Raw genomic sequence first — 115343 nt, 5'->3', positions numbered from 1 at the left:
GCGGCCGGCCACCCATACGTCCACGAAGCCGATGAGGAAGTTGCAGAACATCAGCAGCGTCTGCGGCCAGGCCAGGGACCAGATGTCCCGCCAGGCGGCGGTGCGAGGCAGCGCAGGCGTGCGGACGGATTTGACCATGGAGCTCTCGTGATCGTCTTTTTTCGAAACAGGCACAACTACGAAAGCCGCACAACTGCGTCAAGGACGCCCGCCCTGTAATAGACCATGCTTCCGGACTGTGTCTTGCTCAAAACTCTTTCACTTGCAAAGCCGTCCAAAAGCGGTTATCGCCTCTTATTATGCTCAACTTAACATAAGCATGAGAAAAGCCATGAAATCTGCCGATGAGATGCCAGGAGAACTGCAACCAAGAATGCGGCTGCACCTCTGGCTGGAGGTTGAGGGCGGCATGGTGCTCGGCCTGGGCCGGGCCATGCTGCTGGCCAAGGTGCATGAACTGGGCTCGCTCAACAAGGCGGCCAAGGCCATGGGCATGTCCTATCGAGCGGCCTGGGGCAGGCTCAAGAAAACCGAGGACCTGCTGGGCCTGCCGCTGGTGGTCAGTTCCGGCGGCCGTAGCGGCTTTACCCTCACGCCGCTTGGCGAAAGCCTGGTGAAGTCCTTCCAGCGCTGGCACGCGGACGTGGAGCGCTACGCCCTGGAGACTTCCCACGGGTTATTCCCCTTCGAAGTCCGTCCCTTCGGTGGGCCGGAACCGTTCGAACCTGGCGAGCCGTCCGAACTCGATGGAGACGAAAAAGAATGAGCGAAAAAGGCAATGTCGGTCAATACACGTTCGATGAGTACCTGGACCTCATAGGCCGCTTTCACAGCTATCCGGCCCCGGGCCTCATCGTGGGTGGCTACATGGTGGAGATGGCCAAGCGGCACATGCCCGAAGGCGTGCTTTACGACGCCATCAGCGAGGCGGCCAGCTGCCTGCCGGACGCCATCCAGCTGCTCACACCCTGCACCGCCGGCAACGGCTGGCTCAAGATCGTCAACCTGGACCGCTATGCCCTGAGCCTGTTCAACAAGTTCACGGGTGAAGGGGTACGCGTGTTTCTGGATGTCGACAAGCTTGGGGGATATGACGAGATCCGCTCCTGGTACCTCAAGCTCAAATCCAAGCGAGAACAGGATTCGGACAAGCTGCGCCAGCAGATGCGTGAGGCAGGCGAGTCGGTGCTCACCATGCAGGCGGTAAAGGCGGCTCCCAGGTTCATCGGCAAGACGAGCAAGGGAGCCATTGCGGTCTGCCCCCTGTGCGGTGAAGCTTTTCCCAAGGCCCATGGGGCAATCTGTAAAGGCTGCCAGGGCGAAGCGCCATATGTGGAGACCGGCGAATCCGAGATTTTAGTCCAACCTCGCTTGGCCTCCGTGAGCGTGGAGCAGGCCGCGGGCAAGACCACCCTGCACGACATGACCCGCATCGTACCCGGCCAGAGCAAGAGCGCCGAGTTCAAGGCCGGCCAGCAACTCAGCGTGGGCGACGTGTGCCGCTTGCAGCAGATGGGCCGCATGCATGTCTACGTGCAGGGGGACGTGCAGCCCGGTCCCGAGTGGGTGCACGAGGACGAAGCAGCCGAAGCCTTTGCCGAGGTCCTTTGCCGCGAGGGTTCATTGGAGAAGAAAGGCCCGCCGCACGAGGGCAAGATCACCCTGCTGGCCGCCCAGGACGGACTGCTGGTGGTTGACGAAAATCTGCTGGAAGCCCTCAATCTCGTGCCCGACGTCATGTGCGCCACGCGCCACTGTTACTCCGTCGTGCGCCGGGGCGAAGCCGTGGCCGGTACGCGGGCCATTCCGCTCTATCTCTCCCGCCCCAACCTGCACAAGGCCCTGAGCGTGCTGAATAAAGGTCCGGTGCTGCGCGTGGCGCCCTTGCGCCGCGCCCGCGCCGGCCTGCTCATCACGGGCACCGAGGTCTTCCAGGGTATCATCCAGGACAAGTTCGCCCCCACGCTGACTCCCAAGATCGAAGCTTTGGGCGGCACGGTAGTCAAGACGCTCATACGGCCCGACGACCGCCAGGCAATCCGCGACGGCGTGAAGGAACTGCTCGGAGCCGGGGCCGATCTCATCGTAACCACCGCGGGCTTGTCCGTGGACCCGGACGACGTGACGCGCCAGGGTTTGCAAGACGCTGGAGCCACGGACATGCTCTACGGCATGCCCGTGCTGCCGGGCGCCATGACCCTGTTGGCGCGCATCGGCAACGTGCAGGTGCTCGGCGTGCCGGCCTGCGCGCTCTTCTTCAAGACCACGAGCTTCGACCTGCTCCTGCCTCGGCTGCTGGCCGACCTGCCCGTGACTCGGCGCGACCTGGCCAGGTTGGGCCACGGCGCCATGTGCAAGGAGTGCGTGGAGTGCAAATATCCGCATTGCCCCTTTGGCAAATAGCGAAAAGGCTTTTGGGGGATTTGCTCGACCGGCCACGCCTCGCGGCCGGAACAAGTCGCACAGGGCGCATTGGCTTGCCTGTTGCAGCCAAGTTTCTCTTTTGTTGGGCTGCATTTGCCAGATCCAATAATTATGGACACATGGCGCAACAGTGCTTCGGTAAGCGGCAACCTGCCCTAGCGCAAAATGACGCTCGGCTTTGTCGCGGAGTGTTGCTTCCGGCCTGCGCCCTTTACAACTCCCCTAGCCCGAGTTAAGTTCTTTTCTTTATCCGAATACCCAACCATGCAAGGAGGAACCAATACATGGCTCAGAAAAAGCACGAGCGCATGAAGGAACTGGATCGCAAGCGCAAGCGCCGCAAGGAACGCCTCAAGCAGCGCATCCACGAAGCAAAGGCCGCGGCCAAGTCCTAAGATCTTTGACTTCTTTTCCTTAAGTTTTATTTCACCCTCCTGTGGTGATGGTTCAGGCCGGCCGAAGCCTCGCTTTTTCCGGCCAATGCTTTTTCGTCAGGAGTTCAAGCATGCCCATTTACGAATACCGCTGCACCGACTGTGAGCAAATCTTCGAGGAATGGCAGACGGATTACAAGGAACGCGAGTTGATCTGCCCGGTTTGCGGCAGCAAGGCTAGGCGCCTCATCTCCAATACGTCCTTTGTCCTCAAGGGGTCCGGCTGGTACACCACCGACTACTGCCGGCCTTCCCCCAGCAACAGCAAAGGACCTAGCTCAACAAGCGATGGACCCAAGGCTGGCGGCGACGCATCCACGCCTGCCTCGGGCGGCGGCTCCGAATCCACTGCGACGGGAACCAGCGGGACAACCAGCGGTTCCTGAGCAAAAGGCAGCTTCGGCTGCCTTTTTCATGTCCGGCCTTTCATAAAACCCCATGTGAGCACAGCATGATCGAACGCTACACACGCCCTGAGATGGGTGCCCTTTGGACCCAGGAAAACAAATTTCGCGCCTGGATGGAGGTGGAGCTGGCGGTTTGCCGAGCATGGCACAAAGCCGGCGTCATTCCGAAGGAGGCCATGGCCGAGATCGAGTCTAAGACCGTCTTTCCCATCGATGAATCCTTCAGCGCCCGGGTGCTGGAAATCGAGGAGCGCACACGCCACGACGTCATAGCCTTTTTGACGGCCGTGGAAGAACGCGTGGGTCCGGTCTCGCGCTATATCCATTTAGGCTGTACGTCCTCGGACATCGTGGATACGGCCAACAGCCTGCTGCTTGCCAGAGCCGGCAGCTTGGTAGGCAACGCCCTGGACGTCCTGCTGGACGTTCTGCGCAAGCTGGCCTTGGAGCATAAGGGCCGGCTGTGCATGGGACGCACCCACGGCGTGCATGCGGAGCCCACCAGCTTCGGCCTCAAGATGCTCGGTTTCTACGCCGAGTTCGCCCGCCACCGGACGCGCCTGCAACAAGCCATGGATGACGTGCGCGTCGGCAAGCTTTCTGGCGCGGTGGGCACCTACACGGCGCTGACGCCCGACGTCGAGGAAACGGCCCTTGAGCTGCTCGGTTTAAGGGTGGATCCGGTCTCCACACAAATCGTGCAGCGCGACCGATACGCAAACTTCTTCACCACCTTGGCCCTCATGGCCGGTGGAGTTGAACGTCTGTGCGTGGAGCTGCGCCACTTGCAGCGCACCGAGGTGCGCGAAGCGGAAGAAGGCTTCGCCAAGGGCCAAAAAGGCTCCTCGGCCATGCCGCACAAGAAGAACCCCATCTCGGCCGAGAACATGAGCGGTCTGGCCCGATTGTTGCGCGGCAACGCCTTGGCCGCCATGGAGAACCAGGCCCTGTGGCACGAGCGGGACATTTCCCACTCTTCCGTGGAGCGGGTCATAATGCCCGATTCGACCATCCTGGCGCATTATCTGCTATCCCGTCTTGCAGGGCTGCTGCGCAACCTGCGCATCATACCCGAGAACATGGAACGGAATTTGAAAAGCTCTCAACAACTCTTTTTTTCGCAACGCGTGCTCACGGCTCTGGTGGAGTCTGGGCTCCAGCGTCAAGAAGCCTATGAGATGGTCCAGCGGATAGCCATGCTCTGTTGGGAAGAACGCCGCGACTTTCCCGAAGCAGTGCGCGCCGACTCTGCTATTGTCGGCAGACTGGGCGCAGACAGACTGGACGAGGTCTTCGATATGGGCTTCTACCTGCGTCACGAGGACGTAGTATATACGAGGGTGCTTGAATAATGGACCTGTCGCTAAAGAAACGCTTGGCTCGACTCCTTATGGAGAAGTCCTATGTAGCCGGTGAGGTTGTTTTGACTTCCGGGCGCAAGAGTGATTACTACTTCGACTGCAAACAAACAGCTCTGCATCCGGAAGGTTCCTGGCTCATCGGTAAACTTTTTCTGGATATGGTCGATGATCCATCCATACATGGTGTCGGCGGAATGACGCTCGGCGCGGATCCCCTGATCTCGGCCGTGACCGTCGTCTCCTATCTGGAAGGTAGGCCTTTGCCCGGTTTTATCGTGCGCAAGGCTTCCAAGGGGCACGGCACCAACCAGTATCTGGAAGGCCTCAAGAACTTCCAGCCTGGCGACCGGGTGGCCATGTTGGAAGACGTGGTTACGACCGGCGGAACATTGATTAAGGCAATTGAGCGCGTGCGCGACGCCGGCCTTACGGTCGCCACGGTGCTTTGTGTCCTGGACAGAGAGGAAGGCGGCCGTGACAACTTGGCCGCCGCGGGCCATACGCTCAAGCCCATCTTCACCCGAAGGGAATTGCTTGAATTAGCCCGTTAGGGCCCGGATACGCCGGTCCCCTATTACCCCGGGATGGCCACAACCCGTAGCGGTCCCATGGGCACAGTTGGTCATGCCCGTGTCGAGCTTGACGAATAAACACTGTAGGTGGTTTGGCCTTGACTCGTTGCCCCAAGCCCAGTTTGGCTCCATGCCCCAGGCATGGCTCACGTTATCCAGCGACTCCCTGCTTGCCTGGAGGCACACGTCCGTCCCGCGCTCGCGAGGCGCGAGCCCCAGTTCACCTGCAAGTCGGATTCTGGATCTTGTTCCTGCTGGTCACAGTCACGGCCTATCCATCGGCTGCGGACGCTCGGAACTCGGTTGACGAGCAAGGACCTGTAATTGCCGATGCCTTGCCCTTGAACGATTCGGCCACGGCTCAAAATTCCATGCCTTCGGAACCAGCGACTGTCAGCGAACCCGAGGCAGGCTTCGATGCCGGCGCTCAGGCCGGCATCGAAGCAGGCACAGCGCCGGTACCCACGCCGGAAGCGGCCCTCGTGCCCGAAGGCGATCCCAAGGCAGCCATGAGCATGGCCCCACCTGCGCAGACGATCGGCGACACTTGGCATCTTACCATTCCCGAACATGAGAATTCCCCCGTCCGCTTCCTGGCCATCGACAAGGCCAGCCAGACCTTTTTTCTCATGGAACGGCGCAGCCCCCTGCGCAAGGCCGTCGAACTGCCTTGCGCCACGGGCCAAGTGGCTGGAGACAAGTACCGCGAGGGTGATCTGCGCACGCCCGAGGGAGTCTACTTCATCCAACGCAAGCTTACCACCGGCCTGGATTATCAGCTCTATGGAGACATCGCTTACACCTTGAACTTCCCCAATCCCGTGGATCGCATCGAGGGCAAGACAGGGTACGGCATCTGGATTCACGGCCGCGGCGGCAAGATCGTGCCCATGGAGACGCGGGGCTGCGTGGCCCTAAACACTCCCGACCTGCATGGTCTAAGCAGCACCCTTGGCCGTGGCACGCCTGTGATCATCGCCCAGAAGATAGCCTGGCCGCCGGACGGGCAGTCCCACTCGGGCGAGGCCAACGCCATTATCGCCATGGTGCGCGAGTGGGCCAAGGCTTGGCAGAACAAGAGCGATACATTTTTCTCCTTCTACGCCCCGCGGAAATACAGCCGCTCGGGCGGGGAATCGTTCGAGGCCTTCAAAGCCAACAAGGAACGCCTGTTCGCACGCATGCCCTGGATCCAGGTCGTGCTCGACGACATCACGGCCCTTCCGGGCCCGGACTACTGGGTGACCGCCTTCGACCAGGTTTACCGCGCGCCAGGCATCACATCCGCAGTGCGCAAGCGCCTGTATTGGCAAAAGGACCCAAAGGGCGTCTGGCGGATCGTTGGTCAGGAGTACGATCAGCCTCCGTCTGACCTGGAACAGCGCTATATGGCCCACGTCACCAAATCTGTATCCGAAGCTTTGTCCTTGTGGCAGGCAGCCTGGGAACGAGCGGATCTGGATGGCTACGCGGCGCTGTACCTGCCCGGTGCGCATCAGCAGGGCCGCAACGGCCTCAAGGCCGTCATGGAACACAAACAAACCTTATGGGCCGACAATCCCCCCACGCGCGTTGAGCTGTCCAACCGACGCATCGCCCTGCATCCCAAAGGCATCGAAGTTGCTTTCCGCCAAGTTTACGAAAGCTCCAACGGATATACGGATACCGGAACCAAGACCCTCATCCTCGAACCACACGGCGAGCAATGGCTCATTTCCGCCGAATACTGGAGAAAGGGCAACTGATGGCAAGCTCCAAGTACAGTCTGCTGCTCATGCGCGACGATAGCCAAGTCCGGCGTTTCAGGCTCAGCAAAATATGGCTCAAGGCCTTCATTTACGCTGAAATCTTCCTTGTGACTCTGGCTTTGGCTGGGTTCTTCACGGGCTATCGCTTCTGGCTGGAAAGCCATAAGCTGCGCGTGGACAACCGTAACCTGCAGATTACGCTCACCGAGGCAAGGGTAAAATTGGAGCGGCTTGAAAATGTCGAGCAGATCCTCCAATCCAACGACCCCGATGAACTGCACGCTCTTATCGGCTCCGTTTCGGTGGAGACCGAGTCGCCTCAGATCCCAAGCAATATCGACCTCAACGAAATCTTCACCCATGTGGACCTGCAGCAGGCGAACGTGGATAACTTCCAGGCCCGACTACAGGGCGACAAGCTTCAGGTACGCTTCGACCTGAACAACCTCGTGGCGGACTCGACGCTCTCGGGCGTAGTGCATCTCGCCATCATCACACGCACGGGGCAACTCGTGCAGCCCACGATCACTACCGAGGACCTGAACTTCAGCATCCAGCGTTTCAAACGCGTGCGAACGGTCTTCGGCATACCCTCCGGCATCAAGGGCAACGACCTGTTCGGCATCCGCCTCAATATCCGTCGTAGCGATAACGGAACAATGGTATTCAGTGAAACTTTCCCGCTCAGCCAGATCCTTTCCTAGCCAGGCAAGCGTAACTAGGTCGCTTGCCCAGGAACAGGCGGGGGTTATGCCTTTCCCTTGCTCCGTCCGCCTGGTCCAATGGCTGACAAGGTACGTCCGCTGGCCACGCGCAGTGTATCGGCAGGTCACCAGTGCACTACTGGTCCTGGCGGCCCTGCTGGTCGTTGCGCGGCCCGCAACCGGAGCCGAGTTCACCATCTTTCAAGGCACGCAGTACCCTCTGCGCGTGTATATCCTGGAAGGCGCGAAGCCCGGCCCCACGGTCATGGTCCAAGGCGGCATCCAGGGCGACGAGATCGCGGGCTTTCTCACTGCCCAGCAGCTCACCCACGCCAAGCTGGACAATGGGCGGCTCATCATCATCCCCAGGGCCAACGTGCCGTCCATCCACAAGCGCCAGCGGCAGATCAACGTTGACCTCAACCGCCGCTTCGATCGCGATTACAACGAATTCTATGAAGACCATCTGGCCCGGGCCATCCGCTTCTTCCTGGCTCAGGCCGACGCCTTCATCCACCTGCACGAGGGCTCCGGTTTCTATAACCCGGTATGGGTGGACAATCTGCGCAATCCCCGGCGCTACGGACAGTCGATCATCATCGACACGCCTGTTTTCGAGAACAGGATTTTTCTGGCCAATTACGTCAACTCCGTACTCGACAGGCTCAACCAGCCCATCACCACGGCCGACTTCCGCTTTCGGCTGTTTTCCACGGATACCTTCAGGCCCGACTCGCCCCATGCCGAGCAGCTCAAATCATTGACCTGCTATGCGCTGAAAAACCGGTCCATTCCTGCCTTCGCCATTGAGGTGAGCAAGGATATCGTGCAGGTCGAATGGAAGGTCAGCCAGCAACTGCGCGCCACAGTGCTCCTCCTGGAGCAGTTCGGACTGCACCTGCAGGTAGCTGATCAGGATACGCTCATCGAGCAAGCGCGTATCGTAGCGCCGGTCTTACGCGTTGGAGCGCAGTCGGTGGGATCAACCAGACCGGCACCTCTGAAACTATTGTCTTACGAGCCGCTTGCCCTCACGGCCGAGGACCTTGGACTCACGAACGCGCAAGTCAAAGCCGGCGCGGCCGGCGCCGTTGGCGTCTTCGCCTCGGATCGGCCAGAGATCAACCTCCTGGAAACTCCGCGCCTGCCCTTAATACCTTTTAGATCCCTGGAGGTCCGCGCAGACGGGACTACCCTGACCAGCATCCCCGTGGAGTGGGCCGGCACATGGCCAAAGGCGGAGCCCGGCCAAACGCCCTGGTTCGTCTGTTGGCACAACGGGAGCCTGCGCATTATACCTGCGGGGAGAACGCTTGAGGCTGTCGTCGGCGACCAACTCGTGCTTGAGGGAATTCACGGCGGCAAGGATGAAGTGCTCAACCTCAAGGGCTTCATAGCCAACCGCACGCTCAATGACGGTCAGGACAGCGGGCCCGAGATCATCCTCGATCCAAGCATGTTCCTACAGCATTGGCTGGTGCCCACGGACAAGCCCGATGAGTGGCTCTGCCGCGTGGCGCGAGAGACTCCCAGCCAGTCTCGGGACGAATTCTTCATTCGCATCGTGCCGCGCAGGCTCAAGGCCTTGGTGCTTCAGGCCGAGGACGGCCGACGGATCGTCCTTGACTGGCGGGCAGGCGAAGCGACGCTGCTGGCGTCCGGCCGCTACACCTTGGCCGAGGCCTGGAGCAATGGAGCACGGGACAAGCTGCTGGCTCTGGCCGGTCAGACGCCCCTGCCCTGGGGAGATTCATTTGAACTCAAGAGCGGCGAGCGCCTGGAACTTTCCCTGCGCCAGATGACCACCTTCTCGCCCATCTCGTCCATGACGCTCATTAGCGAGACTCCGGCGCAAAGCAAAGCTCCAGCGCAATCTGAAATGCTTGGCGATAACAGTTAAAGGACGTTTGCGCGGGTGCCGAGGAGCTTTTACCCTCCCGGCCCTCTCGCCTGGGACTTCCGGATAAGGCGAGCCCCTCGCGAGTCATGCAATCGCTATCGGACTTCTAGAGCAGATTGCTTTTAAGACGCCCGCTCCGGCGTTGACGGCGCAAGTGAATTGCGCCTACGCCGAAGCTAGCGGCAAGCCATGCCGACGCATGGCTCGCAGAGCATTTTCAAAAGCAAAATGCTCTAAACTGAATGGCCTGAGAGACAAGCCTCTGTTTATCTACCTCTACTCTATACGTTGTAATATCTTCTGTACCACTCCACGAACTTGGCGATGCCGGTTCTGATATCCGTAGTGGGGCGGAAGCCAACGGCTTTGGCCAGGTCATCCACATCTGCATAGGTTGCCTGCACATCGCCTGGCTGCATGTCCACGTAATTGCGCAGAGCCGGCTTGCCGATGGCCTCTTCCATGGCCGTGATATACTCTTCCAGCTCAATGCTGTTGTTGTTTCCGATATTAAAGATGCGATACGGCGCAGGGCTTGTGCCGGGATCGGGGCGCTGGCCATCCCACGCGAGATTTGGCTCGGGAATCGCATCCATGACCCTGACCACACCCTCGACGATGTCGTCTATGTAAGTAAAATCGCGGCGCATTTTGCCATGATTGAAGACCTGGATGGGCTTGCCTTCGAAAATGGCCTTAACGAACAGGAAATGCGACATGTCAGGCCTGCCCCATGGACCATATACGGTGAAGAAACGCAGGCCCGTGGTCGGCAACCGGTAGAGATGGCTGTAGCAGTGGGCCATCAGCTCGTTGGCCTTTTTGGTGGCGGCGTATAGGCTTATGGGATGGTCCACGTTGTCATGCACGCTGAAGGGCATGCGCGTGTTCAAGCCGTATACGGAGCTGGATGAGGCATAGACCAGATGCTTGACGCCCGAGTGACGGCAGCCTTCAAGGATATTGCCGAAACCCACGAGGTTGGAATCCACATACGATTCAGGATGCTCAATGCTGTAGCGAACCCCGGGCTGCGCGGCCAGATTGATGGCGTAATCGAAGCGCTGCTCGGCGAACAGCCGGGCCGTGGCCTCGCGCTCCTTGATATCCAGGGGCAGGAAGGTGAAGCCCTTGAGAGGCAGGAGCTTGGCAAGACGATCCTTCTTGAGCTGCACCGAGTAATAGGGCGTCAGGTTGTCCAGGCCGACAACCTCGTGTCCCTGGGCCAGGAGCTTTTCACAAACATGAGAGCCGATGAAACCGGCGGCGCCAGTTACAAGCACGGTCATGGCATTCCTCTGGATGGTCGAGTTGCTGGACTGCCGCAGGCGATTCCGTCGCGGCCGGCGGAAGGCTATGTCACACCGAATGCTCACCCGTGGCGGGCCATTCACACGGACTTTCACCAAGCTGCCAGCCCGAATTCCTACAGGAGGTCGAGGCAATGCTCAAGCCGAGGACGCGAATCAAAACCCGCCTATCCTTGGGAAAATGCGCGGACGCGGAACGGACTGCATCGACAACTTGGCCGGGGCGGTGGATTTCTTCCGCTTCTAAACCATTTACGGCCTGGCCGAGGATCAGATATCATTTGGCGGTGGGTGACGCATGCCCTGCCCGCGCGCAAACGGTCAGGGCCATCCTTTTCCGTCCCGGCAGCAGTCCCGGCGGAACCGAACGCGGCGCAAGCCCGCGATCAAAATACTTGAGCAGGAGAAGGAATGAAGCCGATCAACAAGGAAGTCTTTCGCGCTTATGACATCCGAGGCATCGTGGACAGGGATTTCGACCTCGACTGGGTCGAGACCTTGGGCCGGGCCTGCGGCACCTGGTTTCACAGCCATGGCTGGACCAAGGCAGTTGTAGGCCACGATTGCCGCCACTCCTCTCCCGGCTACCAGGAGCGCCTGGCCAAGGGTCTTGCCTCCTGCGGCCTAGACGTGCTTCTGCTGGATCTCGTGCCTACCCCGGCCTTCTACTTCGCGGCCAAGACCCTGGGCTACCAGGCCGGAGTCATGGTCACGGCCAGCCACAATCCGCCGGAATTCAACGGCTTCAAGGTCTGGGCCGGCGAGACAACCGCCCATACCGAGCAGGTGCAGGCGATCTACGAAACCATGGCCTCCGGCGTTTTCGTCCAGGGTTCGGGCACAATAACCCCCCGGGGCATTGTGCCAACCTACCTCGATGCACTGGCCTCTCAGGCCCGCGTGCAGCGGCCCGTAAAGGTCGTGGTGGATGGCGGCAACGGCACGGGCGGACTCATAACCGCCGAACTGCTGCGCCGGGTCGGTTGCGAGGTGATCGAGCTGTACTGCGAACCGGACGGGAACTTTCCTAACCACCATCCCGATCCGGTTGTGGAAAAATACATGCATGCTCTGCAGGCCAAGGTCCTCGAAACAGGCGCGGCCTGCGGCATCGGGCTGGACGGCGACGACGACCGCATCGGCGTGGTGGACGAAAAAGGCCGGCTCATGTTCGGGGACCAGCTCCTGGCAATCTACGCCCGCCACATGCTGCGCGACTACCCCGGTTCCACGGTCATCGGCGAGGTCAAATGCTCGCACCTCATGTATCGCGAAATCGAGGATCTTGGCGGCGTTCCGCTCATGTGGAAGACCGGCCATTCGCTCATCAAGGCCAAGATGAAGGAAACCGGCGCGCGCCTGGCAGGCGAAATGAGCGGGCACATGTTCTTCGCCGACCGCTACCATGGCTATGACGACGCCACCTATGCGGCGCTGCGTCTCGTGGAGATTCTTTCCGAAGGCGGCGCGCCGCTTTCGGAGAGGCTCGCGCACTGGCCGCGCACCTACAGTACGCCGGAAATCCGCGTGGACTGCCCCGAGGAAATCAAGTTCGCCATCGTCGCCAAGGCCCAGGAGCATTTCAGGCGCACGCGCGAGATCATCGACGTGGACGGCGCGCGCATTCTCTTCCCCGACGGCTGGGGGCTCGTGCGCGCTTCCAACACCCAAGCAGTGCTCGTCCTGCGCTTCGAGGCCGAGAGCGCCGAGCGTCTGGCCGCACTCAGGCAAGAGGTGGAAGACCAGATCCAGGCCTGGATTCAGGAGGCCCTGGAATCGGTAAAACCCGTCACCTCTGAAGCCTGATCGGACAACCGCAAACGCGGCAAGCATCTGCACGCACATGCCGCCGGGCGCCATGCCCGTCAGCCGCCTCATGCCCGGGAATAATCCGAAAAGATCCGAAAAATCACGCGGGCAGCTTGTTCAACCAAGCTGCCCGCTTTGCATGCAAGGATCACGGATCTACTGAGCCCCAGCCAATTCGGCCTAACGTCGCTTGGCAGGCTACTTGATAGTCATCAGTCCGAAACGCGTCAGCAGGGATCTGTCCCTGACGCCCGGCGCGGCAACGATGTGGTAGGCCGTATACTGTTCCTCGTAGAGCGTGGTCCCTGGCATGCCGTCCACGGGCACGATCACGTCGAAGCCGCGAATGGCCGCGCCCACGGCCGTGTGCAGCACAGCGCCATTCGCCGCCGTGCCCGTGACGACCACGGTCTTTACGCCTTTCTCGCGCAATATTTTCTCCAGGTCCGTGCCCACGAACTTGTCCACGCTGGCCTGCACAACGGGCTCGTCCGGTCTGGGTTTCACGGGCGACAGGATGGTCTCGGGCGTGCCTCGCCGGGTGAGGGAATAGACCACGGGCATCTTCGCGGCGCGCGCCTTTGCAAGAAAGGCCGCTATGCCCGGTACGGCCTTGAGGCAGCGCGGGCGACTCGACTCGTTGCAGGTCAGCTCCTCGATGTCCAGAACGAGATAGGCCGTGGTCTTGGGATCCAGTTCCACTGGCTTCAGCTCAGGCGGGCGGGGAACAGTGCACGTGTTCCACAACTCGATGACCGAACGCTCCAGGCCGGTGTCGGCGCTCTGGGCGTCCGCGAGCGAAACGGAGGACATCAGTGCCAGGGCCGTGACAACAATCAGCGCAGGCAGAAGCAGGCGGTAATGAGTCATGAAACGTCTCCTTGCAGGATGAAACCGTCCGAGATTCGCCGATAAGTATGGCAGAAGCTCAAGCCATTTGAAAGCCTGCACTCTTTTAGGCCGGCCTCCCCCGCAATGAACCATCGCAGAGCCTTGTCGCGCGCCACCGCCACCACTTGGTTGCGCTGGAAGCTTACTTACGCATATACTCCCGCGGCAACGCCGCATCACAGCACTTGAAATAGGACTGGAAGCATGCCCGAACTGATGACCTTCGAAGCCCTGCTGGCCCTGCTTACGCTCACGAGCCTTGAGATCGTGCTCGGCATCGACAACATCGTGTTCATCGTGGTCATTACGGGCCGCATGGATCCACGACACAGGGATCGCGCACGCAAATGGGGCATTGGACTGGCGATGTTCACGCGCATTTTGCTTCTGCTGGGCATAACTTGGGTAATGCGCCTGACTGCTCCACTATTCCAATTGCCGGTGCTCGAACACACCGTCACCGGCAAGGACCTGGTGCTGCTCCTGGGCGGGCTGTTCCTGCTGGCCAAGGCCACGCTGGAAATTCACGAGAAGACCACGGGCAACCCCACCGAGCACGCAGCAGCCGAAAAGGCCGCCGCGTCCATGGGCAGCGCCATCGCTCAGATCGTCGCCCTGGACGTGATCTTTTCCCTGGACTCCGTCATCACCGCCGTGGGCATGTCCAGGCACATCGAGATCATGATAGCGGCCGTGGTCATCTCCGTTGTAATCATGCTGATCTTCTCCGGTCCGGTGAGCAACTTCGTTAACAAGCATCCCACGGTGCAGATGCTGGCCTTCAGCTTCCTGCTCTTGGTGGGCGTGTTCCTGGTGGCCGAGGGCCTGGGCCGACATATCGATCGCGGCTACATCTACTTCGCCATGTTCTTTTCGCTGTTCGTGGAATTCATGAATTTGCGCATGCGCAGGATAGGCAAAGCCTGAACAGCGGCTGGGCTAAGCTGAAGGTTGAACGGGCGCAAGGCTTGCCTTGCGCCCGTAGTGAAAGAAGCTAGAGCCTACTTCTTGGTCTTGTCCAGCTTGGTGATTTTAGTGCCTTGCAGCGACAGGTCGAACATGAGTCCCTTCTGCCCCAGAACGAAAGCCACGATGGGGTCCTTGATGTTCATGGTGTTGAGCGGCTTGCCCGCACCGACCTTAATCAGGGCCACCGAGGCGTCGACGCCGACTTCCCAGCCCTTGCTCTGGCGGAACTTTTCCAGCGCCTCCTGCTGCATGAAGGCGAAGATGAGCGTGTAGACCTGGCCGCCCGCCTGGAAACCGAAGGAGGCGGAAACGGTATTGTAGTAGTCCATGGTCTTGCCGCCCATCAGCAGGGCTCCCTCGCCGTACTGGCCGCCGATGCCAAGACCGCCCTTGTAGACATCCGGAAAGACCAGCACCCCTTTGGCGCTGTCCAGGAACTCCTTGCCTCCATTGACCTCCTTGGCGAAGCGCTCCAGGGCGACTTCCACGCCCGTGTCGATCTCCTTGGCCGTTGCGGCGAGCGCCTGTCCGAACGGCATGAGTGTAATGCAGCAAATGAGCAGGAATGCGGCTGCGCTGTTGCGAATGTTTGCGAAGCTCCCTTGCTTGATCATGCTCCACCTCCGGGGTTGTGCCCGTGGCCTGCCAAAAATGGACGCAGGCCACGATGCTTCAGCATAGGAGCGGCACGCAAGGCATGGAATGAGAACAAATGGGGGATTATATCAGCAAGGGCGGAAAGGCGCGGCGGGTGCTGGGCGGCGTAGGTGTCCGCAGGGTTCGGGCCGCGCTCGCAGGCGGGGTGAATATATGGGAGAGAGGCGGCCCCCTCTCCCATTACTTGAATAGCTCTAATTGCCGGGCGCGCCGGCCTTCAGCTCGCGGACAAGCTCGGCCACGGGCTTGCCGCCCGGCGCCACGGCTCCGGGATTCAACGCGAGCAGGTCTTCCCAGGTCTGCACGGCCTTCTCACGCTGCTTCAAATCATGCAGCAGCACGACGCCCTTGTTCAGCCGGGCGATCTGATGCGCGGGATTGACCGCAATGGCCTTATCGAACTGCTCCACGGCCTTGGCCGGCTGGCCGGCGGCACGGTACATGACGCCCAGGTCCGTCAAAACGTCGGCATTTCCAGGCGCGATCTCCAAGGCCCGCTCATAGGCTCGGATGGCTTTCTCGGCCTGGTTCGTGTCGAAATACGCGTTGCCCAGCTTGATCCAGGTGTCAGCGTCACCCGGCTGTTTGGCGGCCTCCGCCTCCAGATGAGCGATGTGATCGGCCATGTCCGCCGGAACCTGCGGCCCTGCAGGAACAGACGGCCCAGCCACGGGCGATGGCGACACGAGCTCCTGACGCGTTTCGTTGCTGACCACGACACCCACGAAGAGACCGGCGGCAAACGCCAGTACGGCTATGATCCCTGCCGCGGCCTTGGAAATACCCTTTTTCTCGTCCATGCACTTATTACTCCCTACTTCGGCTTGATTATCACCACGCGCGCGCCGCCACGGCCGGCGCGGAAACTTGCCAAGGGTCGGCGAAACAGCGTATGTCCCCCCGCAGTTCAATAGCCATCAAACGCTCCCTAGGGAACAGTCATGAGCATCTTGCTGCCCAAGCGAAGTGGCCGCTCCGCCGGCACGTCCCTCGTCCGCCTGCTGGGTCTGGCCCTGGTATTCCTGTTCGTGGCCTGGGCCTTTTGGCAGAACAACGAGCGGGCCATCGAGCGCATCAAGTCCAACCAAGCCATTTCCGACGCCACGGGAACCCTGGGCGGAGAGGATTTGGAAAGCGTGCGTTCCTTCGCCAGGATTCTGGAGGAACGCTACGGGCTGAAGTTCCGGCTGCAGGTGGTGGCCGATGTGCTCAAGGTGCCTGAGCAGGATCCCCGCACGCTCTACATCGGCCTCAATCCCGAAACACGCTTGGTGGTCCTGGAGGTTCCCGGCCTGGTGGCCAATGCCTTGGGCCAGGAATTTCTGCGCTACCTGCGCGAAGCGCACTTCGAGCAATACTGGAACGGCCCCGGCTGGCCCGAGGGTCTCAAAAGCGCCCTGGCGCTGATACTGGAACGATTGGAGGCGGTCAATGGCCATGGATAACAGCGTCACGATCTTTACCGATGGCTCCTGTCTGGGCAACCCCGGCCCCGGCGGCTGGTGCGCCATCCTGACCGAGGGCGAGCACAGCAAGGAGCTTTTCGGGGGCTACAAGCTGACCACCAACAACCGCATGGAACTGCTCGCGGTCATCGAGGCCCTCACGGCCCTCAAACACCCCTGCCGCGTGGATCTGTGGACTGATTCACAATACGTGCGCAACGCCATCGAGAAGCGCTGGATCGACTCCTGGCAGCGCAACGGCTGGAAAAACTCCGAGAAGAAGCCGGTCAAGAATCAGGATCTCTGGCAGCGGTTGCTGCCCCTGCTGGCCACGCACCAAGTGCGTTTTCATTGGGTCCGGGGCCATAGCGGACACCGCGAGAACGAGCGCTGCGACCAACTGGCCAGGTCCGCAGCCCAGAAGACCGGCTTGCCGGTGGACACGGGATATCCCGGCTAAGGCCGCTTGCACGATAAGCGGGAGGGGCTTGCCCTCCCGTCTCACCACAAGGGTTATTCAAGACAAGCCTAGCCAGGATCTACGCAGCTCATCAGCAGACCTCTCTTGCCTCATGACACGGCGCGTCCCCAGCTCTTGGCCATGGGATATGAAATACCTTGAGGCCTGGGCCGGCGCCTTCCTGATTACAACCCAGCCACCTGCTTCAGGTACTCGAAATCGATGGAGCTGGATACGAGTTGCGCGCCTTGGCGGATCTTGATCACGTCGCGCAGCTTGTGCCTGGAGAGGATCGTTTCCATACGTTTGGCCACGGTGTAGGTATCCTCGCGGACCATGATTATGGGGATCTCCAGAACCTCGGAACGGGTCAGGATGATGTCGTTGGGATAAAGATTGCCCGTGAGCACGAGGCAAGGGCAATCGCCCTCCAGGGCCACGAGCTGCACGTCGGAACGGTCGCCGCCCACGATGATCGCCGAGTTCTTGTTCTTGCGGAAGTGGGTCATGAAGTTTTCGACCTGCATGGTGCCGATGAGGAAATTCTCCACCACGCGCTCGGCCTTGGAAGCTGCGGAGATGACCTTGCCCCCGAGTCGCTGGGCCAGATCGCCGACCTTTATGGCGCCCATGAGCGGATCCTTGGGGATGACGCCCAGGACCTTGACGCCCTTGCGCTCCAGGAAAGGTTTGATCATGGACTGCACCTCGTCCATGAACGTGGGCGGGATGTCGTTGAGCACAGCGCCTATCATGGCTTCGCCAAGCTCCTCTCGGAGCACGGCCAGATAGTCGTAGTTGAGCTCCTTATGGAAGCGGTCGATGACCATCGCCTTCGCTCCCAGGCGCTTGACCACGGACACGCCGTCCACGCCACAGTACTTGCCCGAGTACATGGAGCCCGAACCTGCGATGAGCATGGCGTCGCGCCCCTGGGAAAGTCGTTTGTAGTTTTCCTCGATGGGCGTCATGAGATCTTCGCAGTGGCCGCCAAAAGCTCGGATCTTGAAATCCTGGGTCACGAGCACCGGCGTGACTGCGGCGGGATCGTCATCCAGACCGAGCACATCCTGGACGAAGCGGGCGTCCTCGTCCCCGGACCGGTCACCCACGGTGATCGGCATGGCCCCCACGGGCTTCATGTAGCCCACGTTGTAGCCTTCTTTCTGCAGCTTCAGGCCAAGACCCATGACTACCATGTTCTTGCCTGAGTATCCGGCTGTGGAGCCAATATAGATGCCGGCCATCGCGTCCTCCTCGTGGAGCATTTGCTTGCATGTACCAGGACAGGGCCTCGGCTTCAACTCGCGTGATTACTGGGCCGGTCATGGCCCGGCCTGCCCCGCGCCACATTTTGACGCAGATGCTGTTTACACGGTAAGCGAATGAATTCCAAGGAGGACAAGACATGCCCATGGACATGGATCGACTCGCCGCGATCCAAGCAGAACTCGACTACCATTTCGGACAGCCGGCGTACCTGGCCCGAGCTTTGACCCACAGCTCCTATGCAAACGAGCACGAACTCGCGCTGGAGAGCAACGAGCGCCTGGAATTTCTGGGCGATGCGGTCCTGGAGCTGGCAATATCCGAGTGCCTTTTCCAACGCTTTCCCATGGCGCACGAAGGCCAGCTCACCCGCATCCGTTCCCGTCTGGTCAAGGAAAAGACCCTGGCTCAACGAGCCCGGGATCTGGGATTGGATCGCCTCATCTTGCTCGGGCGCGGCGAGGAGAGCCAGGGTGGCCGCGATCGGGATTCCGTGCTGGCCGATGCCCTGGAAGCCCTGCTCGGGGCCGTGTTCCTCGACGGAGGCTATCTGGCGGCTCGGGAGTTCGTATCAAGGACATTCCAGGATCTGTTGCCCGAGACCGCGGATCTGCCCAAGGTCAAGGATTACAAAACCAGGCTGCAGGAGATAACACAGCAACGCTTCAAGATAAGGCCGATCTATGCTCAGCTTGGCACCAGCGGCCCGGATCACGCCCGCATCTACGAAGTGGAGGTACGCCTGCCCGAGGGCGCTTCCTTCGCAGCCACGGGCGCGAGCCTTAAGAGGGCCGAGCAGAATGCCGCACGGCTGGCCATTGAGCACCTGGGCGAAGACTAGCCAAAACAGGTGGACCAAAATGAAAAGGCGCCCCGAAGGGCGCTCTTTCACGTACCGGTAAGCTGGAAAAGCTAACCGCCGATGAGCTGCATGGCCATCTTGGGCAGGGAGTTGGCCTGGGCAAGCATGGCTACGGCGGACTGGGACAGGATCTGCTGGCGCACGAACTCGGTCATCTCGGAGGCGACATCCACATCGGAGATGCGCGATTCGGAAGCCTGCAGGTTCTCGACCATGATCTGCAGGTTGGTGACCGTGTTCTCCAGGCGGTTTTGCATGGCGCCGAGGTGGGCGCGGATGTTGTCCTTGGAGGTGATCGCCGCGTTGATGGCCGTGAGGGCTTCCTGAGCTCTGGCCTGCGTGGAGATGGTGCGTCCCATTGCGCTGGCGTCAGCGCTCATGCCCATGCCCAGCATCGAGGCCGTGCAGCCGCCGATAGTGATGTAATAGTAGTCCTCTGCGGAATCGTTGCCTGTGCCGAAGTGAATCTTCAGCGGGCCAGTGGACTTAAGGCCGCTGCCATCATGGGACTGGCCTGCCGTCATTCCAGGATTCTTGGAAAGATTGCCGTTGAGCAAATAAGTGCCGTTGAAATCGGTCGCGCTGGCGATACGCGTGATTTCCGAGGCCATGGCCTGGTACTCGGAGTCGATGATCAGGCGCTGATCGGAGTTGTAGGTGCCCGTGGCGGCCTGCTGCGCCAATTCTTTCATGCGTATCAGCTTCTCGTCCACGACCTGCAGCGCGCCGTCGGCCGTCTGGATGAGGCTGATGGCATCATTGGCGTTACGCACGCCTTGGTTGTAAGACGCGATATCGGCGCGCATGAGTTCGCGGATGGCAAGGCCGGCGGCGTCGTCAGCCGCCGTGCCGACACGCAGACCCGAGGACAGGCGTCGGGTGGACGTGCTCAAGTTGCCGTATGAGGTGTTCAGATTCCTAGCCGCGTTCATGGACATAAGGTTGTGATTGATAACCAAAGACATGCTCGAAACCTCCTTGTTCTAGCAAAACCCTTCCGTGTCGTTGTCTGCATTGAGCAATGCGGGTGCCATTCGAGAAGATTCATATATTGCAATGAGTTAATTAGAAGACCGGTAGACTTTTCCGCCCTTCCTTGGTCCGTGGGCAGGACTTTCTTTCCTCTACTCGATCAGGTGCGGCCAAAAGTACCCTGCACGGCTTCCCGAAGTTGGCTGCATGAAATGTTGAGCTATTACTTTCGCTGGAAATCCAATGTCTCTGTCCTGGCTGAATCAATTTGCACAGGAAATAGGAAGAGCTTTCCTTGTCCAAAGCTTAATCAGCAACGGCATACCCCTGGACAAGCTCAATTCGTTGGCAAATTGCCATAGGCTGCTCTAGAGCAGATTGCTTTTAAGACGCCCGCTCCGGCGTTGACGGCGCAAGTGAATTGCGCCTACGCCTACGCGGCGGCAAGCCATGTCGACGCATGGCTTGCAGAGCATTTTCAAAAGCAAAATGCTCTAAACAGCTTATATCGGCGGTAATCAGGTCTGACTGACTGTTGAAAACAACCATCCTGGCCCGCACAACCCATTTTTAACCAGGCTGCTAAGGGCGGACGGGCACGATACTTTGACTTGGCCGTCGGTAGCGGCAGGCGGGGCAACGGGCGGACAGTTTTAAAAAGGAAAGGCCGCGCCCGCTTTCACGGGCGCGGCCTTTTTTGCCGCTTACGGATTCAGGTCTATCGCTTGAGGTTGATGACCTCGCCAAGCAGCGTGTCAACGGTGGTGATGACCTTGCCGTTGGCCTGGAAACCGCGCTGAGTGGTGATCATCTGCACGAACTCGTCGGCCATGTCCACGTTGGACTGCTCGATGGAGTTGGAGGCGATGGAGCCTTTGCCGCCTCGGTTAGCCTGGTTGGTGATGGCCCCGCCCGAGTCCCTCGTGTCCATGAACAGGTTGCCGCCCTCGCGCCGCAGGCCCCAGGGATTGTTGAAGTCGGCCAGGGTGATGGCGAACAGCTCCAGGATCTGGCCGTTGGAGTAGCGGCCGCTCAAGATGCCGTCGCTGTCCACGGCCACGCCCAACAGCAGTCCGGCGGCATAGCCGTCCTGAGCCTGGAAGAGCGTGGACGAGCCCTTCTCGGCGTACGACGTGGTGGCTGTGGCCTGCAGCTCGCTGCCCTGGAACTTGGGCAGGCCGGCGATGTCAGTGCCTGTGGGATTCACCAAGCCCGTATTAAAGGTAGTGGACATGGTTTGTGCGTCAGTTACCGCACTCCAGCCGGTGGCGCTCAGGTTGCCGTTGCGCAGGCCAAGGTTGAGCTCAATGAGCGATGGGTTCAGTGCGTCGGTAGCGCTGGCGTTCTCCTCGCCCAGGAAGTTGGCCGTAAAAGTCGGATAGCCACTCTGGGAGAAATCGGCCAACTCCCAGTTGGTCAGGTCCTTGAAATCTCCCGGGACCGCGGGATTGAATCCGGCCTGGAGCGTGAAGGCGGTTTGGTTCTCCAATTCGCCCGAGGAGTTGAAGGACAGGGTGCCGATCATGAGCACGCCGGCTGCGCTCGTGTCCCGAGCGTTAGTGAGGACGCCGCCGCCGTTGCTGAAGATGCGGCCGTCTTCGGTGGGCTTCGAGGTGACCATGTACTCCCAGACCTTGCGGCCGCCGGAGTTGCTCAAGGTCACCTGGTCGTAATACACGGTCAGGTCGTGAGCGTTGCCGTTGGCGTCGAAGACCTTGACGGTGGCCTGATAGCTGTACTGCGCCTCGGTGAGCGGGGTCTCCTGGGTGCCGTCCCAGACCTCGAACATGGCGAAGAACGGATCGGTCGTGCTCTCGGCCCGGCTCTTTTCACTCGAGTCGAGATTGCTGATGACCGTGACGTTGGTGGTTTCTTGAGGCGGAGATTGGAAATTGTTCAGGCGGATGTCCGTGGGGGTGCCCACGATGCGTACCGTGTTGGTATTGGTCGTGACGCCGGACACGGCTGCCGTCGGGTCGGAGCGCTCCGCGCGCCAGCCCTGGAGCACCAGCCCGTTCGGATCCACCAGGTAGCCGTCCTTGTCGAAACGGAAGTTCCCGGCGCGGGTGTAGTAGCTCGTGTCCTCGTTCTTCTTCTTGACGATGAAGAAGCCCTTGCCGCCGATTGCCAGGTCCGTGGCCTCGCCGGTAGTCTCGAAACCGCCCTGGGTATAGTCCGCGTAGATGGCGCCGATGCTCACGCCGCGGCCCACCTGGCCGATGCCGGCAGCCGTGGGGATGTCCTGGCTGATGACATCCTGGAAGAACATGCGCGCACCCTTGAAACCAATGGTGCTCACGTTGGCGATGTTGTTGCCGATGACACCCATCTTGTCGCCGTGGGCTTTAAGTCCGGTGACGCCGGAAAACATGGAAGCTGACAGGCCCATAGGTCTCCTCCTTGATGATAAAATTTATCCCGGTCGCCTTTATGCGTCCGAGTCGTCGGTATTGTTGGAATCGCCGTCGCCGACGATTTCCTTGACATTGAAGAAGCTCACGGTCCGTCCATCGCTAAGACGCAGCATGGGAATGCCGCTCTCGCCGCTCACTCCGCTGACCGTTCCGCTGACCTCGGTGTAGACCATAACCGATTCGCCTTTGGCGTTCTCGGCGGCGATGGCCATGGTGTAGGTGCCGTCGGACAATTTCGCGCCGTTGAAGTCAGTGCCGTCCCACTGGAATTCGTAGGAGCCGGCCTGGCGCGCACCGACCTTCTCCGTATCCACGAGCGCTCCGTAGGAGTCGTAGACATTGACGTACATATCCGACACCGGCTCCTCCAGTTCGTAGAAGGCCTTGGTGATGGAAGTCCCTTCCTTGCTGACCGTATTACCGAATGCTCGGATGTCCTTGCCGATGAAGCTCACCGCGCCCAGCATGTCCTGACGGCCCGCGCTGGAGTTGAGGCCCTCGATGCCCTCGTTGATCTTGTTCAACTGCTCAAGGCTCGAGAACTGGGCCAACTGGGCGGTGAAGTCCTTGTCTTCCATGGGGTTCAGCGGATCCTGGTGCTGGAGCTGAGCCATCAGGAGGTTGAGGAAGGTCGATTGGTCCAAGGCGCCGCTTTTTGACTTGGGCGTGCTCGCGTACGGATCGATGGCCGACGAGGAACCCGTGATATTGGTCAGCATACTCATGGCAAACCACTCCCTGGTTTTGCTCTTTCGTTAAGCGAAAATATCCACTGAATCGCTGCTCACGCCCCTGCCCATCCCTGCGGTCACGGGGGCTTGAGTCGTTATTCCATTTTCTGCGGTCTGCCCGCGCAGGGAGGACAGGCGCTGCATCCGGGCTCGCTCCTGGCGCTCCTGCAAGAAATTATGGCCCTCCGCGCCCGACCAGGCGTTGAACCCGTGCTGGTTGGACAGGCCGGTCTGCACCTCCAGACTGGAGACCTTGAAGCCTTGTTGCTCAAGAGTCTGCTTGAGCTGGGCCAGCTGGTCGCTCAAGGCCTTGGCCGCTTCAGGAGAGTCGGCGCGAATCACGGCCGAGAGCTCCTTATCGCGGACCTGCAGCATGACCTGCAGCGAACCAAGTTCCTCGGGAGTCAGATTGATGGTCAGTTGCTGCCCGCCGTTTCCCAGGTTCTGCAGAATGCCGCTGTTCACCTGCTGAAAGAGTTGCGCCTGGGACGGCACACTCTGGGTCGGACTCGTGGGAACCTGAAAATTGGTCTTGACCTGCGCCCCCGCATCGGCGACCGCGCTCGTTAGCGGTTGCGTCTTGGGCAGGGTCAGCTTGTCCTGGGCTCTGTTTCCCAGGTCCTTGAGATGCTCATCCCTGGCCTTGTCGCCGATCGAGTCGTCCGTCTTTTCGCCCGCCTTATCCGCATGCTTTTCGCCGAGTCCCTGGGCATGCTTGGTCTTCATGTCGTTCTTGCTGGCGTTCAGGAGCTTGTCACCGGCATCCTGGCCCATGCGGTCGGCATTGGCCTCGCCAGAGGCCTTGGTTCGGGCCTGCTGCAGCACGTCGCCCACGAGCTTCTGCATGGCATCCATGCGCTGGATATAGTCGAGGCCGTCCGTGGATTCGTTCTGCATCACGGTGAGAATACCGCGCAGACTTTCGGGCGAAGCGAGCATGCGGCCGTTGGCGCCCGTGCCCTGGTTCAGATAGCCCCGCAGGGATTCCTTGCCACGGGCGTTCAATCCCAAGGCGTCACCCAAGGCCTTGAGTTCGGCGGGCCGCAGACTGAGAGTCTTGTCGGCCGGCAGGCTCTCGAGCTGACGCTTGAGGGCCTCCAGCACCTGCCGCGAGTTGCCCGCGTCAAGGCTCTTGACCAGGCTTTCGGCCTCGGCCCCGGAAAAGCCGGCTTTCTGGAACAGGCTCTGCAGCGCGTTGACATTCTCAAGGCCGATAGCACCGCTATTGCCCAGTCGCGCCTTGCGAGCCAGTTCCGAAAGATCGCGCTGGAACTCGCGCCAAGTCACACCTTCGGAGACGCGCTGCTCCAGGCGGTCCAGATCGGATTCCGCATACCCTTGCGCGCGCAACTCCTCGCGCACGGTGGAATATTCTTCCTTGCCCACCTTGCGATCTGCCACAGCGCGGCCTGCGGGCGAATCAGCCTCGGCCCGGAGCCGCTCTTCGCTGTTGGCCCTGGCATGCCGATCAGCCTGGACGTTCAAGGACGAATCGGAAGTGGTGGTTGGATTATTGGAGGCGACATGCTGGCTCAGAAGCCCAGCAAAGGCCGAAGCGGCCTCGCTGCCCGAACTCAAGGACCAGTCCGAGCTCGTGGTTCCGGCTTCGCGTCCATATCCATCGCAGGGAAGAATTTGCATCGTTGGAACTCCTTGACCAGCATAGGATCAAAAGCCGTTCCAAGTTGCTGCACCTAATGAATACAAGGAGTTGTAAAGAAACGATTACAAAAGAGGAGGTAGTTTTTTCCCTGCCGCGGATGGAAACGGCAGGTAGGAAGGATTAGGAGTCTGCCAGGAAGATGCTCAAGACTTCCAGCATCTCCAGGGACTCGCGCTTGGCGCGGAGGCTGTAGTCGGCGTTCTGCAGAAAGAGATGCAGCCAACTCGACAAGGGTCGCGCCATGGGCGGTACGGCCCTCCAGAAATTATGGTCCAGGGTGACGGCCTTGCCGGCCAGGCTGCGGCGCAACTCGCGACCGAAACGCGGCAATACGCCACGCAAGGCCATGGACAGCTTGGGCTGGGACTGCAGCAATGCCCGTGCATCCTTGGCGGGCCGATCCTGGCCCCACAGGCCTGCGCGCCAGCCGAAAAAAGCCGACCACAGACGGCTGACCAGTTCGCGAGCCTCGGGCGCGGCTCTTATGACGGGCCGCAAGGTGTAAAGCCCAGCGTCATCACGCGCGGTAAGCAGCAACCGCCCACCCGGCAAACGCAGCCGCTCCAAGTCGCCCGGCCTGTCCTTTGTAAGCAGCGAAGCAAGCAATGCCACACGGGGGGGGGCGAATGTCTCGTGGCAGGGCAAGCCGTCGCCCTGCTTGTCCAGGCTGTTTCTGCCGCACTCCCAGCAACCCACGCAACTTTTCGCCGTGCGCAGCACATAGTGCCCAGGCTGGTAAGGTCCGGTCTCCCAGGGATTGACCGGCCCCATGGAGAGGTTGAGCACCTTTGCGCCGGTCCAGGCCGCCAGGTGCATGGGACCCGTGTCCGGGGTGATCATGAGCTGCATGGTCTGGCACACGGCGGCAAGCTCGCCCAAGCCAAGGCGACCGGCCTGGTTGAGCACGCGGCATCGGGCGCGACGCTGGATCTCGGCGGCAAGCTCGCGCTCTCCGGGACCGCCGAAGAGCACCGGCCGAAAGCCTCTGCCGTGCAACTCGTCGGACAATGCGGCCCAGAAACCCGGGCCGGGCCGCTTGGCCCGCTCGCTGGCGCCCACGAACAAGCCCACGGCTCGCGCATTCTGGCTCAAAGTGCGTGGAAGAGGCCAGCGCGTGGCGCGCAGTTCGTCCAAGGGCACGATGTCCAGGGCGTTCAGGTCGGCCCAATGCAAACGGTTGTGCCGGTTGCAGTGTGTGAGTGCGGCTCGGTAAAGCTGGAAGAACCCATTGATGTAGTGCGCCCCGTCCGGCGCGGCCACGGTCCCGAATGTCGCCTCGGCTTGCACGCGTCCAGCCAAATCAGCGGCTTCGGGCCGATGGGAGAGGTTCAGGCAAAGCAGGAAGCGCTCCTTGAGCAGTCGCCCGGTGCCCTCCCAGGGGAAGTACGTCACGGCCGGACTCACGGACATCAGCGCCTCGTAGAACACGCGCTCGGCCACGATCCACACGGGATGCCCCGGATAACGCCGCGTCAACCACAGCACGAGGGGAAAAGTCAGGATGGTGTCCCCCATGCGCTGCATCTGCAGGATGAGGATGGGAAGCTTAGCCATACAGGCGTTGCATGGCGCGCATGAGCTTAGTAAGGCGCAAATCGTAGCCGTGGTCGCGCAGCACGCGCTCGCGGCCAGCGCGGGCAACGCGCTCCCGCGCGGCCGGGTTGTCCAGGTAGAAGCGGACGAGTTCGGGGATCTCCTCCGGATCGCGGTAGCAGATGGCTTCGCGGCCCAGCTCGAAAAGATCCTCCATCTGTTCGCGGTAATCCGAAAGCACGAAACCGCCGCAGGCGGGAACATCGAACACGCGCTGGTTCACCGCGCCCTTCATCTGCTTGCTCGTGCAGTTGAAGTTTATGTCGCTGAGCGGATAGAAGCCGGGCAAGTCCGAGTAATAGCTGAGTTCATGGTGCCAGCGCCAAGGTTCGCTACGGCCCTTGAGGGCTGTTTTCCATAGCCTGTCGCCGACAATGAGGGGCTCGAAAGGCAAAATCTTTTCCACGCAGGACAGGCGGTAGCGCCGGGTGGCTTCCCAGGTCAGCAGGGCCTCGTAGGCCAGGCGCTGCTCCAGGCTCGGCAGGGCCTCATATAGGGTAAAAAGATCCGGATACCCTGCGGCCAGGAAGTCGCGCACCGAACGCGCCTCGCTCGCGGCAAAGGCCCGAGCCACCTCGCGATAGGCCAGAATAAGCGGCCGCGGAGCCTTGGCGCCCTTTAGCCGGTGGCCGACCTTGGAGAGCATGGAGTTGCCCACGAAGGATATGCGCGCCCGCCAGGGATGATGGGCCGGCTGGTACGTCGGTCGACGGAAGCGCTCCAGGTCCACGCCCAGCGGCAGGTATTCCACATTGGCGAAGCCCTGGGCCTTGAGCGAGGGAACGTTGTCGCGGTCCCAGGCAAAGATTGTCGTGAGTTGACTGTCCAGGCGCTTGTACAGCGAAAGGACGAGGTGCGGGTTGTCGACGAACCAGGAGGCCAGCGGCAGCTCCAGGCGGGCTAGCAGCTCTATGAGCACGCCCTCGCGGTCCACGCCCAAATGGTTGATCGTCAGCACGAAGTCGGGCTTAAACTCCACCACGGCCGAAAGGAGCATCTCCACGAATTCGGTGCTGCCCCGCTCCTTGTCGCCGATATCTAAGAAGCGGTGCGGCACGCCCAAGCGCTTGCAGGCGGCTTCCATCTCGCCCATGAGGAAATAACGGCTGGACAGGAGCAGGAGCCTGGGAGGCCAGGACGTGAACTTCGGATAGCGCGCGCGGGACCAGAAATCGAAGCTGCGGCTCGCGCGGCAGCTCTCGCGCAGAGCCAGATAATAGCTTGGGCGCAGGCGCAGATAAACCGGGTGCACGATGGGCATGAGCGGCGCCCCACCGTTGGCCTCCTGCCAACGGGTCAGCTCCCGCAGGGCCTGTTCGGCGCTGGAGGCGTCTATCCAGGTAACGCCTGGGGCCAAACCGAAACGCTCGCGCGCGCCGCTCAGGTCCTGAATGGCCTTCTCGCAGTCCACCACGGCCACGGGACCGCAGCCGCTGCCCAGCAGCAGGGCCAAGGCATTGCCCATGCCCGCGCCGATGACCACGGGCAAGCCGCGGTTGGAGGCCAGGAATTCACGCGCCGGCCGCAACTCTGTTTCGGCCCCGGATCGGCCCAGCAATCGCCAGGTCTTGCCGTCGACGCTCAACAGAATGTCGCCGTCGCCCGATGGCGTGGCCCGATATGTGGTATTTTGCTTATCGTGCACTGGGAAATATGGGCAAGTTTCTCACAGGGACAGAATCCTGGCCAAGTCCCCTTCATTGGCCGCCACCGGGAAGATGGCGTCGAGCTGCACCAGCCGCAGGGTCTTGCGCACCTGGACGCTCGGGGAGAGCAGCGCAAAGCGTTTACCAGCCTCGTCGCAGCGCGACTTGAGCACGATGAGGAAACCTATGCCGGAGCTGTCGATGAAGGTGACTTTGGAAAGATCCATGACCACGGCCCGGCCCTGGCCCTCTACGACCTGACGGCCGCGATTTTTGAGTTCCTGGGCGTTATCCATGGTGATTTCGCCCGCGAAGCGGATCACCCTCGCTTCGCCTATGGTATCTACGCGGAATTCTTCCATGCTGAACTTCCGATGTTTTTGCGTATGACGACTTGATTTTTGCCTTCTGCGCTGCCGTATTCCAGCGCGTCCGCGAGTTTGCGCAGGATGAACAGCCCGCGGCCGCTCTCGGCGGATGCTCCCGGATTTTCGAAGCGCACGCGCTCCCAATCCAGGCCCCGCCCCCAATCGGCCACGCGCAATTCCACGAATCCCTCGGGCTCCAAACGCACCGCAATCTCCACATCCCCTAGGCGCCCATCGGGATAGGCGTGCATGACCACGTTGAAACAGGCCTCGCACAAGGCTAGATCGATATCGTGCAACAGCTCCTCGTCGAGAAGATACTGCCGCAACAGAAAGACAGCCGTCTTGGATAGCTTGCGCGCCTGATGCGGCGCGGCCATTGTCCGCAGGAAGTACTCTTCCATCTCAAATCCCGACCGACCGACCCGCTATGGAAGGGGCGGTCTGCTACGAGAGTTCCGAGGAGTCCAGCCAGATGGTCACCGGGCCCCAGTTGACCAGCTCAACCTCCATGTCGCCGCCAAAGACGCCTCGCGCCACCCGGCCGGGCAAAGCAGATTCAAAATCCGAGCCAAGGCGTTCGAACAAAGCCTCGGCCACGGCGGACGGAGCGGCGTCGGTGAACGACGGCCGCCGGCCTCGCCGGCAGTCGGCATACAGCGTGAATTGCGAGACCACGAGCATTTCCCCGCCGGCCTCACGCAGACTCAGGTTGAGTTTGCCGACCTCGTCCGCGAAAACCCGCAGATCCAGCACTTTTTCGATCATGCGTTTCCAGACCGGCGATTCGGGCAAATCCCAGCCGTCCTCGCGGCCGAAACCGGCCAGCAATACGAATCCCTGATTTATGGAGCCGCTCACGCGCCAGCCGGCCGGCTCGCGCACACGCACAGTGGCATGCCGAACTCGCTGCAGGAGAAAGCGCATGGCCGCCTATTTTTCGCCAGGCTCGAAATATGTTGCGGACTGACTGGATTTCTCGGCCACCGTGACCTCGACCAGGCTCACTGCGTAGCCGCCCAGGCGACCTTCGATCTCACGAAACAGAAAGCGGGCCAGGTGCTCGGAAGAGGGATTCTCGCCGGCAAAGGCCTCCAGGTCGTTCAGGTGCTTGTGGTCGAGCAGTCCCACGCATTCACGGGTGATGTCCTTGAGCACCTTGAAATCCAGCAGCATGCCCGTGCGCTCGTCAGTGCGATCGCCCTCGATGCTCACTTCGACCCCGAAATTATGGCCGTGCAGGGCCTCGCACTTGCCTTGGTAATGACGCAGCTGGTGAGAGGCCGAAAATTCCTCGCGCACGGTCAGCCGCCATCTGCCTGTACCCATCCCCTCTCCATCGATTTACCTTGCCTGCGGCAGGAAGTCCGCCGCTTGACGTTTGTCGCTTTGCATACCACCGCTCATGGCGTCCCACAACTACTTGGATCCCGCCGGGTCCGGCCGAAGACATCATGGCATAGGACCTGCGAACAAAAGCCCGCCGAAGCTTTACTTTTATTACGCATATCCTTAGAAAAAGCGCGTTTCCTTTCTATGACAACAGATAAGCAGACTCCGGCGTCAGCTCGCCAATGGATGTATATGCCCCCGAGAACTTACGATACGATCATCGACTTCGACGACGTTCGTCTTAGACACCTGATCGAGAGCGGCCGGCGCATGCTCAAGGTCAACGACACGCTCATGTGCGCCAGCCTGGGCAAGGAACACACGATTTTTGGCAAAGATAAAGCCGGCGAGGCCCTGGAAGTAGCCCTGGTCAATCTCTGCTATGCTGTGGTCTCGGGGGATTGGAAGCTGGTGGGTATTGCCGTGGCCGCGCTGGAGTTGGCCATTCCCTGCGGAAAAAACGATCCACCCGACCTGGAGGAATAAGCCCAATAAACCTCTTTAGGAAACAAGACGGATGCCTTGCACCCGACGACCATCCATATGCGATGGCCTTGAAGGCCATGGCGATATGTTTGGGGCTCGGAGGATCTTCTGGTATAATAATTAGTTGTTGGCGAGAATTCCAAGAGAGTCCAGGTTTACAGCAGACCAAAAATTACGAAACAAACCCAATCGCCCGCAAGCCCTTGAACATGAGAAGCTGAGCGAGGATCGCGGGTGCCTGCGCGCCCTTAATTCCGCCAATAAACCGAGGGGACCAGGAGCGCGCTGACCTGCTCAAGCCGTGCGCCACCCCTCGATCTCCTTCCAGAAATCCACCGTGGGCGCCACGGTGTAGCGCGGCCCCAAGCGAAGGCGGCAGCAGCCCTCGGGCAAGGTCAATTCAAACTGTACCGGCGCTCGGCCCGGATAACGAGCCAGAATGGCCTTGAGCGTGTCCATGCGACCGGAATCGAAAGCCGTCCTGGGCAGGTACAGCTCCACCGGATCCTCGCCAACCGAGACCACGCCAGACAGCAGACAGATATCTTCGGCCAGCAGCTTGGCCCGCTTAGACGAAGCTTCTCCGTCGTCACCGTCACCGCCTTCGATTTCGCTGATCTTGGCCGTTACGAGTAGCGGCTGGTCCCCTTCCATATGCGGCTTGGCCTTCTGGTAGACCTCGGGGAACATGACCAGCTCAGTTGCGCCGGTCAGGTCCTCGGCTTGGCAGAAGGCCATTTTGTCGCCGCGCTTGGTGATATGCTCCTTGACGCCCGTGATGAGCAGCGCGACCTTGACCTGCATGCCCTCGCCCATCTCGGCGCAGTCCTCCAGGCTCGAACAGCGCAGGCGGCGCAGCTCGTGGCGGAAGGCCAGCAGCGGATGGCTGGACAAGTAGAAGCCCAGGGCTTCCTTTTCGTTGCGCAGCTTCTCGTCGTCTGGCCACTCATCCAGGGACTGCTCCGGGCAGGCCACGCCCAGGCCGGGCAAGGCAGCCTCGCGTTCGTTGGTGCCCATGAGCCCGAGCATGGAGATCTGGCCGGACTCGCGCTCCTTCTGCTTCTTCTGGGCCAGGCCGACGGCGCGGTCCAGGCCGGCGATAAGCGCCGCGCGCGTGGCCCCAAAGCCGTCCACCGCCCCGGCCTTGATGAGGCTTTCCAGCACGCGCTTGGTGACCTTGCGCAGATTGGCCCGGCAGCACAGGTCCAGCAGGCTTCGGAACGGGCCATCGGCCTCGCGTGCGGCCACGATGTCCTTGATGGCCTCGTCGCCCACGTTCTTGACCCCGCCCAGACCGTAGCGGATGCGGCCTTGCTCCACCGTGAACTGACGCAGGCTGGCGTTCACGTCCGGCGGCAGGACCTTGATTTCCATATCCCGGCAGGAGTTGATGTACTTGAGGATCTTGTCCTGGTTCTCGATTTCCGAGGTCATGATGGCGGCCATGAACTCGTGCTTGTGGTGCACCTTGAGATAGGCCGTGTGATAGGAGATGAGCGCATAGGCCGCGCTGTGCGACTTGTTGAAGCCGTACTCGGCGAACTTCTCCATGAGGTCGAAGACCTCGTTGGCCGTGGCGTCGGCGATCTTTTTCTCTCGCGCGCCAGACAGGAAGCGCTCGCGCTGCTTGGCCATCTCCTCAGGGTTCTTCTTGCCCATGGCCCGGCGCAGCAGATCCGCCTGGCCAAGAGTATAGCCCGCCATGATCTGGGCCACGGACATGACCTGTTCCTGATAGACGATGACGCCGTAGGTGGGCTTCAGCACCTCGCTCAGGCTCTCGTGCGGGAAGGTCACGGCCACTTCGCCGTGCTTGCGCTTTATGAATTCGTCGACCATGCCCGAACCCAGCGGACCGGGACGGTACAGGGCGAGCATGGCGATGATGTCCTCGAAGCAGGACGGCTTGAGCATCTGCAAGTACTTGCGCATGCCCGAGGATTCGACCTGGAAGATGCCGTCGGTGTCGCCGCGCGAATAGAGCTTGTACGTCTCCAGGTCGTCCAGGGGCAGGACGTCCAGGTCCGGCGGGGTCAGACCCTGGAGACGAATGTTGTCCAGGGTATCGTGGATGACGGTCATGGTGCGCAGGCCCAGGAAGTCGAACTTGACCAGCCCGACCTTCTCGACCTTTTTCATATCGTACTGCGTGACCACGCCGCCCTTCTTGTCTCGGTACAGCGGCAGGTAGTCCGACATGGGGCCGGGACTGATGACGACGCCCGCGGCGTGCGTGGAGCAGTGCCGACACAGCCCTTCCAGGCGAATGGACACGTCCAGGCATTTGCGCACCTGCGGATCGAGATCGTACAGGTTGCGCAGCTCCTGCTCGCTGTCCAAGGCCTTGCCGATGGTCATCTTGAGATCTTCGGGGATGAGCTTGGCGATGCGGTTGGTCTCCGCGAAGCTCATGCCCAGAGCCCGGCCCACGTCCTTGACCGCGGCCTTGGCCTTCATGGTGCCGAAGGTCGTGATCTGGGCCACGTTGTCCTCGCCATAGTGGCGGGTCACGTAGTCGATGACCTCGTGGCGTCTGCGCTCGCAGAAGTCCACGTCGATATCCGGCATGGAGATGCGCTCCACGTTCAGGAAGCGCTCGAACAGCAGGTTGTAGGGGATGGGGTCGAGGTTGGTGATCTTGAGCGCCCAGGCCACGATGGAGCCGGCGGCCGAGCCGCGGCCTGGTCCCACGGGGATGGCGTTGCGCTTGGCCCAGTTGATGAAATCCTGCACGATGAGAAAGTAGCCTGGGAACTGCATCTTGCAGATGACGTCCAGCTCGTACTCAAAGCGCTTCCAGTAGGCCTGCTCGTCAACCGTGTAAGGCAGCTTCTCCAAGCGCTCCTTGAGGCCATCGCGGGACAACTTGCGGAACTCGTCCTCCAGGGTCATGCCCGCGGGCAGATCATATTTGGGGAAGTGAAGCTGCTTGAGGTTCAAATCCACGCTGCACATGTCCGCGATCTTGAGCGTGTTCTCAAGGGCCTCCGGGCAGTCCGAGAACTCGCGCGCCATCTCCTGCGGCGGACGGTAGTACAGTTCGCTGGTGCCGAAGCGCATGCGGTCCTTGTCCGCGACCATGGCCGCGGTCTGGATGCACAGGAGGACGTCATGCGCCTCGACGTCCTCGCGCGTCAGATAGTGGCAGTCGTTGGTGGCCACCAGCGGCAATCCCGTGGCATCGGCGCACTTGCGAATCAACTCGTTGGCCCGGAACTGCTCTTCCAGGCCATTGGCCTGCATTTCCAGGTAGAAACGGCCTGGAAATATCTGCGCGTATTCGTTGGCCGTGCGGATGCCCGCGTCCAGCCCCTGGCCCATGAGCACGCGCGGGATCTCGCCCGCCAGGCAGGCCGACAGGGCGATGAGCCCCTCGGCGTGCTCCATGAGCCAAGTCTTGTCCACGCGCGGCTTGTAATGGAAACCGTGCAGACTGGCCTTGGAAACCAGCTTGAGCAAATTGTGGTAGCCCGTGAGGTCCTTGGCCAGCAGCACCAAGTGATGACGCTTGGCGCCGGGGCCCTTCTCCTCCACCCCGCCCTCGCCAGCCACATAAACTTCGCAGCCCAGGATGGGCTTGATGCCGCAATCCTTGGCCTTCATGTAGAAGTCCACCGCACCGTGCATGTTGCCGTGGTCGGTGATGGCCACGGCCGGCGAGCCGAATTCCTTGGTCTTGGCGCACAGATCCTTGATGCGGATCGCGCCGTCCAGCAGGCTGAATTCAGTATGGCAGTGCAGATGGACGAAGTCGGGCATGGTCCTTTGGTCTCCGAGAACGGGCGGGCTGTCTATTCAGGGCAACATGAACTGAAAGCCGAGCATACCCTACTCGGAGCGGGAAGAAAACGCCGGCAAAGCCGCTCCTGACCTTGCATTCCGGAGTAAGCACCTGTCTTGGCTTGAAAAATGCCGATCAGTTTAGTGTATTATTTTCGGCCAAGCGCCCAACTGCGAACAAGGCGGAACCAACGTGGAGGGTCGGCACGGGTTCGGATTAAGGACGGGCCGTTCTTGACCGCAATAGCAAGGAAGAGCGGCATGCAACGATGTCCGGCCTGCGCTGGAGCCAGGAATCAATTCAAGATAGGCGTCCCGCTCTTGGGACTGAAGGCTATGGAGAACGTCGCGCCATCGGCTGCACCGTACTCCAGATTGCCGCCAAGCTGTTGCACGAGCGCGCCCAGGATCTGCATGCCCAGGGTCTTACGACTCTGCAGGTCGAACGTAACCGGCAACCCCACACCGTCATCGCGCACCGCAAGCGTGATCCGGCCGTTCCCGCCGGTCAGGCTGACGCGGATGGCTCCGCTGCGGCCATCGGGAAAGCCGTGCTTGAGCGCATTGGACAGAAGCTCGTTGACGATCAGCCCGCAGGGGATGGCCGTATCGATGGCGACCTGCACGGCAGCTACGTCCAGCGCAAGCCGCACCTTGCCGGGACCATGAACATAAGAATTGAACACATGCTTGGCCAAGCGCGGGATATACACGGAGAGATCGATTCCCCGCAGGTCGGACGACTGATAGAGCGACTCGTGAATGGCCGCCAGGGCGCGGATGCGGTTCTGACCCTCGCGGAAAGCGTTTCTGACCGTTGGGTCCGCCAGGGAATCGCCTTGCAGGCTTAGGAAGGCCGAGACCACCTGCAGGTTGTTCTTTACCCTGTGGTGAATCTCGCGGAGCATGATTTCCTTCTCTTCCAGCGATGCCTTGAGCCGCTGCTCCGCCTGTTTGCGCAGGGTGATGTCCACCATGCTGCCCTCGAAGCGAATGATGCGGCCCACAGCGTCCCTGATGGCGCGCGTGTTTTCCAGGACCCAGATGACGCTCCCGTCCTTGCGGCGCACCTGGGACTCGAAACCGCACGCCTTGTCATCCTGGCCGAAGCTGGCCAGGAAATCCGCCCTGCGTCCGGTGGGCACGTAAAGTTCACAGTCGATGTCGCGCACCGCCGCCACCAGCTCCGCGGGCGAGTCGTAGCCGAGCATGGCGGCCAGGGGCGGGTTGACCTCCTCGAAGCGGCCTTCGATGGTCGAACGATAGATGCCTTCGATAGCCTGCTCGAACAGGGTACGATAGCGCTCCTCGGCCTTGCGCAACTCCTCTTCCGCAGCCTTGCGGGCAGTGATGTCCAGGAAAAGCACCTGCACGAGACGCCTGCCGTCGAGCCCCACCGGACTGGCCGCAACCTCGACCCTGATCTCCCTGCCGTCCTGGCGCACGAAGATCTGCTCATCCAAGGGCACGCTTTGGCCTAATTGCAGGTGCTCGACAACATAGGCATCGACGCGCGAGTGAAAATCAGGATGCACGAAGCTCAGATTGGGCTTGCCCACGATATCGGCTGGTGAAACCTCGCCCAGGAATTCGGCGCAACGGCGGTTGGCATATACGATGCGCGTTCCGTCATGCATGAAGATGCCGACCGGCGCGAAATCGAGCAGGCGGTGAAAGTGCTCCTCCACACTGCGCAACTCCGCTTCGGCCCTGCGCATTGACAGAGCCCGCTTGGCGAACCACGCGCCCGCGGCGACCAGCAAGAGGAAGGCTGGCAGAAGCACGAGGCAGGCTGTCAGACTGTTGGGATAAACGGCTGAGGAGGCTGGCAGCGCAAGGGGTTGGGCTAAGGCCTGCAGGCCGAACGGAGTGCAAAGAAAGGCAATGCACACAGCCATGCATGCTCCGGCCAATATGGTATGTCCGATTAACCTTCGCCGGTCCGCCCTGCAATTGGGCACCTTATCCCTGGGCAGATGGCATGGGCTCTGCGTCGGCATAAATCGGCAACCTTGTTTTCACGGCATTCAATCCCAGTTATTAAATACGCGATCCGAATACACGTTAGGCAACCCTCTGTAAAGCATGCACTCACCAGATGCAGCATGTGCGCATCTATTAGAGCATATTGCTTTTAAGACGCCCGCTCCGGCGTTGACGGCGCAAGTGAATTGCGCCTACGCCGAAGCTAGCGGCAAGCCATGCCGACGCATGGCTTGCAGAGCATTTTCAAAAGCAAATGCTCTAAAAAAGAGGGAGCGAGGACAATGCCCCCGCTCCCTCAAGATATGCCGCGACGCGGCCGGTTTACAGTTTGGAGCCCACGAGCTTGATGGTGCGCAGGAGCTGGTTGTTGAAGCCCATCTCGTTGTCGTACCATACGAGCACCTTGACCAGGGTGCCGCCGTTGACCATGGTGCTCAGGCCGTCCACCACGCCGCCGTGCGTGTCCCCCACGATGTCGCCGGACACGACGTACTCCTCGGTGTAACCCAGGGTTTCGTTGGCCGCGGCTTTGAAGACTTCGTTGACCTGCTCCTTGGAGGTGGACTTCTCCACCACGCACACGAGATCAACCAGCGAGCCGTCCGGGGCCGGGCCACGGATGGCCATGCCGTCGATCTTGCCCTTGAGGTCGGGAAGCACCTCGCTCACGGCCTTGGCCGCGCCCGTGGTGGTGGGCACGAAGTTCAGGGCCGCGGCGCGGCCGCGGCGCGGATCCTTGGGCTGGGCGCTGTCCAGGAGAGCTTGGCTCGTGGTGTAGGCATGCACCGTGGTCATGACCGCCTGCTTGACGGTAAACTTCTCGTGCAGGACCTTAATCGCGGGCGCCAGACAGTTCGTGGTGCACGAGGCATTGGAGATGATGTGGTGCTTGGCCGGGTCGTAGCCCTGGTGGTTCACGTTGTAGACCACGGTCGCGTCCACACCCTTGCCCGGCGCGCTGATGATGACCTTCTTGGCCCCGCAGTCCAGGTGCTTCTGACAGGACTCGCGGTCACGGAACTTGCCCGTGGCCTCGACCACGATGTCCACGCCGAGCTTGCCCCATTGCCACTTGCCGGCCTCGTCACTGGTCATGAGGATTTTCTTGCCGTCAATGACGATGCCATCCTTCTCGGCCTTGACCTCGCCCTTCCAGTTGCCATGCACGGAGTCGTACTTGAAGGTATAAGCGTAGATGGAGGGGTCCTTGCGCGCGTTGAACACGACCAGCTCGACATCCTTATCTTGAACCATGAGCCGAGCCAGGTTCTTGCCGATGCGGCCGAAGCCGTTGAGTCCGATCTTGATTGCCATATGCTTCTCTCCCGAGTGAAAGGTTGCCTGCTATAGCTCCCAGTATAGACCAGCTTCCACATGAGGACACAACCCCGCCGGTCGTCGGCCGGCCGGGAGTTCTCGCTGATCAGGCCTTGCCCGAGCAGCCCAGGACATTGCGCATCTTGCGCTGGACCATCTGCTTGACCGCCTCGCGAGCCGGCTTGAGGTAGGAACGCGGGTCGAAGTCTTCGGGCTTTTCGGCAAAATGCTTGCGGATGATGGCGGTCATGGCCAGGCGGATATCCGTGTCGATGTTGATCTTGCACACGGCCATGGAAGCCGCCTTGCGCAAAAGCTCCTCGGGCACGCCCACGGCGCTGCCTATCTTGCCGCCGTATTTGTTGGCCATGTCCACGAACTCCTGCGGCACGCTGGACGCGCCGTGAAGCACGATGGGATAACCGGGCAGAAGCTTGCCGATCTTTTCCAGCCGCTCGAAGTCCAGGGTCGGGTTGGAGCCCTGCTTGAATTTGTACGCGCCGTGCGAGGTGCCTATGGCAATGGCCAGGGAATCGCAGCCCGTACGCTGCACGAACTCCACGGCCTGGTCCGGGTCGGTGTAGATGGTCTTCTCGGCGCGTACCTCGTCCTCCACGCCAGCCAGCACGCCCAATTCGCCCTCGACCCACACGCCCTTGTCGCGGGCGCACTCGACCACGGCCTTGGTGACCTTTATGTTTTCCTCATAGGGCAGGTGCGAGCCGTCGATCATAACCGAGGTGAAGCCGGCCTCGATGACTTCCTTGCAGATGGTGTAGTCCTGTCCGTGATCCAGATGCAGGGCCACGGGTAGGTCCGTGCGGGCCACGGCGGCTTCCATGAGCTTGATGATATAGTCCTGGCCCGCGTACTTGCGCGCTCCGGCCGAGACCTGCAGGATGAGCGGCGCGCGCTCTTCCTCGCCCGCGGACATGATGCCCTGGATGATTTCCATATTGTTGACGTTGAATGCGCCAACGGCATAGCCGCCGGAATAGGCTTTCTTGAACATTTCGGCTGGGGACACGAGGGGCATGGCTTTCTCCTTGAGTGCTGACGGCACCCTTCCCGTTTCAGGGTGCCGCGCGGCGGAAGTGATATGGATTCAGGACCTTTTCAGGGTCCCCTTCAGGTACTCGAGGGTGTGCTCGCAAGTGAAATCGAAACGCAGAGGCGTGAGCGTAATGTGACCTTCGGTGAGCAGGGCGCGATCAGATGCGGCGTCGAGCTTCTCTGGCGGTATAACACCATCCAGCCAGTAGTACGGCCGTCCGCGAGGGTCATTCCGCTGTTCGTACCAGTCCTCGTAAGGCACGGGTGTCTGGCGGCAGAGTGTGAGCCCCTTGGCTTCGGACAAGGGACAATGCGGGAAATTCAGGTTGAGCACGGTTTTGTCCGGTATGGCGCTCCAATCAAAATCCTGGACGAAACGCGCGGTCCAGGCGGCCTGCTCGCCCGGATCCTGAAGGTGAAAGGTATCCATGGATACGGCCAGGGCCGGATAGCCCATGAGCACGCCCTCCGTGGCCGCCGAAACCGTGCCCGAATAGAGGATATCCACGCCCACGTTGGCTCCGGCGTTTATGCCCGAGACCACCAGGTCGGGCTTGGCCTCCAGCAGCGTGCTGATGCCGAGCTTGACGCAGTCGGCCGGCGTGCCGGAGACGCCCTGGCCCCGGAAGCCGTTCTCCACGAATTCCTTGACCCGCAGGGGCATGGCAAAGGTAATGGCGTGCCCCACAGCGCTCATCTCGGAGATGGGCGCGACGCAGTGCACTTCAAGCCCGGCACGCTTGAGTTCGCGATAGAGCGCGCGCAGGCCCGGAGCCTGGATGCCGTCGTCGTTGGTCAGGAGTATACGCATCGATCCTCTTTGGGCGGTTGCCTTATGATGGAGGATTCCGGCTGCCTGCGCCCGTTGGACGAGACAGCGCCAAACCCATGGTTGCGCCAGCAGAAAACTATATATGAAAATACGATAAGGCTGCAACTCCCAGGCGCGCACCACGAAGCCACGCGGGCCAAATAATTCAGCATAGCCCGATGCCTGGTCCGGTCAAGTCCGGCGCGGGGAGCAATAAATCAATCCAGGGCAACCTGGCGATAGGTTTATGATCCCCTGGTATTTTTTTAATTCCAGCACACACCGGGGAGGATAGAGTCTGGGCACATGTCCCGGCAGAGGCAAGGCAGCGCGGCGGCACTGGCTCGCGCCGCGCCAGGGGGGCTCACCATACAGCCGTGGCGGGCCGAGCGGCCCGTGAGGAGTCGCCCATGTCCTTTCGCAGCATATTCGGCCAAGGTTATGCCGCCCTGTTCCTGGCGATGCTGATTCTGATTGCCGGAACGGTGTCACTCCAGACTATCGACCAGGCTTACGGCCAGGGCAGGGAAAAGCTCGACCCCGACACCTTGACCAAGTACGTGGACGTCCTGCCCAGGCCTGGCGTGCTCCAGCCCAAGGGAAGGCTGCAAGGCAGGCTCTACTATGAGGTCCGCATGACCCAGTTCCAGCAACTCGCGCACCGCGACCTTCCTCCGACCACGCTGTGGGGCTATGCGGGCAGTTGGCCAGGACCGACCATCGAGGCCCGGCCGAACGAGAAGATCCTCGTAACCTGGCTCAACGAGCTGCCCTCCGAGCACCTGCTGCCCGTGGATACGAGCATTCACGGAGCGGAGCCGCCCAGCCCGGCAGTGCGCACCGTGGTCCACCTGCACGGCGGAGACACCCCCGGCCACAGCGACGGGTATCCCGAAGCCTGGTTCACCAAGGACTTCGCCCAGCGCGGCCCGCACTGGGCGCGCAGGCTCTATGCCTATCCCAACCGGCAGGAGCCCACCACCTTGTGGTACCACGACCACACCATCGGCATCACCCGACTCAACGTCTACGCCGGCCTGGCCGGGTTCTACATCATCCGCGACAGCGAACTGGAGAGCCGACTGGGCCTGCCCCGCGGCCGCCACGAGATCCCCTTGCTCATCCAGGACAGGTCCTTCTACGAGGACGGCGGCCTGTACTATCCGCTCACGCCCGAGGACGAGCCAGGCATCACCGCCCCGACTCCGTCCATTTCGCCGGAGTTCTTCGCCGACACGGCCGTGGTCAACGGCAAGGTCTGGCCCTACCTGGAGGTCGAGCCGCGCAAGTACCGCTTCCGAGTGCTCAACGGCTGCAACGCGCGCACGCTCAACCTCATGCTCGTCCGGGCTGACGCGGACAACGAGCCAGATCTGGGGGCGGCCGGCCCGGCCCTGACCCAGGTCGGCTCCGACGGCGGCCTGCTTCCTTCGCCCGTGGACCTCACCCAGGGCGTTGACCCCGCCGACCCCACAGCCAGGCGGCTCCTGCTCATGCCGGCCGAGCGCGCCGACATCGTCATCGACTTCTCGGACTACGCCGGCCAGTCCTTCATCCTGCACAACAACGCCTTCACGCCTTTCCAGGGCCTGGATGTCCAGACCGATCCGGCCAACGACTCCCAGCCCCTGCCCGAGATAATGCTCTTCCGGGTCCGGGCGAGGACTCAGACCGACTCGCCCGACCTGCCGGCCAGGCTGGCCGACGTGCCACGCACGCCCGAGTCGGCGGCACTGATCACGCGTACCTTCACCCTGGAGGAGATCCAGGACCAGTTCGGCCGGTCCCTGACCCTGCTGGACGGCACGCGCTGGTTCGACGTGGTCGTTGACCCACAGCAGCCCCTGGAGCCCGGCCAAGTCCGGGCTATCGAGGTCCGCTCCAGCAGCACCGAGATTTGGCGCATGGTCAACCTGACGGACGACGTGCACCCCATCCATATCCACCAGGGGCAGTTCCAGATCCTGGACAGGCGACCCTTCGACGTCGACCACTACGACGCCACTGGCGAGATCCTATACACGGGGCCAGCCGTGCCGCCCGCCCCCGAGGAGATAGGCTGGAAGGACACCTTCCAGTCCCCGCCCGGCCACGTCACGCGGGTCATCGACCAGTTCGAGGGTCCCTCGGGCCTGTTCGTCTGGCACTGCCATATTCTGGAGCACGAGGATCACGAGATGATGCTGCCCTTCCAGGTTGTGCCTGCCACGGTACAGTCCGCGCCATAAGGCTGCCACGCGCGAAGAGGGTCGCCTGCCAGGGCGGCCCTGTCCTTCCTTACCGACGGTCCGCTCTGCTGGGGATAGCCCTCAATGACGCGTGACCGGCCGTCTCCCAATACAGCCCTGATACAGCCAGCACCGCGCATGCGGCAAAGGGATGCCGAACTCGATGGCACGCCAGGACAGCGTCCGCGAGAACATCGGCCGGCTCCACCATGCCGGGCACGAGCAATGCGCAGACACGGTCGAATACTGCCGTGAGTCCCTGGATCTTCCCTGGCAAGACAAGTTCGATCTTGTGCCTCAGTCCGTGCCCACGCCGGTCATAAATGCCGGGCAGGCCGGGCTTGGCCCGGCAATGCACGACCAATGTAAAGCACTTCCGTCCTGCATCCGTGTCCAACATGCCAGTATGTCAACAGGATACGCCACAGTGCCTTATCAGGTGTTCTATCTATAATTAGTTTAGGCCTAAAAACAAATAGTATTCACCCTCTGAATCAGCACTAAAGTCCTATACAAGATGACTGAGCACCTGATTATAGAGCAAAGCTATTGCTATAAACAAGCAACGATGGATCTTGGAGAAAAGTTAGCATCAAGACTCTAACCAGCTCGATTTCGGCATGACACATATACGCAAAAGGCTAAAAATTACCATTGCGAGAAAAAACATGTACAAAACATATAATACTTGGTTTTCATTTATATCCATTAATGTTTTCCAATTTTACAAATTATTTAATACTCATTTTACAAAACATATCCATTCAACTAGATGTGTCCATACAGACATTGCGGTATGTTTTGTATACATGATTCAATATTTGCACCAATTAAGCTACTTTAACAGAAGCATAACAAGCAAACAAGACACATCCGAGAACTACAAAACAATTTGCCTTGGCATGCAGAGACGGCTTTTTTGGGGGGTTGATATATACACTCGAAACGCACACGCTGAACCGGAGGCTAACAATGACCCGCACTTCAAGAGTTAAACTCGTTGCACTCGCGGCACTCGCGCTCCTGCTGACAGTACCCCACATGGCCTTGGCCAAGCTCAAACTCCCTGACGCCTCGGCCGAGATCGCAAAGTTCACGGGGCTGCAATTCACCCCCACGGAACTGGTCGGCTTGTTCCTGTTCTTCGACACGACCTTATCCGAACCGGCCGGGCAGTCGTGCGCCAGCTGCCATTTCCCCGGCGCGGGGTTCGACGATCCTGATAACGACCTGCCGGTCTCCGAGGGCGTCATCCCCGGGCTGTTCGGCACCAGGAACGCGCCGACAATGCCCTATGTCGCTTTCCTTCCGGATTTCGGTCCAAATCCCAATCCATTTTCCTTGACCGGATTCCAAGGCGGCTTTTTCTGGGATGGCCGCGCCGCGACCGTGGCCGATCAGGCCAAGCAGCCGTTCCTTAATCCCGTGGAGATGAACAACGCAAACAAGGACGAAGTCGTGCTGAAGGTCAGCAAGACCTTCTACGCCGGTCTCTTCGAGGATATCTGGGGCGTCGGCGTCTTCAACAATACCGAGACGGCTTACGACAAAATCGCCGAGTCCATCGCCGCGTTCGAGAAGTGCCAGATGCTCCGGCAGTTCAACTCCAAATACGACCTTTTCCTGGCTGGCAAGGCCAAGCTGGCGCCCCTGGAGGAAGAGGGCCGGCTCCTGTTCACAACCAACTTCTTAAATAACCCCGACCCAGTGAACACTCCTCAGGCCAACTGTACCTTCTGTCACGCCATCCCCAACGACAATAGCGCTCCGCACCTCTTCACCGATAATGACTACCACAACATCGGCGTCCCGCCCTTAACGCCTGCCACGACGCAGGATATCGGGCTGGGTGGACGGACCGATATCGCTCCCCCCGCGGGAGGAAGCTTTAATGGCCTGTTCAAGACGCCGACCCTGCGCAACATCGCACTGTCCGGGCCGTACGGGCATAACGGTTTCTTCACGTCACTCAAGGAGATTGTGCACTTCTACAATACGCGTGACGTACCTGAAGCAGGCTGGCCCGGACCGGACGTCCCCGACCCGATTACCCTGGCGCCGACCTTTTTAATGGGTAATCTCGGCTTGAGCGACAATCAGGAGAATGCCATAGTGGCCTTCCTGGAGACGCTCACGGACCGTGGGCTCAAGAGCCTGGATCGCCTAGCCAAGCATGTGGATAATATGCGCCACCAGGACGAGCAACAGAACAAGGGTAACGGTAAAGGCAAGTAGCAACCTCACTCGGGGAGGGTCGGTTGAATGTGAAGACTTGGGTTCGTTGCATTCCCTACCTCAGGCCTGATCCAATCAATAGAGGGGCCGCCGCAAGGCGGCCCCTGCTCATGCAAAGCCAGTCTGGCTGAATTGACAAGCGGCAGTTTTCAGTCCACTTCTAGTTTTCTCGTGCGGCCGCCCCATGCCGGGTCGGAGCGGAGCACACAGAGAACCTCCGGAATACCCATGCGCGCCAAAAAGACTTTCATCCGGGACATGCAGCCCGGCCACTTCATCTCCGACGTGTTCGTCCTTGCCGAGGCCAGGCAGGCCCAAGGCAAGAACGGCCCGTTTTGGGGCCTCAAGCTGCAGGACTCGTCCGGGTCCCTGGAGGCCAAGGTATTTAGCCCCCTGAGCCAGCAGTACCCCAACTTGGCCGCGGGCAATATCGTCGTGGCCGAGGGAGCGGTGCAGCTCTTCCGCGACCAGCCGCAAATAATCATCGAGCGCTTGGAACTCCTGGCCTGCGAACCGGACGAGTCGCTGCTGCGCGGGCTCATCCCCTGCAGCAAGGTCGATCCCGAAATCCTGCTGGAGGAGCTGGAGGATCTGCTGCGCCAGGAACTCAGGCACGGGCCATGGAAAAAGTTCTGCAAGCGCGTACTCGCGGACCAGGACGTCCGGGGCAAACTGCTCTTCGCGCCCGGCGCCAAGGCTATTCACCACGCCTACGCCGGCGGCCTGCTGGAGCACACCCTGGCCGTGTGCCGCATCTGCCAGTCACTCTGCGGGCTCTATCCCGAGCTGGATCGCGAAGTGCTTCTGGCGGCGGCGGCCTTCCACGACCTGGGCAAGGCCTGGGAGCTGACCTCGGGCCTGCTGCGCGACTATACCGACGAGGGCCGCTTGCTGGGGCACATCGCCATCGGCCTGGAAAAGCTCCTGCCGCATCTGGCCAAGGTCACAGACCTGGACGATGAACTCAAGGCTCATTTCAAGCACCTGCTACTCAGCCACCATGGCGAGCTGGATTTCGGATCGCCCAAACGGCCCAAGACCGCGGAGGCGCTGGTGCTGCATTACGCCGACAACCTGGACGCCAAACTCAAGACCGTCAGCGAATCTCTGGGCGAGGATACCGCCGAGGGCGCTTGGTCGCCCTTCGTGCGCTCCCTGGATCGTTATCTGTTCCACCCCAAGGCCACGCCCGGAAGCAAAAACACCCGCAAGGACGATAAGGGACCCGCGCAATGTTTATTACCTTTGAAGGGATAGAGGGCACGGGCAAGACCACCCAGATCAAGCGCTTGGTGGCTTGGTTGACTTCCGAGCGCGGCAGGACCGTGACAGTAACGCGCGAACCGGGCGGCAGCCGCCTGGGCACGGAGCTGCGGCGCATCCTGCTGTCAATGGAGAGCCGCGACCTTACGGGCACAAGCGAGCTGTTCCTTTACCTGGCCGACCGGGCCCAGCATGTGGCCACGGTCATCCGCCCCGCCCTGGACGAAGGCAAGGTCGTGGTCTGCGACCGCTTCGCCGATTCCACCGTGGTCTACCAGGGCTACGGCCGGGGTCTCGATCCCAGGTTGCTGCACACGTTCAACGACGTGGCCGTTGGCGGGACGTGGCCCGACCTGACTATCTTGATGGATATCGAGCCGGCTCTGGGCCTCAATCGAGCCCTGACGCGCAACGTGCGCGAGAACAAAGCTCAGGCCGAAGGCCGCTTCGAGGCCGAGGATCTGGAGTTTCACAACCGCGTGCGCGAGGGCTACTTGACCTGGGCCGCCCTGCACTCGCAACGCTTCGCGATTGTTGACGCCACGCCCGGACCGGACGAAGTTTTCACCGCCGTGCGAGCGGCTGTTGAGGAGAGGATGCCCCAGATCGAGAAACAGCCCTCCCCACGCTAAGCCTGTCTTTATAAGCAAAGGCCGGCTTTGATTCCTGTCGGCGGATCACCCCATGGAATCCGTCTGAATTCAAGGCATTACGGCTTACCGGCAGGCGAGAACAGCTCCGACCTGCTTTCGTCCCGCATGTTTCCAGAACCGCGCCACGTTGCCTACGCTCTTCCCGATTATATCCATCCCTCTGTCCATGCTCTCCCGACCGTGCTAGGCTGACGGCCTTGCCGGCTTGACCGGCCAATACCCAGGCCTTTGCAAGGGGAGCACACGCATGCCGACAGCGCCCGAGCAGCACGCCCCGGTCAGCCTGCACCAGGCAGCCGAAAGCCTGAAACCCGAACAGGCTCGTTTGTTCGCCGACTGGCTGCGCATCATGAATGACTCCGGGGTGCCCTATGTAGTGAGCGGAGCCTTTGCCCTGTGCGCCTACACGTCCATCTGGCGCGACACCAAGGACATGGATATTTTCCTCCAGCCCAAGTCGCTCAAGCCAGCCCTGGAGATCATGGCCAAAGCCGGCTACGAGACTGAGATCACCGACACGCACTGGCTGGCCAAGGTCTACCAGCGACCCTACTTCATGGACCTCATCTTCAGCCTGCCAAGCAACCTTGTGCGCATCGACGACGAGTGGTTCACTCACAGCCGGCCCCTGGAGATCCTTGGCGTGTCCACGCGCATGGTCGGGCCCGAGGAACTCGTCGCCTCCAAAGTCCACGTGGCCCGCAGCGACCGTTTCGACGGAGCGGACATCGCACACCTCATCCGCTCCCAGGAAGGCAGGCTGAATTGGGCCAGGCTGCGCCGCATTCTTGGCGACGACACCATCCTCCTGTGGCATCTGCTTCTGTTCAACTTCATCTATCCGGGCCATACCGACTGGCTGCCTCAGGACCTCATGGTCGAGTTGTTCGACAAAGTACGCACAACCTGGAAAACACCTGGCGATCCGGCCATTTTCTTCGGCGCGGCCATTGACCCGCACCGCTTCGCCGTGGACCAGGAACGCTGGGAATACCGCAATGTGAAGCCCAGCCAACCCCTGGTGAACGAAAAGGGAGAGGCGCTATGAGGATCGCGGCCATCGGCGATCTGCACTACAAGGAGGATTCGGCCGGGCTGGCCGACACGATCCTGGCCGGCGTGGAGCGCGAGGCCGACGTGCTTCTGCTGGCAGGCGATCTGGCCGACAAGGGCAGGCCCGAGGAAATGGCTGTCATGTTGGCCGACCTGCGCAAGCTGTCCATCCCCATCGTAGCCGTCGTCGGCAACCACGACCACGAGAGCGACCAGCACGCGCTGCTCTACGCCATGATGCGCGACGCCGGCATCTGTGTGCTGGACTGCGAGACCTGCGAGATCGACGGCGTGGGCTTCGTAGGCACCAAAGGCTTCTGCGGCGGCTTCGGTGCACGCACCATCGCCACCTTCGGCGAGCGAGCGCTCAAAAGCTTTGTGGGCACGAGCGTGGCCGAGGCCGTGCGGCTGGAACAGGCCATTTCCGCCATCCGCACCGAGCGCCGCGTGGCCATCCTGCACTACTCGCCCATCCGCGAAACCTTGGCCGGCGAATCCGTTGAGCTTTATCCCTTCCTGGGCACATCGCGCTTGGCCGAGGTCCTGGACAAATGCGGGGTCAACTTCATCGTCCACGGCCACGCGCACCACGGCCATCCCGACGGATCCACACCCGGCGGCATCCCGGTCTACAATGTGTCCCGCTTTGTGCTGGAGCGCGAGACCGCCCGCTGCTACCGCGTTTTGGAGGTTTGAAGGCCGAGGGACGCCATTTGCGTCTTTCCGGGGAGACAGCGCCGAGAAAAAGCGATACACATATCCACCTTTTCCCCTGCGTCCTTACTCAAAGCCCGAGCACTCGGAATCCGCCATGCAGGTTTGAGTAAACCCGGGTTAGAGTAGTACGCATGGCGGGATAAGCGAGCGGAGGCCACCATGCGGCGCATCATGTCCGCGGTCCGCTGCCAGGGCCGCATCTTTTTCATCCTGGACTGCACCGAGCCCTCTGGGCCGGGAAAAAAGCCATAGCCCCTGCGGCTACCGGACAGCGTATGCCTCGCGCCATGACTCGATTCCCCATCCCGTACCTTGGATACAAGACCCGTCCTCTGCTGGATCTGCTGGGTTTCTGTCTGCTGCTGGCTGTCCTGATCTGGCTGACCCTGGCCGGCTCCGAACGCCTGGGCTACAATTGGCAGTGGTACCGCCTGCCGCGCTACCTCTTGCAGGATATAGACGGCCGACTCGCAGCCGGCCCACTCCTGCAGGGCCTGGCCGTAACCCTGAAAATCACTGCCGCCGGCCTGGTCCTGGCGACTCTCCTCGGCATGACCACGGCCTTGCTGCGCCTGTCATCCTCGATCGTGGGGCGGCTCTTGGCCACGGCCTACCTGGAGACCGTGCGCAACACGCCCCTGCTCATCCAGATTCTGTTCATCTACTTCGCCTTGTCGCCCGTGCTGGGCATCGGCGGTCTGGCCTCGGGCATCCTGGCCCTGACGCTCTTCGAAGGCGCCTACGCCTCCGAGATCATCCGCGCCGGCATCGTGTCCGTGGAGCGCGGCCAATGGGAAGCTGCTTACAGCCTGGGTCTGTCGCGGACTCAAGCCTATGTGCGCGTGGTGCTGCCGCAAGCCCTGCGCCGCGTGCTCCCGCCGCTGACCAGCCAAGCCGTGTCCCTGGTCAAGGATTCAGCCCTGGTCAGCACCATCGCCGTGCACGAGCTGACCATGCAGGGCCAGATCATCGTGGCCGACACATTCCTGACCTTCGAGGTGTGGTTCACCGTGGCCGCCATGTACCTGCTCCTGAACACAGTGCTGTCCCTGGCCGCCAGCGGCCTGGAGCGGCGCATGACCTTGACGGCGTAGGAGGTCGGGCATGCTCAAAAAAGCCCTGGATTCGCGTACCAAGACCCTGGGCGAAGAGATCATCGGCCTGCGCGGCGTACGCAAAATCTTTCCCGGCGGGGTTTTGGCCCTGGACGGAGTGGACCTGCACGTGCGCCAGGGCGAGATGCTCGTGATCATCGGACCGTCCGGCTCCGGCAAGTCCACGTTGCTGCGCTGCATCAACGGCTTGGAGGAAATCGACGCGGGCGAGGTCACAGTGGACGGTCTCGTGCTCTCGGAGCGCACGCGCGACGCCATCCGCCGCGAGGTGGGCATGGTCTTCCAATCCTTCAATCTCTTTCCGCACCTCTCAGCGGCCGGCAACATCATGCTGGCCCCGCGCCTGGTGCGGCGCTGGTCCCGACGCGAAGCCGAAAACGAAGCCGTGCGCCTGCTGGATCGCGTGGGCCTGTCCGGCCTGGGCGGACGTTACCCACACCAGCTTTCCGGCGGACAGCAGCAGCGAGTGGCCATCGCCCGCGCATTGGCCATGCGGCCGCGCATCATGCTCTTCGACGAGGCCACCAGCGCCCTGGACCCGGAGATGATCGGCGAGGTGCTGGAGGTCATGAAGGAACTGGCCCTGGAAGGCATGAGCATGGTCGTGGTCACGCACGAGATGGGCTTCGCCCGCGAAGTGGGCGACCGCATCGCGCTCATGGACGCTGGACGCATCGTGGAGCAGGCCTCGCCCGAAAGTTTCTTCGAGGACCCGCGTCACGAGCGCACGCGGGCCTTTTTGAGCCAGATTCTGTAGAGCGTCGCATCACCCGCCGCCCATGCGGCATGAACTCAAGCCAAGGAGGCCCTCATGCGCCACATTCTTTCGACAGCGCTTCTCGCCCTCGCCTGCATCGCCCTCCTGCTTTGCTCCGCCCCGCTTGTGCAAGCCGCGAATTTGAAACAGGAGCTGGCCAGCCAGAGCGCCATAGAGCAGGTTCTGCGCCGTGGCGTGCTGCGCGTGGGCATGTCCACCTTCGAGCCTTGGGCCATGAAGGACAAGGACGGCGAGTTCATGGGCTACGAGATCGATGTGGCCAACCGCCTGGCCCAGGACATGGGCGTGAAGCTCGAACTGGTGCACACGCAGTGGTCCGGCATCATCCCGGCCCTGCTCACGGGCAAATTCGACATGATCATCGGCGGCATGTCCATCCGCCCGGACCGGGCCCTCAAGGTCAACTTCTCCATCCCTTACAACGTCACGGGCATGTCCCTGGTGGCGCACCGGCAGAAGGCCCAAGGCTTCTCCAAGCTGCAGGACTTTGACAAGCCCGGCGTGGTCATCGCCGCGCGCACCGGCACCAGCGCCGCCCAGGCCGCGCAGAAATACCTGCCCAAGGCCACTTTGCGCCTGTTCGACTCCGAGCCGCAGGCCTTGCAGGAGCTGTTGAACGGCAATGCCCATGCCTTCGTGTCCACCGCGCCCAAGCCGGCCTTCGAGGCCATCGCGCACAAGGACAAGCTGTTCCTGCCCTTCTCCGGCACCTTCACCAGCGAGCCCAACGCCATAGCGGTGCGCAAGGGCGATCCGGACGCGCTCAACTATCTGGACTCCTGGATTCGCGCCGTACAGGCCGAGGGCTGGTTCGCGGAACGCTACACGTACTGGTTCGAAACCCGCGACTGGGCCAATCGGCTGCCCTGATCCGTGCACCCGCAACGCACGACAAGCTTTACCGGCCTGGATGCCGTCCTGCTGCTCGTCCTGGCTGGCGCTGCCGGCTGGCTGGCTTGGCGCGTGACCACGGTGCTGGGCTACGACTGGGACTGGTCATTCCTGGGCCGGACCATCCTGCGCAGGAGCGAGGACGGCTCACTTGCTCCCGGCTTGCTCCTGAAGGGGTTCGTCGCCACCCTGCGTCTGGCGGCCTGGACCATGCTGCTGGCCTTGGCCGCGGGCGTGGCGGCCGGGCTGTGCCGCGTGTCACGCAGCCTGTTCCTGCGCCTGTGCGCGCGCACGTATGTGGAAACCATGCGCAACACGCCGCCGCTGGTGCTGGTGTTCCTGTTCTACTTCTTCGTGGGCGACTGGATCATGACCGCCTTGGGCGCGCAGGAGCTGGCCTATGGCCTGTCCGAAGCCTGGCAGGAACGTCTGGCCTGGATCATGGCCCCGCCCGGCAGATTGGCGGCCTTCCTGTCGGCCCTGACTACCCTGGCCTTGTACGAAGGCGCGTACATCGCCGAAATCGTGCGCTCGGGCGTACAATCCATCGAGCGCGGCCAATGGGAAGCGGCCTACGCCCTGGGGCTGTCCCGTTGGCAGCGCATGACGCGCGTCATCCTGCCCCAGGCCTTGCGGCGCATGATCCCGCCACTGGCCGGGCAGTTCATCTCGACCATCAAGGATTCGTCCATCGTGGCGGTGATATCCATCCCGGAGCTGACCTTCGAGGGCCTGGAGCTCATGGCCGCGACCTACCGCACCTTCGAGATATGGCTCACGGTGCTCGGATTATACCTGCTCGCCTGCCTGGCCTGCTCCCTGGCCGCCAGACGGCTGGAAACGCGCCTCGCCCGCAGGGCGGCTTGAACTTTGCCTGAGCCGGTCGGCTTGACAGAAGCCTCGGCAAAGGGAATTACTGTGGCTCTAGTTAGCTTTTCCCCAATCCAGACAATCCGGAGGATCACACCATGCCCGCCAAGGTGAAGATTTATGCCCTGAGCACCTGCATCCACTGCAAGAAGGCCAAGGAATACCTGGAAAGCAACAACGTCGAGTACGACTGCACCTATGTGGATATGCTCGCGGGCGAGGAACGCCAGCAGGCGGTCGATGAGGTCAAAAAGCACAATCCGGCCCTGTCCTTCCCGACCATGGTAGTCGGGGGTAAGGTTCTGGTGGGCTTCAACAAGGAAGAACTCCAGGCAGCCCTGGGAGCCTAGGCATGGACGCCAAGCAGCTTTACGAGAAGCTCAAGCCGATTCAGGAAGCCAAGGGCTACCTGTTCAACGCGGACATGAGCTACACCATGCCGCTCCTGGAAAACCTGTTGGTCAACAAGGAGCGTTACGGCTACATGTCCTGCCCCTGCCGCCTGGCCATCGGCACCTTCGAAGAGGACCGGGACATCGTCTGCCCCTGCGTCTACCGTGACCCCGATGTCGCGGAGTACGGCGCCTGCTTTTGCGCCCTGTACGTGAACAAGGAATGGAACGAAGGGAAGATCGAGCACAAGACCGTGCCCGAGAGACGACCGGCCGAGAAAGTCATGAAGGCCATGGGACTAGGTTAGCCAGGGAGAGGGGCGCAGTCCCCTCTCCCTGTTTAGTAATGTTTGCAAAGACTTGGGCAAGCCAAAGGGTCGCTCCCGGAAAGACGATTAGCGCACTCTCTTCAGCAATGAGTGCGCATTTTTATCCGGCGCTAACCGCGCATCTGGATGCCACTGTTCCCGCAAGTGATTCCGGGCAGGGTTACCCGAAACTGCCAGTTCCGGGAGTCCTGGATCGCCGGTCAGATCAAACCAGCTTCCGTAAAAGCGCCAGCAGATCCTTGCGCTCGCCTTTGTCGAACTCCCGTTCCAGGTTGTCGAGACCTTCCGAGTACAGGTAGTAGCCGTCCGGCAACAGGTCCAGTTCCACGGATTTGCCGGCGAGGTCTGTAAAGACCAGGGATATGTTGCCATCATGCGTCAACACGACATCAGGCATGACGGGCAACGTTGGCAGATAGCCGGCAAGCTCCACGAGCATGCGCAAAGAAGCGGACTGTAACGATCGGCCGCGGCCCTTATCCCATCCGTCGCGATAGCCGCGGTATTCGATAATCCGCTGCACGCCTTTCTCGCCGATGAGCGGCAGCAGCGGTTTCAGGGCCGTATCTTGATCTTTTTCGTTAGCCATATGTTCCTCCAGGAAGTGTGCAGCGATTCCACTTTGCCCGGAGTCTCCACCGGCCACAAGTTAATTTGCGATCATATTCACGAGATATTCACTAGATAGGCCTGGTGCGGAATTCAGCAGCACGCTGGCGGCGGCTAGCACGCACCGGAACCGGCTTCGATTGACTTCGCGGAACGGAAATGGTGTAGACTGGGGCAAAACCCCATCAGCCAAGCCGGACGGGAGGTGCGTAATGGGAAGTGGCGCCAGGTTCAAACGTGGAGAGATGTACCATGTCCCCATGGATGAGCTCGCATGCAGCCCCGAGCTCGACGAAGCCTGTCCCGCGGACCTCGCGCTCCAGGAAAGCATCCTGGAGCACTGCCGCGAGCAAGGCTCGTTGCGGCCCGTGTCCTTCCGCGTGTGCCAAGACGGCACTCTAGAGATTATAGGCGGCGTCGACAGGCTCCGGGCAGCCAAGGCCGCAGGGCTGCCCACTATACCGGCCGTATGCTGCACGGGCGATAGCCTGGAGGCCGAGGTAGTGGAGGACCTCCTGCGCCCGGATCTAACCCCCTGCCGGCGCGCCGAAGCCGTGCTCCAGGCTCTGGCGTACGGCTTCTCCAAGGAGCAGCTGGCTGCTGTACTGGGGGTATCCGTGGAGGACGTCAGGAGCATTCTGGAGCTGAAGAAGCTGCCTCGGGAGATTTTCGAGGAATGCCGGTCGCATCCGGAATACTCCTTCGAGGAGCTGCTGAATATCGCGCGCATGGAGGGCACCGAGCAGCAGAAGACCGCCTTCGCCACCTACAGGCTGCATATTGAGGATATCCGCAAGGACAAGAACAAGGTCGAGCGTCTGTACCAAGAAAGCCTGCAGTGCCTGGATGCGATCGAAGGGTATCTGCCTTACCTGGATGTCCTCAAGGCCGATCAAGCCAAATACGCCAAGCTCAGGGACAAGGTGTCAGCCATCAGCCGGCGTCTGGACAACTGGCTGGTCCACAGAAGCCTGGAAATCTAGCCGAATCAACTCCCAAGGCGGCAGCCCCCCGTGTTCCGGTCGGCTGTCGCCTTGGCTTTTGACTCCCAAAAACTAGCTTTCGAGCATCCGACCGATCGCCCGGCCCAATCTTTTGATGCCTTCGGTGATCCTTTCCGGCGTGGCATTGGAAAAATTCAGCCGCAGGGTCCGTTCGCCACTGCCGTCGGTGTAGAAGGGCACGCCGGGCACGAAGGCGACCTTTTCCTGAATAGCCGCATCGAACAAGGCAAGCGACGAGCAACCCTCGGGCAAGGTGATCCACAGGAACATGCCGCCCTCGGGTTCGGTGGCCTTGGCCTGGGACGGGAAATGCTCGCGGATGGCCTCGACCATGGCTTGGCGGCGCTCGCCGTAGGTCTTGCGAATTTTTTCGATGTGCGCATCCAGGTCATTATCGCGCAGAAAACGGGCCAACACGCGCTGGGCAAAGGTCGAGGTGTGCAGGTCGGCGGCCTGCTTCACGGTCACGCACTGCTCGATGACCTCCTTGTCCGCGGCGATCCAGCCGATGCGCAGACCGGGAGCCACGATCTTGGAAAAGGAGCCCAGCAAGGCCGACGGCTTGCGCATGAACTTGCGGATGGGCGGCAGGTCCTGGCCGAGGAAGCGCAGCTCTCCGTAGGGATTGTCCTCGATGAGCACGGTGTCCTCGCCGCTTGGGCCGTTCATGATCTCGGCCACGGCCACGCGCTTATCCTGACTGAAGGTCACGCCCGACGGGTTCTGGAAATTGGGCACGGTGTAGTAGATCTTGGGGCGCTCGGCGCGCAGGACTTGCTCCAGGGCCGCCGTATCCACACCGTCATCCTCCAGCTCCACGGGCGTGAAGCGCACGCCGAACAGCGAAAACGTCTGGATGGCGCCCAGGTAGCCGGGGCGCTCCACGACCACGGCATCGCCCGGATCCAGGAAGACCTTGGCCAGCAGGTCGAGGCCCTGCTGGGAGCCGGTGGTGATGAGAATTTCGTCGGGAGAGAAATTCAGGCCCCAGCGCTCGTAGCGTTTGGCAATGAAAGCGCGCAGCTCCGGGTGGCCCTCGGTGGTGGAATACTGCAGGCAGGCGGGGCCTGCATCACCCAACTCGGCCCTGGTCGCCTCAACGAAGGCCGCGCACGGGAAATGTTCCGGGCTGGGCAAACCGCCGGCAAGAGAGATGATCTGAGGGTCGGCCGTGACCTTGAGAATTTCGCGGATGAACGAACGCTGGGCGGTCTGCATGCGGGTGGCGAAACGCATGGGCAAGCTCCGGGGCCGTGGCGGCCGGTTGGTCGGTGGCGAATACTTTGCGCGTCGGCGCGGCGAAGGATTTCTATACGCCAAGGCCGTGACAAGAGGAAGAGACAGAAGGCCTTCCGGAATACCTGCACAGAAGGAGCCGCAGGACGTCCCTAGACCGGCTAACTCAGCTCGGTGAGCACGAATACGAGCAGGGCCTTGGCCACCGTATTGTCATAGCGACGGCGATCGCGGGCCAACTCGTGCAGACATTCCGCAAGGCCCCGAGCCTTGGCGTGCGGTCGGTCGGTGGTCATGGCCGCCAGGGAGTCGGCCACGGCGGCGATGCGCCCGAGAACCGTGATCTCGCCGCTTTTACAGCGCTGGGGATAGCCGCTGCCGTCCAGGCGTTCGTGATGCTGAGCCACGCAATTGAGGGTGTCCACGCTCTGGATGCCGGCAGCCCGCAGGATTTCGACGCCCATGGCCGGGTGGCGTTTGACCTTCTCGAACTCCAGGATCTGCAGAGAAGTGGGCTTCTTGACCACGAAACCGGGGATGCGTGTCATGCCCGCGTCATGCAGCAGCAGTCCCAGAGCCAGATCGTCCAGATGACGACGGCCTTGTCGACCCTCGTAGATCTTCTGGAAAGCGGCCAGGCCGAAGATCATGGTCTTGAAGCCGTGCCAGGGCAGGCCCTGATCGCCATCCAGTTGGAAGAAAGGATTTATGGCGGCGCGGTCAGCATGCAGGCAGCCGGTGAGCGCCAGAACTCCGGCGTGCACGGCCTCCAGCGTTGCTGGCGAGGGTTGCTCAAGGAAGGCGCCGGCCTTGGCCGTGATGCCTCGGGAGAGAATATCGGCCCGCTCGAGCCCGCTCAGGCAAGGATCGCCCGCTGCGAGGTCCAGGTTCTCCACCAACAGGTCCTTGTATGCGCCAATGTCCCGCCTGGAGAGAAACAACATGCCCTGGCTGCACATCCGGCTCAGAACCTCGTACTGCTCGCGGGTGAGACGATCGCTCGCCCTCGAACCGAAAACGGGCTTAAGCGTGTCGTCGTAGCTGGCGTGCAAGGGAAACGGCAGCTTGAACTTTGGCAGACGATCAAATATCCCCCGCGTGATCTGGATGTATGCCGGAGAGGTTGTATAGACGTCCTCTTCCGTATGCGAACCGTTGATTGTCAGATTGTTCATGCCATCTTCCCGGCTTCAAATCATATGGGTTCAATACCAAATACATCTTATTATGTTGGTTTATTACCCTCCTGAACGAGGAATGCAACTATTTTTTCCTTCATATATCTGACATGAATTTGCAACTTGGCTAAAATAGAAGGGGCGGCCTTTGGCCGCCCCCGCAAAATTCAAATAATGAAAGCAGTGACGCGTATCAGCTAAGCATCTCGCGGTCCTTATACTGTTTGACGTAGGCAATGGCGCTAGCCGTGTCGGCCACTTCGCCGGATATCTGAGCCTTCAGGAGTTCGTCGCGGATGAGGCCCACGGCAGGGCCGGGCTTGAGGCCCGTATGCTCCATGATCTCGCGACCGTTGAGCAACGGCTCCAGCATGTCCTCCGGTACGTCGGCGCGCTCCAGGTACTTCATATTATGATTGAAGTACGTGTAGTTGCCCCCCCGAGCCTTAATGTCCGCGCGGGCAATCTCGATAAGCCGAGGATACTCGTCCAAAGCCTTGAAGCGCCTGATGCCCCGGTCCGTGAGCATGAAGTGGAAACGCATGTGCTGGCGCACGAGGTGGCAGATGAGGTCGATGTCCTCGGGGTCCATGCGCAGCCGTTTGAGGATCTTGCGCGTGACCTTGGCCCCGATCTTGTGGTGCTGGTAGAAGTTCCACTTTCCCTCGAAGTGCTCGGCCGTGTAGAGCTTGCCCACGTCGTGGAACAGGCAGGCCAGGGTGCCGAACCAGTCATAGGGCAGCTCCTCGGGGTAGCGGCGCATGACCTCCAGGGTGTGGGCGAAGACGTCCTCGGTCTGCCCCGCGTCGGTTTTGGCTTGCGTGATCCGCGACAAGGCAGCCACCTCGGGGATGAGTCCATGCAGGATCATGGAATCGAAGAGCAGCTTGAAGAACAACCACAAGTTCTCGGCCTCGACCTTGCTGAACTCGTCCATGAGATCGGTGACTGAGACGTAATCCAGGATGCGCCGGGCTCCGCGAACTATGGCCAACCAGGAATTGTGCTCGATCTTCAGCTGATAGTTGGCGGCAAAGCGCAGGGCGCGGATGCCGAGCAGGTAGTTATGGCGCAGGGTTTCGTCGGGCAGCCCGGAGAACTTGAGCTCGCCGGCGGAAAAATCCTCGAAGCCCGCATAGGAGCCGCCGTTGGACGGAGTGTATGCGCAGGTCAAGTTCATGGTCAGGCCCTGCCCGTCCATGCGCCGGATGATGCTCGGGGTTATCTTGAGCACCGCGGTTTCCGGATGGCCGGCTTCCTCGTCGCCGCCAGCATAGAAGCGGAAGGTCGTGTCATCCTGGACCAAGATGCCCGTCACGCCGCCTTCCTGGCTTGCGCCGCAATTTGGAAAAAGGCGGCTGAGCTCTTCCAAAGGCATATCCGTGGCGATGTCCACTTCGCTGGGCCGGTCTTCGGCAAACAGCGTCTGCTGCAGGCCCGCGTTGATGACATATGCGTCAAAGCCGTTGCGCATGATGGTTTTGCACAGATCGACGGCCTGCTTGATGGGCTGAGCCATCCGGTCCTCCTTATCCGTGAGAAGTCGCGTTGTTTTTCGTGGAAAAAGGCGCCTGGATCGGCAGCCAAGGGCACTTGTAGCCGCCCAGGCCTCGACGTGCAACCAGCAAACGTTCCTGCCGGTTTGGCCTCGCATGTGAAAACTAGGACATGCAGCTCTGACAGTCAAAGAAAACCACCGAAACCATACGCGGCGTATCATTCCAAGACGCAGACAACTTGCTGAGCAACAAGGCCGGATACGCTGCAGGCCTGTTCGTTACCGAATCACGAACTCAGGCAGGCTCATGCCGGACAGCGACAGGCCGACTTGTGGCGCGCACACCCAGAAACACGCCCCCCAGGGCCATGGCCGCCCCCAGGGCCTCGGCCGGGGTGGGCAGGCGCGACTCCACGAGATACGTCAGCACCAAACCGGATATGGGCCAGAAGACGATCATCTGCCCGGCCAGCGAGCCGGGCAGCAAGCCGCACGCCCGGTTCCACAGGATGCCGCCAAGCCAGGAGGAACCGATGCCGAGCACGAGGCTGGCCATAACGAACGGCAGAAGCGCGCGCCCGGCGATCTCGATCCCGGAGCCGGCCAACAGAGCCAGGGGCAGACAGGTCAGGGACATGAGGCCCAACAACAGGCCCAATGCGCAGGACCATTGCACGGGCGAGATGTGCGGATGGCTGCGCAGGAAGACGAGATTGTCCACGAAGTACCAGGTCAGCACGGCCAAGGAGGCCAGGGCTTCCAGCAGGCCCAGGGCCATGCCCCCTACCCTGCCGGCAGCGACAGTTCCGGATTCCACGGACAAGCCGTAGCGGTCGAGATTGACCACCAGCAGACCTATAAAGATAACCGAGAGGGGTGGCATAAGCCGGGTGAAGGGGAACTCGCGGCGGATGAGATTGCCGAACAGGGCCACGCAGACCGGCGTCGCGCCCATGAGCAGGGTTGGCACCGCCGGCCCGATCTCCTGAATCGAGGCCGTGAGCAGCAAGTAAGCCATGAAGAAGCCCGTAAAGGCCAGGCTGGCGGCGCGCAGCCATTCCCGACGGGTGAGTGGCGCGAACTGCTTGCGGTAGCGCATGAAAACCGCCGATGACACAAGGCCATAGACGAAATAGCGGCTAAGGGTGATCTCCAGCGGCGACCACTCCATCAGCAAGGAGGGAATGACGAAGGAGACGCCCCAGATGGCGGCCGCCGCGGCGGCGAGAGAAATGCCTGGAAGATGGGAGCCCTGATAGACCATGCGCGAATGCCCTCTGCTGATGAACCTGCGTACGCGTCGTTTGCGTGACACGTGCACGCCACGTGCTCGACGAGAAGGCGAATCCTGTACGCTGGTATGGTGGGGAAGCAAGCGGGTTTTTCAGCGGCCTGGATAGCGGGCCTCCAGCGTTGGTGTGACAGATAAAAAGTAAAAACCCCACCGGCTCTGACCCGGTGGGGTTTGTTCATTGCTTCAAGCCGCCAGGACTGACGGCGCTCGGCCTCGATTACAGCTTCAGGGCTTGCTCCAGCCTGTTCAGGACCTTGTCGCGGCCCAGGGCGGCGATGGTCTCGTGCAAGCCGGGCGAGGCGGTCTTGCCGGTCAAGGCCACGCGCAGGGGCTGGGCGATGTCTTTGAAGGAGACGCCCTTCTCGGCCACATAGGCGTTCAGCAGCTCTTCCACGGCGCTCTCGCTGAAGTCGGGCAAGCCGGCCAAGCCCTCGCGGATAGCGGCCAGGTGCGGCTTGGTTGCCTCGGTGATGAACTTTTGCACCGCGGCTTGGTCGTACTCCAGAGCGGCGTCGTCCAGCAGGAAGAACTCGGCCTTGTCGGCCATCTCCTTCAGGGTCTGGGCGCGGGGCTGAAACATGGGCACGATCCTGGCCACGTAGGCCGCGTCGGCCGCCAGGTTCTTGGCCGCGAAGAACGGCAACAGCAGTCCGGCCAGTCTCTCCGGCGCGGACTCCTTGATGTAGTGCGCGTTGAGGGCGTTGAGCTTCTTCTGATCGAAGACCGCAGGCGAAGAGCCAAGGTTGGCGGTCGTGAACAGCTCGACCATCTCCTGACGGGAGAAGATCTCCTTGTCGCCCAGGGACCAGCCCAAGCGCAGCAGGTAGTTGACCATGGCTTCGGGCAGGTAGCCCTCGTCCTGGTACTGCACCACGCTGGTCGCGCCGTGGCGCTTGGAGAGCTTCTTCTTGTCCGGGCCCAGGATCATGGGCACATGGCCGAACTCGGGCATCTCCGCCCCCAGGGCCTGGTAGATGAGAATCTGCTTGGGCGTGTTGGACACGTGGTCATCACCGCGGATGATGGTGGTCACGCCCATGGTGATGTCGTCGACAACCACGGCCACGTTGTAGATCGGCGAACCGTCGGATCGACGCAGCACGAGGTCGTCCAGTTCCTCATTAGGGAAGGCTATGTGGCCCTTGACCAGATCGGTCCAGCCAGTGGAGCCGACGAGCGGGGCCTTGAGGCGCACGCAACGGCCCGGTCCGGGGCCAAGGCCGCGTTCGCGGCAGGTGAGGTCGTACTTGGGCTTGCGACCCTCGGCGGTAGCCTTCTCGCGCATGGCGTCCACCTGCTGGGGCGTGCACGAACACCAGTAGGCATGACCCGAGGCGACCATGCGATCGATGTACTCGTTGTGCAGTTCCGCGCGCTGGCTCTGGTAGTGCAACTCGTCCCAGTCCAAGCCCAGCCAGGACATGCCGTCCAGGATGGCCTGCGTGGCCTCGGGCGTGGAGCGCTCGCGATCAGTATCTTCGATGCGCAGAATGAAGCGGCCTTGATTGTGCCTGGCCAGCAGCCAGTTGAATATCGCCGTGCGGGCGCCGCCCACGTGCAGGTAGCCCGTGGGGCTGGGCGCGAAGCGGGTGACCATGCGTTTCATGTCTACCTCTTACAAGATATCCGGGCGACCGGGCCATGAAAAAAGGCGGGCCGACCCGCCTTTATCAATCGTTCGGTCATGCCCGCGTCAAACGGACTCTACGGACGTGAGGCCAGGGATTTCCTTGAGGATGGTGCGCTCGATGCCATTCTTGAGGGTCATCCTGGACATGGTGCAGCACTGGCAAGCGCCACGCAGGCGGACCTTGACCACACCGGTGTCGGTAACCTCGACGAGCTCGACATCCCCGCCGTCGGCTCGCAGGACCGGACGGATCATGTCAAGGGCTGCCAGCACCCGTTCGCGCATCGTTGTATCCCTGAGCGTCATGTTGGGATTGCTGCTACTTCCTTTACCCCTGCTTGTCAATTTGATGATCGGGCGGTTACGGCCGCATGGCGCGGCAGGCCGAAGTGAGCATCCGCTAATAGAACAGTGCTGCACATGTGCAACATACCTTACACAATATCGGAGCACTTGCTGCACAAGGTGCAGTCTGTTGCACATAACTGGTCGTAACAAAGGCCTTGGGCTCGCACCATGAAGGCAACATACTGTATTAATTGAGTTTTAACTACTGGCACAGACTCTGCTCTATAGGCAGCAAGTCCGAATTGTAAAACCCCCTTGATATGGAGAGATACTCATGAATTGCAAGTCGCTGCGCATTTTCGCTCTCACAGGCATGGCTGTCCTGCTTTCCGCTTCGTTGGCTCTGGCCCAAACCGCTACGCACGATCACGGCTCCGCCACCGATGCTGGAAAGGCCCAGGTCCAGGCCCCGGCCCTGACGCCGGAGCAGCAGGCCAAGTTCGACAAGATCATGTCCGAGCACCAGAAGAAGACCCATGCCGTGCGCGAGGACATGTGGGCCAAACAGACCGAACTGAACGCTCTTTCCGCCAACCCGAACACCAAGCCCGAGCGCATCAGCCAACTCGTGGCCGAACTCAAGACTCTGCGTGCCAAGCAGTACGCCGAGCGCGAGGCCCTTAACGCGGCCCTCAAGAAGGAAGGCCTCCCGCAGATCGGCATGGGCATGGGCCGCATGGGTGGTTGCGGCATGATGGGCAGCCAGGGCATGATGGGCGGCAAAGGCATGAAGCACGGTATGGGCATGATGAACGGCAAGCAAATGATGCATGACCCCGCCGTCCTGGGCGGCCGCATGCAGAAGGCTCCCTCCGCCTCCGCCATATAGACAAGCCAGCGTCTCTGTGACAAAGCGCGCGGAGGGAGGACGGCCTCCTTCCGCGCCAACGCATTGCCGGCGCTCTCCGGCCAAGCGGAAAAGGGCCTGGATAAATAGAAAGATGTGATAGGCGGAAAGCCGCTAGCGCTTGGCCGTGACCAGTTCCGCCGCGAGGACAAGACCGCAGCCTACGCGCCAGGAAGAAAGAGGTGCCCATGGAGATCAGCGTCACCCAGAGCCGGAGACTGCCCCTGCTGGTGGCCATCGCAGCCACGGGCATCGTGGCCGCGAGTCTCATTCTGGCCACCTGGAACAGCGTGCGCCAGCAGCGAGAGCTGGTCATGCGGCACATGCTCCTCTCGGCCCAGGTAGTGTTGCGCTCCACGCAGGCCCATCTGCAAGGCTCCCTGCGCCGCATGGGGCCAGATTCCATGCGACGACGCGGCTTTCACGGATCCATGGACGAACCGCTTCCTTCCCTTACCGCTGATCTACTGACTGAATTGACCCAAGACAGCGATGTACGCTTTCTTGGCCTGCTCGATACAAGCGGCGACATTATCATCTCATCCTCACCTGAAGCCGGCAGGGCCTTTGCATTATCGGCCGAAGGATTGCGCGGGCTGCGCGAGACGGGTCTCTGGTACTCGTTGCAGGTGCAGAACGGCGAGCGCGTGCTGTATCTGGCACAACGTGCCAGACCAGCCGTGGCCCGTTTCTGCCAAGGCATGCAGGATCACGACCTGCCCGAGTCCCGAGGCTTTGAGCGTTCTCCTGACGGACAGCCCATGACCGGCGGGCGACGGCCTTCCGTGCTGTACCTGGTCATGGGCCTGGGCGTGGAGGAATACCTGGGCTTATACAACGAGTTCCAGCGCACGGCCATATACCAGACCGGTTTCATACTGGCCGCGGCTGCCGGATTCCTGGCCTTCTTCACCTATTATCTTCGCCGACGCGAGCAGTCTCGGGCTTATCAGGCCCTGCAGCGTTTCCACGCCCGCCTGCTGGACGACATGCCCGACGGCTTGTTGAGCCTCGACGGCCAGGGCGTCGTGCGCGCGGCCAACCCGGCGGCTCACGCCATTCTGGAGCGCGCGCCAGGCACGCTCGTGGGTTCAACTCTTGACTGGCTGCCCTTGGGGCAAGCGATCAATGAGGAAAACGGTGGCGAAGCCTGGGCCGAAACCGAACTGGGAAGCAAGCGCTTGGAAGTACTACGGCGGTCAGTGGGCGAAGCGGACGATGGCCCAGGTTCCAGCCTGGTGCTCGTGCGCGACCGCACGCGGCTCAAGGCCCTGGAACGCAGCCTGGCCGAGGCCGAGAAGCTGGCCGCCGTGGGTCGGCTGGCCGCCGGCGTGGCCCATGAGATACGCAATCCGCTCTCGGCCCTGCGCGGTTTCGCGCAATTCTTCCTCAAAAAACTGCAGGGCGTTCAGCCAGACGAGGAATACGCCCGGACCATGGTCCGAGAGGCCGACCGGCTGAACAAAGTCATTACCGACATGCTTTTCCTGGCCAGGCCCCAGAGCTTGACTCCCCAGGATGTGGATACGACGGCCCTGTTCGAGGATCTGCGACGACTGCTGGAGGGCGAGGCCGCGAAAGCCGGGGCCGAACTGCGTTTCGAAGCCCGCACGCCGAGCGTGCACGCCGATTCCGACGGCCTCAAGCAGGTTCTGCTCAACCTTATCATGAACAGCCTGGCCGCACTGCCCGCAACCGGAGGCCAGGTAACCGTAACTGCGGAGCCCGCCGGGAACGACATACTTCTATCCGTGGCCGACAACGGCCGCGGCTTCAGTCCCGATGCCCGTGAGCATGCCCTGGAGCCGTTCTTCACAACCCGCGCCCAAGGCACGGGCTTGGGATTGGCCATTGCCCACAAGCTCGTGCAGGATCACGGCGGCCATCTGGAGATCGAAAGCGAGGAAGGTCGAGGCGCTGTTGTGCGCGTCTTTCTGCCTCCGGCCTAATTTAGAGCATTTTGCTTTTGAAAATGCTCTGCAAGCCATGCGTCGGCATGGCTTGTCGCTAGCTTCGGCGTAGGCGCAATTCACTTGCGCCGTCAACGCCGGAGCGGGCGTCTTAAAAGCAATCTGCTCTAGACAACATCTTCCAGAACCGGATCTAAAACCTGCCTGGAATCGGCACAAAGCCAAGCTTCCTGCCGGGGCGAATGTGCCGAGAAGACGCAACCGCCTGGCGTCTTTCCGGTGCATAACCTGCGCGCGACCATTTTTCCTTGTGCTTTCCCAAAGCAGGGTCTACAAAGCCAATATACAGAACCCGCAAGGGTCCACATCGTTGAGCAGTTATCAAACACTGTCTTGACCTATAGCTGGCTTTGTAAACGATGCGCAAACTGCTGTCTCTTTCCATGTCCCTTGATGCGGGCATCCTGCGAGTCGTCCTGCTCTACTTTCTGCTGGCTGGAGCCTGGATTTTCGTTTCCGACAGCATACTCTCTCATTTATACGCGGACCATCCACCCCAGGGACTGCAAACGGTCAAGGGCCTGCTGTTCGTGGTCATCACCACTCTGGTGCTCTACAGGCTGGTATGCGGTTATAGGCGATCCATCGAGGAACAAGTCCGTGTTTACCAGGGCCTGTTTGGCAGCAATCTGAACCCAATGCTGCTGGTGGACCCGGGGACCTTGGCCATCGTGGAGGCCAATGCCAGCGCCCGAGACTTCTACGGCCGAAACGATATAGCCGGCAGCAAGCTCCTGGACCTGACCGTACCCAAAAATGGCCAGCCCCCATCCGAATTGGCCCTGTCCCATGCAAAGTCCGCACAGCGCATTATCTCGCGGCACATGGCCCGCGAGGGCGCTCCGCGCGACGTGGAAATCATCGCCAGCCCCATCCGCCTGTGCCGCAAGGATCTGCTGCACGTTATCGTGACGGACCTGACCGACTACCTGGAGAAGGAAGTCCGCTACCGCAAGCTGCACACCTTCCTGTGGAGCTTCCTGGATAACATTCCGTGCCCGTTGCACATCACCGACCTTGACGGCCGCCTAAGCCTGGTCAATCCAGATTGGGAATCGCTGATGGGCCAGCGCTATGTGGATGTGGTGGGCCGTCACGTGAGCGAGATTTTCGGTGAGGAGAAAGCTCGGTCTTTCCTCGAGTACATGCGGCAGGTTGCTGAATCTGGCAAGCCGCTGCGCATTGAAGACAAGCTTTATCTGGGCGGCGTCCTGCGCTGCTTCGACACCATCCTGTTTCCGGTTCTCAACGAGTCAGGTCTGGTGGAGGGTGTGGGCGGCTTCTCGCTGGACATCACCGAGCGCAAGAAAGCCGAACAAGAGCTTGTACAGGCCCGCCAGAAAGCCGAAGTTGCCGACAGGGCCAAGTCCCAGTTCCTGGCCAACATGAGCCACGAACTGCGCACGCCCCTGAACGGCATCGTGGGCATGATCGAGCTGCTGCTCATATCCCGCTCGGAACCGGAGGAGCGCAATTTTCTGGAGCTGGCTCGCGCCTCGGCCCATGATCTGCTAGGGCTCGTGAACGACCTGCTGGAGCTGTCCACCCTTGAGCGTAAGCGCTTCGAACCCATCAGTCGACCCTTCGGCCTGGCCGAAGCAGTGGATTCGGTCGCGCGCTTCTTCTCCGTGCGCGCGCGGCTCAAGGGCTTGGATTTCTCGGCCAGCGTGGACCCGGCCCTATCCGGCCAATTCCTGGGAGACGAATTGCGCCTCAAGCAAGTGCTCATCAACCTCCTGGACAACGCGGTCAAGTTCACGGAGTCGGGCTCGGTACGGTTGGAGGTGCGCCTGGCCGAGAAGGATAGACAGGACGGTGCGGCCTTGCCCGTCACATTCCTTGTTTCCGACACGGGCATCGGCATCCCCAATGACAAGCTGGCTGAGGTTTTCGAGGGCTTCAACCTGGGCGAGAACTATCTGACCAAGCGCTACGGAGGCGCAGGCTTGGGATTGGCCATAGCCAAGCACATCGTGAGCAAGCTGGGCGGGCGCATCGAGGCCGAGAGCTCCGTCGGCCGTGGCAGCCTGTTCCACTTCACGATCAGCTTGCCCCGCGCGATACAACCCGCAACCAAGAAGTCGACCAAACCACTGGGGTTGGCCATGCCCGAGAGGACCACGGTGCTGCATGCCGAGGACGAGGCCACCAACCGGCTCATGGTGCGCCATCTCCTGGAGCGCGAGGGTTTGCGCGTGCTGGAGGCCTGCGACGGCCAGGAAGCCTTGGATTTGCTGGCCAGAGAACATGTGGATCTGGTGCTCATGGACATCCAGATGCCGCTCATGGATGGACTGGAGGCCCTGAACCGCATTCGTTCCGGTCAGGCAGGAAACACCCCACGCGACCTGCCTGTGGTGGCGGTCACGGCCTATGCTCTGGAAGGAGACCGCAGCAACATCATGGATGCCGGCATGACCGGTTTCCTGCCCAAGCCCTTTGGCCGCGAAGAGTTGCTGCGCTCCGTGCGCGAGGCTTTAAAGGGCCGCGCCCTGGGCCAAAGTTAGAGCATCCAGCACAAGGAATGGGGCAGGTTTTGCCCTCCTCACCTGCCGGACCATTCTCGAATAAGACACGCCCAGGTCCGCGGTTCATTATAGCTTGCTATAAACCCTGCCTTTAAAGCCGCATCCATCTTCAATATGGTTTCTCGCAATAGGCGGTTTAGAGCATTTTGCTTTTGAAAATGCTCTGCGAGCCATGCGTCGGCATGGCTTGCCGCTACGTAGGCGCAGGCGCAATTCACTTGCGCCGTCAACGCCGGAGCGGGCGTCTTAAAAGCAATCTGCTCTAGTGAGCCTGCCAAAGCGCGTCATGACTTGGCTGCCACTGCGAGCACTTAATCATCGTAATTGATGTACCAAACGAATGTCTCCGCTGGAGCGTGAGCAATATTTGGTTCTTCTTGTTCCCATATTGGCAGAAGATCTTCCAGCATTGGTGGATTGGAAAACGCGTTCGGACCTGTAACTTATGGTTTACGAGGGAATTGCTGCAACCTGCCGTAACGGCATGGGTTTTGTAAGACACTTGTTGGAGGATGATAGCATGAACTTCCTGCAAGACTACACCGCCATAAGCCTGCTCGTCGGCGCGGCCCTGCTCATGGTCGCCCTGTATTTCGGACGGCACCCCGCCCAGCATGCCATTATCAGCGCCAGCCGCGTGGCGCACAATGCTTTGCGCCTGAGCGCACGCGCCGTGAAGTCCACGGAGGCCCTGCTGCGCCAGCGCAACCGCGATGTGCTCCTGGCACGGGGCGAGTTGGAGGCGGAAACCGAACTGGAGCGCGAGTTCCAGCGCATCCAGACCATCTTGTCTCGCGACTTGGCTGGATTTCCGGCTCTGCAACGCAAAATTGCGGACTTGGTCGAACGCGTGGACGTGGATTATCAGTCCACCGTTGATGTCCCGCCAGCTCCCACGGCCTGGATCAAGGCCGTGGAAACCGTTGCCGGACTAGAGGATTGCGCCAAGGACCGCATGGCCGGGAACGTGCTGGGCGAGATCCACAAGACCCTCAAGCGCCAGCAGAAGGAAGTCCTGGACGACTACCGCAAGCAGAGCGCACGCCGGCACGCCCTGTTGCACCGCATGGCTCCGCGCTGGCGGGAACTCTCGGGATACTTGCGTGACGTAGGCCGGACCGTGGCAGGTTTGCCCGAGCGGGCGGCCATGGCGGATCGCCGGATGGAAGAGTACGAGCAGATTCGCCGCCAGTCGGACAAGAGTCTGCACAAGCTGTCATCCTCAGCCATGACCCAGTTCTTCATTTCGCTCCTGGTGCTGCTCATCGCCATGGGCGGCGCGGTCATCAACTTCAATCTAATCGCCCTGCCCATGTCCGAGATGGTGGGCGGCGGCAGCTACCTTGGGCCGTTCAAGACCTCCAACGTCGCGGCCATGGTCATCATCCTCGTGGAAGCGGCCATGGGCCTGTTCCTCATGGAGGCCCTGCGCATCACCAGGCTTTTCCCGCTCATCACCATGATGGACGATCGCATGCGCAGGCGCCTAGGCTGGATCGCCTTCGCCCTCCTGCTGACTTTGGCCGGAGTGGAGTCGGCCCTGGCCTTCATGCGCGACCGCATCGCGGCGGATAACGAGGCTCTGCGCCAGACCCTGTCCGGCGCGGAACACCTGGTACGCACTGGCGCCTACGCCTGGATACCCACAGCGGGCCAGATGGTGCTCGGCTTCATCCTGCCCTTCGCCTTGACCTTCGTGGCCATTCCCCTGGAGTCGTTCATACACTCGGCCCGCACCGTGACAGGCATGATCCTGCTTGGCCTGGTGCAGATCACGGCCTGGCTGCTGCGGGTTCTGGGCAGCCTGTGCCTGACCCTGGGCAAGCTCACGGTTGCGTTGTACGACGTGCTCATCTTCTTCCCGCTCTGGATCGAATGCCGCCTGCTTGTGTGCAAGGAATCCAGATACGTACGAATTGAGCCGGCAGTCCCCGCATCTATCAGCGAGGGCGATGATCAGCATGACGTGTTTGAGACATGCGGCGCCCCAAGTCTGACCGACAGCGACGGCGCTACCAAATCGGCCTGAGAGGAACAGCATGCGCGCAATCATCCGCCCCCCCTTGTTCATGCGCCGCCTCGCCCGATTTGGCCTGAGGCCGATCCGACTTGCGGTATTGGCTGCAACGCTGTTGGCCGCCGTGGCTTTAACCGGCTGCCCTGACACCACCAGCCATGCCCAGGCTATCTACATGCTCCTGGACACCTCCGGCACTTATCAACAAGAGTTGGACAAGGCCCAGGCAATCGTCCACTGGCTGTTGGCCAGGCTGCAGCCGGGCGACTCGCTGGCCGTGGGTCGCATCGACACGGCCAGCTTCAGCGAAAAGGACCTGTTGGCCAAGGTGACCTTTGATAGCAGGCCCTCCACCGTCAACGACCAGAAGCGGGCTTTTCTGAGCGCCTTGCGCGCCGCCGTGGTCAACCTGAACGGGAGCCCGTACACGGACATCACCGGCGGAATACTTCAGGCCGCCGAGTTCATCGACGAAACCGGCGCGGGGCGCAAGACCATCCTCGTTTTCTCCGACATGCAGGAGGAGCTTAAGCCAGGCTATGAGCGCGACTTTCCTATGGATCTGGCTGGCATCCGCGTGGTGGCCCTCAATGTGACCAAGCTGCGCAACGATCAGATCGACCCGCGCAAGTACCAGCAGAGGCTGGAAGAGTGGCGTGCCCGTGTAGAGCAAGGCGGCGGCTCGTTCCTGGTAGTCAACGACCTGGAGAGATTGGAGCGCATCTTTGGAGAGTAGCCGTAGCGTGCAAGAATATAACTATGACAAGAGGCCCCGGAATCACTTCCGGGGCCTCTTGCATTGTGCGCTGTTCCGCCAGGCAGCCTAGCTACCCGAGCGAAGATGAAACGTGGTTAGAAGTCGATGCTCAGGCCGGCCACGAGCTGCATCTCCTTAGGGATGTCATTGCCGTCATATTCCATCGTCTTAGCAGAGAAAGCGCCGCCCACGTCCAGGCGTACGGCCCAGAGATTGAGGCCAAGGCCCGCGGTGTAGACTATGCCGATGTCGTCCTCGGCCAGGTTGGTGTAGAATCCACCGCGCAGGGCCAGGAAACGGAGGATGTCCCATTCGGCGCCCACGCGCACGAACTGCGTCTCATAGCCTTCCAGAGCGGTCTCGTTCTTGTTCAGGTCGATGTCGGCCTCTATGGTGAACGTCTCGAAGGGAATTAAAGCCAAACCAGCCGCGAATTGGGGTTTGACGGTCACGTCCTCGAACTGGACCACCGTGCCGTCCCTGCGGGTGATCTCCGGGCCCTTGAACTTGGGCGAGTTGAGATTGCGGCCCACGATGCCGGCCTGGAACCAGCGCACGCGGCCCATGACGCCCAGATCCACGCCGAAGTTCATGGACTCCTCGTAGCTCTCCTCCGCCTCCGAGAAGATCTCCTCGGTCTCCGAATCGAAAACACGCACCTCGGTGGCGTATACGCGGCCCATCATGGCCTTGATGTTGCCGCCCACGGAGATGTATTCGTTGAAGGCGTAGCCGAAGGATAGAGGGACCTCGGCCAGGCCGAAGCCCGACACGAGCACCGTGGTCTGGTTGTCATCAAGGCTTCCGCTTGAAGAACTGGTGGCCTGGGCAACGTCCTCCATGGTGGAGACCAGGGGAGCGATGTCTTGTTGCGTGATGCCCTGCTCCTGCGCCGCACTGTCGATGGCCGCAATGGCTGCGGGAGTGAAGCCTGCGTTTGTCAGAATGGTGACCTGATCCGCCGTAAGCAAGCTGACCTGCCCAGGGTCAGTGCTGTAGCCCGCGGAGTTCGCTGCGGACACGATCTGGCCACTCAGGTCGGTCATATCGGTGGCTTCGATGCCCAGGTTCGTCGTGTCGATATCGCCAAGCACATGCACGGCACCCTGGCCGTAACCGCGCACGCCAAGACAAAAGCTGCCGGCGCGCAGGGCCGTGCCACCGTTTACGCTGGCGGTCAGGCCGTTGCCAGGGTTCTCGAGGAGTTCCAGCTTGTTAGCCAGAAGAATGAGATCGTCCAGTTCGTCCTTGGTCTGCACGCCGTTCTCGATTTCATCAAGGTCGACGCCCGCGAGGTCGTTGATGATGTCGCCAAGGTCGTTATGCGCGCGTATGCCGCCGCCGGCAGAGACGACATCCCAGCCCCAGTCCTTGCGGCCGACGTTGTTGTTGTCGGAGGTCAGCCGCTTTTCCACGGTCTTCCCCTTCTTGTCCATCTCGCTGCCGACCATGCCGAAGAAGCCAAATGCCGCGGGGTTGTAATACTGGGCCGTGGTATCCGTCACCGAGGCCACATTGGCTCCGGCCATGCCCATGGCGCGCGGGCCTACGAAAAAGGTGTCCAAAGCCAGGGCCGTGCTGGGCAACGCAAGCACGCCCGAAAGTGCCGCGCCGACGGCCAACCGCAATGCACGAGAACTGATGCGATGCATGATCGACTCCATCCGTGGAGCAAGGGTGAAGGCACGAACCGATGCAACTCTGCTGTGCGCGCACATGGCACGGCCAGTGCGGCAAGCAGCATTCGCGCCCGTCATCTCGATGAAAGTGGTCTGTGTTACTTTAATCGACTGTTTGGAGATAAATCTTTACCTGCAATGTTTCAGCTAACGAAATGTTTTGTAATCAGTAGTAGCTTCAGAAGTGAGCGCCACGTCGCGCTAAATGGCGCTCGTCTGGTCATGATGCGTCGAGACCCGCAGCGGCGCTTGGCTGTTCCGTTTCGCGGGACAAGAGGGTAAACGAGGTAAGCGGCGGATGCTCCGCCGCAGTCAACGCGGAGAAAGGGCATGACGACTGCGCAAGGCGACGAGATCCAGGATGAACGAAGCGTCCTCGTGGTGGACGACGAACCGGGCCACAGGCTCATGGTCCGGGCCGTGCTGGAAGACAACGGCTGGCGCGTAGCCGAGGCGGCCGACGGCGGCTCGGCCCTGCGCATCCTGCGCTCCGGGCCCGCTCCCGATGTGGTGCTCCTGGACATGCGCCTGCCGGACATGGACGGACTGGCCATCCTGCGCTCTCTGCGCGAACTGAGGCCGGGCCTGCCCGTGGTGATGCTCACCGCCTTCGGCAGCGTGGGCTCGGCCGTGGAAGCCATGAAGAAAGGCGCTTACGACTACCTGACCAAACCTGCAGACAACGACGAGCTGGAAGCCGTGCTGGACAAGGCCTGGCAGTACGGCCAGCTGTTGCGCGAGAACGAGCGGCTGCGCGGGGAGATCCAGAGCGGGCCGGAGATCATCGGCCAAGGCCCGGCCATGCGCCGGCTGGAAGAGCTTATCGAGCAGGTGGCACCCAGCGAGGCCACGGTGCTCATCCTGGGTGAGTCGGGCACGGGCAAGGAACTCGTGGCCGAGCGGCTGCACGCCTTGAGCGGCCGCAAGAACGGCCCGCTGGTCAAGGTCAACTGCGCGGCCCTGCCCGCGGATTTACTGGAAAGCGAGCTGTTCGGCTACGTACGCGGCGCGTTCACCGGCGCGGTCAAGGACAAGCCGGGGCGCTTTCAACTAGCTCAAGGCGGCACGCTCTTCCTGGACGAAATCGGGGAGCTGCCCCTGCAGTTGCAGCCCAAGCTCCTGCGCGCCATCCAGGAACGCGTGGTGGAGCCCCTGGGCTCGGTGCGTTCCGTGGAGACGGATGTGCGCATCATCGCGGCCACCAATCGCGACCTGCGGCAGGAGGTGCGCGAGGGCCGCTTTCGCGAGGATCTCTTCTTTCGGCTCAATGTCCTGGAGCTGCGCATCCCCCCCCTGCGCGAGCGGCTGGAGGATCTGCCCATACTGACCAGCTATCTTTTGCGCAAGCTGGGCCGCAAGAACCGCAAGGAAGTGCGCACGGTCTCGCCCGATTTCCTGGAAGCGCTCTCCGGCCATGATTGGCCGGGCAACGTGCGCGAATTGGAGAATGTGCTGGAGCGAGCGCTCATCCTGGCCCGTGCCGACGTGCTCACGCCCGACCTGCTGCCGGCCCATGTGCGCGAGGCCAGCCTTGACCGCGAGGTCCTCGTGGAGCGCGAAACGCGTGCGCTCCAGGATTCGCCGGAACACTCTCCGGTACTCGCCGGACCGTTCGATTCATCCTTGGACGAAGCCGAGCGCCAAGCCCTGGTCCAGGCGCTGGAGGCGCATGACGGTCACCGCGAGCGCACCGCCGACGCCCTGGGCATCAGCCGGCGCACCCTGCAATACAAGCTCAAAAAGCACGGCCTGATCCGCCGCTAAAAACACTTCGACAGGCCCAAGGCCTTCCCTTCCTGCACAAGTCGGCTATGCTTGCGGCTCCGGACCGGATATGTCCGCGTCCGGCAAGCATCCGAGGAGGACGCAATGGACGCCGTCACGCTGCTCAAGCGCGAAGACGCCAAGCTGCTCAAGATACTGCGCAAGCTTGAGGACACCACATCAAGCGATCCCGCCGAACGTGAACTCCTGGTCAACCAAGCGCGCATCCAGATCCGCGCCGGCCAGCAAGCCGAGGAAGACATCCTGCTTCCGGAGCTGCGTTTTTACGGACGGCCCGAAGCCGCCGAGCGTACGGCGCAGGACGGCCGCGAGATACTGGACACGCTCGATGAGTTGCTCACTCAGCCGCCGCACAGGAGCGAATACCAGTTCATCATCGAGCGCCTGCACGGCCAGGTACTCCAACACCTTGAATGGAAGGAGCACGAGATGCTGCCCTGGCTCGGGCGGATCATAACGCCCGAGGAAGCCGAGACCCTGGGCGAGCGCCTGGAACGGACCATGTTCGATCTGCGCCGGCGCATGGCCCGCGAGGTGTAACGGCATACTTCCTAGAGTACGAAAGCCCTTCGGGACGCCACCCACCATTCCATCCGCCCCCCGTCCGCACGCGTAGACGGGAACCCGCGTTCGCGGCCTGTGGAAACGGGCGCCCATTTATCATGGTCTTGCCTGCTGATGCATGCTTCCTTTGCTGATGAGGTGACCCTATTCGACCTTACCAGGGAGGGACCATGATAAGACAGGCATTGCGAACCTTGGGGGCGGCGGTCCTTCTCGCACTGTTCGCGACCGGGCCCGCCTCGGCCATGCACATAGAGCAGCGCGACGAGGTCTCCTACCTGCGCGGACCTTATAATTTCGACTTCTACCAGCGCCACAACCACAGCTACCGAATTTCGTCGTCCATCCATTTCGCCCACGGCATCCAGCATGACCTGCTGGCGTTAAGGCCCATGGAAGAACACGTCAAAACCGACCAGGCCTCCGACGCCATGTACCTGGACATGCTGTTCAACCCGCCGCGCACCGAACCCAAGATGGACTACTATGCGCCATATACCAACCAGTTCGCCTGGCGGCTGTTGCGCAGCATCGACTGGACGCACATGCACCACGAGCAGACCTATGATATCCTGTCGGACGAAGGCATCCCCTGGCAGGAGAAGAAGGAGTGGACCGACCGCGCCGTGGCCTACTACCAGGACCAGCTCGACCTGCCCATGAGCGAAGCGCCGCTGGACGTGACCATGCGCCGGGCCGCGGTGATGATGAAGCCTTACTTCAGCCTGTTCCGCAACCACTACCCGCAGTCCAACAACTTCTTCTACGCTGCCCACTGGTGGCATCCGGTCATCTACGAGGCGCTCATGCTCGCCGGCAACGGAGAGGCCCAGCAGGCCATGCTCGATGCCACCAATAAGACCTATTACGAGCAGGTCCTGCGCGACCGGCCGCTGCGCATGCTCCTGTCCCGCGAGGCCATGCCGCGTTACAGCCGCATGTCACCCGAGTCGGCCAACATCTTCGACAACCTGCACATGCTCCACGGCATAGCCTATGACATTCTGGCCTATGACGCCTGGAGCCCGGATGAGCAGCGTGAAGAGCTGTATCGGGTCATCCGGGCCATGAGCCATCAGCCGGGGGACGAGAAGCTCGCGCGCAAGTTCGCCCTGCCCTACCCGGACATGGATCCGCGCGTGTACCATGACTGGATGCGCGGAACGGACGGAGCCATGACCCGCATCATGCTGGAAATGTGGGATGAGATGATGCCTATGATGATGCCTCGAGGCATGGCCATGGACGAAAGCCAACACCGCCGCATGTCCGAGCAGCTACGCATGAAACTTAGGCCCGGTCTGCAGCAGGGCGAATTGGCTGGTTCGCTGCACGATGCCATGAAGACGATTATGCCCGACATGCGCATGGCGCCCGAGGCCATGCGGCCCGGCGAAACACCGAAACAGATGGTCGAGACCATGCTCCAAGGCTGGCATCGCAAGTACGGCGACATGCCTGACGCGCAGCCCATATCCATGGCCGACGACCCGGTCCCGCCGGTTTCTCCATTCCAGGCGATCAAGGCCGAAGCCGCCACCATGCGCTAAGGGGGGACACAATATGACGACGCATCCGCTACTTGCCATCAGGATCTTGGCCATGATCCTCGCGGTGGCCGCCATCGCGCTGCCGTCCTCGGCCACGGCCCACGATCATGACAAGATCGACGACAACATTCCGCTACGCGTGGAGGACGCCTACGCCACGCCCTACCGCAATCGAGAATTCCAGGGCGTGTACCGCTACACACGCACGGACGGGGGCGATAATGAATTCCTCCTGGAGCCCATCCTGGAAGTCGGCGTATGGCGCAACGCCGAGGTCGAGCTGTCCGCGCCATTCCTGCTCGGCAATTCCGACGGCCGAGGCAGCGGCGACATCAATCTTTCAGGTTTGTACAACTTCAACCAGGAAGGCCTGTGGATTCCGGCCCTTGGCCTCAAGGGGCGGCTGACCTTTCCTTCGGGCGAGGACAGCGAGGGCGTGGATACGGAACTTAAGTTCCTGGCCACCAAGACCCTGGGCCACTCGCTGTTTTACAACCAGCTGCACGTCAACGCATCCTGGATGCACAACGACGCCCCCCTGAGCGACGAGCGCCGGGACCACTGGGCCGCGGTGCTGGGCTGGAGCGCGCGTTTGACCCCGGATCTCGTCTTCGTGGCCGACGTCTGGCGTGAGGAGACCAAGGTCAAGAATGAGGAGCAAAACGTGGCCGAAATCGGCCTGCGCTATCAATTGCGGCCCAATCTCACCGTGGCCATCGGTGGAGGACCGGGCTTCGGCGACGAGTCGCCCGAATTCCTGACCACCACGGGCATTCAGTTCAGCTTCTGAGCTATCCTTTCTTTCACCGGGAGAGGGGTTCGCCTCTCCCGGTTATAGCGTGGGCAACGGCAATCTCGAAGCGTCTGCGGCCATCAGTTCGTGACATTCCGCTTCCGCTTGGCCTATAGAGCAAATTGCTTTTAAGACGCCCGCTCCGGCGTTTACGGCGCAAGTGAATTGCGCCTACGCCTACACGGCGGCAAGCCATGCCGACGTATGGCTTGCAGAGCATTTTCAAAAGCAAGATGCTCTAAATGCACGATCATTTTGCACCATGCGCTATCGGGAGGATTTGTCATGCTCGAACTGGTGGTCTTCATTTGCGGAGCCATGGTCATGGCGCTCGAAATGGTCGGCTCGCGCATCCTGGCCCCGCACATGGGCACATCCATCATTGTCTGGACAAGCCTCATCGGCATCATCCTGGGCTGCCTGAGCCTGGGTTACTGGCTTGGCGGCAAACTGGCCGACCGCTCGCCCAACCGCAAGGCCCTGGCCGGCATCATCCTGCTGGCGGCTCTGAGCATCGGCCTCACGGCCATGGTCAACGGGCCGCTGCTGGCCGTGCTGCGCAAGGCCATGCCGGACATCTACGTGGGCTCCATAGTGGCTACCGTGCTGCTCTTCGCCGCGCCCTCGGTGCTCCTGGGCATGGTCTCGCCCTATGCCGTGCGCCTGCGCATAAGCGAGCTGGCCACCTCCGGCGCGTTGGTGGGCAGACTGTACGCCATCTCCACTGTGGGCAGCATCGTGGGCACCTTCCTGTCCGGCTTCGTGCTCGTGGCCTTCCTGGGCAGCTCCACCACCTTGCTCGTCATCGCCATCATCCTGGCCCTGACGGCCATCCTGGCCGCGCCATCCTTCAAGATCGCGGGTGCGGCCGGCGCGGCTTTCCTTGCCACGCTGCTCATGCTGAGCCTGTCGGCGCGTGCCGGACTGGACGAGGCCGGACTTGCCGACGTGGACACGCGCTACAACCGCATCCGCGTAACCACGGGCCACGACGCCATAACAGGTCGGCCAATCCGGGCCATGACCACCAACCCCGGCGGCACCCAATCGGCTATGTTCCTGGACGACACGCTGGAGCTGGCCCTGCGCTATACGAAATTCTTCGACATGGGCCGCCACTTCGTGCCCCATGCTCGGCAAGCGCTCATGCTCGGCGGCGGAGCCTACTCATACCCGCGCCATCTGCTGGCTCAGAATCCTGATATGAAGCTGGATGTGGTGGAACTGGACCCGGGCATGACCGCCCTGGCCCGCCGCTGGTTCGATTTGCATGACGATCCGCGCCTGCGCATCGTGCACGAGGACGCGCGCACGTTCCTGCAGCGAACGGAAAAAAAGTACGATCTGGCCTTCGTGGATGTATTCAACTCGCACTATGCCATTCCCTTCCATCTGGCCACGCTGGAGGCCGCCCAAAGCCTGCGCGCCAGCCTGCACGACGGCGGCGCGGCGGTCATAAACACCATCTCGGCCATCGAAGGCCGGCCCGGCCAGCTCCTGCGCGCGCAACTGGCCACCCTGCGCCAGGCCTTCACGCAGGTGCTCGTATTCCCGGTGCGCTCGCCATACAGCGGCGAGACCGTGCAGAACCTGATCCTGGTCGCCCTGACCACCGCCGGAGAGCCAGATCTGACCAGCGCGGACCCCGCCATGCAGGCCATGCTCGACCAGCGCTGGACGCGACCCATCCCAGAGGATCTGCCGCCCTTGACCGACGAGTACGCACCCGTGGACAGATATGCCCTGGGCATGGTCCTGCGCTGAGCCCGGCTCAACGCAGGGCTTTTTGCTCGGAGAATTGATGACGGCCCCGCGCACCATGGAACTGATGTGCACGAGGCCGTCACGCGACGCAATTGCTCGGCCTGTCGCTCGTTTAAACCACTGAGTATTGTTCAGCAGACAGCGCAAGCCCGAAACCGAACACTAGCTACAAATTCTGCACGGCCCATAGAGCCGCCTGTATCCTGTTAGGAACTCGTATCTTGGCGTAGATGTTATAGGCGTGGGTCTTGACCGTACTGGGGCTGATGAAGAGATTCTTGGCGATTTCCTCATTGCTCGCGCCTGCGGCGATCTGCTCCAGGACCTCCCGCTCCCTGGGAGTCAGGGTCGAGGTGTCGGCCGATTGAGTTGCCTGGGGTCGCACCTTGCGTTCGTCGCGCACGAATCGCGAGAGCACTTCTCGCGAGTACCACAGGTCGCCATGCAGGATGGAGGCAATACCCTTGATGAGCAGATCCGGCGGGTCGCACTCCCGGAACAGTCCATCGGCGCCGTTGCGTAATGCCTGCAGTTCCAGTGTCAATTCATGCGGCGCGTTGATGAGCGCAAGGCACGGCCCGTTGCCGTTTTCCGCGCGCTGTGAGCACATGGTCCAAAACTTGGGCAAATTGTTGCTCAAACAGTCCCAAAGAAGAAGCGGCCTGCGTGAATCCGCGACCTGCGCAGTGTCTGCTTGAGAAAATTCCTGCCGGCATTCGCTCGCTGCTCCGATCTGGTCCTCGATGTACTTGGCGAGCATGCGATTCTGAATCGTTCCTGGACCGATGACGAGTATGTGCGCGTTCATAGCCCCTTTTCCCTTACTGCTTCCACACGGTTTCACCGTGCGTGCCGGAAGCCACGACTTATGGACTTCAGGCCGCATTCCATTTCTGGCCGAAAGACGGCCATACTGCGAGATATACATTAAATGGAGGCTTATGGACAAGCAGAATCGGTTTCTTGCACGGAAAAAGAAACTGAAAACGCGAAGGCCGGCTTGCAAGTACTGTCCTTATTGATTCCTGGAACGAGCATGGACGCTTACGGCTATGTCATGGCTGCAGCAGCAGACGACAAAACATGGCACTACGACTACAGAGGATGGATAGAACAAAAAAGAAAGCCCCGGTTCCTTAGGGAATCGGGGCCGGCGTTCAAAAGTCGGGGTCAGTCTAGGCGTTAGCCACAGGCTTGACTACCTTGCCGGAACGGATGCAACGGGTGCAGACCTTCATGTGCTTGACCTCTCCCGAGGGCAGCAGCACGCGGACCTTCTGCAGGTTGGGCTGGAACACACGCTTGGTCTTGTTGTTGGCGTGGCTCACGTTGTTGCCCACGCTGCGGTGCTTTTCGCAGATTTCGCACTTCCTGGACATGGAATGCCTCCTCAAATGTTACGAAAATCGTTTTCTCGGCTGCTCCCGGACTCGTCGCGCCCGCCGATGCCCGGTTGCCGCTTTTATGCTTGCGCGAGGAACATGCTTCCTTATAGTCTTCTTTTAGGAATAGCAACCCCCTCTGTTCTTGACAAAGGGACTCGTTCGCAATAGATGGCTCCCTTGCGAGGAAGTATGGCTGAAGTTTGGATTTCACTCAAGGATATCCCGGCCGAGGGTCGGGAGTTTTCATTTTCGGACCAGTCCACCTGGGAAACCTACTGGCGGGAATTTCGTTTGCCCGTCAAGTCGGGCAAGCCGCTTGAGGCGACCTTCACGGTCTATCCTCAAAAGAGTGGAGTGCTGGTTCGCGGCCGCCTGACCGGCTCGGTCATCCTTGAATGCTCCCGCTGCACTGGCGACGTGGAGCATGTGGTGGACCTGCCGTTCGAGCTTTACGAAGAGGCTGGAGGCAACGCAGCAGGCGAGCAGAGCCAGCTTTTGCGTCGGGAGCGCGACCATCTGGAGCTCAACCCGGCCGAAATGCTCTGGGAGGAGTTCTCTCTAAACCTCCCGGTGAAGCTTTTGTGTTCGAAATACTGCAAGGGTCTGTGTCCCACATGCGGCAAGAACCTCAATCAGGAAGAATGCGCCTGTTCTTCTGATGAAGGCGACCCGCGCCTGGCCGCGCTGCGCGGCTTCAAGTTAACAAAGAAAGACTAGGTCGCACGACCGCAACAATAAAGAGAGGCTAGTCATGGCGGTACCAAAGTATAGAAAATCCAAGTCCAAGATTGGCATGCGCCGTTCCCATGATCACGTGGCCATTCCCAACGTGATCTTCTGCAAATGCGGCGAGCCCACTTTGCCGCATCGCATCTGCCCGAGCTGTGGCACGTACAAGGGTCGTCAGATGCTAAGGATCGCAGAAAAGACCGATGCCAACGAATAATCCGCGCATAGCCGTGGACGCCATGGGCGGCGATTTCGGGCCCTCGGTGGTTGTGCCGGGGGCCTTGAACGCCGCCCGACAGGGCGGCTGCACGCTGCTCCTGGTCGGCGATCCTGCCCAGATCGAGGCCGAGTTGGCCAAGCATGACACCAAGGGCCTGTCCATCGAAGTAGTTCCCGCCAGCCAGGTGGTGACCATGGAGGACAAGCCCTCGGAGATTCTGCGTCGCAAGAAAGATTCATCCATCCACGTGGCTTGCCGACTGGTTAAGGAAGGCAAGGCCGACGGCGTGGTCAGCGCGGGCAATTCCGGGGCCACATTGGCCTGCGGTATGTTCGTGCTCGGGCGCATCGAGGGTGTGGAGCGGCCGGCTCTGGCCAGCTTTCTACCCACCGAAAAAAAACCCGTGGTGCTCATCGACGTGGGCGCCAACGTAGACGCCAAGCCCTACCACCTCTTCCAATTCGGACTCATGGCCGATGTGCTGGCCAAGACGGTGCTCGGTTACGAGAAACCCCGCGTGGGCATTCTGTCCATTGGCGAAGAAGAGGGCAAGGGTAACATCCAAGTCAAGGAAGCCTACGACATCTTCCGCAAGTCCTCGCTAAACTTTCTTGGCAACGTGGAAGGCCGGGACATTTTCACCGGCGACATCGACGTGGTGGTTTGCGACGGATTTGTGGGCAATGTGGCTCTCAAGCTCTCCGAAGGCTTGGCCACGTCTATGGGCCGCATGCTCAAGGGCGAGCTGACCCGGAGCATACTGTCCAAATTGGGCACCGTGCTGGCCATCGGAGCGCTCAAGCGCTTCAAGCGCCTGACGGACTACGCCGAGTACGGCGGAGCGCCCCTGCTCGGCTTGTCCGGTATCGTCATCGTTTGCCATGGCAAGTCGAATATAAAGGCCATAAACAGCGCCGTGGACATGGCAAGCACTTTCGTGAAGAATGACGCCAACGGGCGCCTCGTACGCGCCCTGTCACGGAACGAGGAACTGACCATGTTCCTGCGCACCCGCGTCGCGGCCGAGGGGCAGTAGCCCTCCGGCTGATTCCGCAAGCCGCTTGCGCGGCACGAACCTGAGCACATAAAAATTACATGACTACTCCTAGTTCCGCCTATATCCTCGGGCTCGGCTTCCACGTGCCCGAGAAAGTTCTGACTAACCGTGATCTGGAGCGCATGGTCGAGACCAGCGACGAGTGGATCACCTCGCGGACAGGCATCCGCGAGCGGCACATCGCCGAAGTCGGAACCAGCTCTTCGGACCTGGCCCTGGCGGCCGCTCGCAAAGCCCTGGATGCCGCTGGCATCCTGCCCAGCGAGTTGACTCACATCATCTGCCCCACTTTGACTCCCGACAGCTATACGCCGTCCACAGCCTGCATCCTTGAGCACAAGCTAGGGCTGAACGGGGCCATGGCCATGGACATCAGCGCGGCCTGCTCCGGTTTCCTTTACGGCCTGGAGACGGCTCGGGCCATTCTTGCTCTGCATCCCGACGCCGTGGTGCTTGTGACCGCGGCCGAGGTTCTCACCTCGCGCACCAACTGGGCCGACCGCTCCACCTGCGTGCTCTTCGGCGACGGGGCCGGCGCCGCGGTGCTCGCGTCCAAGCCACGCGGCGACAAATCCGCGACCGTCATGGACGTACTGCTGCGCAGCGACGGCGCCCTGGGGGATTTCCTGACCATCAAGGGTGGAGGCTCGGCCAGACCCTATGCCCTGGGTGAGAGCGTGTGCGAGGATTTTTTCATCCAGATGCAGGGCCGCGATGTATTCAAGCACGCTGTCCGCTCCATGGAGTCCGTGTCCCGCGAAGTCCTTGAACGCAACGGCTTCGGAGTGGAGCAGGTGGACGTATGCATCTCCCACCAGGCCAACCTGCGCATCATCGAGCATGTGGGCAAGAAGCTGGCGATTCCCGAGGAAAAGATTTTCGTCAACTTGGACCGCTACGGCAATACGTCCGCGGCCAGCATACCCATTGCCTTGGCCGAGGCCCTGCAGACAGGCTTTATCAAGGCCGGCGATCTGGTGCTTCTGGCCACCTTTGGCGGAGGCTTCACCTGGGGCTCGGCCCTGCTGCGCTTCTAGGTCTCTTTGTGCTTGGGCGAGCAGGAATGCATTGCAGTCGCGGCGCATTTCGGCTAGTAAGTCCAGGGCAATTGTTTCGACAAGGAAAGTAAATCCAGACAATGAGTGAACTTACCAAAACTGCGCTGGTCACCGGCGGCTCCCGCGGCATAGGCAAGGAAATCGCCAAGCGCCTGGCTGCCGACGGCTTTCAGGTCTATCTGACGTATGTGAGCAAGCCCGAGCTGGCCGAGCAGGTCGTGGCCGAGATCGCGGCTTCGGGCGGCAAGGCAAAGGCTTTCCTGCTCGATTCAGGCGATCGGGAAGCCGTCGCTCGCTTCTTCGCCGGGGAGATCAAGGACAAGGTACTGCTCAGCGTCTTGGTGAACAATGCAGGCATTACCCGTGACGGGCTGATCATGCGCATGAAGGACGATGACTGGGACAAGGTCCTGGATATCAACCTTTCCGGAGCGTTCGCCTTCCTGCGCGAGGCCGCCAAGATCATGACCCGCCAACGGGAAGGCCGCATAATCAATATCTCATCAGTGGTTGGGCAATCCGGCAATGCCGGTCAGGCCAACTACTCGGCGGCCAAGGCCGGGCTCATCGGCCTGACCAAGGCCTCGGCACTGGAGCTGGCTAGCCGCAACGTGACGGTCAACGCCGTTGCTCCAGGATTCATCGAAACCGACATGACCGCCGTGCTTCCGGACAAGGTCAGGGAATCCCTGCTCGAGCGTATCCCCCTCAAACGCCTTGGGCAGGCGGCGGACATCGCGGCAGCGGTGTCCTTCCTCGCCTCGGAAGGCGCCGGATACGTCACGGGCCAGGTCCTGGCCGTGAACGGTGGCATGTACATGTAACTCAACTCGACTTCGAATGTTGGAGGGACTATGTCCGTTGAAGCCAAAGTCAAAGAGATCATTGTGGACCAGCTTGGCGTTTCCGCCGAGGATGTAAAGCCCGAAGCCTCCTTCGTGGACGATCTGGGCGCCGACTCCCTGGACCTCACCGAGCTCATAATGGCCATGGAAGAGGAATTCGGCATCGAGATCGACGACGAGGACGCCCAGAAGCTCCTCAAGGTCAAGGACGCCATCTCCTATATCCAGTCCAAGCAGTAACCGCCGTTGGCGGAGACTGCTCCATGCGCGGTTTCGGGCGTCTTGCGGCCGCTGGCGGCGCGTAAGACGCTCGCTTTCTTTAGTAAACAACCCATCCGAAGGGATCTGATATGATCGGAAACAGGGTAGTCGTCACCGGGCTCTCGACAATAACGCCCCTTGGCAACGACCTGGAGACAACCTGGCGCAATATGCTTGCTGGCAAGTCCGGCGTCGGGCCCATCACCCAGTTCGACACCACCAACTTCGCCACCAAGATCGCCGGCTCGGTCAAGGGATTCGATCCCGAGCAGTACATGGATATCAAGCAGGCTCGGAGGATGGATACATTCACCCAGTATGCCGTTGCCTGCAGCAAGATGCTCATGGACGACTCGGGCTTCAAGATTACGCCCGACAATGCCGACCGCGTAGGCACCATGATCGGTGTGGGGCTCGGTGGCCTACACACCATCGAGGTCAACCACTCCAAGATGCTCCAGTCCGGGCCCAAGCGCATCACGCCCTTCTTCATCCCGGTGCTCATCGCCAACATGGCAGCGGGCCAGGTCTCAATCTTCCTGGGTGCGCGCGGCCCCAACCTGTGCACCACCTCGGCCTGCGCCTCGGGTCTGCACGCCATCGGCTACGCCTACACCGACATCATGCTCGGCCGGGCCGACGCCTTTATCTGCGGCGGCTCCGAGTCCACCATCACGTCTTTGGGCATCGCCGGCTTCAATGTCATGAAGGCGCTGTCCACGCGCAATGACGACCCGGAGCGCGCTTCGCGGCCTTTTGACCGCGACCGTGACGGTTTCGTCATGGGCGAAGGCTGCGGTCTCATGCTCCTGGAGTCCCTGGAGACCGCCAAGGCTCGCGGAGCCAAGATCCTTGCCGAGGTCGTGGGCTTCGGCGCCTCGGCCGACGCCTACCACATGGCCGCGCCGCCCGAGAACGGCGACGGCATGGCCCGCTCCATGCGCGCTACCCTCAAGGAAGCCAACGTGGAGCCTTCGGTGGTAGCGCACATCAACTGCCACGCCACGTCCACGCCCGCAGGCGACATGTGCGAAGTCAGAGCCATCAAGACCGTCTTCGGTGAACACGCGCCCAAGATCGCGCTCACGGCCAACAAGTCGCTCTTCGGCCACTTGCTGGGCGGCGCGGGCGGCGTCGAAACGGTCATCATGGTCAAGAGCATGGTGGAAAGCCTTGTGCCGCCCACCATCAACCTGGAAAATCCCGACCCGGAGATGGACCTCGACTGCGTAACGGCGCCGCGCAAGCTGGACATGCCCTACGCGTTGAGCAACTCCTTCGGTTTCGGCGGAACCAACTGTTCCGTGCTGATGAAGAAATTCGACGGATAGCCGAGCGGGGGCCTCGCGCCCCCGCCTTCCGTCCGAGCCAGCCGGGCCGCGCCAGCCCCCGGCTACGCACGACGCTCTTTCTAACAAGAGGGAAGACCATGGAAGAACTCCTCATGCAAGACCCGGAACTGGCCAGGGCCATCACCCTGGAGTGCGACCGCCAGGTGAGCGGCCTGGAACTCATCGCCTCCGAGAACTTCACATCCACTGCCGTACGTCAGGCCATGGGCAGCGTGCTGACCCACAAGTACGCCGAGGGCTACCCCGGCAAGCGTTACTATGGCGGCTGCGAATTCGTGGACATGGCCGAAAACCTGGCCATCGAACGCGCCAAGCGGCTCTTCGGGGCGCAGTACGCCAACGTGCAGCCCCATGCAGGCTCACAGGCCAACATGGCCGTGTACTTCGGCGCTCTGCAGCCCGGCGACACGGTGCTCGGCATGAACCTCTCCCATGGCGGCCACCTGACCCACGGTTCGCCGGTCAACTTCTCGGGCCGGCTCTACAAGATCGTGTCCTACGGCGTGTCCCGCGAGACCGGCACCATCGACTACGATGAAGTGCAGCGCCTGGCCGACGAGCACAAGCCCAAGATGATCATCGCCGGCGCATCGGCCTACCCGCGTACTCTGGATTTTCCCCGCTTCCGCCAGATCGCCGACTCCGTGGGCGCCAAGCTCATGGTGGACATGGCGCATATCGCCGGCCTCATCGCCGCCGGCGTGCACCCGAACTGCATCGAGCACGCGCACTACACCACCACGACGACGCACAAGACCCTGCGCGGCCCGCGCGGCGGCATGATCCTGTCCTCCGAGGAATTCGGCAAGACTCTCAACTCGCAGATCTTCCCCGGCATCCAGGGCGGCCCGCTCATGCACATCATAGCGGCCAAGGCCGTTGCCTTCGGCGAGGCCCTGTCCCCCAAGTTCAAGATCTACCAGCAGCAGGTAGTCAAGAACGCAAAGGTACTGGCCAAGACCCTGACTGACGCGGGCTACAGCCTCGTATCCGGCGGCACGGACAACCACCTCATGCTCGTGGACCTGACCAACAAGGAATTCACGGGCAAGGACGCCGAGATATCTCTGGACAAGGCCGGCATCACGGTCAACAAAAATACCGTGCCCTTCGAGACCCGCTCGCCCTTCATCACTTCTGGCGTGCGTCTGGGAACCCCGGCGCTGACCACGCGCGGCATGAAGGAAAAAGAGATGGAGCAGGTTGGCGCATGGATTGTCGAGGCTCTGGCCAGCATCGGCAACGAGAGCAAGCTCGCCGATATCAAGAAGCGGGTGAACGTTTTCGCGCGGGAGTTCCCGATCTTCGCTTGGTAAGATAGATAGAATTTGCCTCCGGCGGCCGGGGGAGCTAGGCTCCCCCGGTCCCCCTTTTTTTGCGGCCCAGGTGCGTTGAACGTTCACACGCCATCACGCGTCGAGCTTGGCCTTGTAAGATATTAAAATGTTTTGAGGAAAGGATGGGGGGCTCGGGGGGAAGGGAAACCCCTTTCTCAAAAGGGGGTTTCCCTTCCCCCCGATTCCCGCATCAAAGGAGTCGTCATGTCCCGTCGCCTGCCCTGGCCCGAATACTTCATGAAGATCGCCTACCTCGTTGCCGAGCGCAGCACCTGCCTGCGCCGCAAGGTGGGCGCCATAGCGGTCAAGGACAAGCGCATCGCGGCCACGGGCTACAACGGCGTGCCCTCGGGCCTGGCGCACTGCGAGGACGTGGGCTGCCTGCGCGAAAAGATGGGCATCCCGTCCGGCCAACGTCACGAACTGTGCCGCGGCCTGCACGCCGAGCAGAACGTCATCATCCAGGCCGCGACCCACGGCGTGGACATCTCGGGCGCTAGCATCTACTGCACCACCCAGCCCTGCCTGATCTGCACGAAGATGCTCATCAACGTGGGCGTGAAGGAAATCTGGTTCGCGGAGGCCTACCCGGACGAGTTGTCCCAAGGCATGCTGACCGAGGCGGGCGTGACTTTCGGCCTATTGGAGATTCCCCATGACTGACCACGCTATCTTCATGCGGCGCGCTCTGGAACTCGCCGAGCGCTGCCGGGGCTTCACCGCACCAAACCCATGCGTGGGTGCGGTGCTCGTGCGCGATGGACAGGTCGTGGCCGAGGGCTGGCACAAGATATACGGCGGCCCGCACGCCGAGCGAGAAGCCATTGCCGACGCTCGCGCCAAGGGAGTGGATACCTCGACCTGCGACATGTACGTTACCCTGGAGCCCTGCAGCCACCACGGCAAGACTCCGCCCTGCACCGAAGCGATCCTGGAAGCCGGCATCAAGCGCGTACTCGTGGGCTGCAAGGATCTCAATCCTACCGTGCCGGGCCGTGGGACTGAGTACCTGCTCTCCAAGGGCGTGCAGGTGGAGCTAGGCGTCCTGGAGCAGGAGTGCCAAGACGCCATCGCCGACTTCATGCTTTGGAAGACCAAGGGCCGCGCCTGGTGCACGCTCAAGCTGGCCATGACCCTGGACGGCCGCATCGGCGGCCCCACGGGCAAGCCCGAGTCCGTGAGCGGCCAGGAATCGCACCGCCGCGTGCAGCTTCTGCGCGCCCGCTCCGACGCGGTGCTTATTGGCGGCGGCACCCTGCGCGCCGACGACCCGCGCCTGACCTGCCGCCTGCAGCCCGAGGGCAACGCGCAGGTCAAGCGTCCCCTGGCCATCGTGGCCACGCGCAAGCTCACGGGCATTAGCGCGAGCTTCTACCTCTTGCGCGAACGACCAAGCGAACTCATATTCTGGACAACGGACGAAGCAGCCCGCTCGGACACGGCCGACAGACTGGGCGACATGGGCTGTCGCGTGTGGGGTCTTCCCGAGCATTCCGCTGGCGGACTTGACCTTGCGGCCGGACTGGAGCGCTTCATGCGCGATGCCGGCGGCCATTACGTGCTCTGCGAGGGCGGCGGGCACATGGCCATGAGTCTGGCCCTGCAATCCGCGGCCGACGAGTTGAAGGTCTTTTTGGCCCCGCGCGCCCTGGGCGACGAGCGCGCGCCTGCGTCCTTCGCGGGCCGTAGCGTCGAGTCCGTGGCCGAGGCCGTCGATTGGCGCGTGCTGCGCGCGGAGCCTTCGGGCAGCGACCTTGAGATCACGCTACGGCCGCAAGTCGCGGCGGTTGGAGAATAGCAGGATGTTCACCGGACTCATTCAAGGCCTGGGCCGTATCGAGGCCGTCGAGAACCGCGGGGCCGAATCGCGTTTGCGCGTCGCGCCGCGCTTTGCGCTGACCGACGTACGCATCGGCGAGTCCATCGCGGTCAATGGCGCATGCCTGACCGTGGAGACGTGGAACGGCTCGGCGTTCACGGCCTATGCTTCGGCCGAGACCATGCACCGCACCAATCTCGGGAAACTGCGGCCCGGCTCGAACGTCAACCTGGAGCGCGCCCTGGCCTTCGGCGACCGCTTGGGCGGCCATCTGGTCAGCGGCCACGTGGACTGCCTGGCCGAGGTCGAATCGGTCTCCCCGGCCGGCGAGTCGAAAAAGTACGTTCTGCGGTTCCCGGCCGAGTACGGACCGACGGTTATCGAAAAAGGTTCCGTGGCTCTGGACGGCATCAGCCTGACGATCAACGAATGCGGCCCGGATTTCCTCAGCGTGAACATCATCCCCGAAACTCAGGGCCAAACGACCATCCTGGACTGGGCTCCAGGGCGGGCCGTTAACATGGAAACCGACCTCATCGGCAAGTACGTGCAGCGCATGATCGAGCCGTACGTTAGCGGCCAGGGTCAGGGCGCGGCCAAGCCCTCAAGCATCAATGAAGAATTCCTGCGCCGGCATGGATTCTGAAATCTGGTGCAGGCCGTCTAGGCCGGTTTCGCTTTTCAATCCCGGCATTTCCGAGTAAGTTACACGGTTGCCGCGCGCCCTTCGTTGCGCGGTCCCCATCCAGTGGAGAGCATAGCATAATGACTGACAATCCATTTCTGGTTTCCAGCGAGGAAGCCATCGAGGAAATCCGCAAGGGTCGGATGATCATCCTGGTGGACGACGAGGACCGCGAAAACGAGGGCGACCTGACCATCGCCGCGGAATTTGTCACCCCCGAGATCATCAACTTCATGGCCACCCACGGCCGCGGGCTCATCTGCCTGTCGCTCTCGCATGATCGCGTGGAGCACCTGCAGCTGCCCATGATGGCGACCAAGAACGAATCGGGCTTCGGCACCAACTTCACCGTGTCCGTCGAGGCCCGCAAGGGCGTGACCACGGGCATCTCGGCCTATGACCGGGCCACGACGATACTCACGGCCATCACCGACGATGTGAAGCCCGAGGACCTGGTCACGCCGGGTCACGTGTTCCCCCTGCGCGCCAGGGAGGGCGGCGTGCTCGTGCGCGCCGGACAGACCGAAGGCTCCGTGGACCTGGCCAAGCTGGCCGGCCTCAAGAGCGCGGCGGTCATCTGCGAGATCATGCGCGAGGATGGCAACATGGCTCGCATGCCCGATCTCATCGAGTTCGCGCGCAAGCACGACATGAAGATCGCCACCATTGCCGACCTCATCCGCTACCGCATGCGTTTCGGCAACCTGTCCGTGGAGAAAGTTGGCGAGGCCAAGCTGCCCACCTGCCACTCCGGCGAGTGGACCATCCACGCCTTCCGCTCGGATATCGACGGCAAGGAGCACATCGCCCTGAGCAAGGGTGATGTGAGCAGCGGCGAGCCCGTGCTCGTGCGCGTGCACTCCGAATGTCTGACGGGCGACGTGTTCGGCTCTTCGCGCTGCGACTGCGGCGGCCAGCTGCAAAGCGCCATGCGCATGATGGAGGCCGACGGGCGCGGTGTGCTCCTGTACATGCGCCAGGAGGGCCGGGGCATCGGCCTGGGCAATAAGATTAGAGCCTACCACCTGCAGGACCAGGGGCTGGATACGGTGGAGGCCAACGAAAAGCTCGGCTTCAAGGCCGATCTGCGCGAATACGGCACCGGCGCACAGATCCTCGTTGCCTTGGGCGTGAGAAAGATGCGCATCATGACCAACAACCCCAAGAAAATCATTGGGCTGGAGGGCTACGGGCTGGAAGTCGTGGAGCGCGTGCCCATCGAGATGTCCGCCTGCCAGCAGAACCTCTTCTATCTCCAGACCAAGAAGGCCAAGCTCGGCCACCTTTTGGAACTCAAGGACACGGAAACGAGCGGAGCATAATATGCAGCATGTCAAGACCATCGAAGGCCGCCTGGAAGCCTCGGGCCTCAAATTCGCCCTTGTGGCCACCCGCTTCAACGACTTCATCGTGGACCGCCTCGTAGGCGGGGCCGTGGACTACCTCGTGCGCCACGGCGCGAGCAAGGAAGACCTGACCCTGGTCAAGCTGCCCGGCGCTTTCGAGATGCCCCTGGTGGCCAGGAAACTGGCGGCAACCAAGGAGTTCGCCGGCGTCATCTGCCTGGGCGCCGTCATCCGCGGAGCCACTCCGCATTTCGACTTCGTGGCCGGCGAGTGCGCCAAGGGCATCGCCGTGGCAGCCATGGAAACCGGAGTGCCCATCGGCTTCGGCGTGCTGACCACCGACACCTTGGAGCAGGCCATCGAGCGCGCGGGTTCCAAGGGCGGTAACAAGGGCGTGGAGGCCGCGGCCGCCGTGCTGGAGACCGTGAGGGTCCTGGAGCAGCTATAATCGCATGTCAGAAAAGAAGAAAAGTGCCCGGCGCTTTGCCCGGGAGAAGGCCTTTCAGGTGCTCTACGGCATCGAGTTCACCGACTCCTCGCACCTGGGGGCCGTTCGTGACGCCTTTGTCGAGTATCCCAGGCCCGAGCGCCAGACCAAGCTTGACGAGAAATCCGACACCTTCGCCTGGGAACTGGTCAAGGGCACCTGGGAGTCCAAAGCCGAGTTGGACGGAATCATCGGCCGCTTCTCCCAGAACTGGAAAGTCACGCGCATCGCCAAGGTCGACCTGACCATACTGCGCCTGGGCATGTTCGAGATATTGCACCGGCCGGACATCCCGCTCAAGGTGGCCATCAACGAGGCCGTTGAGCTGGCCAAGGAGTTCGGCGACGAACACTCGCGCAACTTCGTCAACGGCATCCTGGACGCGGCGGCCAGAGCCGTGGATACGGGCGAGATCGGCACCAGGCCGCCGCAGGCCAAGGGCGACGAGTAGCCGCTCAGGTTTAATCCGTCTCGGCAGATTCGACAGCACGGCCGGTTGAAAGACAACGTAAAGGATTTCCCCCATGGGCATCGGCAAGTACGAACCGCAGACGATCGAGCAGAAGTGGCAGGACGAGTGGCGCGAGCGCAGGCTTTTCGCAGCCGAGAGCACCTCGGATAAGCCCAAGTACTACGTGCTGGAGATGTTCCCCTACCCCTCCGGCAAGATCCACATGGGCCACGTGCGCAACTACTCCATCGGCGATGTAGTGGCGCGCTATAAGCGCATGCGCGGCTTCCATGTCCTGCACCCCATGGGTTGGGACGCGTTCGGGCTGCCGGCCGAGAACGCGGCCATCAAGCACGGCATTCACCCGGCCAAATGGACCTTCGCCAACATCGACGAGATGCGCGCGCAGCTTCAGCGCATGGGCTACTCCTACGACTGGGAACGCGAGTTGGCCACCTGCACCCCGGAATACTACAAGTGGGAGCAGCTCTTCTTCATCCGCATGATGGAGAAGGGCCTGGCCTATCGCCGCAAATCGCCCCAGAACTGGTGTCCCGACTGCCACACCGTGCTGGCCAACGAGCAGGTCGAGGATGGCAAGTGCTGGCGTTGCGACGCAGTGGTCGAGCAGAAGGAGCTGGAGCAGTGGTTCCTGCGCATCACGGACTATGCCGAGGAATTGCTGGCCGACCTGGACAAGCTCGCCGGCGGTTGGCCCGAGCGCGTGCTGACCATGCAGCGCAACTGGATAGGTCGAAGCCACGGCTCTGAGATCACCTTTCAGATCGAGGGCCTCGCCGAGTCCATCACTGTATTCACGACCAGGCCCGACACGCTCTTCGGCGCGACGTTCATGAGTCTCGCCGCGGAGCATCCGCTCGTGAAGCGACTTGCGGAGGGCACGTCCGAGCAGGACAAGATCAAGGACTTCGTGCACAAGGTCGTCAGCCTGGACCGCATCCAGCGCGCTGCCGACGACCTGGAGAAGGAAGGCGTATTCACCGGGCGCTACTGCCTGAACCCCGTGACCGGCGCGCGCATGCCCATCTACGTGGCTAATTTCGTGCTCATGGGTTACGGCACGGGTGCGGTCATGGCCGTGCCTGCCCACGATCAGCGGGATTTCGAGTTCGCCAGGAAGTATGATCTGCCCATGAAGGTGGTCATCAGCCCGGCCGAAGGCGAGCCGCTCAAGGTCGAGGATCTCACGGAAGCCTACACCGCGCCCGGCGTGCTGGTGGACTCGGGCGAGTTCACGGGTCTGCCCAACGAAGAGGCAAAGGCCAAGATCACCGATCGTCTGGCCGAGCGCTCCATCGCCAAGAAGACCGTGAACTACCGGCTGCGCGACTGGAACGTATCCCGCCAGCGATACTGGGGCGCGCCTATCCCGGCCATATACTGCGCCACGTGCGGCGTGGTGCCCGTGCCCGAGAGCGACCTGCCCGTAATCCTGCCGCTGGAGGTCAAGACGCGCGAGGACGGCCGTTCGCCCCTGCCCGACTTCCAGGAGTTCGTGCACACCTGGTGCCCCAAGTGCGGCGGACCGGCCCGGCGCGAGACCGATACCTTCGACACCTTCATGGAGTCGAGCTGGTACTATGCGCGCTACACTTCGACCCATAGCACCGACGCGGCCTTCGACGACGCGGCCTTGAAATACTGGCTGCCCGTGGACCAGTATATCGGCGGCATCGAGCATGCCATCCTGCACCTGCTCTACTCCCGCTTTTTCATCAAGATCCTGCGTGACATGGGCTACCCGGTGCCCGACGAGCCCTTCGCGTCCCTGTTGACCCAGGGCATGGTCATCAAGGACGGCGCCAAGATGAGCAAGTCCAAGGGCAACGTGGTGGACCCTGGCGACATGATCGGCAGGTATGGGGCCGATACCACCCGCCTGTTCATTCTCTTCGCCGCGCCGCCCGAGAAGGAGCTTGAATGGAGCGACCAGGGCGTCGAGGGAGCCTCGCGTTTCCTGGGCCGCTTGTGGCGGCTCGTGGAAGAACTCCTCCCGGATCTTTCTGCGAGCGGCGCCTGCGCGGACCTGGACCCGGCGACCCTGAGCCCCAGGACCAAGGATCTGCGTCGTAAGGAACACGAAACCGTGCAGCGCGTCACCCGTGACCTGGAGCCGCCCTTCCAGTTCAACACGGTCATTGCCGCGGTCATGGAGCTGGTCAACGAGCTGTACCACGCCAAGGACGAACTGCGCGCAACCGACCAAGGCAAGGCCGCCCTGTCCTCGGCCGTGGCCACGGTGCTCACGGTGCTCTCGCCCGTGGCCCCGCACATCTGCGAAGAGTTGTGGCGCACCATCGGCAACGCCGGACTGGTCTGCGCCGAACCCTGGCCCACGTGGGACGAGACCGCCTTGGCCCGCGACGAAATCACAGTGGTGGTGCAGGTCAACGGCAAGCTGCGCGGCAAGCTTGTAGTGCCGGCCGATTCCTCCGAGGATGCCGTGCGCCAGGCGGCTCTTGGCGACGAGAACGTCGTGCGCCATCTTGAAGGCAAGACCGTGCGCAAGGTCGTGGTGGTTCCGGGCAAGCTGGTCAACATCGTGGTAGGCTAGGAGGCGTCATGGCCCGCCCGCTCAGCGTTTGCGTAACCATAGCCGCCCTGCTCGCGGCGGCTATGCTTGCGTCCTGCGGCTACCACCTAGGTGCGCCGCGAGACCTGCCCGGCGAGGTGCGGACACTGCATATCGGCAAGGTGGAGAACCCCACTTTGGACGTGAGCCTGACGCCCCTGCTGCATACCCTCTTCCGTGACGAGATCAACAAGCGGGACATGGCGGAATGGTCCAGCGCAGGCAAGGCCGACGGCATCGTGAACCTGGAGGTGGTCAATGTATACACCGACAGCCGGGTTACGACGACCCAGGATGTCACCCTCAAGTTTCAGGTGTTGGTGACCATACGCGGGACGCTCATGCGTCGCGCGGATAAGGTGCAGGTCTGGGATTCCGGTTCCGTAACAGGCGAGGAAACCTTCCTGGGCCTAGCACAGGAGGCTCAGGCCACCCGCCGGGCCATGGACTTCGCGGTGCGCCGCTTGGTGGACACCCTGACTGCTACCTTCTAGGCCCCCGCGGCCTCTATGGTCTGCGTAGCGTGGCACAATTGGAGCGCCGACCATGCAAAGACCAGCCTTCTCCTTCCTTGTCTGCCCCGATGCCGAACTTGCGCGCGCCGAGCTTGAACGTCTTGTCGTGGTCCACGCGGCCGGAGGTTTCGAGCGCCGGGCCTACTTCGGCGATGAGGAGCTGCCGGCCCGTTTTTGGCAAGATCTGAGCAGCCCCGGTCTGCTTGGCGGGAGCAAACTCGTGCTGCTGCGCCGCGCCGAAGCGCTCAAGGCTGACGCATGGAAGGAGTTGTCGCCACGCCTGGCCGGCTTCAACGAGGCTTGCTGGCCAATCTTCTGCATCGAATCCGCCTGGCAGAAAGGCTCCCCCAAGCTCCCCGCCCATTTGACCAAAGCCAAACCCTGGGAAGCGGCAAAGGCCCGCAACTGGGTCTGGCAGTCACCAGGCCTGACGCGCAAGACTCTGCCCGGCTTCGTGCTGGCCAGATTCAAGGCCGAAGGGTTGCACGCCACCCCTCAGGTATTGGAAGGCCTGTGCGCGCGGCTACCCGAGGACGCCTCGGCCGTATCCAGCGAGATCGCCAAGCTGTCTCTGGTTCTGCCAGGAGGGCAAGAAGGACAAGGCGGCCAAGACAGAGAGGTACGTCCCGATCACCTGGACATGCTGAACTCCTACGAGGGACTGGATGTCTGGGGGCTGCTGGAGGCCATCCAGGAAGGTGGCGGCCAGGCTAAAGTCTGGCGGCACGTGCTGGGCCATGGTGGCGAAGACGCATTGTTTCCGCTCATATTCGGACTGACGCGCGAAGTGCGAACTTTATGGATGCTCGCTTCGGGCGAGGGCGGCAAGGTTCGCCTGCCCCCATGGCTGGCCGAAAAAAAGGAACGCGCCGCACGCAGGCTTGGTCAGGTACGCTTGGCCGAAGCCCTAAGTCTGGCCCTGGACGCCGAGCTCTCCGTAAAATCCGGCGAAAAGAGCGATGTCCAAGCCCTTGAGCTGCTCGTGGCCGGGCTACTGCGCCTGTTCGGCCCTACGCCGCAGCAAGTCGGACGGCCATCTCCCGTGAGCCGCAGGTCGTGAGCGACAAGCCGCACTATCACGGCCATCGGGAAAGGTTGCGCGAGCGATTGGTCCGCGAGCCCAGGAGCTTGGCCGACTACGAGATCCTTGAGCTGCTCCTGGGTCATGTTGTCCGGCGCGGAGACACCAAGCCCCTGGCCAAGGAGCTGCTGACCACGTTCGGCACCCTGCGCGGCGTATTCGAGGCCCAAGAGGCGGAGCTGCTGGACGTGCCCGGTTTCGGCCCATCACTGGCCGGATTTTGGGCTTTGTGGCGCGAGACATGGTCGCGGCTGCACGAGGCCCCGTTGCGCGAGCGTGCGGTGCTCTCCGGCCCCGAACAGGTCGCCGCGCTGGCGAAGGCCCGGCTCGGCCCTTCGCGCACCGAGGAATTCTGGCTGGCCCTGGTGGACAGCAAGAACCGCCTGCTGGCCTGGGAACGCCTCTCCCGCGGCACCGTGGACCGCACGCCGGTCTACCCGCGCGAGGTCTTGGCCTTGGCACTCAAGCACCAGGCCGCTGGCGTAATCCTCGTGCACAACCACCCCGGCGGCGACCCCAAGCCTTCCTCGGACGACATCGAAACTACCCGGCGTATCGCCAGGGTGGCCCTGGAGATGGGCCTGCGCTTGCTGGATCATCTGGTCGTGGCAGAGGCGGGATGGTACAGTTTCGAGCAGCAGGGCATGCTGTAGGGGCGACATGCGCATCGCTCATGGAGCTTGCCGAGCAAGGAGGACGATCATGTCCCAGGGACCTAAGACTATACGCTGCCTCGTGTCCGGTCTGGTGCAGGGCGTGTCCTTCCGCTACTGGACCCAGGAAACGGCCACGCGCCTTGGCCTGCGCGGCTGGGTGCGCAACCTGTCCGACGGCCGCGTGGAAGTCCTGGCCCAGGGTGCCGAAGAGGCCACGGAGAGCCTGCGACAAGCTCTGCACGACGGTCCACCCATGTCCCAAGTGCAGGCCGTGGAGTGCTTCAAGGAACCCAACTCCGAGGAATTCAACGGCTTCGTCATCCGGCGCTAGCATGCGAGAGCAGACTGCCTTTACACGCGCAGACGAAGGCCTACAACCTTTTTACGCTCAGCCCCCTTTACGCCCAGGTAGAAGTGATTACACTTGTCCACGTTGCCCGTGCGCCCCGATTATTTAGTTGTCCGGATTATCTAATCTTTCCCGCTTTTAGCCGATAAACGGGGCCACAGGCCTAACCAAACGCCCTTGCTTCCGGAAGCAGGCCGCGCCAGCGGCCCTGGCAATCCGCCGGGCGTTCCGTTAAGGAGAATGCATGAGCAAAGAATACAACGACACTCTCGCCATGAGCGAAGGCGGTTCTCACGACGAAGAAGAGGCCATGATCGAGGTCTCCCCCGCGGAGGCCGGCAGCGCTGACACGAGCCAGCTCGAGATACCCAGCGAGCTGCCCGTGCTGCCCGTGCGCGACATCGTGGTCTTCAACTACATGATCCTGCCCCTGTTCGTGGGCCGCGAGAAATCCGTGGCCGCCGTGGACACCTCGCTCAACACCAGCCGCTTCATTCTCATCCTGACCCAGAAGGACGAAAAGGTGGACGAGCCCGGCGAGCAGGATCTGCACCAGATCGGCACCGTGGCCATGATCATGCGCATGCTCAAGATGCCGGACGGCCGGCTCAAGGTGCTCGTGCAGGGCCTGTCCCGTGCGCGGGTGACCGCCTTCCACGAAGGCGAGAAGCACCACATGGCCGAGATTCAGCCCATCGAGGAGCCGGCTCTGGTTGAGCATGGCCCCGAGGTTGAGGCGCTCATGCGCGCCTCGCGCGAGCAGAGCGAAAAGATAATGCAGCTGCGCGGCATCTCTTCGCCCGACATCACCGCGGTACTCGGCAGTGTGGAAGAGCCCGGGCGGCTGGCCGACCTCATCGCTTCCAACCTGCGCGTCAAGGTTGAGGACGCCCAGGCCATTCTTGAATGCGTGGAGCCGGTCAAGCGCCTGCAGTTGGTCAACGACCAGCTGGCCAAGGAGGTCGAAGTAGCCTCCATGCAGGCCAAGATCCAGTCCATGGCCAAAGAAGGCATGGACAAGGCCCAGAAAGACTTTTTCCTGCGCGAACAGATGAAGGCCATCCGCCGCGAGCTGGGTGAGACCGGCGAGGAGTCCGAGGAAGCCGATCAGCTGCGCGAGGCCATCGCCAAAGCAGGCATGCCCAAGGAAGTTCGTTCCGAGGCCGAGAAGCAGCTGCGGCGCATGGAGTCCATGCACCCCGACTCCTCCGAGGCCAGCGTCATCCGCACCTATCTCGACTGGATGGTCGAGCTGCCCTGGAAGAAAATGTCCAAGGATCGCCTGGACATCAAGGAAGCTCAGAGAATACTGGACGAGGATCACTACGGCCTGGACAAGGTCAAGGAGCGCATCCTCGAATACCTGTCGGTACGCAAGCTGAATCCCAAGATGAAGGGTCCCATTCTCTGCTTTGTTGGCCCCCCGGGCGTGGGCAAGACCTCGCTGGGCCGTTCCATCGCGCGCTCCCTGGGCCGCCAGTTCGTGCGCATGAGTTTGGGCGGCATGCGCGACGAGGCCGAGATTCGCGGCCACCGGCGCACGTACATCGGCTCCATGCCAGGCCGCATCATCCAGTCCATCAAGCAGGCCGGCACCAAAAACCCGATCATCATGCTGGACGAAATCGACAAGGTGGGCACCGACTTCCGCGGCGATCCGTCCTCGGCACTCCTTGAGGTGCTTGATCCGGAACAGAATTATACTTTCCAGGACCACTACCTGAACGTGCCCTTCGACCTGTCCAAGGTCATGTTCATCTGCACGTCCAACGTGCTCGACACAATTCCCGGACCGCTGCGCGACCGTATGGAGATCATCCGCATCCCGGGCTACACCGAGAGCGACAAGGTCAAGATCGCCCGCACCTATCTCGTGCCGCGTCAAGCCAAAGAGAACGGCCTTTCCGAGGACGAGGTGCAAATCACCGACCAGGTCATCGCCAAGGTCATCCGCGAGTACACACGCGAGGCTGGCCTGCGCAACCTGGAGCGGGAACTTGGCTCCGTGTGCCGCAAGCTGGCGCGCAAGAAGGCCGAGGGCAAGGAAGGTCCCTTCAAGGTCACGGCCAATGTGTTGCCCAAGATGCTCGGCATCCCGCCCTTCCGCGCCGAGGAGCGCGAGAAGGATCTGCCTCCGGGCGTTGCCACGGGCCTGGCCTGGACGCCTTATGGCGGCGAGATCCTGCACATCGAGATCTCGACCATGCCTGGCAAGGGCCGCCTGACCCTTACGGGCCAGTTGGGCGAAGTGATGAAGGAGTCGGCCCAGGCCGCCCTGTCCTATGCGCGCAGCCGGGCCGCTAAGTTGGGCATCGATGCCGACTTCTCGGACAAGAACGACATCCATATCCACGTACCCGCGGGCGCGACACCCAAGGACGGCCCCTCGGCCGGCGTGACGCTCGTCACCGCGCTCATCTCGGCTCTCACGGGCACGCGCGTGTGCAGCGATGTGGCCATGACCGGCGAGATCACCCTGCGCGGCCGCGTGCTGCCCGTGGGCGGGATCAAAGAGAAGATCCTGGCCGCCGTATCCCAAGGCATCAAGTGGGTCATCATCCCCAAGGCCAACGAGAAGGACCTGCAGGACATCCCAGCCGAGTTGCTCAGGAAGATCACCATCAAGCCTGTTGAACTCATCGACGAGATCTGGCCCCTGGCCTGCGAAAAGCGCAAGGCCAAGCGCAAGCCGGGAGCCCCCACGCCCGAGACCAAGGGTGAGCAGAAACCCGAAGCAAGGGCCTAGGCTTAGAAAACCGTCAATTCGCATGCTCAAGCGGGCCGGGTCATATGATCCGGCCCGTTTTTTCATGTATGATCTGAAAGCGACGATTCCAAGGACGCAACGAAGCCGACACTTCCCCGCATCCTGATTCCGATTGTTTTTTTCTCCAGTATTTGGGAAAAGTTATCCAAGCTCAGTCAAATGATCGGCCGCAACCCAGGCAACCAAGGCGGAGCACCATGTGTCCTGACAACGGATGCCTTCAGTCCGACTACTACTGCCTCTGGGAGACAGAGGATCGGGAGTTCAAGGTCGGCATCATTGGCACCGGCCCGGGCTTCCTGTCTTTCCTGGCCGTCATCTTCAACGAGCAGTACCGCGAATTCCTGCCCAATATGCGGCTGGTAGGCGTGGCCGAACCCAATCCGGCCAGCCCCAAGCTCAAGGCCCTCAAGAACCGCAACATTCCCATTCACGCCGACTGGAAGGATCTGCTGGACAAAAATCCGGACCTGGACCTGGTGGCGGAATTCACCGGCAACCGGTTCCTGCGCAATACACTCCGCCAGGCCTTGCCCGCGCATACCTCGCTTCTGGACCACTCCATGGCCGTATTCGTCTGCGGTCTGCACACCATGGCCCAGACCAGCACGCACTGCCGGATCAACCTGCAGGAGCACCAGGCTTTACTGCAGGCCATCATCGACGAGGTGCGCGAGGACATCATGCTCCTGGATCTCAAGGGCAATGTGGTGGACGCCAACCGAAGCGTCTGCGACCGTCGGGGCCTGTCCAAGGAAAAATTGAATGGCCAACCCTGCTGGAAGGTGCAGACCCTTGAAGACGGCCTTCCCTTCTGTTCGGCCATGGACCCCAAGTGCCCTTTCCTGATCACGCGGGAAACCGGCCAGAAGTCCGAGGCCCTCATGACCCGCGTGGATGCCGAAGGGCACCTGCGCTATTTTCGCGTCTACTCGTATCCCATTCGCGATTCGAGCGGAGCTGTCTCGCATATCATGGTCATGCGGCGGGACATCACCGAGCGCACACGGCGGGAGCGCATGCGCCAGCAGGCCGAAAAGCTGGCTATAATCGGCGAGATGTCCACCTTCCTGGCCCATGAGATACGCAATCCCCTGTTCGCCATCGCCGGATTCACCAATTCCCTGCTCAAGTCGAAGTGCCTTTCCGGCAAGGAACACGAGAAGCTCCAGATCATCGCGGAGGAAACCAAGCGCCTGGACCACATGTTGACCAGCATCCTCAACTTCGCCCGGCCTGCCCGCGTCACGGTGGCCCAAACCGACCTGCAGGCCGTGACCATGGAAACCGTGGAGCTCATGAGCATGGGCTACCGCAAGCAGGGCATCGAGTTCGTCACGACCTTCGAGCCCGATCTTCCGCTGATCATGGGCGAACCCGAGATGATCAAGCAGTGCCTCATCAACATCATCAAGAACTCCATCGAGGCCATGGAGCACGGAGGCACCATCGGCATCAGCGCCGGCCGCACCGAACCGCATGTGTTCCTGGACATCCGCGACACGGGCAAGGGCATGACCCAGGCGCAGCTGGAGCAGGCCTTCAGCCCATTCTTCACAACCAAGGACAAAGGCTACGGTCTGGGCTTGGCCATGATCAAAAAGATGATCGAAGAGTCCGGCGGTTTGGTGGATATCTCCAGCAAGGAGGGCCAGGGCACCACGGTTACGCTGCTCTTCCAGCCCGTGCTGGCGGGCGACCACTCCGGCTAAGCCCCTTAAGTGATTAGCTCCAGGCGACACGCCGGACTGTAAGAGACGTTTCCAGGCGCCAAGCCCCCGAAGGGCATGTTTTCTGCATTGTGAGGGACGATCCGCCCCGAAATCATAGAGTCCTGACACGCAGAACAGTCGATGCTTCCGGACTGCCTCCCTGCCGGCCTGCCCGGCAGGAGTCGAATGCCCGCAGCAACCGCCGTTTCCCGGCATGCTTCCCAGCGTCAGCGGACCAGGATGGAGATATAATGAGCAAATCACTTTGCATCCACGGCCACTTCTACCAGCCGCCCCGCGAGGATCCCTGGCTGGACGTGATCCTGCCCGAGGGCAGCGCCGCGCCGTATAAACACTGGAACGAACGCATCTGCCGCGAGAGCTACGGCCCGCTGGCCTTCGCCCGGCGCATGGACGGCCAAGGCCGCATCACCGAGATCATGAACTGCTACGAGTGGATCAACTTCAATGTCGGCCCTACCCTGCTGCGCTGGATGGAACTGACCCACCCTGACGTCTACGCCCGCATTGTTGAAGGCGACAGGAGAAGCGCCGAGCGTCTGGGCCACGGCAACGCCATGGCCCAGGTCTGTCACCACATCATCCTGCCGCTGGCTTCGGAGTTGGACAAGGAGCTGCAAGTGGCTTGGGGCAAAGCCGACTTCGAGCGCCGTTTCGGCCGGCCGCCCGAAGGCATGTGGTTGGCCGAGGCCGCCGTGGACACTGCGTCCTTGGAGGTGCTGGCGGCTTACGGCATCGCGTATACGGTCCTTGCACCGCGTCAAGCCAAAGCCGTGCGCCGCCTTTCGACGACGGATCAGCAGTGGACGCCAGCGCACGAGGGATCATTGGACGTGACCCGGCCCTACCTAGTCCGCCTGCCTTCGGGAAATTCCATCTCCGTCTTCTTCTATGACGGTCCCCTATCCCAGGCCGTGGCCTTCGAGCGGTTGCTGCAGAACGGTGAAGGTTTCTGGCAGCGCATAGGCGGCGGCGCTCACGACGGCCTGCGGGCTCTGGCTACTGACGGCGAGACCTACGGCCACCACTTCACCTTCGGCGAAATGGCCCTGGCTTATGTGCTGGACCAGGCCCGTGGAGGTCGCGACGGCTGGTCCATCACCAATTTCGGAGCTTACCTCGCGGCCAATCCGCCGACCCTGGAGGTCCAGTTGCACGAGCCCAGCTCGTGGAGCTGCGTGCATGGCGTGGAACGCTGGCGCAGCGACTGCGGCTGTTCCACCGGGGGCCATCACGGCTGGAACCAACAGTGGCGCGCGCCCCTGCGCAAGTCTCTGGATCTGATCAAGGCGCGCGTGGACAAACACTACTTCTCCCGTGGCCATGGCCTGTTCCTTGATTCCCGCGCGGCGTTGGTGGATTACGGCCGGGTTTACACCGGCGCGGCGGACCTGGACGCCTTCGAGCGGCAGCACTTTTCGCCGGACTTGTCTTCGACCGAGCGGGCCACGGGCTGGAAGCTCCTGTCCATGCAGCAATGGGCGCTGGCCGCCTTCGCCAGCTGTGCCTGGTTTTTTGACGAGCTTTCGCGCATCGAGCCGGTCAACGCCCTAAGTATGGCCTTGCGTAGCCTGGATATCGGCAGGATGAGCGGCATGCCCGATCTGGAACGGCTGCAGGACGAAATCGCCGCCATCCTGTCCAGGGCCGTATCCAACATGCCCGGCGTGGGCACGGGCGCCGACCTCTGGCGGCGCGAGATTCTGCCTCGCTGCGAAACGCCCGAAAGCCTGGCGGCCCAGGCCGTGCTCGACCTGTGGGGCACAGACCGGCTGCCCGGCAATGGTTTGCGGAATACGGCCAGCTGGCCCGGCGTGGCCGTGACGCTCACGGGTAAGACCTTTCCCGGCCGGTTCGCCATGAGTGTGCAATGGGCGCGCGAGTCTGGCCGCGAAGAGTACGACCTCGTCCTGCATCGTGAGCCCGCAAACGATCCCATGGCCTGGCAAGTGGATGTCCGCGGCAGAAATGGCGCCCGGGCGCTGGAGACCAAACCTGGCGCGCTGCCCTGGAACAAGCGCCAAGCCCTGGCCATCACCTGGGTCGAGCACGCCGAACGCACGGCCTGGTTGTGCGCCGTAAATTCCTGCCTGCCCGCGGCGGCCATGTTCATGCCTTGGCAGGAGGCCCAGACGACCCAGAACGCGGGCAACGCCTGGGCCAGGCTCTATTCGCCCCTGGCTTGGCGCTACATCGTGGGCGATGCTGCCGCCTTGGGAGCGGAAGAGAATTTGGTGGCATTCCTGAGCCAAGCCGGCCGCAACAACCCGGCTGTCCTGCTCCTGGCTCAGCGAGTTCAGGAGCGCCTTCTGGAGTTGCTGGCTACATCTCCCTCGGCCGCGCCCGGCGTGATCACTCGCGCCGCGGCCATCGGACTGTCCGTGGACCTGTATCCCGCGCAGAATGTCTACTGGCAGCGCCGCGCCGAACTGGCGGTCGTGCAGGGACTCGAAAAGCTGCTGGGGTTCGCGGACGCATAATTCTGCTCGCACAAAAGAATTGAGAAGAGACGTAATCTTTCCAGATCTCTCTCCGCAGGAGACACCTCTCTGTATCCGCGCAGTTACTTGGCTACTCGTCGAGGGCGGCAGGCCTAGAGCAGATTGCTTTTAAGACGCCCGCTCCGGCGTTGACGGCGCAAGTGAATTGCGCCTACGCCGAAGCTAGCGGCAAGCCATGCCGACGCATGGCTTGCAGAGCATTTTCAAAAGCAAATGCTCTAAACGACAAAACGGCCCGGAGCACTGCTCCGGGCCGTTTTGTCGTCTGTTTTCCTACGAAAGCCTACTTGGGGCTTTCGTAGAAGATGTAGTTGGTCGAGAAATCCGAAATCTCGAAGTAGATTTTCTTCTCGCCCGGATCGACTTCATAGTCCAGATCGCGGTCCAGGTAGCCGTAGCCAAAACGGTAGGCCCTGGATTCGTTGCCGCCGCCAGTGCTGTCGGCTGTGGTCAGCTTGTCGATTTTGATGAAGCGCATGACCAGCCTGTTGCCGGCGTAGATGTCCAACACGCCGTTGGTGCCGGTCCAGTTCTGGATGGAGCGACTGATGCGGTTCTGGGACTCCTGGGTGCAGCCGAAAGCTCCCAGGGCCAGGGCCGCGGCCAGGGTCAACGCCAGGAGCGCGCGGGTATTCATAACGGATTCTCCATTCGTTGAGTGTTGCTATTCAGCGTAGATCATTTTGCGGGTCATGCCGCCGTCCAGCACGAGGCACTCGCCCGTGATGAAGCCAGCCTTGTCCGAGCACAGGAACAGAGCGGCCTCGGCTACATCCTCGGGACGGCCGACACGACCGGCGGGATGTTGCTCGTGGTCCACGGACCGCAGTTCGGCCTGCTCGCGCGCGGAACGTTTCTTCCAATTCGAGACGTCGATCCAGCCCGGCGCGATGCAATTCACGCGCACGTGTGGGCCCAGACTCAGGGCCAGGGCGTGTGTCAGGGCCACTATGCCGCCCTTGGACGCTGCGTAGGCCTCGCTGCCCGGCTCGGACTGAAAAGCCCGCGTGGAGGCGATGTTGATCATGGCCCCACGACTTGCGCGCAAGGCCGGCGCGGCGTGCTTGGCGCACAGGAACATGCCCGTGAGGTTCACGCCGATGATGCGGTTCCATTCGTCCAAGCTGCAAAGCTCCAAGGGCATGAACTCGGAGATGCCGGCGTTGTTGACCAAAAAATCCAGCCGTCCGAACTCCCGGGTGGCCGTTCCCACTGCCGCGAGCACATCCGCCTCGGCGGCCACGTCGCCGCACACGGCCATCACTCGTCCCGGTTCCGCGCCTTGGCCCGCAGCCTCGGCGTCACGCTCCAAGATAACCACGGACGAACCCCGGTCCAGGAATGCCTGCGTCACGGCCAAGCCGATGCCTTGACCGCCGCCCGTAACCAGGGCGACCTTGTCGCGGAAAAAATCCACGGCATGCCTCCTCTGCGCGACTTTAGGCGATTTGCACATGGGCTAAACTGGAACCGCCCTGCCCATCCCCCCAAACACCACCCCGATTGAAGATGCCCAGAAGCGCGCAATTCATCAGCAGGCTGTTCCAGGATGTCTGTTCACCGGGCGGGTGAATGCTTGCATCCTAACAGAAACAAGGCGGGGCGTCAGCCGGGATCAGCAGACTTCGGCCAACCGGAACCTGACCATGTTGAAGGGCGCGAGGAGCACCTTGGATGTCCCCACTGCGTACATCTCCACATGGTCGAATGGTGGATAGACGCCCGAGCCGGTATCCAATCTGCTGACAAGACCTAGCAGCGCCACCTGTCGGTCAATGAGATCGTACCTTGAGCCGGGCATCTCGCATTTGACATAATGCGTGGGCCGTTCCTCGACAGGCACGGATTCGCGTAGGGTCTGATGCAGGAAGGTGTAATAGGGGGCCAAACGCCCGCCATCCACCAAAAGCTGCGATTCCACGAGCACGCTCCAGTTGGCCTGCAGAAATTTGCGCAGAAGCGTATGGGTATCCTCCCATATGCTCTGAGTACGTAGGGCGCCGAAACAACTCCAAGAGGCATTGAGAAACTCCCGAAACGCAACGATATGCGCGCTGATGTCGCGAATCGTCGCTGCCGGTTCGGACGTCGATGGTATTGACTGCTCCTGCATCCATGTTTCCTAGACCCCGCACGAAAGCGTTGCACGGGTGTGGTTGCATCAATATCCCGGAGTGTTTGAATGGCTCCGAACAGACGAAATCAAACGCACTGGACGACCTCTGCATGCAGGTCGCCAAGTTGGTTGCATAAAGTGCGCCGGGATTAGTGTGACAAAAAAGCCCACAACCAAGCCGCCAGTGGAACCAGGGCTGCGGTCATGGCAAGAAATGCGCCGGTAAGGCGGCCAACGGGACCAAGGTGCAGCAAACGCCATCCCGCAAATAGACCCAAGGCAAGCCCTGCCAGAAACCCGAACAGGTGCGCGCCCACGTCGGTGCGCTCGCCGCCCACGCCGAGCACGGCCAGCAGGGCCAAACCCGCGGCCACGGCCGTGAACCACGGGGAGCGCCCGGAACCGGTCCTGGCGCGCAGACCGGCCAGAATGCCGGCCGCACCAAATACGCAGGTGGAAAAACCGATGGAGTCGTGCCCTGGCCCCTGAACCAGGGCATTGACCAGATTGCCCACAACACCCGAAAGAAGCACGAGCAGCCAGCCCTGACCGCCGCCCAAGGCCTGACAGATAGGTACGATGAACAGCGCGCCCACGATTACATTGCCGAGCACGTGGGCCGCATCGGCGTGCAAGGTAAGGGCCGTGGCCAGACGCCACCACTCGCCATCCAGGATGTGGCCGGCCTGGGCCGAGCCCAACTCGTCCCACTCATATGGATAGAGCCCCAACGCGGGCAAATATGTGCGCGTCAGCACGAAGAAGGCCAACAGCACGGCTAGAGCCAGCATCGTGGCCGTACGGTTCTCGTGCCGGGGCAACGGTGTGCCGGACCGGCCGGGCCGGTTCTCCGCGCGATAGGCGATCAGCTCGGCCATGGCTTGACCGGCTTCGCGATCCGGAGCCAGGATGCGCCAGCCGCCGCCATGGCGCTCGGCGCGATGGGCCACGCCGCGGGCCGTAAGCGCCAAATCCCATTCGAAGGCCACGGAATAAAGCAGGGGCCGCCCGGCATTGAGCGGCGAGGACACGTCCAGCCAGTCGTCCGAAGCCGGCTGGCCTGCGTCGGCAGGCTCCGGGGATGACGGGCCCCGCCTACGGGGAGGTTCCTCGCGCCGCCTGGACCGTCGGGCGGCCATGGCCTTGCGCAGGGCGTCGGGATCGCGCGCGGATGGCACTGACTACTATGCCTTGCGCACAGTATAGCGGGCCACCATATCCTTGAGCCGCCGGCCCAGGATCTCCAGATTCGCGGCCTCCTGGCGCAGGCTGTCCGCTGCCTGGCTGTTCTGAGTGTTGGCGTCGCGAATGCTCTGCACCGCTTCCAGCACCTGGTCCACGCCCTCGCGCTGCTGACGGCCCACCATGGCGATCTGTGTAGCTGCCTGGGCATTGGCGGATATGTTCTCGGCCAGGGATTGGATGGCTGTCCCGGCCGCCGTTGCCTGCTGCACACCCTGGCTCACGGCATCCAGGCCGCTTTCCATGGCCTGAGTGGTGCGCTCGGAAGAAACGCGCATCTGGGCCAGGAGTTTGCGCACGCGGGCCGCGCCCTGCTTGGACTCCTCGGCCAAGGAACGCATCTCGGCGGCCACCACAGCGAAGCCCTCGGCCCCATGCTCCACCCTGGCCGCCTCGATGGCTGCATTGACGGCCAGCAGGTTGCTCTGATCGGCCAGGTCGTTGACGGTGTCGATGATGTCCTGGGCCGTGCGCGTATTGTCGATCAGCTCATGGGCGCTCTGGCTGATGGAATCCATCTTGGCCCGGATGTCTAACATGCCCAACACGGCATCACGCGTGGCCGACTGCCCCGAGACCGCAATTTCAGCATTGCGTCGGGCGCTGTTCGAAACTTCGTCCGCCTTGGAGGCGGCCATATGCGAAGTCTGTCGAAGCTCCTCCACGGTGGTCACGGTCTCCTCGACGGATACGCTGGTCTGCGCGGCATTTGCCGCCAGTTGATTGACCAGGGAGGCGATCTCCGCGGCCGAGGCAGCCAGCACGCCCACTCCATCGCTGATCTCGCCCATCTGCGCGCGCAGGGACTCGATCATGCGCGCCAAGGCCTGGCCGAGCACGTCTTGCTCCGAGCGGGGCACAACCTCCACGCTCAGATCGCCGCGCGATATGGCCTCGGCCTTCTCGGCCATTTCCCGCTGAGCTCTCGCCATGGAGCTCATTGCCGCCAGCAGGCGACCCGATTCATCGCGGCGCTCGGAGTGCACCTCGGGCAACGCGCCTTCGGCGAGCTGCCCAGCCGCGTCGGTGGCCTGAACGATGGGACCGGTGATCATGCCGGCCATGAAATAGGCCAGCGCCAGAAGCCCGGCCATGGCTATTAGGCCGAAGATGATGACGGTGTTGCGCATGGCCGCGACTTCCCGCTGCACGTCGTCCACGTAGATACCGCAGCCCACGAGCCAGTTCCAGGGCTGAAATACCTTCACATAGGATATCTTGGGTGCGAGCTCAAGACTGCCCGGCTTGGGCCAGATATACTCCACGTAACCCTCGCCGCTGGTGCGGGCCGCCTCGAGCATCTCGCGCATGTAGTATTTGCCCTGCTCGTCCTGATCGTTCAGGAGGCTCTTGCCCTTGAGCTGGGGCAACAATGGATGCATGAGCATCACGCCGTCGAAGTCGTTGATCCAGAAATAATTGTCCTGGCCGAAGCGCAGCCCGCCAAGACGCACCATTGCGCGTCGCTTGGCCTCGTCCTCACTCAACCGCCCCATCCGGACGTCTTCGGCGTAATCGCCGAGCAGACTCCAGGCCACCTCCACCAGATTGCTGCTCCTGTTCAGCCGATCTTCCATCAGGAGATCCGAAAAAAAAGGCAGCAGGTAGAACAGCACGGCGCCGGCAGTCAGTGCCAGGGTCAGCACGGAAATGCCCATGATCTTGGTGGACGTGTTCACGTCGGTTAGCCGCATGCTCAACCTCCTGGAATCTGAAGGGATGGGCCGGATTACACTTGAGTACACGAGGTGGGGATACAGCTCAAGACTGGCCCATGGCCGAGACAGTCTCCCACCAGGAAGCCGCCCGCAGGTGCTCCCGGCCGTCGTCGGCCGAGAACAGGCCGAGCAGCCGCACATTCTCTCCTTGAGGGGCGGACCTGGCCAGCACGCTTTGGCCCGGCAGGACCTCGGCCCGAAAAGCAACCTCCAGGGCCGTGCAGCGCGCTGTCGGCGACAGATGAGTCGTGGCCTCGTCCAGCGCCCAGGCCGCAAGCACAGCGTTGTTCACGTGGCCGTTGACGTCCAGGTCCGATCGCTGGGCGGTCATGAGTATTCCGCCCGTCTGGTCGGCAGGCTCCAAGCCGGGCGTTTTGCGTCTCTGGTATTCCAGAGCGTGTTCGTCGCTCACCGGGATGCGTTGGCGCAGCTCTTCGGGCATGGGCGACAGCTTGCGCGCGGCAGTATCCAGGGTGACCCAGGAAGACACTGCCGAGCCCATGGTCCGGCCCTGCTCGTCCAGAAGCAGGAAGTCGCGCCGGGCCTGCAGCCGCTCGAAACACACGGGCCACGTGCGCACCGCGACACGCTCGCGCCAGCCGGGCCAACGCCGGGCCACTGCCTCGGGCGACAGGCGCAGGTAAAGTCGGGTCAGGACCCAAAACAGACTGTTGGCGGACATCTCCTCGTGAGAAAAACCCAGGTTGCGGGCATGCAGGGCAGCGGCCTCCTGCAGATAGCCCAGCAGCACCGGCAGGCGCGCACAACCGGCGGTGCCCAGCTCGTAGGCGCGCACCCGGAAATCGATATCGCAGGTCTCCCCGCTCATGGCTTCCCCTGTTCCGTCACCTGCCCAAGCCAGGCGCTCCAGGCCTCGCGGGCTCGTTCGGCGTACAGTTCCTTGCGCTTCTTGCGACCGGCGCGTTTATCCAGGGCTGGGGCCAGCCCGAACTGGACATTGCTCGGCTGGAAATTCTTGCTGGGCGTGCGCAGGTGCGACAGCAGCGCGCCAAGGGCCGTCTCGCGCGGCGGAAAGCCCAAGGATTGCCCCCGCGCCTTGGCGGCCAGGAGCATGCCTACCCACAAACCGCAGGCCGCGGACTCCAGGTAACCTTCCACGCCCGTGATCTGTCCGGCCAAGTGCACGCCGGGCCTGGCCTTCAGTTCCAGCTCATCGGTCAGCACAACCGGCGCGTTGACGAAGGTATTGCGGTGGATGGAGCCCAGGCGGACGTACTCGGCATTACGCAGGCCAGGAATGAGCGCGAAGACGCGCTTCTGCTCCGGATACTTCAGCTTGGTCTGGAAGCCCACCAGGTTGAAGGTGGTCCGCTCGCGGTTCTCGGCCCGCAACTGCAACACTGCATAGGGCCTGCGCCCCGTGCGCGGGTCGTCCAGCCCCACGGGCTTCATGGGCCCGAAGGCCAGGGTCATCTCGCCGCGCCCGGCCATCTCCTCGATGGGCAGGCAGCCCTCGAAGTGCATGTGCTCCTCGAACTCGCGGCAAGGCACGGTCTCGGCTGCCAGCAACTCGCGCACAAAGGCCTTGTACTCCTCTTCCGTGAGCGGGCAGTTGAGGTAGTCGTCGTCCTCGGGCCGGTAGCGCGAGCCCCAGAAAGCGTGCTCCATGTCCACGGACTCAGCCGTGACGATGGGCGCGATGGCGTCATAGAAATACAGCCCCTTGTCACCCAGGGCCTGCGCAAGGCTGGAAGCCAGGCTGTCGCTGACCAGGGGGCCGGCTGCCACGACAACTAGATCCGCGCCGGCCAGGAGCGAATTGTCCAGGGACTCCACCTCGGCGCGCACGACCTCGATGAGCGGATGCGACTCGATCTTGTGCGTCATGTAATCCGAGAACAGGCGACGGTCCACGGCGAGTGCCTTGCCGGCCGGCACGCGCGTGGCCTCGGCCGCCTCCATGACCAGGCTGCCCGCCATGCGCATCTCGACCTTGAGCTCGCCGATGGCCGAGGCCTCATCCTCGGAACGCAACGAGTTGGAACAGACCAGTTCAGCCAGTCCGTCCTCCTGATGGGCCGGCGAGCGGCGGATGGGCTTCATCTCGAACAGGCGCACGGGAATCCCGGCCTGGGCGAGCCGCCAAGCGCACTCGCAACCGGCCAACCCGCCGCCGATAACGGCGATATGGGACACGATAGGTTTCTCCTTGCCCGATTGGGGCAGCCATTTCTTCTAGCTGACTGGCCCTGGAATGACAACGCCGCCTTGCCCGTGGGAGCGAAACCACGTAGAGTTCATGAGAGAAGTCGTAGGTCCAAGTCGTACGGACTTGGCGCGACTCGCGACTAGTGCGGATTGCTTTTAAGACGCCCGCTCCGGCGTTGACGGCGCAAGTGAATTGCGCCTACGCCTACGCGGCGGCAAGCCATGCCGAAGCATGGCTCGCAGAGCATTTTCAAAAGCAAAATGCTCTAAAACGAGGCCTCCGGGCCAAGGCCCGGCGAGATATTTGGGTGTAGGAAAGGAGGGAGCGGGGAGCGGCACTCTCGGCATTATAGCCAGCCCTCCCCGCCTCCCGGCTAACCACGGACTTTTACATGGATCATTCCGCGCCAGTCCTGGAGATCGACAGCCTGCGCACCTGGTTCCTCACGGCTCGCGGCATCGGCAAGGCCGTGGACGGGGTGGATCTGTCCCTGTCGGGCGGCGAGACCCTGGGAGTTGTGGGCGAATCGGGCAGCGGCAAGACCATGCTGTCCCTTTCGGTGCTCGGCCTGGTGCCCAGGCCCGGCCGCATCGTGGGAGGCGCGGTGCGCTTCAAGGGGCTTGATCTGGTGCGCGCCTCGGCCGCTGAACTGCTCAAGGTGCGCGGCAACGCAATTTCCATGATCTTCCAGGAGCCCATGACCTCACTCAACCCGGTTTTCCGCGTGGGCGAGCAGATCGCCGAGGCCGTCCGCCTGCACCGGAAGCTGGGCAAGGCCGAGGCCCTGGAGCGAGCCAGGCAGATGCTGGTCAAGGTAGGCATTCCGAACCCGGATCGGCGGCTCAAGAGCTATCCCCATGAAATGAGCGGCGGCATGCGCCAGCGGGTCGTGATCGCCATGGCCCTGGCCTTAGACCCCGACCTGATCCTGGCCGACGAGCCCACCACGGCCCTGGACGTGACCATCCAGGCCGAGATCCTGGAACTCATGCTCCAGCTCAAGGAAGAGCGCCAGACCGCGATAATGCTCATAACTCACGACTTGGGCGTGGTGGCCCAGACTTGCCAGCGCGTGGCGGTCATGTACGCGGGCAAGATCGTGGAAGAGGCCCCGGTGCTGGCCTTGTTCGACAAGCCCCTGCACCCGTACACGAAGCTTCTGCTGGCCTCGGTGCCGCGCATCGGCGAGCGCAGGCCCCTGGCGGCCATCGGCGGCGCGGTGCCCAGTCTCATGGACCTGCCAAGCGGCTGCGCCTTCCACCCTCGCTGCCCGGACGCCGTGGGCTTCTGCGCCACAGAGGAGCCTGCACTCCTCGCTATGCCTGACGGCCGCAAGGTGCGCTGCCTGCTGCACACGGCGAGGACCTGAGCATGGCCGACCTGCTTGAGATCCAAAACGTCATCCGCGAATACCACATGCGCGAAGGGCCCTTGGGCCTGACCCGCGGCGTGTTGCGCGCCGTGGACCGCGTGAGCCTGTCCGTGCGCGCAGGCGAGACCTTGGGGTTGGTGGGCGAGTCGGGCTGCGGCAAGTCCACCCTGGCCCGGCTCATGCTGGGCCTGGAGGATCCCGATGTCGGGGCCGTACTCTACAAAGGCAAAAGCCTTTTCCCCGCGCCGCCCGCGGATTTCCGCGAAAAGGTGCAAATGGTCTTCCAGGACCCTTACTCTTCGCTCAACCCCCGACGCTCCGTGGGGGCCATTATCGGCGAGCCTCTAGCCATTCACAGACACGGCAGCCGGCGTGAGCGCGCTAATCGCGTGCGCGAGCTGCTGTCCCTCGTGGGTCTGCGGCCCGAGGATGCCGCCCGCTACCCTCACGAGTTCTCCGGAGGTCAGCGCCAGCGCGTGGCCATAGCCCGCGCCTTGGCCCTGAATCCCGAACTGGTGGTCTGTGACGAAGCCGTCTCGGCCTTGGACGTTTCCATCCAGGCCCAGATTATCAATCTCCTGCAAGGGCTGCAGGAGAAACTTGGCCTGACCTATGTGTTCATCTCCCACGACTTGGCCGTGGTGAACTACGTGAGCCGTCGCGTGGCGGTCATGTACCTGGGCCGTCTGGTGGAGCTGGCCGAACGCGACGAGTTGTACGCGAACCCATTGCACCCCTACACGCGCACCCTGCTGTCCGCCGCGCCCGAACCCGACCCGCGCAAGACCAAAAGACGCCTGCGCCTTCGAGACGAAGCCGGAGCCCTGCCCCCTCTGGCCTGTGCCTTCGCACCCCGATGCCCTCTGGCCGAACCAGCCTGCAGCGAGGCCGTGCCCGACCTGCGCGAGGTGGTCCCAGGCCATTTCGCGGCTTGCGTTCGGGCCTGATCAGACCCCAGCCCGCGATCCCACGCATTTGCCGTCGCCGCGTTAGATCAGACGCCGCCCTTTCTAATCCCAGCCTCTCGTTCGATCCTGCATAGTGACCAGGAAGCAGGGAGGAATACATGCTGACCACCTATCATTACGCCAAGATCCGCTCCACGGGAGAACTCTACGCAGTGGAGTTCCACGGCGACAAGATCCTCAAGGTCTGCGGCCCGGTGGACATGCGCAACTTCCAAGCGTCTTTCCCTGGTGCCGGGCTTAAGAACTGCCCGACCCAAAGCATTGATTGGCTCCAGGATCAGGAATACGACTGGGTGGCTCCGGGTGAGCTGAATCCCTCCCAGGACCAGCAGACCCCGAACACCCAGATGCACATGCCCGAGGGTTGCCCAGGCAAGGGACGCATTCCTTAACGACGGCGCTTGACGCGACGACGATTGGTGACCATTATCTCGAACCCCGGCGCATGGGCTCGGGAATCAAGGAGATTCGAGATGATGGAAAGTAAAAAGAAGACCCAGGAAGAAATCTGCCAAGTCTTCAGGTTCGAGCAGTGGCTGCGTTTCTATTTCGTGGAGGAGCGCGACGACAAGCTTTTCCTCAGTGTGCCGGGAGAGCGGCTGGAAGAGATCAAGACATCCTACCCGCACCTGCTGGAACTGGCGAACATGGCCAACGGCGGCGAGATCGACTACCAGAAGTCCTGCGACATGGTCTGCGCCTACGTGGGCGCGCACATCGACGGACCCAAGAGTTCCACTGCCCTTGTGACCACCATCCTGGACAGCAAGGGCTACCAGATCGAGATGTACCTCTTCGGTCTATGGATAAAGGGCCACGAGGACTTCCTGGACGAGGACATCCGCCCTTTCAGCGAATGGGAAGAGCTGTACGCGGGCTGGAGGGCCACGGAGCAGGTTGCCGATTACGCCAAGAAACTCATGGAGTCTTCGCCGACGGCGACCCCTGCAGGCGGCAATAACACCCTGCACTAGGGGGCTGCCCGCCAAGTCTGCACGGAGAGGGTCCGCCCTCTCCACGCTCTCTCGAACGTGCGCGCGGGCCGACTTGTTTAGCCCATCGCCTCGGCGATTGCCTGGGCGAGTTGAGTTTCGTCCACGGGCTTGGACAGAAATGCCGCAGGTGGAATGTTCTCGGCGCGCAGCATGGTCGCGGTATCATTGTAGGCCGTGAGAAAGATGACTGGGATATGCCGCCGACTGACGATATGACGCGCGGCCTCGATGCCGTCCATGTCGCCCTTGAGCCGAACATCCATGAGCACTACATCCGCCGGTTGCCGCTCGAACTGAATGACCGCATCCTCGCCCTTGTCCACGACACAACTCACGCTGTGGCCCATCCTGCGGACCGCTCGCTCCAGGCACAAAGCCACTATGGCCTCATCCTCAACGATCATCACTTTGGCGGGCGGCATTACACTCCGTTTCCACGCATAGGGCCGGTTTTCATCATGTCCCGGATAGCGCTCTGGGTCTGCTTTGAATAGTCGCGCACAGTTTTGCATGCTCAAAATCTATGCCATGTATAGCGTAGCTGGCACATATCCTCATGTCAATACATCGACGAAATGCACTCCGATCGCACCAGGCCTCACCTGCACCACAGGCCACTGACTGAAGATCGGCGCCCCGATCCCTTTACACGGCAACCCTTTTCTGATTGTGTTCGCGCCTGGAGGCGTACATGCTAGCGTGGCTGAACGACTTCATTCTGGCCTGGATTCCCCTGTTCGTGGCCATCGATCCGCTGGGCATGGCCGCCCTGTTCCTGGGGCTGACCTCGGAGATGGAGCACCACAGGCGCAGACGCATTGCCCGCCAGGCAAGCCTCACCGCGCTTGCCGTGGGCACGGCCTTCATGTTCGGCGGCAAGGTGCTTCTGTCCGCTCTGGGCATTACCGTGGCCGACTTTCTCGTGGCAGGCGGCATCATCCTGCTCATTTTCGGCGTGCGTCATTTGCTGGAGCACGAGCAGGCCCCGCTTTTCCACGATGAGGAGTTCGGCGTGGTGCCACTGGGCATGCCGCTCATCGCCGGACCGGCCATGCTCACGGCCCTGCTGGCGCTTATGACAACCCGAGGAGTGACGCCGACCCTGGCCGCGCTGCTGGCCAACCTGTGGATCAACCACATCTGCATGGTCCATGTGCGAAAAATCGTGGGCTTCATCGGCATCAACGGGATCAAGGCCATCTCCAAGATCATCGCGCTGCTGCTCGTGGCCATCGCCGTGAACATGATCCGTCGCGGCTGGCAAAATCTCTAAGCACATTCGGAGAAGACCATATGCGCGCACGCGAGCTCAGGGCCGACGGCCTGCTGCTCCTGACCGCACTCATTTGGGGCGTGGCATTCGTGGCTCAGCGCGTGGGCATGGACCACGTGGGGCCCATGACCTTCAACGGCGTGCGCTTCGCCCTGGGCGCGCTGGTGCTCGCACCCTTCGCCCTGCGCAGGCCCACTTCCGGCAATCCGTCAGGCATGTCCACCAAGGCTGCGCTCTTGGGCGGTCTGCTGGCTGGACTGGCCCTGTTCGCCGGCGCGAGTTTCCAGCAGGTCGGCATCATGTACACCACTGCCGGCAATGCAGGCTTCATTACCGGCCTGTATGTAGTCTTTGTGCCCATCCTGGGGCTTCTGTGGAAGCAGCGGCCCACCCTCGGCGTCTGGATCGGCGCGCTGCTGGCCGCCATGGGCCTGTACCTCCTGTCCATCACCGATGGCTTCACCATGAGCGCCGGCGATCTGCTCGTGCTCGTGTGCGCCTTCTGCTTCGCTGGCCACGTACTTGTCATCGGCTGGCTCGCGCCCAAGATTCCGGTCCTGCGTCTGTCCGTGCTGCAGTACGCCTGCTGCGCCGTCTTCAGCTTCATCGCCGCGGCCTTCACCGAAGAGATCAGGCTGGCGGACATTGCGGAAGCAGCCATTCCCATACTCTACGGCGGCCTCATGTCCGTGGGCGTGGCCTACACGCTGCAGGTCGTGGCCCAGAAAGACGCGCCACCGGCCCACGCCTCCATACTCCTGTCGCTGGAGGGCGCCTTTGCAGCGCTGGCCGGAGGGCTTCTGCTGGGTGAAACCATGACAACACGCGGCATCACGGGCTGCGGCCTCATGCTCGCGGGCATGCTGCTCGCTCAGCTCTGGCCGGAGCAAGCCAGGAAGCCAGCCGAAGCTTCGGCCAGCGTTTAGAGCATTTTGCTTTTGAAAATGCTCTGCAAGCCATGCGTCGGCATGGCTTGCCGCCGCGTAGGCGTAGGCGCAATTCACTTGCGCCGTCAACGCCGGAGCGGGCGTCTTAAAAGCAATCTGCTCTAAAGTAGCCCGCATTTGAACAGGAAGAGGGCGCTGCCCGTCAGAGCGGCGTCCTCTCCTTACCCACTCCCGCCAGGGCCATTCCGGATAAGGCGCGCCCCTGGACCCTCGCGGTTCTTACCTTTTAGAGCATTTTGCTTTTGAAAATGCTCTAAAAGCCATGCGTCGGCATGGCTTGCCGCTAGCTTCGGCGTAGGCGCAATT

104 protein-coding genes (1 of these 104 running past the window's edge) are annotated in these 115343 nt (G+C 61.8%); 65 read left to right on the top strand and 39 right to left on the bottom strand.

The features are described 5' to 3' along the window. Positions 1-138 carry the start of an MATE family efflux transporter gene (locus H585_RS0118245; RefSeq protein ID WP_027368877.1) on the bottom strand. The gene continues 1284 nt to the left of window position 1, outside the view, so the window shows 138 of its 1422 coding nt (coding positions 1-138); it begins with the start codon at positions 136-138; its stop codon lies beyond the left edge, outside the window. A gap of 193 nt (positions 139-331) precedes the next feature. On the opposite strand from H585_RS0118245, the gene H585_RS0118240 reads away from it, so the two are divergent. The 8 genes from H585_RS0118240 to H585_RS0118200 all read left to right on the top strand — a co-directional run bounded on the left by H585_RS0118240 (position 332) and on the right by H585_RS0118200 (position 9550). Next, positions 332-766: a winged helix-turn-helix domain-containing protein gene (locus H585_RS0118240; protein ID WP_027368876.1), complete on the top strand. Its 435-nt coding sequence runs from the start codon at positions 332-334 to the stop codon at positions 764-766. Continuing rightward, positions 763-2403: an FmdE family protein gene (locus H585_RS0118235; protein ID WP_027368875.1), complete on the top strand. Its 1641-nt coding sequence runs from the start codon at positions 763-765 to the stop codon at positions 2401-2403. The genes H585_RS0118240 and H585_RS0118235 overlap by 4 nt, the downstream gene beginning before the upstream one ends. Positions 2404-2929: 526 nt before the next feature. After that, complete coding sequence (locus tag H585_RS0118225; protein ID WP_014260446.1) at positions 2930-3244, top strand: FmdB family zinc ribbon protein; 315 nt, start codon at positions 2930-2932, stop codon at positions 3242-3244. Positions 3245-3309: 65 nt separating this feature from the next. Further along, positions 3310-4617: an adenylosuccinate lyase gene (gene purB / locus H585_RS0118220; RefSeq protein ID WP_027368874.1), complete on the top strand. Its 1308-nt coding sequence runs from the start codon at positions 3310-3312 to the stop codon at positions 4615-4617. After that, positions 4617-5177, top strand: a complete 561-nt coding sequence (gene pyrE, locus H585_RS0118215) for an orotate phosphoribosyltransferase (protein WP_005989640.1) — start codon at positions 4617-4619, stop codon at positions 5175-5177. The genes purB and pyrE overlap by 1 nt, the downstream gene beginning before the upstream one ends. A 266-nt stretch (positions 5178-5443) precedes the next feature. Continuing rightward, positions 5444-6943 (top strand): L,D-transpeptidase family protein, encoded by a 1500-nt coding sequence (locus H585_RS0118210; protein WP_244432627.1) that lies wholly within the window; start codon positions 5444-5446, stop codon positions 6941-6943. Next, positions 6943-7650, top strand: a complete 708-nt coding sequence (locus H585_RS0118205) for a hypothetical protein (protein WP_027368872.1) — start codon at positions 6943-6945, stop codon at positions 7648-7650. The genes H585_RS0118210 and H585_RS0118205 overlap by 1 nt, the downstream gene beginning before the upstream one ends. 46 nt (positions 7651-7696) lie before the next feature. Continuing rightward, positions 7697-9550, top strand: coding sequence for a M99 family carboxypeptidase catalytic domain-containing protein (locus H585_RS0118200; RefSeq protein ID WP_027368871.1), 1854 nt, complete (start codon positions 7697-7699; stop codon positions 9548-9550). A gap of 281 nt (positions 9551-9831) precedes the next feature. On the opposite strand, the gene H585_RS0118195 is transcribed toward H585_RS0118200, so the two are convergent. Continuing rightward, positions 9832-10839, bottom strand: a complete 1008-nt coding sequence (locus H585_RS0118195) for an NAD-dependent epimerase (RefSeq protein ID WP_027368870.1) — start codon at positions 10837-10839, stop codon at positions 9832-9834. Between the two features lie 432 nt (positions 10840-11271). On the opposite strand from H585_RS0118195, the gene H585_RS0118190 reads away from it, so the two are divergent. After that, positions 11272-12666 (top strand): phosphomannomutase/phosphoglucomutase, encoded by a 1395-nt coding sequence (locus H585_RS0118190; RefSeq protein WP_027368869.1) that lies wholly within the window; start codon positions 11272-11274, stop codon positions 12664-12666. A 201-nt stretch (positions 12667-12867) separates the two neighbouring features. Here H585_RS0118190 and H585_RS0118185 read toward each other — a convergent pair whose 3' ends face one another. Next, positions 12868-13539 carry a cysteine hydrolase family protein gene (locus tag H585_RS0118185; protein WP_027368868.1) on the bottom strand — a complete coding sequence of 224 codons (672 nt, stop codon included), beginning with the start codon at positions 13537-13539 and terminating at the stop codon, positions 12868-12870. Between the two features lie 225 nt (positions 13540-13764). Between H585_RS0118185 and H585_RS0118180 the strand changes: the two genes are divergently transcribed. Continuing rightward, positions 13765-14487 (top strand): TerC family protein, encoded by a 723-nt coding sequence (locus H585_RS0118180; protein ID WP_005989625.1) that lies wholly within the window; start codon positions 13765-13767, stop codon positions 14485-14487. A gap of 74 nt (positions 14488-14561) precedes the next feature. On the opposite strand, the gene H585_RS0118175 is transcribed toward H585_RS0118180, so the two are convergent. Both H585_RS0118175 and H585_RS0118170 read right to left on the bottom strand, forming a co-directional pair. Continuing rightward, entirely contained in the window at positions 14562-15143 is a 582-nt protein-coding gene (locus tag H585_RS0118175; protein ID WP_014260437.1) for a BPSL1445 family SYLF domain-containing lipoprotein, read from the bottom strand. 237 nt (positions 15144-15380) lie between these two features. Beyond that, entirely contained in the window at positions 15381-15986 is a 606-nt protein-coding gene (locus tag H585_RS0118170) for a tetratricopeptide repeat protein (RefSeq protein WP_027368867.1), read from the bottom strand. A 141-nt stretch (positions 15987-16127) separates the two neighbouring features. Between H585_RS0118170 and H585_RS0118165 the strand changes: the two genes are divergently transcribed. Further along, complete coding sequence (locus tag H585_RS0118165) at positions 16128-16631, top strand: hypothetical protein (protein WP_027368866.1); 504 nt, start codon at positions 16128-16130, stop codon at positions 16629-16631. Further along, a complete protein-coding gene (gene rnhA, locus H585_RS0118160; RefSeq protein WP_014260434.1) occupies positions 16618-17091 on the top strand; it encodes a ribonuclease HI in 474 nt (157 codons plus the stop codon). The genes H585_RS0118165 and rnhA overlap by 14 nt, the downstream gene beginning before the upstream one ends. 185 nt (positions 17092-17276) lie before the next feature. Here the strand turns inward: rnhA and H585_RS0118155 are convergent, their stop codons facing one another. Further along, a complete protein-coding gene (locus H585_RS0118155; RefSeq protein WP_027368865.1) occupies positions 17277-18338 on the bottom strand; it encodes a phosphotransacetylase family protein in 1062 nt (353 codons plus the stop codon). 161 nt (positions 18339-18499) lie between these two features. Between H585_RS0118155 and rnc the strand changes: the two genes are divergently transcribed. Next, on the top strand, positions 18500-19201 hold the full coding sequence (gene rnc, locus H585_RS0118150; RefSeq protein ID WP_014260432.1) for a ribonuclease III: 702 nt from the start codon (positions 18500-18502) through the stop codon (positions 19199-19201). A 71-nt stretch (positions 19202-19272) separates the two neighbouring features. On the opposite strand, the gene H585_RS0118145 is transcribed toward rnc, so the two are convergent. The 10 genes from H585_RS0118145 to queD form a co-directional block, all read right to left on the bottom strand. Next, positions 19273-20187, bottom strand: a complete 915-nt coding sequence (locus tag H585_RS0118145; RefSeq protein WP_027368864.1) for a flagellin N-terminal helical domain-containing protein — start codon at positions 20185-20187, stop codon at positions 19273-19275. 725 nt (positions 20188-20912) lie between these two features. Beyond that, a complete protein-coding gene (locus H585_RS0118140; RefSeq protein WP_014260430.1) occupies positions 20913-22583 on the bottom strand; it encodes a flagellar hook protein FlgE in 1671 nt (556 codons plus the stop codon). Positions 22584-22622: 39 nt separating this feature from the next. Further along, positions 22623-23333, bottom strand: a complete 711-nt coding sequence (locus H585_RS0118135; RefSeq protein ID WP_027368863.1) for a flagellar hook assembly protein FlgD — start codon at positions 23331-23333, stop codon at positions 22623-22625. A 30-nt stretch (positions 23334-23363) separates the two neighbouring features. Continuing rightward, the gene (locus tag H585_RS0118130) at positions 23364-24980 is read right to left on the bottom strand and encodes a flagellar hook-length control protein FliK (RefSeq protein ID WP_027368862.1); all 1617 of its coding nucleotides are present in this window, start codon (positions 24978-24980) and stop codon (positions 23364-23366) included. A gap of 142 nt (positions 24981-25122) precedes the next feature. After that, positions 25123-26556, bottom strand: a complete 1434-nt coding sequence (locus tag H585_RS0118125; RefSeq protein ID WP_027368861.1) for a glycosyltransferase family 9 protein — start codon at positions 26554-26556, stop codon at positions 25123-25125. Further along, positions 26549-28240 carry a CgeB family protein gene (locus H585_RS0118120; protein WP_027368860.1) on the bottom strand — a complete coding sequence of 564 codons (1692 nt, stop codon included), beginning with the start codon at positions 28238-28240 and terminating at the stop codon, positions 26549-26551. Before H585_RS0118120 ends, H585_RS0118125 begins: the two co-directional genes overlap by 8 nt. Before the next feature lie 21 nt (positions 28241-28261). Beyond that, positions 28262-28603 carry an STAS domain-containing protein gene (locus H585_RS0118115; RefSeq protein WP_027368859.1) on the bottom strand — a complete coding sequence of 114 codons (342 nt, stop codon included), beginning with the start codon at positions 28601-28603 and terminating at the stop codon, positions 28262-28264. Then, positions 28585-29013 (bottom strand): ATP-binding protein, encoded by a 429-nt coding sequence (locus H585_RS0118110; protein ID WP_027368858.1) that lies wholly within the window; start codon positions 29011-29013, stop codon positions 28585-28587. Before H585_RS0118110 ends, H585_RS0118115 begins: the two co-directional genes overlap by 19 nt. A gap of 43 nt (positions 29014-29056) precedes the next feature. Further along, positions 29057-29536, bottom strand: coding sequence for a D-aminoacyl-tRNA deacylase (dtd, locus tag H585_RS0118105; RefSeq protein ID WP_027368857.1), 480 nt, complete (start codon positions 29534-29536; stop codon positions 29057-29059). Positions 29537-29542: 6 nt separating this feature from the next. After that, a complete protein-coding gene (queD, locus tag H585_RS0118100) occupies positions 29543-29938 on the bottom strand; it encodes a 6-carboxytetrahydropterin synthase QueD (RefSeq protein ID WP_027368856.1) in 396 nt (131 codons plus the stop codon). A 255-nt stretch (positions 29939-30193) separates the two neighbouring features. On the opposite strand from queD, the gene H585_RS0118095 reads away from it, so the two are divergent. Next, complete coding sequence (locus H585_RS0118095; RefSeq protein WP_014260421.1) at positions 30194-30487, top strand: hypothetical protein; 294 nt, start codon at positions 30194-30196, stop codon at positions 30485-30487. A gap of 294 nt (positions 30488-30781) precedes the next feature. On the opposite strand, the gene dnaE is transcribed toward H585_RS0118095, so the two are convergent. The 5 genes from dnaE to surE form a co-directional block, all read right to left on the bottom strand. Next, positions 30782-34246 (bottom strand): DNA polymerase III subunit alpha, encoded by a 3465-nt coding sequence (gene dnaE, locus H585_RS0118085; RefSeq protein ID WP_027368855.1) that lies wholly within the window; start codon positions 34244-34246, stop codon positions 30782-30784. A 317-nt stretch (positions 34247-34563) separates the two neighbouring features. Then, the gene (locus H585_RS0118080) at positions 34564-36165 is read right to left on the bottom strand and encodes a PAS domain S-box protein (RefSeq protein ID WP_027368854.1); all 1602 of its coding nucleotides are present in this window, start codon (positions 36163-36165) and stop codon (positions 34564-34566) included. Positions 36166-36574: 409 nt separating this feature from the next. After that, on the bottom strand, positions 36575-37567 hold the full coding sequence (gap, locus tag H585_RS0118075) for a type I glyceraldehyde-3-phosphate dehydrogenase (protein WP_014260418.1): 993 nt from the start codon (positions 37565-37567) through the stop codon (positions 36575-36577). Between the two features lie 109 nt (positions 37568-37676). Continuing rightward, positions 37677-38606, bottom strand: a complete 930-nt coding sequence (gene fba / locus H585_RS0118070) for a class II fructose-1,6-bisphosphate aldolase (RefSeq protein WP_005989585.1) — start codon at positions 38604-38606, stop codon at positions 37677-37679. A gap of 69 nt (positions 38607-38675) precedes the next feature. Further along, positions 38676-39434, bottom strand: coding sequence for a 5'/3'-nucleotidase SurE (gene surE / locus H585_RS0118065; RefSeq protein WP_027368853.1), 759 nt, complete (start codon positions 39432-39434; stop codon positions 38676-38678). Positions 39435-39844: 410 nt separating this feature from the next. On the opposite strand from surE, the gene H585_RS0118060 reads away from it, so the two are divergent. The 12 genes from H585_RS0118060 to H585_RS0117995 all read left to right on the top strand — a co-directional run bounded on the left by H585_RS0118060 (position 39845) and on the right by H585_RS0117995 (position 51937). Then, positions 39845-41662, top strand: coding sequence for a multicopper oxidase family protein (locus H585_RS0118060; RefSeq protein ID WP_051183206.1), 1818 nt, complete (start codon positions 39845-39847; stop codon positions 41660-41662). 972 nt (positions 41663-42634) lie between these two features. Then, complete coding sequence (locus H585_RS21740; protein WP_051183204.1) at positions 42635-43897, top strand: cytochrome-c peroxidase; 1263 nt, start codon at positions 42635-42637, stop codon at positions 43895-43897. 228 nt (positions 43898-44125) lie between these two features. Next, positions 44126-45154, top strand: a complete 1029-nt coding sequence (locus tag H585_RS0118045; RefSeq protein ID WP_027368850.1) for a 3'-5' exoribonuclease YhaM family protein — start codon at positions 44126-44128, stop codon at positions 45152-45154. Continuing rightward, positions 45130-45792, top strand: a complete 663-nt coding sequence (gene tmk / locus H585_RS0118040; protein ID WP_027368849.1) for a dTMP kinase — start codon at positions 45130-45132, stop codon at positions 45790-45792. The genes H585_RS0118045 and tmk overlap by 25 nt, the downstream gene beginning before the upstream one ends. A gap of 268 nt (positions 45793-46060) precedes the next feature. Continuing rightward, positions 46061-46861, top strand: coding sequence for a nucleotidyltransferase (locus tag H585_RS0118035; protein ID WP_014260410.1), 801 nt, complete (start codon positions 46061-46063; stop codon positions 46859-46861). Beyond that, a complete protein-coding gene (locus tag H585_RS0118030) occupies positions 46858-47562 on the top strand; it encodes a metallophosphoesterase family protein (RefSeq protein WP_027368848.1) in 705 nt (234 codons plus the stop codon). Before H585_RS0118035 ends, H585_RS0118030 begins: the two co-directional genes overlap by 4 nt. Before the next feature lie 296 nt (positions 47563-47858). Then, positions 47859-48677, top strand: a complete 819-nt coding sequence (locus H585_RS0118020; RefSeq protein WP_027368847.1) for an amino acid ABC transporter permease — start codon at positions 47859-47861, stop codon at positions 48675-48677. A 10-nt stretch (positions 48678-48687) separates the two neighbouring features. Continuing rightward, positions 48688-49455 (top strand): amino acid ABC transporter ATP-binding protein, encoded by a 768-nt coding sequence (locus H585_RS0118015; protein ID WP_051183203.1) that lies wholly within the window; start codon positions 48688-48690, stop codon positions 49453-49455. Positions 49456-49509: 54 nt separating this feature from the next. Then, a complete protein-coding gene (locus tag H585_RS0118010; RefSeq protein WP_027368845.1) occupies positions 49510-50346 on the top strand; it encodes a transporter substrate-binding domain-containing protein in 837 nt (278 codons plus the stop codon). A 3-nt stretch (positions 50347-50349) separates the two neighbouring features. Beyond that, complete coding sequence (locus H585_RS0118005) at positions 50350-51234, top strand: amino acid ABC transporter permease (RefSeq protein WP_027368844.1); 885 nt, start codon at positions 50350-50352, stop codon at positions 51232-51234. A 101-nt stretch (positions 51235-51335) separates the two neighbouring features. Further along, positions 51336-51587, top strand: coding sequence for a glutaredoxin family protein (locus H585_RS0118000; protein ID WP_014260404.1), 252 nt, complete (start codon positions 51336-51338; stop codon positions 51585-51587). Positions 51588-51589: 2 nt separating this feature from the next. Next, positions 51590-51937 carry a ferredoxin-thioredoxin reductase catalytic domain-containing protein gene (locus H585_RS0117995; RefSeq protein ID WP_005987126.1) on the top strand — a complete coding sequence of 116 codons (348 nt, stop codon included), beginning with the start codon at positions 51590-51592 and terminating at the stop codon, positions 51935-51937. A gap of 226 nt (positions 51938-52163) precedes the next feature. On the opposite strand, the gene H585_RS0117990 is transcribed toward H585_RS0117995, so the two are convergent. After that, a complete protein-coding gene (locus H585_RS0117990) occupies positions 52164-52547 on the bottom strand; it encodes a hypothetical protein (protein ID WP_027368843.1) in 384 nt (127 codons plus the stop codon). A gap of 232 nt (positions 52548-52779) precedes the next feature. Here H585_RS0117990 and H585_RS0117985 point away from each other — a divergent pair, with 232 nt between their 5' ends. Then, complete coding sequence (locus H585_RS0117985; RefSeq protein WP_027368842.1) at positions 52780-53550, top strand: ParB/RepB/Spo0J family partition protein; 771 nt, start codon at positions 52780-52782, stop codon at positions 53548-53550. Between the two features lie 72 nt (positions 53551-53622). Here H585_RS0117985 and H585_RS0117980 read toward each other — a convergent pair whose 3' ends face one another. From H585_RS0117980 to H585_RS0117955, 6 genes are all read right to left on the bottom strand, one after another. Continuing rightward, the gene (locus tag H585_RS0117980) at positions 53623-54807 is read right to left on the bottom strand and encodes an aminotransferase-like domain-containing protein (protein ID WP_034628454.1); all 1185 of its coding nucleotides are present in this window, start codon (positions 54805-54807) and stop codon (positions 53623-53625) included. A gap of 161 nt (positions 54808-54968) precedes the next feature. Next, positions 54969-55982, bottom strand: coding sequence for an HD-GYP domain-containing protein (locus H585_RS0117975; RefSeq protein WP_027368840.1), 1014 nt, complete (start codon positions 55980-55982; stop codon positions 54969-54971). A gap of 196 nt (positions 55983-56178) precedes the next feature. Next, positions 56179-57504 (bottom strand): HD domain-containing protein, encoded by a 1326-nt coding sequence (locus H585_RS0117970; RefSeq protein ID WP_027368839.1) that lies wholly within the window; start codon positions 57502-57504, stop codon positions 56179-56181. Between the two features lie 274 nt (positions 57505-57778). Then, a complete protein-coding gene (locus H585_RS0117965) occupies positions 57779-58798 on the bottom strand; it encodes a DMT family transporter (RefSeq protein WP_244432622.1) in 1020 nt (339 codons plus the stop codon). Between the two features lie 196 nt (positions 58799-58994). Beyond that, entirely contained in the window at positions 58995-60383 is a 1389-nt protein-coding gene (gene gltX / locus H585_RS0117960) for a glutamate--tRNA ligase (RefSeq protein ID WP_027368837.1), read from the bottom strand. A gap of 87 nt (positions 60384-60470) precedes the next feature. Continuing rightward, the gene (locus H585_RS0117955; protein ID WP_027368836.1) at positions 60471-60692 is read right to left on the bottom strand and encodes a NifU family protein; all 222 of its coding nucleotides are present in this window, start codon (positions 60690-60692) and stop codon (positions 60471-60473) included. Between the two features lie 337 nt (positions 60693-61029). On the opposite strand from H585_RS0117955, the gene H585_RS0117950 reads away from it, so the two are divergent. The 5 genes from H585_RS0117950 (at position 61030) to H585_RS0117930 (ending at position 68853) form a co-directional block, all read left to right on the top strand. Further along, on the top strand, positions 61030-61584 hold the full coding sequence (locus H585_RS0117950; protein ID WP_027368835.1) for a periplasmic heavy metal sensor: 555 nt from the start codon (positions 61030-61032) through the stop codon (positions 61582-61584). A 206-nt stretch (positions 61585-61790) separates the two neighbouring features. Beyond that, positions 61791-63551 (top strand): two-component system sensor histidine kinase NtrB, encoded by a 1761-nt coding sequence (locus H585_RS0117945; RefSeq protein ID WP_027368834.1) that lies wholly within the window; start codon positions 61791-61793, stop codon positions 63549-63551. A 380-nt stretch (positions 63552-63931) separates the two neighbouring features. After that, complete coding sequence (locus tag H585_RS0117940; protein WP_027368833.1) at positions 63932-66079, top strand: response regulator; 2148 nt, start codon at positions 63932-63934, stop codon at positions 66077-66079. Between the two features lie 541 nt (positions 66080-66620). Beyond that, a complete protein-coding gene (locus H585_RS0117935) occupies positions 66621-68129 on the top strand; it encodes a hypothetical protein (RefSeq protein WP_027368832.1) in 1509 nt (502 codons plus the stop codon). 10 nt (positions 68130-68139) lie between these two features. Then, positions 68140-68853 carry a vWA domain-containing protein gene (locus H585_RS0117930; protein WP_034628450.1) on the top strand — a complete coding sequence of 238 codons (714 nt, stop codon included), beginning with the start codon at positions 68140-68142 and terminating at the stop codon, positions 68851-68853. A gap of 116 nt (positions 68854-68969) precedes the next feature. Here the strand turns inward: H585_RS0117930 and traF are convergent, their stop codons facing one another. Beyond that, entirely contained in the window at positions 68970-70526 is a 1557-nt protein-coding gene (gene traF / locus H585_RS0117925; protein ID WP_027368830.1) for a conjugal transfer protein TraF, read from the bottom strand. 357 nt (positions 70527-70883) lie between these two features. Between traF and H585_RS0117920 the strand changes: the two genes are divergently transcribed. The 5 genes from H585_RS0117920 (at position 70884) to H585_RS0117900 (ending at position 77009) form a co-directional block, all read left to right on the top strand. After that, on the top strand, positions 70884-72317 hold the full coding sequence (locus tag H585_RS0117920; RefSeq protein WP_034628448.1) for a sigma-54-dependent transcriptional regulator: 1434 nt from the start codon (positions 70884-70886) through the stop codon (positions 72315-72317). A 105-nt stretch (positions 72318-72422) separates the two neighbouring features. Beyond that, entirely contained in the window at positions 72423-72878 is a 456-nt protein-coding gene (locus H585_RS0117915; RefSeq protein WP_027368828.1) for a hemerythrin domain-containing protein, read from the top strand. A gap of 194 nt (positions 72879-73072) precedes the next feature. Then, positions 73073-74452 (top strand): hypothetical protein, encoded by a 1380-nt coding sequence (locus tag H585_RS0117910; RefSeq protein ID WP_027368827.1) that lies wholly within the window; start codon positions 73073-73075, stop codon positions 74450-74452. A 13-nt stretch (positions 74453-74465) separates the two neighbouring features. Further along, positions 74466-75242, top strand: coding sequence for a transporter (locus tag H585_RS0117905; protein ID WP_244432620.1), 777 nt, complete (start codon positions 74466-74468; stop codon positions 75240-75242). Between the two features lie 288 nt (positions 75243-75530). Then, entirely contained in the window at positions 75531-77009 is a 1479-nt protein-coding gene (locus H585_RS0117900; protein WP_027368825.1) for a fused MFS/spermidine synthase, read from the top strand. A 166-nt stretch (positions 77010-77175) separates the two neighbouring features. Here the strand turns inward: H585_RS0117900 and H585_RS0117895 are convergent, their stop codons facing one another. After that, on the bottom strand, positions 77176-77817 hold the full coding sequence (locus tag H585_RS0117895) for a helix-turn-helix transcriptional regulator (RefSeq protein WP_027368824.1): 642 nt from the start codon (positions 77815-77817) through the stop codon (positions 77176-77178). A gap of 367 nt (positions 77818-78184) precedes the next feature. Further along, the gene (gene rpmB, locus H585_RS0117890; RefSeq protein WP_005987105.1) at positions 78185-78388 is read right to left on the bottom strand and encodes a 50S ribosomal protein L28; all 204 of its coding nucleotides are present in this window, start codon (positions 78386-78388) and stop codon (positions 78185-78187) included. 195 nt (positions 78389-78583) lie between these two features. Here rpmB and H585_RS0117885 point away from each other — a divergent pair, with 195 nt between their 5' ends. The 22 genes from H585_RS0117885 (at position 78584) to H585_RS0117780 (ending at position 102215) form a co-directional block, all read left to right on the top strand. Continuing rightward, on the top strand, positions 78584-79111 hold the full coding sequence (locus H585_RS0117885; protein ID WP_014260382.1) for a YceD family protein: 528 nt from the start codon (positions 78584-78586) through the stop codon (positions 79109-79111). Between the two features lie 34 nt (positions 79112-79145). Next, entirely contained in the window at positions 79146-79340 is a 195-nt protein-coding gene (rpmF, locus tag H585_RS0117880) for a 50S ribosomal protein L32 (RefSeq protein ID WP_005987103.1), read from the top strand. Continuing rightward, entirely contained in the window at positions 79327-80379 is a 1053-nt protein-coding gene (gene plsX / locus H585_RS0117875) for a phosphate acyltransferase PlsX (protein WP_027368823.1), read from the top strand. Before rpmF ends, plsX begins: the two co-directional genes overlap by 14 nt. A 59-nt stretch (positions 80380-80438) precedes the next feature. Continuing rightward, positions 80439-81437, top strand: coding sequence for a beta-ketoacyl-ACP synthase III (locus H585_RS0117870; protein ID WP_014260380.1), 999 nt, complete (start codon positions 80439-80441; stop codon positions 81435-81437). A 101-nt stretch (positions 81438-81538) separates the two neighbouring features. Continuing rightward, positions 81539-82282: a 3-oxoacyl-[acyl-carrier-protein] reductase gene (fabG, locus tag H585_RS0117865; protein ID WP_027368822.1), complete on the top strand. Its 744-nt coding sequence runs from the start codon at positions 81539-81541 to the stop codon at positions 82280-82282. A gap of 30 nt (positions 82283-82312) precedes the next feature. After that, the gene (acpP, locus tag H585_RS0117860) at positions 82313-82543 is read left to right on the top strand and encodes an acyl carrier protein (protein ID WP_005987099.1); all 231 of its coding nucleotides are present in this window, start codon (positions 82313-82315) and stop codon (positions 82541-82543) included. 110 nt (positions 82544-82653) lie between these two features. Further along, a complete protein-coding gene (gene fabF / locus H585_RS0117855) occupies positions 82654-83895 on the top strand; it encodes a beta-ketoacyl-ACP synthase II (RefSeq protein WP_027368821.1) in 1242 nt (413 codons plus the stop codon). 98 nt (positions 83896-83993) lie between these two features. Next, positions 83994-85232, top strand: coding sequence for a serine hydroxymethyltransferase (gene glyA, locus H585_RS0117850; protein WP_027368820.1), 1239 nt, complete (start codon positions 83994-83996; stop codon positions 85230-85232). 225 nt (positions 85233-85457) lie between these two features. Further along, positions 85458-85916: a deoxycytidylate deaminase gene (locus tag H585_RS0117845; protein WP_014260376.1), complete on the top strand. Its 459-nt coding sequence runs from the start codon at positions 85458-85460 to the stop codon at positions 85914-85916. Beyond that, complete coding sequence (gene ribD, locus H585_RS0117840) at positions 85909-87051, top strand: bifunctional diaminohydroxyphosphoribosylaminopyrimidine deaminase/5-amino-6-(5-phosphoribosylamino)uracil reductase RibD (RefSeq protein WP_027368819.1); 1143 nt, start codon at positions 85909-85911, stop codon at positions 87049-87051. The genes H585_RS0117845 and ribD overlap by 8 nt, the downstream gene beginning before the upstream one ends. Before the next feature lie 4 nt (positions 87052-87055). After that, positions 87056-87718, top strand: coding sequence for a riboflavin synthase (locus H585_RS0117835; protein ID WP_027368818.1), 663 nt, complete (start codon positions 87056-87058; stop codon positions 87716-87718). A 119-nt stretch (positions 87719-87837) separates the two neighbouring features. Further along, positions 87838-89079 (top strand): bifunctional 3,4-dihydroxy-2-butanone-4-phosphate synthase/GTP cyclohydrolase II, encoded by a 1242-nt coding sequence (locus H585_RS0117830; RefSeq protein WP_014260373.1) that lies wholly within the window; start codon positions 87838-87840, stop codon positions 89077-89079. A gap of 1 nt (position 89080) precedes the next feature. Beyond that, complete coding sequence (gene ribH / locus H585_RS0117825) at positions 89081-89551, top strand: 6,7-dimethyl-8-ribityllumazine synthase (protein WP_014260372.1); 471 nt, start codon at positions 89081-89083, stop codon at positions 89549-89551. A gap of 4 nt (positions 89552-89555) precedes the next feature. Then, positions 89556-90041 (top strand): transcription antitermination factor NusB, encoded by a 486-nt coding sequence (gene nusB / locus H585_RS0117820; protein WP_005987091.1) that lies wholly within the window; start codon positions 89556-89558, stop codon positions 90039-90041. 73 nt (positions 90042-90114) lie between these two features. Further along, on the top strand, positions 90115-92616 hold the full coding sequence (gene leuS / locus H585_RS0117815) for a leucine--tRNA ligase (protein ID WP_027368817.1): 2502 nt from the start codon (positions 90115-90117) through the stop codon (positions 92614-92616). Positions 92617-92624: 8 nt separating this feature from the next. After that, on the top strand, positions 92625-93128 hold the full coding sequence (gene lptE / locus H585_RS0117810) for an LPS assembly lipoprotein LptE (protein WP_027368816.1): 504 nt from the start codon (positions 92625-92627) through the stop codon (positions 93126-93128). A gap of 52 nt (positions 93129-93180) precedes the next feature. After that, positions 93181-94209, top strand: a complete 1029-nt coding sequence (locus H585_RS0117805; protein WP_027368815.1) for a DNA polymerase III subunit delta — start codon at positions 93181-93183, stop codon at positions 94207-94209. Next, positions 94206-94883, top strand: a complete 678-nt coding sequence (gene radC, locus H585_RS0117800; RefSeq protein WP_005987087.1) for a RadC family protein — start codon at positions 94206-94208, stop codon at positions 94881-94883. Before H585_RS0117805 ends, radC begins: the two co-directional genes overlap by 4 nt. Before the next feature lie 49 nt (positions 94884-94932). After that, on the top strand, positions 94933-95217 hold the full coding sequence (locus tag H585_RS0117795; RefSeq protein WP_027368814.1) for an acylphosphatase: 285 nt from the start codon (positions 94933-94935) through the stop codon (positions 95215-95217). 262 nt (positions 95218-95479) lie between these two features. Then, positions 95480-97981, top strand: coding sequence for an endopeptidase La (gene lon, locus H585_RS0117790; protein ID WP_027368813.1), 2502 nt, complete (start codon positions 95480-95482; stop codon positions 97979-97981). Positions 97982-98199: 218 nt separating this feature from the next. Beyond that, on the top strand, positions 98200-99714 hold the full coding sequence (locus H585_RS0117785; protein ID WP_027368812.1) for an ATP-binding protein: 1515 nt from the start codon (positions 98200-98202) through the stop codon (positions 99712-99714). 251 nt (positions 99715-99965) lie between these two features. Continuing rightward, positions 99966-102215 carry a DUF3536 domain-containing protein gene (locus H585_RS0117780; protein ID WP_027368811.1) on the top strand — a complete coding sequence of 750 codons (2250 nt, stop codon included), beginning with the start codon at positions 99966-99968 and terminating at the stop codon, positions 102213-102215. 304 nt (positions 102216-102519) lie between these two features. On the opposite strand, the gene H585_RS0117775 is transcribed toward H585_RS0117780, so the two are convergent. From H585_RS0117775 to trmFO, 7 genes are all read right to left on the bottom strand, one after another. Beyond that, on the bottom strand, positions 102520-102873 hold the full coding sequence (locus H585_RS0117775) for a hypothetical protein (protein WP_027368810.1): 354 nt from the start codon (positions 102871-102873) through the stop codon (positions 102520-102522). 27 nt (positions 102874-102900) lie between these two features. After that, a complete protein-coding gene (locus tag H585_RS0117770) occupies positions 102901-103653 on the bottom strand; it encodes a glucose 1-dehydrogenase (protein ID WP_027368809.1) in 753 nt (250 codons plus the stop codon). Positions 103654-103851: 198 nt separating this feature from the next. Further along, positions 103852-104349, bottom strand: coding sequence for a hypothetical protein (locus H585_RS0117765; protein ID WP_027368808.1), 498 nt, complete (start codon positions 104347-104349; stop codon positions 103852-103854). Between the two features lie 152 nt (positions 104350-104501). Continuing rightward, entirely contained in the window at positions 104502-105530 is a 1029-nt protein-coding gene (locus H585_RS0117760) for a rhomboid family intramembrane serine protease (RefSeq protein ID WP_027368807.1), read from the bottom strand. A 6-nt stretch (positions 105531-105536) separates the two neighbouring features. Beyond that, positions 105537-107288 (bottom strand): methyl-accepting chemotaxis protein, encoded by a 1752-nt coding sequence (locus tag H585_RS0117755; protein WP_027368806.1) that lies wholly within the window; start codon positions 107286-107288, stop codon positions 105537-105539. 67 nt (positions 107289-107355) lie between these two features. After that, a complete protein-coding gene (locus tag H585_RS0117750; protein WP_027368805.1) occupies positions 107356-108141 on the bottom strand; it encodes an acyl-[acyl-carrier-protein] thioesterase in 786 nt (261 codons plus the stop codon). After that, entirely contained in the window at positions 108138-109469 is a 1332-nt protein-coding gene (gene trmFO / locus H585_RS0117745; protein ID WP_027368804.1) for a methylenetetrahydrofolate--tRNA-(uracil(54)-C(5))-methyltransferase (FADH(2)-oxidizing) TrmFO, read from the bottom strand. Before trmFO ends, H585_RS0117750 begins: the two co-directional genes overlap by 4 nt. A 404-nt stretch (positions 109470-109873) precedes the next feature. On the opposite strand from trmFO, the gene H585_RS0117740 reads away from it, so the two are divergent. The 4 genes from H585_RS0117740 to H585_RS0117725 all read left to right on the top strand — a co-directional run bounded on the left by H585_RS0117740 (position 109874) and on the right by H585_RS0117725 (position 112796). After that, complete coding sequence (locus H585_RS0117740; RefSeq protein ID WP_027368803.1) at positions 109874-110851, top strand: ABC transporter ATP-binding protein; 978 nt, start codon at positions 109874-109876, stop codon at positions 110849-110851. 2 nt (positions 110852-110853) lie between these two features. Next, a complete protein-coding gene (locus H585_RS0117735) occupies positions 110854-111801 on the top strand; it encodes an ABC transporter ATP-binding protein (RefSeq protein ID WP_027368802.1) in 948 nt (315 codons plus the stop codon). Between the two features lie 119 nt (positions 111802-111920). After that, complete coding sequence (locus H585_RS0117730; RefSeq protein WP_014260353.1) at positions 111921-112214, top strand: hypothetical protein; 294 nt, start codon at positions 111921-111923, stop codon at positions 112212-112214. Positions 112215-112295: 81 nt separating this feature from the next. Continuing rightward, positions 112296-112796, top strand: coding sequence for a hypothetical protein (locus H585_RS0117725; protein ID WP_244432618.1), 501 nt, complete (start codon positions 112296-112298; stop codon positions 112794-112796). 77 nt (positions 112797-112873) lie between these two features. Here H585_RS0117725 and H585_RS0117720 read toward each other — a convergent pair whose 3' ends face one another. Beyond that, positions 112874-113239 carry a response regulator gene (locus H585_RS0117720; protein WP_014260351.1) on the bottom strand — a complete coding sequence of 122 codons (366 nt, stop codon included), beginning with the start codon at positions 113237-113239 and terminating at the stop codon, positions 112874-112876. 269 nt (positions 113240-113508) lie between these two features. Here H585_RS0117720 and H585_RS0117715 point away from each other — a divergent pair, with 269 nt between their 5' ends. Together H585_RS0117715 and H585_RS0117710 are read left to right on the top strand one after the other, a co-directional pair. Next, a complete protein-coding gene (locus H585_RS0117715) occupies positions 113509-114090 on the top strand; it encodes a MarC family protein (protein WP_014260350.1) in 582 nt (193 codons plus the stop codon). A 20-nt stretch (positions 114091-114110) separates the two neighbouring features. After that, positions 114111-115016: a DMT family transporter gene (locus tag H585_RS0117710; RefSeq protein WP_014260349.1), complete on the top strand. Its 906-nt coding sequence runs from the start codon at positions 114111-114113 to the stop codon at positions 115014-115016. Positions 115017-115343: the final 327 nt, after the last annotated feature.

It is taken from the genome of Desulfocurvibacter africanus subsp. africanus DSM 2603 (assembly GCF_000422545.1).
Lineage (GTDB): Bacteria > Desulfobacterota > Desulfovibrionia > Desulfovibrionales > Desulfovibrionaceae > Desulfocurvibacter > Desulfocurvibacter africanus.
Note: the sequence above shows the minus strand (reverse complement) of the source record. Positions and strands in the feature narration are given on the sequence as shown.

Coding starts and splice junctions, on each gene's coding strand:
- H585_RS0117795 (WP_027368814.1), top strand. CDS start 94,933: ATGTCCCAGGGACCTAAGACTATACGCTGCCTCGTGTCCGGTCTGGTG.
- H585_RS0118035 (WP_014260410.1), top strand. CDS start 46,061: ATGCCGACAGCGCCCGAGCAGCACGCCCCGGTCAGCCTGCACCAGGCA.
- H585_RS0117945 (WP_027368834.1), top strand. CDS start 61,791: ATGGAGATCAGCGTCACCCAGAGCCGGAGACTGCCCCTGCTGGTGGCC.
- rpmF (WP_005987103.1), top strand. CDS start 79,146: ATGGCGGTACCAAAGTATAGAAAATCCAAGTCCAAGATTGGCATGCGC.
- H585_RS0117755 (WP_027368806.1), bottom strand. CDS start 107,288: ATGCGGCTAACCGACGTGAACACGTCCACCAAGATCATGGGCATTTCC.
- H585_RS0117835 (WP_027368818.1), top strand. CDS start 87,056: ATGTTCACCGGACTCATTCAAGGCCTGGGCCGTATCGAGGCCGTCGAG.
- H585_RS0117735 (WP_027368802.1), top strand. CDS start 110,854: ATGGCCGACCTGCTTGAGATCCAAAACGTCATCCGCGAATACCACATG.
- H585_RS0117905 (WP_244432620.1), top strand. CDS start 74,466: ATGACGACGCATCCGCTACTTGCCATCAGGATCTTGGCCATGATCCTC.
- plsX (WP_027368823.1), top strand. CDS start 79,327: ATGCCAACGAATAATCCGCGCATAGCCGTGGACGCCATGGGCGGCGAT.
- surE (WP_027368853.1), bottom strand. CDS start 39,434: ATGCGTATACTCCTGACCAACGACGACGGCATCCAGGCTCCGGGCCTG.
- H585_RS0117920 (WP_034628448.1), top strand. CDS start 70,884: ATGACGACTGCGCAAGGCGACGAGATCCAGGATGAACGAAGCGTCCTC.
- H585_RS0118115 (WP_027368859.1), bottom strand. CDS start 28,603: ATGGAAGAATTCCGCGTAGATACCATAGGCGAAGCGAGGGTGATCCGC.
- H585_RS0118060 (WP_051183206.1), top strand. CDS start 39,845: ATGTCCTTTCGCAGCATATTCGGCCAAGGTTATGCCGCCCTGTTCCTG.
- H585_RS0117970 (WP_027368839.1), bottom strand. CDS start 57,504: ATGGCTCAGCCCATCAAGCAGGCCGTCGATCTGTGCAAAACCATCATG.
- H585_RS0117980 (WP_034628454.1), bottom strand. CDS start 54,807: ATGCGTTTCGCCACCCGCATGCAGACCGCCCAGCGTTCGTTCATCCGC.
- H585_RS0118030 (WP_027368848.1), top strand. CDS start 46,858: ATGAGGATCGCGGCCATCGGCGATCTGCACTACAAGGAGGATTCGGCC.
- H585_RS0118190 (WP_027368869.1), top strand. CDS start 11,272: ATGAAGCCGATCAACAAGGAAGTCTTTCGCGCTTATGACATCCGAGGC.
- H585_RS0118170 (WP_027368867.1), bottom strand. CDS start 15,986: ATGGACGAGAAAAAGGGTATTTCCAAGGCCGCGGCAGGGATCATAGCC.
- H585_RS0118140 (WP_014260430.1), bottom strand. CDS start 22,583: ATGGGCCTGTCAGCTTCCATGTTTTCCGGCGTCACCGGACTTAAAGCC.
- H585_RS0117830 (WP_014260373.1), top strand. CDS start 87,838: ATGACTGACAATCCATTTCTGGTTTCCAGCGAGGAAGCCATCGAGGAA.
- lon (WP_027368813.1), top strand. CDS start 95,480: ATGAGCAAAGAATACAACGACACTCTCGCCATGAGCGAAGGCGGTTCT.
- H585_RS0118225 (WP_014260446.1), top strand. CDS start 2,930: ATGCCCATTTACGAATACCGCTGCACCGACTGTGAGCAAATCTTCGAG.
- H585_RS0118200 (WP_027368871.1), top strand. CDS start 7,697: ATGCCTTTCCCTTGCTCCGTCCGCCTGGTCCAATGGCTGACAAGGTAC.
- gap (WP_014260418.1), bottom strand. CDS start 37,567: ATGGCAATCAAGATCGGACTCAACGGCTTCGGCCGCATCGGCAAGAAC.
- H585_RS0118135 (WP_027368863.1), bottom strand. CDS start 23,333: ATGAGTATGCTGACCAATATCACGGGTTCCTCGTCGGCCATCGATCCG.
- gltX (WP_027368837.1), bottom strand. CDS start 60,383: ATGAAACGCATGGTCACCCGCTTCGCGCCCAGCCCCACGGGCTACCTG.
- H585_RS0117765 (WP_027368808.1), bottom strand. CDS start 104,349: ATGCAGGAGCAGTCAATACCATCGACGTCCGAACCGGCAGCGACGATT.
- H585_RS0117930 (WP_034628450.1), top strand. CDS start 68,140: ATGCGCGCAATCATCCGCCCCCCCTTGTTCATGCGCCGCCTCGCCCGA.
- fabF (WP_027368821.1), top strand. CDS start 82,654: ATGATCGGAAACAGGGTAGTCGTCACCGGGCTCTCGACAATAACGCCC.
- H585_RS0117715 (WP_014260350.1), top strand. CDS start 113,509: ATGCTAGCGTGGCTGAACGACTTCATTCTGGCCTGGATTCCCCTGTTC.
- H585_RS0118110 (WP_027368858.1), bottom strand. CDS start 29,013: ATGGAAGAGTACTTCCTGCGGACAATGGCCGCGCCGCATCAGGCGCGC.
- lptE (WP_027368816.1), top strand. CDS start 92,625: ATGGCCCGCCCGCTCAGCGTTTGCGTAACCATAGCCGCCCTGCTCGCG.
- H585_RS0117780 (WP_027368811.1), top strand. CDS start 99,966: ATGAGCAAATCACTTTGCATCCACGGCCACTTCTACCAGCCGCCCCGC.
- H585_RS0118165 (WP_027368866.1), top strand. CDS start 16,128: ATGAGCATCTTGCTGCCCAAGCGAAGTGGCCGCTCCGCCGGCACGTCC.
- H585_RS0118240 (WP_027368876.1), top strand. CDS start 332: ATGAAATCTGCCGATGAGATGCCAGGAGAACTGCAACCAAGAATGCGG.
- rnc (WP_014260432.1), top strand. CDS start 18,500: ATGCCCATGGACATGGATCGACTCGCCGCGATCCAAGCAGAACTCGAC.
- H585_RS0117995 (WP_005987126.1), top strand. CDS start 51,590: ATGGACGCCAAGCAGCTTTACGAGAAGCTCAAGCCGATTCAGGAAGCC.
- H585_RS0117990 (WP_027368843.1), bottom strand. CDS start 52,547: ATGGCTAACGAAAAAGATCAAGATACGGCCCTGAAACCGCTGCTGCCG.
- H585_RS0118080 (WP_027368854.1), bottom strand. CDS start 36,165: ATGGCTGTGTGCATTGCCTTTCTTTGCACTCCGTTCGGCCTGCAGGCC.
- H585_RS0118185 (WP_027368868.1), bottom strand. CDS start 13,539: ATGACTCATTACCGCCTGCTTCTGCCTGCGCTGATTGTTGTCACGGCC.
- H585_RS0117975 (WP_027368840.1), bottom strand. CDS start 55,982: ATGAACAATCTGACAATCAACGGTTCGCATACGGAAGAGGACGTCTAT.
- H585_RS0117710 (WP_014260349.1), top strand. CDS start 114,111: ATGCGCGCACGCGAGCTCAGGGCCGACGGCCTGCTGCTCCTGACCGCA.
- tmk (WP_027368849.1), top strand. CDS start 45,130: ATGTTTATTACCTTTGAAGGGATAGAGGGCACGGGCAAGACCACCCAG.
- H585_RS0118235 (WP_027368875.1), top strand. CDS start 763: ATGAGCGAAAAAGGCAATGTCGGTCAATACACGTTCGATGAGTACCTG.
- H585_RS21740 (WP_051183204.1), top strand. CDS start 42,635: ATGACCCGCACTTCAAGAGTTAAACTCGTTGCACTCGCGGCACTCGCG.
- leuS (WP_027368817.1), top strand. CDS start 90,115: ATGGGCATCGGCAAGTACGAACCGCAGACGATCGAGCAGAAGTGGCAG.
- fabG (WP_027368822.1), top strand. CDS start 81,539: ATGAGTGAACTTACCAAAACTGCGCTGGTCACCGGCGGCTCCCGCGGC.
- H585_RS0117895 (WP_027368824.1), bottom strand. CDS start 77,817: ATGAACGCGCACATACTCGTCATCGGTCCAGGAACGATTCAGAATCGC.
- H585_RS0117785 (WP_027368812.1), top strand. CDS start 98,200: ATGTGTCCTGACAACGGATGCCTTCAGTCCGACTACTACTGCCTCTGG.
- H585_RS0117740 (WP_027368803.1), top strand. CDS start 109,874: ATGGATCATTCCGCGCCAGTCCTGGAGATCGACAGCCTGCGCACCTGG.
- H585_RS0118015 (WP_051183203.1), top strand. CDS start 48,688: ATGCTCAAAAAAGCCCTGGATTCGCGTACCAAGACCCTGGGCGAAGAG.
- H585_RS0117805 (WP_027368815.1), top strand. CDS start 93,181: ATGCAAAGACCAGCCTTCTCCTTCCTTGTCTGCCCCGATGCCGAACTT.
- H585_RS0117845 (WP_014260376.1), top strand. CDS start 85,458: ATGTCCCGTCGCCTGCCCTGGCCCGAATACTTCATGAAGATCGCCTAC.
- H585_RS0117885 (WP_014260382.1), top strand. CDS start 78,584: ATGGCTGAAGTTTGGATTTCACTCAAGGATATCCCGGCCGAGGGTCGG.
- ribD (WP_027368819.1), top strand. CDS start 85,909: ATGACTGACCACGCTATCTTCATGCGGCGCGCTCTGGAACTCGCCGAG.
- H585_RS0117910 (WP_027368827.1), top strand. CDS start 73,073: ATGATAAGACAGGCATTGCGAACCTTGGGGGCGGCGGTCCTTCTCGCA.
- traF (WP_027368830.1), bottom strand. CDS start 70,526: ATGCATCGCATCAGTTCTCGTGCATTGCGGTTGGCCGTCGGCGCGGCA.
- H585_RS0118155 (WP_027368865.1), bottom strand. CDS start 18,338: ATGGCCGGCATCTATATTGGCTCCACAGCCGGATACTCAGGCAAGAAC.
- H585_RS0117950 (WP_027368835.1), top strand. CDS start 61,030: ATGAATTGCAAGTCGCTGCGCATTTTCGCTCTCACAGGCATGGCTGTC.
- acpP (WP_005987099.1), top strand. CDS start 82,313: ATGTCCGTTGAAGCCAAAGTCAAAGAGATCATTGTGGACCAGCTTGGC.
- nusB (WP_005987091.1), top strand. CDS start 89,556: ATGTCAGAAAAGAAGAAAAGTGCCCGGCGCTTTGCCCGGGAGAAGGCC.
- H585_RS0118145 (WP_027368864.1), bottom strand. CDS start 20,187: ATGTCTTTGGTTATCAATCACAACCTTATGTCCATGAACGCGGCTAGG.
- H585_RS0117955 (WP_027368836.1), bottom strand. CDS start 60,692: ATGCGCGAACGGGTGCTGGCAGCCCTTGACATGATCCGTCCGGTCCTG.
- H585_RS0118045 (WP_027368850.1), top strand. CDS start 44,126: ATGCGCGCCAAAAAGACTTTCATCCGGGACATGCAGCCCGGCCACTTC.
- H585_RS0117985 (WP_027368842.1), top strand. CDS start 52,780: ATGGGAAGTGGCGCCAGGTTCAAACGTGGAGAGATGTACCATGTCCCC.
- H585_RS0117725 (WP_244432618.1), top strand. CDS start 112,296: ATGATGGAAAGTAAAAAGAAGACCCAGGAAGAAATCTGCCAAGTCTTC.
- glyA (WP_027368820.1), top strand. CDS start 83,994: ATGGAAGAACTCCTCATGCAAGACCCGGAACTGGCCAGGGCCATCACC.
- H585_RS0117750 (WP_027368805.1), bottom strand. CDS start 108,141: ATGAGCGGGGAGACCTGCGATATCGATTTCCGGGTGCGCGCCTACGAG.
- H585_RS0117730 (WP_014260353.1), top strand. CDS start 111,921: ATGCTGACCACCTATCATTACGCCAAGATCCGCTCCACGGGAGAACTC.
- H585_RS0118205 (WP_027368872.1), top strand. CDS start 6,943: ATGGCAAGCTCCAAGTACAGTCTGCTGCTCATGCGCGACGATAGCCAA.
- dtd (WP_027368857.1), bottom strand. CDS start 29,536: ATGCGCTTTCTCCTGCAGCGAGTTCGGCATGCCACTGTGCGTGTGCGC.
- H585_RS0118000 (WP_014260404.1), top strand. CDS start 51,336: ATGCCCGCCAAGGTGAAGATTTATGCCCTGAGCACCTGCATCCACTGC.
- queD (WP_027368856.1), bottom strand. CDS start 29,938: ATGGGTACAGGCAGATGGCGGCTGACCGTGCGCGAGGAATTTTCGGCC.
- H585_RS0118020 (WP_027368847.1), top strand. CDS start 47,859: ATGCCTCGCGCCATGACTCGATTCCCCATCCCGTACCTTGGATACAAG.
- H585_RS0118180 (WP_005989625.1), top strand. CDS start 13,765: ATGCCCGAACTGATGACCTTCGAAGCCCTGCTGGCCCTGCTTACGCTC.
- H585_RS0118125 (WP_027368861.1), bottom strand. CDS start 26,556: ATGGCTAAGCTTCCCATCCTCATCCTGCAGATGCAGCGCATGGGGGAC.
- dnaE (WP_027368855.1), bottom strand. CDS start 34,246: ATGCCCGACTTCGTCCATCTGCACTGCCATACTGAATTCAGCCTGCTG.
- H585_RS0118010 (WP_027368845.1), top strand. CDS start 49,510: ATGCGCCACATTCTTTCGACAGCGCTTCTCGCCCTCGCCTGCATCGCC.
- H585_RS0118195 (WP_027368870.1), bottom strand. CDS start 10,839: ATGACCGTGCTTGTAACTGGCGCCGCCGGTTTCATCGGCTCTCATGTT.
- H585_RS0117775 (WP_027368810.1), bottom strand. CDS start 102,873: ATGAATACCCGCGCGCTCCTGGCGTTGACCCTGGCCGCGGCCCTGGCC.
- H585_RS0118175 (WP_014260437.1), bottom strand. CDS start 15,143: ATGATCAAGCAAGGGAGCTTCGCAAACATTCGCAACAGCGCAGCCGCA.
- H585_RS0117915 (WP_027368828.1), top strand. CDS start 72,423: ATGGACGCCGTCACGCTGCTCAAGCGCGAAGACGCCAAGCTGCTCAAG.
- purB (WP_027368874.1), top strand. CDS start 3,310: ATGATCGAACGCTACACACGCCCTGAGATGGGTGCCCTTTGGACCCAG.
- pyrE (WP_005989640.1), top strand. CDS start 4,617: ATGGACCTGTCGCTAAAGAAACGCTTGGCTCGACTCCTTATGGAGAAG.
- H585_RS0117900 (WP_027368825.1), top strand. CDS start 75,531: ATGCTCGAACTGGTGGTCTTCATTTGCGGAGCCATGGTCATGGCGCTC.
- H585_RS0117935 (WP_027368832.1), top strand. CDS start 66,621: ATGAACTTCCTGCAAGACTACACCGCCATAAGCCTGCTCGTCGGCGCG.
- rnhA (WP_014260434.1), top strand. CDS start 16,618: ATGGCCATGGATAACAGCGTCACGATCTTTACCGATGGCTCCTGTCTG.
- ribH (WP_014260372.1), top strand. CDS start 89,081: ATGCAGCATGTCAAGACCATCGAAGGCCGCCTGGAAGCCTCGGGCCTC.
- H585_RS0117870 (WP_014260380.1), top strand. CDS start 80,439: ATGACTACTCCTAGTTCCGCCTATATCCTCGGGCTCGGCTTCCACGTG.
- H585_RS0117720 (WP_014260351.1), bottom strand. CDS start 113,239: ATGCCGCCCGCCAAAGTGATGATCGTTGAGGATGAGGCCATAGTGGCT.
- H585_RS0117940 (WP_027368833.1), top strand. CDS start 63,932: ATGCGCAAACTGCTGTCTCTTTCCATGTCCCTTGATGCGGGCATCCTG.
- H585_RS0118130 (WP_027368862.1), bottom strand. CDS start 24,980: ATGCAAATTCTTCCCTGCGATGGATATGGACGCGAAGCCGGAACCACG.
- H585_RS0118095 (WP_014260421.1), top strand. CDS start 30,194: ATGCCCCCGAGAACTTACGATACGATCATCGACTTCGACGACGTTCGT.
- rpmB (WP_005987105.1), bottom strand. CDS start 78,388: ATGTCCAGGAAGTGCGAAATCTGCGAAAAGCACCGCAGCGTGGGCAAC.
- fba (WP_005989585.1), bottom strand. CDS start 38,606: ATGCCCCTCGTGTCCCCAGCCGAAATGTTCAAGAAAGCCTATTCCGGC.